Origin of the sequence: Pseudomonas sp. S34 (assembly GCF_009866745.1) — a bacterium.
GTDB lineage: Bacteria > Pseudomonadota > Gammaproteobacteria > Pseudomonadales > Pseudomonadaceae > Aquipseudomonas > Aquipseudomonas jessenii.
Genome location: NZ_CP019398.1, coordinates 229,560 through 343,960, shown reverse-complemented (window position 1 = coordinate 343,960; position 114,401 = coordinate 229,560). Strand labels below are relative to the sequence as shown.

General features: G+C 59.0%; 109 protein-coding genes, 2 tRNA genes and 2 pseudogenes (2 of these 113 cut by a window edge). 72 read left to right on the top strand and 41 right to left on the bottom strand.

Going from position 1 to position 114,401, the window contains the following annotated elements; genetic code table 11:
• Positions 1-469 carry the 3' end of a nitrogen regulation protein NR(I) gene (gene ntrC, locus PspS34_RS01530; protein ID WP_154861215.1) on the top strand. 968 nt of this gene lie to the left of the window's left edge, so only the last 469 of its 1,437 coding nucleotides appear in the window; its start codon lies off the left edge, out of view; it ends in the stop codon at positions 467-469.
• Between the two features lie 610 nt (positions 470-1,079).
• Here ntrC and PspS34_RS01525 read toward each other — a convergent pair.
• The gene (locus tag PspS34_RS01525) at positions 1,080-1,520 is read right to left on the bottom strand and encodes a hypothetical protein (protein WP_150812000.1); all 441 of its coding nucleotides are present in this window, start codon (positions 1,518-1,520) and stop codon (positions 1,080-1,082) included.
• On the opposite strand from PspS34_RS01525, the gene trmL reads away from it, so the two are divergent.
• Positions 1,519-1,974, top strand: a complete 456-nt coding sequence (gene trmL, locus PspS34_RS01520) for a tRNA (uridine(34)/cytosine(34)/5-carboxymethylaminomethyluridine(34)-2'-O)-methyltransferase TrmL (RefSeq protein ID WP_090452600.1) — start codon at positions 1,519-1,521, stop codon at positions 1,972-1,974. The two genes, PspS34_RS01525 and trmL, sit on opposite strands and share 2 nt — an antisense overlap.
• Positions 1,975-2,106: 132 nt before the next feature.
• Here the strand turns inward: trmL and secB are convergent, their stop codons facing one another.
• The 3 genes from secB to PspS34_RS01505 are packed head-to-tail and all read right to left on the bottom strand — an operon-like array spanning position 2,107 to position 3,318.
• The gene (secB, locus tag PspS34_RS01515) at positions 2,107-2,592 is read right to left on the bottom strand and encodes a protein-export chaperone SecB (protein ID WP_008047739.1); all 486 of its coding nucleotides are present in this window, start codon (positions 2,590-2,592) and stop codon (positions 2,107-2,109) included.
• A gap of 56 nt (positions 2,593-2,648) precedes the next feature.
• Complete coding sequence (gene grxC, locus PspS34_RS01510; protein WP_150726523.1) at positions 2,649-2,903, bottom strand: glutaredoxin 3; 255 nt, start codon at positions 2,901-2,903, stop codon at positions 2,649-2,651.
• 1 nt (position 2,904) lies between these two features.
• Positions 2,905-3,318 carry a rhodanese-like domain-containing protein gene (locus PspS34_RS01505; protein WP_008047735.1) on the bottom strand — a complete coding sequence of 138 codons (414 nt, stop codon included), beginning with the start codon at positions 3,316-3,318 and terminating at the stop codon, positions 2,905-2,907.
• Between the two features lie 153 nt (positions 3,319-3,471).
• Between PspS34_RS01505 and gpmI the strand changes: the two genes are divergently transcribed.
• From gpmI to PspS34_RS01485, 4 genes are all read left to right on the top strand, one after another.
• A complete protein-coding gene (gpmI, locus tag PspS34_RS01500; RefSeq protein WP_154861216.1) occupies positions 3,472-5,001 on the top strand; it encodes a 2,3-bisphosphoglycerate-independent phosphoglycerate mutase in 1,530 nt (509 codons plus the stop codon).
• A 230-nt stretch (positions 5,002-5,231) separates the two neighbouring features.
• Entirely contained in the window at positions 5,232-6,527 is a 1,296-nt protein-coding gene (locus tag PspS34_RS01495; RefSeq protein ID WP_154861217.1) for a murein hydrolase activator EnvC, read from the top strand.
• 34 nt (positions 6,528-6,561) lie between these two features.
• On the top strand, positions 6,562-7,881 hold the full coding sequence (locus PspS34_RS01490) for a S41 family peptidase (protein ID WP_057712409.1): 1,320 nt from the start codon (positions 6,562-6,564) through the stop codon (positions 7,879-7,881).
• Between the two features lies 1 nt (position 7,882).
• Complete coding sequence (locus PspS34_RS01485) at positions 7,883-8,659, top strand: divergent polysaccharide deacetylase family protein (protein ID WP_154861218.1); 777 nt, start codon at positions 7,883-7,885, stop codon at positions 8,657-8,659.
• A 131-nt stretch (positions 8,660-8,790) separates the two neighbouring features.
• Here PspS34_RS01485 and PspS34_RS01480 read toward each other — a convergent pair whose 3' ends face one another.
• The 7 genes from PspS34_RS01480 to PspS34_RS01450 form a co-directional block, all read right to left on the bottom strand.
• Positions 8,791-9,546 carry an ABC transporter substrate-binding protein gene (locus tag PspS34_RS01480; protein WP_150812002.1) on the bottom strand — a complete coding sequence of 252 codons (756 nt, stop codon included), beginning with the start codon at positions 9,544-9,546 and terminating at the stop codon, positions 8,791-8,793.
• A 37-nt stretch (positions 9,547-9,583) separates the two neighbouring features.
• Entirely contained in the window at positions 9,584-10,354 is a 771-nt protein-coding gene (hisF, locus tag PspS34_RS01475; protein ID WP_007972752.1) for an imidazole glycerol phosphate synthase subunit HisF, read from the bottom strand.
• A gap of 9 nt (positions 10,355-10,363) precedes the next feature.
• Positions 10,364-11,101, bottom strand: coding sequence for a 1-(5-phosphoribosyl)-5-[(5-phosphoribosylamino)methylideneamino]imidazole-4-carboxamide isomerase (hisA, locus tag PspS34_RS01470; protein WP_027617356.1), 738 nt, complete (start codon positions 11,099-11,101; stop codon positions 10,364-10,366).
• Between the two features lie 42 nt (positions 11,102-11,143).
• On the bottom strand, positions 11,144-11,401 hold the full coding sequence (locus PspS34_RS01465; RefSeq protein WP_154861219.1) for a DUF2164 domain-containing protein: 258 nt from the start codon (positions 11,399-11,401) through the stop codon (positions 11,144-11,146).
• Positions 11,402-12,040, bottom strand: a complete 639-nt coding sequence (gene hisH / locus PspS34_RS01460; protein WP_057712412.1) for an imidazole glycerol phosphate synthase subunit HisH — start codon at positions 12,038-12,040, stop codon at positions 11,402-11,404.
• A complete protein-coding gene (gene hisB, locus PspS34_RS01455; RefSeq protein ID WP_003218037.1) occupies positions 12,040-12,633 on the bottom strand; it encodes an imidazoleglycerol-phosphate dehydratase HisB in 594 nt (197 codons plus the stop codon). Before hisB ends, hisH begins: the two co-directional genes overlap by 1 nt.
• 262 nt (positions 12,634-12,895) lie before the next feature.
• Positions 12,896-14,560 (bottom strand): OFA family MFS transporter, encoded by a 1,665-nt coding sequence (locus tag PspS34_RS01450; RefSeq protein WP_154861220.1) that lies wholly within the window; start codon positions 14,558-14,560, stop codon positions 12,896-12,898.
• Between the two features lie 231 nt (positions 14,561-14,791).
• Here PspS34_RS01450 and PspS34_RS01445 point away from each other — a divergent pair, with 231 nt between their 5' ends.
• The 7 genes from PspS34_RS01445 (at position 14,792) to PspS34_RS01415 (ending at position 21,293) form a co-directional block, all read left to right on the top strand.
• Positions 14,792-15,196, top strand: coding sequence for an acetyl-CoA sensor PanZ family protein (locus PspS34_RS01445; protein WP_057712414.1), 405 nt, complete (start codon positions 14,792-14,794; stop codon positions 15,194-15,196).
• 78 nt (positions 15,197-15,274) lie between these two features.
• The gene (locus PspS34_RS01440) at positions 15,275-17,506 is read left to right on the top strand and encodes an AsmA family protein (protein ID WP_154861221.1); all 2,232 of its coding nucleotides are present in this window, start codon (positions 15,275-15,277) and stop codon (positions 17,504-17,506) included.
• Positions 17,503-18,570, top strand: a complete 1,068-nt coding sequence (gene mutY / locus PspS34_RS01435) for an A/G-specific adenine glycosylase (RefSeq protein WP_150812006.1) — start codon at positions 17,503-17,505, stop codon at positions 18,568-18,570. Before PspS34_RS01440 ends, mutY begins: the two co-directional genes overlap by 4 nt.
• Positions 18,567-18,839: an oxidative damage protection protein gene (locus PspS34_RS01430; protein ID WP_007989188.1), complete on the top strand. Its 273-nt coding sequence runs from the start codon at positions 18,567-18,569 to the stop codon at positions 18,837-18,839. Before mutY ends, PspS34_RS01430 begins: the two co-directional genes overlap by 4 nt.
• 103 nt (positions 18,840-18,942) lie before the next feature.
• Positions 18,943-19,018: transfer RNA gene (locus tag PspS34_RS01425), tRNA-Phe, on the top strand.
• Between the two features lie 318 nt (positions 19,019-19,336).
• Positions 19,337-20,416 carry a hypothetical protein gene (locus PspS34_RS01420; RefSeq protein ID WP_154861222.1) on the top strand — a complete coding sequence of 360 codons (1,080 nt, stop codon included), beginning with the start codon at positions 19,337-19,339 and terminating at the stop codon, positions 20,414-20,416.
• A gap of 70 nt (positions 20,417-20,486) precedes the next feature.
• Positions 20,487-21,293 carry a TSUP family transporter gene (locus tag PspS34_RS01415; protein WP_154861223.1) on the top strand — a complete coding sequence of 269 codons (807 nt, stop codon included), beginning with the start codon at positions 20,487-20,489 and terminating at the stop codon, positions 21,291-21,293.
• A gap of 30 nt (positions 21,294-21,323) precedes the next feature.
• Here the strand turns inward: PspS34_RS01415 and PspS34_RS01410 are convergent, their stop codons facing one another.
• Positions 21,324-21,773, bottom strand: a complete 450-nt coding sequence (locus PspS34_RS01410) for a carboxypeptidase regulatory-like domain-containing protein (protein WP_154861224.1) — start codon at positions 21,771-21,773, stop codon at positions 21,324-21,326.
• Between the two features lie 252 nt (positions 21,774-22,025).
• Between PspS34_RS01410 and PspS34_RS01405 the strand changes: the two genes are divergently transcribed.
• The 4 genes from PspS34_RS01405 (at position 22,026) to PspS34_RS01390 (ending at position 25,041) form a co-directional block, all read left to right on the top strand.
• On the top strand, positions 22,026-23,075 hold the full coding sequence (locus PspS34_RS01405; RefSeq protein WP_154861225.1) for a PDDEXK nuclease domain-containing protein: 1,050 nt from the start codon (positions 22,026-22,028) through the stop codon (positions 23,073-23,075).
• A 77-nt stretch (positions 23,076-23,152) separates the two neighbouring features.
• A complete protein-coding gene (locus PspS34_RS01400) occupies positions 23,153-24,127 on the top strand; it encodes an alpha/beta fold hydrolase (RefSeq protein WP_154861226.1) in 975 nt (324 codons plus the stop codon).
• A 38-nt stretch (positions 24,128-24,165) separates the two neighbouring features.
• A complete protein-coding gene (locus tag PspS34_RS01395; RefSeq protein ID WP_154861227.1) occupies positions 24,166-24,582 on the top strand; it encodes a hypothetical protein in 417 nt (138 codons plus the stop codon).
• A 6-nt stretch (positions 24,583-24,588) separates the two neighbouring features.
• A complete protein-coding gene (locus PspS34_RS01390) occupies positions 24,589-25,041 on the top strand; it encodes a hypothetical protein (RefSeq protein ID WP_057712423.1) in 453 nt (150 codons plus the stop codon).
• A 71-nt stretch (positions 25,042-25,112) separates the two neighbouring features.
• On the opposite strand, the gene gabP is transcribed toward PspS34_RS01390, so the two are convergent.
• Positions 25,113-26,504, bottom strand: coding sequence for a GABA permease (gene gabP, locus PspS34_RS01385; protein WP_057712424.1), 1,392 nt, complete (start codon positions 26,502-26,504; stop codon positions 25,113-25,115).
• Positions 26,505-27,068: 564 nt separating this feature from the next.
• Between gabP and PspS34_RS01380 the strand changes: the two genes are divergently transcribed.
• From PspS34_RS01380 to PspS34_RS01345, 8 genes are all read left to right on the top strand, one after another.
• Positions 27,069-27,842 carry an ABC transporter ATP-binding protein gene (locus PspS34_RS01380; RefSeq protein ID WP_007972784.1) on the top strand — a complete coding sequence of 258 codons (774 nt, stop codon included), beginning with the start codon at positions 27,069-27,071 and terminating at the stop codon, positions 27,840-27,842.
• A 13-nt stretch (positions 27,843-27,855) separates the two neighbouring features.
• Positions 27,856-28,605: an ABC transporter substrate-binding protein gene (locus PspS34_RS01375; RefSeq protein ID WP_015093061.1), complete on the top strand. Its 750-nt coding sequence runs from the start codon at positions 27,856-27,858 to the stop codon at positions 28,603-28,605.
• Positions 28,606-28,677: 72 nt separating this feature from the next.
• Complete coding sequence (locus PspS34_RS01370) at positions 28,678-29,373, top strand: ABC transporter permease (RefSeq protein ID WP_057712425.1); 696 nt, start codon at positions 28,678-28,680, stop codon at positions 29,371-29,373.
• Positions 29,370-30,059, top strand: coding sequence for an ABC transporter permease (locus tag PspS34_RS01365; RefSeq protein ID WP_008046525.1), 690 nt, complete (start codon positions 29,370-29,372; stop codon positions 30,057-30,059). The genes PspS34_RS01370 and PspS34_RS01365 overlap by 4 nt, the downstream gene beginning before the upstream one ends.
• Positions 30,040-31,269, top strand: a complete 1,230-nt coding sequence (locus PspS34_RS01360) for a methyltransferase (protein WP_154861228.1) — start codon at positions 30,040-30,042, stop codon at positions 31,267-31,269. Before PspS34_RS01365 ends, PspS34_RS01360 begins: the two co-directional genes overlap by 20 nt.
• Positions 31,270-31,612: 343 nt before the next feature.
• Positions 31,613-32,437, top strand: a complete 825-nt coding sequence (locus PspS34_RS01355) for an FkbM family methyltransferase (RefSeq protein ID WP_154861229.1) — start codon at positions 31,613-31,615, stop codon at positions 32,435-32,437.
• Positions 32,438-32,515: 78 nt separating this feature from the next.
• Positions 32,516-32,591 (top strand) — tRNA-Thr (locus PspS34_RS01350).
• A gap of 172 nt (positions 32,592-32,763) precedes the next feature.
• Complete coding sequence (locus PspS34_RS01345; protein ID WP_159389500.1) at positions 32,764-34,086, top strand: integrase arm-type DNA-binding domain-containing protein; 1,323 nt, start codon at positions 32,764-32,766, stop codon at positions 34,084-34,086.
• 9 nt (positions 34,087-34,095) lie between these two features.
• On the opposite strand, the gene PspS34_RS01340 is transcribed toward PspS34_RS01345, so the two are convergent.
• Complete coding sequence (locus PspS34_RS01340; protein WP_159389499.1) at positions 34,096-36,084, bottom strand: RNA-binding domain-containing protein; 1,989 nt, start codon at positions 36,082-36,084, stop codon at positions 34,096-34,098.
• A 1,140-nt stretch (positions 36,085-37,224) separates the two neighbouring features.
• On the opposite strand from PspS34_RS01340, the gene PspS34_RS01330 reads away from it, so the two are divergent.
• From PspS34_RS01330 to PspS34_RS01315, 4 genes are all read left to right on the top strand, one after another.
• On the top strand, positions 37,225-38,205 hold the full coding sequence (locus PspS34_RS01330; protein ID WP_159389497.1) for an integrase domain-containing protein: 981 nt from the start codon (positions 37,225-37,227) through the stop codon (positions 38,203-38,205).
• Positions 38,202-38,477, top strand: a complete 276-nt coding sequence (locus PspS34_RS01325; RefSeq protein WP_081883312.1) for a hypothetical protein — start codon at positions 38,202-38,204, stop codon at positions 38,475-38,477. The genes PspS34_RS01330 and PspS34_RS01325 overlap by 4 nt, the downstream gene beginning before the upstream one ends.
• 144 nt (positions 38,478-38,621) lie before the next feature.
• On the top strand, positions 38,622-39,188 hold the full coding sequence (locus PspS34_RS01320) for a Pycsar system effector family protein (protein WP_045180848.1): 567 nt from the start codon (positions 38,622-38,624) through the stop codon (positions 39,186-39,188).
• Positions 39,189-39,196: 8 nt separating this feature from the next.
• Complete coding sequence (locus PspS34_RS01315; protein WP_159389496.1) at positions 39,197-40,594, top strand: hypothetical protein; 1,398 nt, start codon at positions 39,197-39,199, stop codon at positions 40,592-40,594.
• A 707-nt stretch (positions 40,595-41,301) separates the two neighbouring features.
• Here the strand turns inward: PspS34_RS01315 and PspS34_RS01310 are convergent.
• A pseudogene (locus tag PspS34_RS01310) lies at positions 41,302-41,532 on the bottom strand (transposase); the annotation flags it as partial.
• Positions 41,533-42,007: 475 nt separating this feature from the next.
• Here PspS34_RS01310 and PspS34_RS01305 point away from each other — a divergent pair.
• From PspS34_RS01305 to PspS34_RS01290, 4 genes are read left to right on the top strand one after another with little or no spacing between them, the layout of a single operon-like run.
• Positions 42,008-42,790, top strand: coding sequence for a transporter substrate-binding domain-containing protein (locus PspS34_RS01305; RefSeq protein WP_154861232.1), 783 nt, complete (start codon positions 42,008-42,010; stop codon positions 42,788-42,790).
• A 55-nt stretch (positions 42,791-42,845) separates the two neighbouring features.
• A complete protein-coding gene (locus PspS34_RS01300) occupies positions 42,846-43,574 on the top strand; it encodes an ABC transporter permease (RefSeq protein WP_057712432.1) in 729 nt (242 codons plus the stop codon).
• Positions 43,571-44,281: an ABC transporter permease gene (locus PspS34_RS01295; protein WP_057712433.1), complete on the top strand. Its 711-nt coding sequence runs from the start codon at positions 43,571-43,573 to the stop codon at positions 44,279-44,281. Before PspS34_RS01300 ends, PspS34_RS01295 begins: the two co-directional genes overlap by 4 nt.
• 16 nt (positions 44,282-44,297) lie before the next feature.
• Positions 44,298-45,062 carry an ATP-binding cassette domain-containing protein gene (locus tag PspS34_RS01290; protein WP_154861233.1) on the top strand — a complete coding sequence of 255 codons (765 nt, stop codon included), beginning with the start codon at positions 44,298-44,300 and terminating at the stop codon, positions 45,060-45,062.
• A 91-nt stretch (positions 45,063-45,153) separates the two neighbouring features.
• Here the strand turns inward: PspS34_RS01290 and PspS34_RS01285 are convergent, their stop codons facing one another.
• A complete protein-coding gene (locus PspS34_RS01285) occupies positions 45,154-45,783 on the bottom strand; it encodes a LysE family translocator (RefSeq protein ID WP_057712435.1) in 630 nt (209 codons plus the stop codon).
• 291 nt (positions 45,784-46,074) lie between these two features.
• Here PspS34_RS01285 and PspS34_RS01275 point away from each other — a divergent pair.
• Positions 46,075-46,236 (top strand): annotated as a pseudogene (locus PspS34_RS01275) (Abi family protein); the annotation flags it as partial.
• Between the two features lie 75 nt (positions 46,237-46,311).
• Here the strand turns inward: PspS34_RS01275 and PspS34_RS01270 are convergent.
• The 6 genes from PspS34_RS01270 to PspS34_RS01245 form a co-directional block, all read right to left on the bottom strand.
• The gene (locus tag PspS34_RS01270; protein ID WP_057399229.1) at positions 46,312-47,022 is read right to left on the bottom strand and encodes an SDR family oxidoreductase; all 711 of its coding nucleotides are present in this window, start codon (positions 47,020-47,022) and stop codon (positions 46,312-46,314) included.
• Positions 47,023-47,066: 44 nt separating this feature from the next.
• Complete coding sequence (locus PspS34_RS01265; protein WP_154861234.1) at positions 47,067-47,711, bottom strand: DsbA family oxidoreductase; 645 nt, start codon at positions 47,709-47,711, stop codon at positions 47,067-47,069.
• Positions 47,708-47,929 carry a 4-oxalocrotonate tautomerase family protein gene (locus PspS34_RS01260; protein ID WP_008003165.1) on the bottom strand — a complete coding sequence of 74 codons (222 nt, stop codon included), beginning with the start codon at positions 47,927-47,929 and terminating at the stop codon, positions 47,708-47,710. Before PspS34_RS01260 ends, PspS34_RS01265 begins: the two co-directional genes overlap by 4 nt.
• Before the next feature lie 762 nt (positions 47,930-48,691).
• Positions 48,692-49,306, bottom strand: coding sequence for a PBECR2 nuclease fold domain-containing protein (locus PspS34_RS01255; RefSeq protein ID WP_223508475.1), 615 nt, complete (start codon positions 49,304-49,306; stop codon positions 48,692-48,694).
• A gap of 178 nt (positions 49,307-49,484) precedes the next feature.
• Positions 49,485-50,771 (bottom strand): OprD family porin, encoded by a 1,287-nt coding sequence (locus tag PspS34_RS01250; protein ID WP_154861235.1) that lies wholly within the window; start codon positions 50,769-50,771, stop codon positions 49,485-49,487.
• Between the two features lie 261 nt (positions 50,772-51,032).
• A complete protein-coding gene (locus PspS34_RS01245; RefSeq protein WP_154861236.1) occupies positions 51,033-51,704 on the bottom strand; it encodes a DsbA family protein in 672 nt (223 codons plus the stop codon).
• A 263-nt stretch (positions 51,705-51,967) separates the two neighbouring features.
• Here PspS34_RS01245 and PspS34_RS01240 point away from each other — a divergent pair, with 263 nt between their 5' ends.
• Complete coding sequence (locus tag PspS34_RS01240; RefSeq protein ID WP_154861237.1) at positions 51,968-54,061, top strand: TonB-dependent siderophore receptor; 2,094 nt, start codon at positions 51,968-51,970, stop codon at positions 54,059-54,061.
• A gap of 228 nt (positions 54,062-54,289) precedes the next feature.
• Here PspS34_RS01240 and PspS34_RS01235 read toward each other — a convergent pair whose 3' ends face one another.
• The 3 genes from PspS34_RS01235 to PspS34_RS01225 all read right to left on the bottom strand — a co-directional run bounded on the left by PspS34_RS01235 (position 54,290) and on the right by PspS34_RS01225 (position 59,058).
• Entirely contained in the window at positions 54,290-54,502 is a 213-nt protein-coding gene (locus PspS34_RS01235; protein WP_057712441.1) for a hypothetical protein, read from the bottom strand.
• A 243-nt stretch (positions 54,503-54,745) separates the two neighbouring features.
• Complete coding sequence (aguA, locus tag PspS34_RS01230; protein ID WP_154861238.1) at positions 54,746-55,852, bottom strand: agmatine deiminase; 1,107 nt, start codon at positions 55,850-55,852, stop codon at positions 54,746-54,748.
• A 293-nt stretch (positions 55,853-56,145) separates the two neighbouring features.
• Positions 56,146-59,058 carry an aminotransferase gene (locus PspS34_RS01225; protein WP_154861240.1) on the bottom strand — a complete coding sequence of 971 codons (2,913 nt, stop codon included), beginning with the start codon at positions 59,056-59,058 and terminating at the stop codon, positions 56,146-56,148.
• A gap of 192 nt (positions 59,059-59,250) precedes the next feature.
• Between PspS34_RS01225 and rfbC the strand changes: the two genes are divergently transcribed.
• From rfbC to PspS34_RS01205, 4 genes are all read left to right on the top strand, one after another.
• Complete coding sequence (gene rfbC / locus PspS34_RS01220; protein ID WP_150812024.1) at positions 59,251-59,796, top strand: dTDP-4-dehydrorhamnose 3,5-epimerase; 546 nt, start codon at positions 59,251-59,253, stop codon at positions 59,794-59,796.
• Between the two features lie 106 nt (positions 59,797-59,902).
• Positions 59,903-61,711 carry an ATP-binding protein gene (locus PspS34_RS01215; RefSeq protein WP_150812025.1) on the top strand — a complete coding sequence of 603 codons (1,809 nt, stop codon included), beginning with the start codon at positions 59,903-59,905 and terminating at the stop codon, positions 61,709-61,711.
• Positions 61,708-63,102 (top strand): sigma-54 dependent transcriptional regulator, encoded by a 1,395-nt coding sequence (locus PspS34_RS01210; RefSeq protein WP_150812026.1) that lies wholly within the window; start codon positions 61,708-61,710, stop codon positions 63,100-63,102. Before PspS34_RS01215 ends, PspS34_RS01210 begins: the two co-directional genes overlap by 4 nt.
• 40 nt (positions 63,103-63,142) lie before the next feature.
• Entirely contained in the window at positions 63,143-63,598 is a 456-nt protein-coding gene (locus PspS34_RS01205) for a YiiD C-terminal domain-containing protein (protein WP_008003181.1), read from the top strand.
• Positions 63,599-63,695: 97 nt separating this feature from the next.
• On the opposite strand, the gene PspS34_RS01200 is transcribed toward PspS34_RS01205, so the two are convergent.
• The 3 genes from PspS34_RS01200 to nudE form a co-directional block, all read right to left on the bottom strand.
• Positions 63,696-64,133 carry a hypothetical protein gene (locus PspS34_RS01200; RefSeq protein WP_154861241.1) on the bottom strand — a complete coding sequence of 146 codons (438 nt, stop codon included), beginning with the start codon at positions 64,131-64,133 and terminating at the stop codon, positions 63,696-63,698.
• A 227-nt stretch (positions 64,134-64,360) separates the two neighbouring features.
• The gene (cysQ, locus tag PspS34_RS01195; RefSeq protein ID WP_154861242.1) at positions 64,361-65,188 is read right to left on the bottom strand and encodes a 3'(2'),5'-bisphosphate nucleotidase CysQ; all 828 of its coding nucleotides are present in this window, start codon (positions 65,186-65,188) and stop codon (positions 64,361-64,363) included.
• Positions 65,185-65,751, bottom strand: coding sequence for an ADP compounds hydrolase NudE (nudE, locus tag PspS34_RS01190; protein WP_150812028.1), 567 nt, complete (start codon positions 65,749-65,751; stop codon positions 65,185-65,187). Before nudE ends, cysQ begins: the two co-directional genes overlap by 4 nt.
• Before the next feature lie 88 nt (positions 65,752-65,839).
• Here nudE and yrfG point away from each other — a divergent pair, with 88 nt between their 5' ends.
• Positions 65,840-66,502, top strand: coding sequence for a GMP/IMP nucleotidase (yrfG, locus tag PspS34_RS01185; protein WP_057712448.1), 663 nt, complete (start codon positions 65,840-65,842; stop codon positions 66,500-66,502).
• 127 nt (positions 66,503-66,629) lie between these two features.
• Here yrfG and lysM read toward each other — a convergent pair whose 3' ends face one another.
• Positions 66,630-67,070: a peptidoglycan-binding protein LysM gene (gene lysM, locus PspS34_RS01180; protein ID WP_154861243.1), complete on the bottom strand. Its 441-nt coding sequence runs from the start codon at positions 67,068-67,070 to the stop codon at positions 66,630-66,632.
• Positions 67,071-67,198: 128 nt separating this feature from the next.
• Here lysM and PspS34_RS01175 point away from each other — a divergent pair, with 128 nt between their 5' ends.
• The 4 genes from PspS34_RS01175 (at position 67,199) to PspS34_RS01160 (ending at position 72,181) form a co-directional block, all read left to right on the top strand.
• A complete protein-coding gene (locus PspS34_RS01175; RefSeq protein WP_154861244.1) occupies positions 67,199-68,086 on the top strand; it encodes a LysR family transcriptional regulator in 888 nt (295 codons plus the stop codon).
• A 92-nt stretch (positions 68,087-68,178) separates the two neighbouring features.
• Positions 68,179-69,018, top strand: a complete 840-nt coding sequence (gene fdhD, locus PspS34_RS01170) for a formate dehydrogenase accessory sulfurtransferase FdhD (RefSeq protein WP_057712451.1) — start codon at positions 68,179-68,181, stop codon at positions 69,016-69,018.
• A complete protein-coding gene (locus PspS34_RS01165) occupies positions 69,015-71,363 on the top strand; it encodes an FdhF/YdeP family oxidoreductase (RefSeq protein WP_154861245.1) in 2,349 nt (782 codons plus the stop codon). The genes fdhD and PspS34_RS01165 overlap by 4 nt, the downstream gene beginning before the upstream one ends.
• A 326-nt stretch (positions 71,364-71,689) precedes the next feature.
• On the top strand, positions 71,690-72,181 hold the full coding sequence (locus PspS34_RS01160; RefSeq protein ID WP_057712453.1) for a glycine zipper domain-containing protein: 492 nt from the start codon (positions 71,690-71,692) through the stop codon (positions 72,179-72,181).
• A 66-nt stretch (positions 72,182-72,247) separates the two neighbouring features.
• On the opposite strand, the gene PspS34_RS01155 is transcribed toward PspS34_RS01160, so the two are convergent.
• The 3 genes from PspS34_RS01155 to PspS34_RS01145 form a co-directional block, all read right to left on the bottom strand.
• Entirely contained in the window at positions 72,248-72,670 is a 423-nt protein-coding gene (locus tag PspS34_RS01155) for a thioesterase family protein (protein WP_007972849.1), read from the bottom strand.
• A 175-nt stretch (positions 72,671-72,845) separates the two neighbouring features.
• On the bottom strand, positions 72,846-74,072 hold the full coding sequence (locus PspS34_RS01150) for a 3-hydroxyacyl-CoA dehydrogenase (RefSeq protein WP_154861246.1): 1,227 nt from the start codon (positions 74,070-74,072) through the stop codon (positions 72,846-72,848).
• Positions 74,073-74,305: 233 nt separating this feature from the next.
• Positions 74,306-76,240, bottom strand: a complete 1,935-nt coding sequence (locus PspS34_RS01145; protein WP_154861247.1) for an ATP-dependent DNA helicase RecQ — start codon at positions 76,238-76,240, stop codon at positions 74,306-74,308.
• 448 nt (positions 76,241-76,688) lie between these two features.
• On the opposite strand from PspS34_RS01145, the gene PspS34_RS01140 reads away from it, so the two are divergent.
• The 4 genes from PspS34_RS01140 to PspS34_RS01125 all read left to right on the top strand — a co-directional run bounded on the left by PspS34_RS01140 (position 76,689) and on the right by PspS34_RS01125 (position 78,485).
• A complete protein-coding gene (locus PspS34_RS01140) occupies positions 76,689-76,979 on the top strand; it encodes a hypothetical protein (protein ID WP_150812035.1) in 291 nt (96 codons plus the stop codon).
• Positions 76,980-77,019: 40 nt separating this feature from the next.
• Complete coding sequence (locus PspS34_RS01135) at positions 77,020-77,211, top strand: hypothetical protein (protein ID WP_223508473.1); 192 nt, start codon at positions 77,020-77,022, stop codon at positions 77,209-77,211.
• A 333-nt stretch (positions 77,212-77,544) separates the two neighbouring features.
• Complete coding sequence (locus PspS34_RS01130) at positions 77,545-77,841, top strand: hypothetical protein (RefSeq protein ID WP_154861248.1); 297 nt, start codon at positions 77,545-77,547, stop codon at positions 77,839-77,841.
• 290 nt (positions 77,842-78,131) lie between these two features.
• Complete coding sequence (locus PspS34_RS01125) at positions 78,132-78,485, top strand: DUF1493 family protein (protein WP_154861249.1); 354 nt, start codon at positions 78,132-78,134, stop codon at positions 78,483-78,485.
• A gap of 96 nt (positions 78,486-78,581) precedes the next feature.
• On the opposite strand, the gene PspS34_RS01120 is transcribed toward PspS34_RS01125, so the two are convergent.
• The 3 genes from PspS34_RS01120 to PspS34_RS01110 form a co-directional block, all read right to left on the bottom strand.
• The gene (locus PspS34_RS01120) at positions 78,582-80,123 is read right to left on the bottom strand and encodes a phosphoenolpyruvate carboxykinase (RefSeq protein ID WP_057712463.1); all 1,542 of its coding nucleotides are present in this window, start codon (positions 80,121-80,123) and stop codon (positions 78,582-78,584) included.
• Positions 80,124-80,303: 180 nt separating this feature from the next.
• Entirely contained in the window at positions 80,304-81,206 is a 903-nt protein-coding gene (gene hslO, locus PspS34_RS01115; RefSeq protein ID WP_154861250.1) for an Hsp33 family molecular chaperone HslO, read from the bottom strand.
• A 362-nt stretch (positions 81,207-81,568) separates the two neighbouring features.
• Complete coding sequence (locus PspS34_RS01110) at positions 81,569-81,976, bottom strand: S4 domain-containing protein (protein WP_090452521.1); 408 nt, start codon at positions 81,974-81,976, stop codon at positions 81,569-81,571.
• A 276-nt stretch (positions 81,977-82,252) separates the two neighbouring features.
• Between PspS34_RS01110 and PspS34_RS01105 the strand changes: the two genes are divergently transcribed.
• Together PspS34_RS01105 and rimK are read left to right on the top strand one after the other, a co-directional pair.
• Positions 82,253-82,672, top strand: coding sequence for an ATP-dependent zinc protease (locus PspS34_RS01105; protein ID WP_238541697.1), 420 nt, complete (start codon positions 82,253-82,255; stop codon positions 82,670-82,672).
• Positions 82,669-83,574 (top strand): 30S ribosomal protein S6--L-glutamate ligase, encoded by a 906-nt coding sequence (gene rimK / locus PspS34_RS01100; protein ID WP_007972871.1) that lies wholly within the window; start codon positions 82,669-82,671, stop codon positions 83,572-83,574. The genes PspS34_RS01105 and rimK overlap by 4 nt, the downstream gene beginning before the upstream one ends.
• Before the next feature lie 131 nt (positions 83,575-83,705).
• On the opposite strand, the gene PspS34_RS01095 is transcribed toward rimK, so the two are convergent.
• Together PspS34_RS01095 and ompR are read right to left on the bottom strand one after the other, a co-directional pair.
• The gene (locus PspS34_RS01095) at positions 83,706-85,019 is read right to left on the bottom strand and encodes an ATP-binding protein (protein WP_090452519.1); all 1,314 of its coding nucleotides are present in this window, start codon (positions 85,017-85,019) and stop codon (positions 83,706-83,708) included.
• 115 nt (positions 85,020-85,134) lie between these two features.
• The gene (gene ompR, locus PspS34_RS01090) at positions 85,135-85,875 is read right to left on the bottom strand and encodes a two-component system response regulator OmpR (protein WP_007983158.1); all 741 of its coding nucleotides are present in this window, start codon (positions 85,873-85,875) and stop codon (positions 85,135-85,137) included.
• Between the two features lie 361 nt (positions 85,876-86,236).
• Here ompR and PspS34_RS01085 point away from each other — a divergent pair, with 361 nt between their 5' ends.
• The 7 genes from PspS34_RS01085 (at position 86,237) to tauD (ending at position 94,688) form a co-directional block, all read left to right on the top strand.
• Positions 86,237-88,561: a Tex family protein gene (locus PspS34_RS01085; protein ID WP_154861251.1), complete on the top strand. Its 2,325-nt coding sequence runs from the start codon at positions 86,237-86,239 to the stop codon at positions 88,559-88,561.
• Positions 88,561-88,944, top strand: a complete 384-nt coding sequence (locus PspS34_RS01080) for a PaaI family thioesterase (RefSeq protein WP_154861252.1) — start codon at positions 88,561-88,563, stop codon at positions 88,942-88,944. The genes PspS34_RS01085 and PspS34_RS01080 overlap by 1 nt, the downstream gene beginning before the upstream one ends.
• Before the next feature lie 307 nt (positions 88,945-89,251).
• The gene (gene gshA / locus PspS34_RS01075) at positions 89,252-90,835 is read left to right on the top strand and encodes a glutamate--cysteine ligase (protein ID WP_150812040.1); all 1,584 of its coding nucleotides are present in this window, start codon (positions 89,252-89,254) and stop codon (positions 90,833-90,835) included.
• 254 nt (positions 90,836-91,089) lie between these two features.
• Entirely contained in the window at positions 91,090-92,067 is a 978-nt protein-coding gene (tauA, locus tag PspS34_RS01070) for a taurine ABC transporter substrate-binding protein (protein ID WP_154861254.1), read from the top strand.
• A gap of 15 nt (positions 92,068-92,082) precedes the next feature.
• Positions 92,083-92,877 carry a taurine ABC transporter ATP-binding subunit gene (gene tauB / locus PspS34_RS01065; RefSeq protein WP_154861255.1) on the top strand — a complete coding sequence of 265 codons (795 nt, stop codon included), beginning with the start codon at positions 92,083-92,085 and terminating at the stop codon, positions 92,875-92,877.
• On the top strand, positions 92,874-93,707 hold the full coding sequence (gene tauC / locus PspS34_RS01060) for a taurine ABC transporter permease TauC (protein ID WP_154861256.1): 834 nt from the start codon (positions 92,874-92,876) through the stop codon (positions 93,705-93,707). Before tauB ends, tauC begins: the two co-directional genes overlap by 4 nt.
• A gap of 138 nt (positions 93,708-93,845) precedes the next feature.
• A complete protein-coding gene (tauD, locus tag PspS34_RS01055) occupies positions 93,846-94,688 on the top strand; it encodes a taurine dioxygenase (RefSeq protein ID WP_154861257.1) in 843 nt (280 codons plus the stop codon).
• A gap of 124 nt (positions 94,689-94,812) precedes the next feature.
• Here tauD and mgrA read toward each other — a convergent pair whose 3' ends face one another.
• Together mgrA and PspS34_RS01045 are read right to left on the bottom strand one after the other, a co-directional pair.
• Positions 94,813-95,850 carry an L-glyceraldehyde 3-phosphate reductase gene (gene mgrA, locus PspS34_RS01050; protein WP_150812044.1) on the bottom strand — a complete coding sequence of 346 codons (1,038 nt, stop codon included), beginning with the start codon at positions 95,848-95,850 and terminating at the stop codon, positions 94,813-94,815.
• 116 nt (positions 95,851-95,966) lie between these two features.
• Positions 95,967-96,857, bottom strand: coding sequence for a LysR family transcriptional regulator (locus tag PspS34_RS01045; RefSeq protein WP_154861258.1), 891 nt, complete (start codon positions 96,855-96,857; stop codon positions 95,967-95,969).
• Positions 96,858-96,977: 120 nt separating this feature from the next.
• Here PspS34_RS01045 and PspS34_RS01040 point away from each other — a divergent pair, with 120 nt between their 5' ends.
• Positions 96,978-97,718 carry an SDR family oxidoreductase gene (locus PspS34_RS01040; RefSeq protein ID WP_150812046.1) on the top strand — a complete coding sequence of 247 codons (741 nt, stop codon included), beginning with the start codon at positions 96,978-96,980 and terminating at the stop codon, positions 97,716-97,718.
• 165 nt (positions 97,719-97,883) lie between these two features.
• Positions 97,884-98,144, top strand: a complete 261-nt coding sequence (locus tag PspS34_RS01035; RefSeq protein ID WP_150812047.1) for a hypothetical protein — start codon at positions 97,884-97,886, stop codon at positions 98,142-98,144.
• A gap of 9 nt (positions 98,145-98,153) precedes the next feature.
• On the opposite strand, the gene betT is transcribed toward PspS34_RS01035, so the two are convergent.
• Both betT and epsC read right to left on the bottom strand, forming a co-directional pair.
• The gene (gene betT / locus PspS34_RS01030; protein WP_174245531.1) at positions 98,154-100,109 is read right to left on the bottom strand and encodes a choline transporter BetT; all 1,956 of its coding nucleotides are present in this window, start codon (positions 100,107-100,109) and stop codon (positions 98,154-98,156) included.
• 375 nt (positions 100,110-100,484) lie between these two features.
• Entirely contained in the window at positions 100,485-101,411 is a 927-nt protein-coding gene (gene epsC, locus PspS34_RS01025; RefSeq protein WP_090452493.1) for a serine O-acetyltransferase EpsC, read from the bottom strand.
• A gap of 190 nt (positions 101,412-101,601) precedes the next feature.
• On the opposite strand from epsC, the gene PspS34_RS01020 reads away from it, so the two are divergent.
• The 13 genes from PspS34_RS01020 to PspS34_RS00960 form a co-directional block, all read left to right on the top strand.
• Positions 101,602-102,594, top strand: a complete 993-nt coding sequence (locus PspS34_RS01020; RefSeq protein ID WP_154861260.1) for a D-cysteine desulfhydrase — start codon at positions 101,602-101,604, stop codon at positions 102,592-102,594.
• A gap of 302 nt (positions 102,595-102,896) precedes the next feature.
• Positions 102,897-103,697, top strand: a complete 801-nt coding sequence (gene tcyJ / locus PspS34_RS01015; protein WP_090452489.1) for a cystine ABC transporter substrate-binding protein — start codon at positions 102,897-102,899, stop codon at positions 103,695-103,697.
• On the top strand, positions 103,697-104,362 hold the full coding sequence (gene tcyL, locus PspS34_RS01010) for a cystine ABC transporter permease (protein WP_007983131.1): 666 nt from the start codon (positions 103,697-103,699) through the stop codon (positions 104,360-104,362). The genes tcyJ and tcyL overlap by 1 nt, the downstream gene beginning before the upstream one ends.
• Before the next feature lie 4 nt (positions 104,363-104,366).
• Complete coding sequence (tcyN, locus tag PspS34_RS01005) at positions 104,367-105,122, top strand: L-cystine ABC transporter ATP-binding protein TcyN (protein ID WP_108216113.1); 756 nt, start codon at positions 104,367-104,369, stop codon at positions 105,120-105,122.
• A gap of 480 nt (positions 105,123-105,602) precedes the next feature.
• Positions 105,603-106,367: a hypothetical protein gene (locus PspS34_RS01000; RefSeq protein ID WP_154861261.1), complete on the top strand. Its 765-nt coding sequence runs from the start codon at positions 105,603-105,605 to the stop codon at positions 106,365-106,367.
• 385 nt (positions 106,368-106,752) lie between these two features.
• The gene (locus PspS34_RS00995; RefSeq protein ID WP_154861263.1) at positions 106,753-107,985 is read left to right on the top strand and encodes an SfnB family sulfur acquisition oxidoreductase; all 1,233 of its coding nucleotides are present in this window, start codon (positions 106,753-106,755) and stop codon (positions 107,983-107,985) included.
• Between the two features lie 23 nt (positions 107,986-108,008).
• Positions 108,009-109,202, top strand: coding sequence for an SfnB family sulfur acquisition oxidoreductase (locus PspS34_RS00990; protein ID WP_154861264.1), 1,194 nt, complete (start codon positions 108,009-108,011; stop codon positions 109,200-109,202).
• Complete coding sequence (locus PspS34_RS00985) at positions 109,202-110,560, top strand: LLM class flavin-dependent oxidoreductase (protein WP_154861265.1); 1,359 nt, start codon at positions 109,202-109,204, stop codon at positions 110,558-110,560. Before PspS34_RS00990 ends, PspS34_RS00985 begins: the two co-directional genes overlap by 1 nt.
• Before the next feature lie 119 nt (positions 110,561-110,679).
• Positions 110,680-111,489 (top strand): MetQ/NlpA family ABC transporter substrate-binding protein, encoded by an 810-nt coding sequence (locus PspS34_RS00980; RefSeq protein WP_154861266.1) that lies wholly within the window; start codon positions 110,680-110,682, stop codon positions 111,487-111,489.
• Positions 111,490-111,491: 2 nt separating this feature from the next.
• Complete coding sequence (locus PspS34_RS00975; RefSeq protein WP_057712487.1) at positions 111,492-112,613, top strand: ATP-binding cassette domain-containing protein; 1,122 nt, start codon at positions 111,492-111,494, stop codon at positions 112,611-112,613.
• Complete coding sequence (locus PspS34_RS00970; protein ID WP_007972909.1) at positions 112,603-113,247, top strand: methionine ABC transporter permease; 645 nt, start codon at positions 112,603-112,605, stop codon at positions 113,245-113,247. Before PspS34_RS00975 ends, PspS34_RS00970 begins: the two co-directional genes overlap by 11 nt.
• 468 nt (positions 113,248-113,715) lie before the next feature.
• Positions 113,716-114,072, top strand: coding sequence for a hypothetical protein (locus PspS34_RS00965; RefSeq protein WP_102670666.1), 357 nt, complete (start codon positions 113,716-113,718; stop codon positions 114,070-114,072).
• Between the two features lie 197 nt (positions 114,073-114,269).
• On the top strand, positions 114,270-114,401 hold the beginning of the coding sequence (locus tag PspS34_RS00960; protein ID WP_154861267.1) for a class I SAM-dependent methyltransferase. It continues 495 nt past the right edge of the window; 132 of the gene's 627 nt are visible here — the first part of the coding sequence; the start codon lies at positions 114,270-114,272; its stop codon lies beyond the right edge, outside the window.

Sequence of the window (114,401 nt, the reverse complement as noted above, 5' to 3'; positions counted from 1 at the left end):
CAAGCACTTCCTCGGCCGCGCTGCCCAGGAACTGGCAGTCGAGCCGAAGCTGCTGAAAAGCGAAACCGAGGAATACCTGAAGAACTTGCCGTGGCCCGGCAACGTGCGTCAGCTGGAGAACACCTGCCGCTGGATCACGGTGATGGCTTCGGGTCGCGAAGTGCACATCGGCGACCTGCCGCCGGAGCTGCTGAGCCTGCCTCAGGACTCGGCACCCGTGACCAACTGGGAGCAGGCCCTGCGCCAGTGGGCCGACCAGGCGCTGTCCCGTGGTCAGTCAAGCCTGCTCGACAGCGCCGTACCGGCCTTCGAGCGGATCATGATCGAGACCGCCCTCAAGCACACCGCCGGTCGCCGCCGCGATGCCGCCGTCTTGCTGGGTTGGGGACGCAACACCCTGACTCGCAAGATCAAGGAATTGGGGATGAAGGTTGATGGCGGGGATGATGATGAGGGGGATGAGGGCTAAGTAATCACTGAGCACACGATCCTGTGGGAGCGGGCTTGCTCGCGAATGCGATGTGTCAGTCGACTTCAATTTTGACTGATACACCGCTTTCGCGAGCAAGCCCGCTCCCACAGTGGATTTTCGGTGTTTTCACGATCGTGCAGACACCATCGAACCCTGTGGGAGCGAGCTTGCTCGCGATGCTTTTAGAGCCATCAATGCACCGACTGAATGCACCGTGAACCGCAATCGCGCACAACCACTGTCCTGAAACCTCGCCATAAAACCCGATACTACCCGCCACCCAAAAACACAAAAGCCCCGGATCTCGGGGCCTTCAACGCTTCAAAGCGATTTTTTGTTCCAAGTTGTTAAAACCTGGCACGCCCCCTGCAATAACCCTTTCAAGTGAATCAGTTCACCTACCCGGTTTCGGGGACCTTGGTACAGGCAGGCCGGGGATTCCCCTCTTTACATCGGGCTCACACCGCACCCGCGACGAGCCCAGCCGTTTTGGGGCCCTTGATACAGGCAGGTCAGGGGTTCCTTCTTTACACCAGGCTCACACCGCACTCGCGACGAGCCTCCCGTTTCGGGAACCTTGGTACAGGCAGGCCGGGGATTCCCTCTTTTATTGCTCCCGGAGATGGATCTCCAGTCGCCAGCGGTCATCAACCTCGCTACCGGTCCATTCGCCCCGCAGGGGCCGGGCCGCTACCAGTGTCAGCAACAACCCCCCATCGCTCAAACGTACCCGCCAGTTCACGTCCTTGCCGCCGAGCTTGAGCTGACCTTTCTGCGCCTGGCCCTCGGCGCCAAACAGCAGCGCGACACTGCCGTCTACAATTTCGCCGTGGGTCTTGGGTTCATTGTTGAACCACACCACCAGCCCGTCGTTCGTCACTTCCACCTGCTGCAACTGACTGGGGTCTGGCGTGGTCAGGCGACCGATCATCATCCCGACCATCACCCCGACAATCGCCAGCGAGCCCATTACCCGCAGGAATAGTTTCGAACGCACGCCTTCTGGCGGCGTAGAATGCGCGTCATCTTTGCCTTCGGAGCCGTGCATGTTTCACGTCATCCTTTTCCAACCAGAAATTCCGCCGAATACCGGCAACGTTATCAGGCTGTGCGCCAACAGTGGCTGCCACCTGCATTTGATCGAACCGCTGGGCTTCGAGATGGACGACAAGCGCCTGCGCCGGGCCGGCCTCGATTACCACGAGTATGCCACCCTGCAACGCCACGCGGACCTTGCCAGCTGCCTGGAGAGCCTCGGCCATCCACGACTGTTCGCCTTCACCACCAAGGGTTCGCGGCCGTTCCACGATGCCAGCTTCGCCCCGGGCGACGCATTCCTGTTCGGCCCGGAAAGCCGTGGCTTGCCCGCCGAAGTGCTGGATGCCCTGCCCGGCGAGCAACGCCTGCGCCTGCCGATGCGCGAGGGCTGCCGCAGCCTGAATCTATCCAATACCGTGGCGGTGGCCGTTTACGAAGCCTGGCGTCAGAACGACTTCAAATAACACCGCATAGCAAATGTGGGAGCGGGCTTGCTCGCGAAGGGGTCATCAGCTTCAACATGAATGTTGACTGAAAAACCGCTTTCGCGAGCAAGCCCGCTCCCACATTGGACTTGCTTCGACGCTCAGAAAGGCTTACTGAACGGTCGGAGTCTCGCCAGCAGCCTGCATGCGTTGCAGCTCTTGCGCATACAGCGCATCGAAGTTCACCGGAGCCAGCATCAGTGCCGGGAACGAACCGCGGGTCACCAGGCTATCCAGGGTTTCGCGAGCGTACGGGAACAGGATGTTCGGGCAGAACGCACCCAGGGTGTGGCTCATCGAAGCGTCATCCAGGTTCTTGATCAGGAAGATCCCAGCCTGTTGCACTTCAGCGATGAACGCCACTTCGTCACCGTTTTTCACGGTAACCGACAGGGTCAGCACGACTTCGTGGAAGTCGGCTTCCAGCGTCTTCTGACGGGTGTTCAGATCCAGACCGACGCTCGGCTCCCACTGCTGGCGGAAGATCGCCGGGCTTTTCGGAGCTTCGAAGGACAGGTCACGCACATAAATGCGCTGCAAGGAGAATTGCGGTGCAGTTTCTTCTTCGTTCGCAGCAGTGTTCTGTTGGTCAGTCATCGCAGATCCTTCTTGATCCAGGGTTCTTTTAGGTTTGCTTGTTTGGGGTATTGCCGTCAGGCCCTGAGCAGCGCGTCGAGCTTGCCGGCGCGGTCCAGGGCGAACAGATCATCACAACCGCCCACATGGGTGCTGCCGATCCAGATTTGCGGCACGGACGTACGCCCGGCCTTCTGGGCCATCGCAGCGCGAACCTGCGGCTTGCCATCGACCTTGATCTCTTCGAAGGCCACACCTTTGTTCTCGAGCAGGTACTTGGCTCGCGAGCAGTAAGGGCAGTAATCGCTGGAATAGACGACGACGCTACTCATATCACTTCACCAACGGCAGATTGTCGGCTTTCCAGCTGGAGATACCGCCGGACAGCTTGGCGGCGGTAAAGCCGGATTTCATCAATTCGCGGGCGTGGGTGCCGGCGGTCTGGCCCATGGCATCGACCAGGATGATGGTCTTGGCCTTGTGCTTTTCCAGCTCACCTACACGAGCGGTCAGTTTGTCCTGAGGGATGTTCAGCGCGCCGACAATGTGACCGGCGGCGAAATCCTTGGTTGGACGAATGTCGATCACTACGCCTGCGTCCTTGTTGACCAGCCCGGTCAGTTCGCCGGTGCTCAGGCTACGGCCGCCGCCCTGCATTTGATAGGCAATCAGCAACGCCAGCAGTACGACGAAGATGCCGACGAGAATGTAGTGGTTAGTGGCGAATTGAATCAGGTTAGCAACCATCGAAGGAGGTTCCAGGGCGTTAAAATGTCGGCCAGTATACACAGCCACTATGGTGGGCCAAACCCCGTCCGGCGGTGACGCGGCCGGAACTTCGCTTTAAACTGCGACTCCCTTTTTCCATTACCCCTTTTACCTCAGCCACGAGTGGATTCCATGACTACCACGCCTAAACCTTTGGTCCTGATGATTCTCGACGGCTTCGGTCACAGTGACAGCCCTGAATCCAACGCTATCTTCGCCGCGAAGAAGCCCGTACTGGACCGCCTGTGGGCCACCGTGCCGAACGGCCTGATCTCGGGCAGCGGCATGGACGTCGGCCTGCCGGACGGCCAGATGGGCAACTCCGAAGTCGGCCACATGAACCTGGGCGCCGGCCGCGTGGTGTATCAGGACTTCACTCGCGTCACCAAATCGATCCGCGACGGCGAGTTCTTCGAGAATCCGACCATCTGCGCTGCCGTGGACAAAGCGGTCGCCGCCGGAAAAGCCGTGCACTTCATGGGCCTGCTGTCCGATGGCGGCGTACACAGCCACCAGGATCACCTGGTTGCCATGGCCGAACTGGCCTTCAAGCGCGGTGCTCAAAACATCTACCTGCACGCTTTCCTCGACGGCCGCGATACTCCGCCGAAAAGCGCGCAGTCGTCGATCGAACTGCTCGACGCTACCTTCCAGGCCCTGGGCAAAGGCCGGATCGCCAGCATCATCGGCCGCTACTACGCCATGGACCGCGACAACCGTTGGGACCGAGTGTCCCAGGCCTACAACCTGATTGTCGATGGCCAGGGCGAATTCAACGCCGCCACCGCCCAGGAAGGCCTGCAGGCGGCATACGAGCGTGGCGAGAGCGACGAATTCGTCAAGGCCACCTCCATCGGTGAGCCGGTAAAAGTCGAAGACGGCGATGCCGTGGTGTTCATGAACTTCCGCGCCGACCGTGCCCGCGAGCTGACCCGCGTGTTCGTCGAAGACAACTTCAGTGAGTTCGAGCGCACCCGCCAGCCGAAACTGGCCGGTTTCGTCATGCTGACCCAATACGCCGCCAGCATTCCTGCGCCGTCGGCTTTCGCGGCCGGCAGCCTGGAAAACGTACTGGGCGATTACCTGGCGAAAAACGGCAAGACCCAGCTGCGCATCGCCGAAACCGAAAAATATGCCCACGTGACCTTCTTCTTCTCCGGCGGCCGCGAAGAACCGTTCCCGGGCGAAGAACGCATCCTGATTCCGTCGCCGAAAGTCGCCACCTATGACTTGCAGCCGGAAATGAGCGCACCGGAAGTCACCGACCGCATCGTCGACGCCATCGAAAACCAGCGTTACGACGTGATCGTGGTCAACTACGCCAACGGCGACATGGTTGGCCACAGCGGCGTGTTCGAAGCGGCGGTCAAGGCCGTTGAATGCCTGGACCGGTGCGTGGGTCGCATCGTCGATGCCCTGGAAAAAGTCGGCGGCGAAGCCTTGATCACGGCTGACCACGGTAACGTCGAGCAAATGTCCGATGAAACCACTGGCCAGGCGCACACTGCGCACACCACCGAGCCGGTACCGTTCATCTATGTCGGCAAGCGCGACCTGAAGGTGCGCGAAGGCGGCGTGCTGGCGGACGTGGCGCCGACCATGCTGAAGTTGCTGGGCCTTGAGCAGCCCAAGGAAATGACCGGGACTTCGATTCTGGTGTAACCCGCCCTATCAAGCACCTCAATACCCTGTGGGAGCGGGCTTGCTCGCGAAAGCGGTGTTTCAGTCGACATCAACGTCGCCTGACACACCGCTTTCGCGAGCAAGCCCGCTCCCACATTGGTTTTGCGGTGTTTTCCGGGCCAGTTATCACACAGTCCCAATTGGGCATTTTTTTTGCCGCCCATGGCGGGCATACTAGGCCGTCCCTTTCCCTGGTGCCGCCCGCCCCTATGCTTCGCGTCCTGATAGCCCTAGCTCTGACATGCCTGCTCCAACCGGCCTTTGCTGATGAGCGCGCAGATACCCAACAACAGTTGGACGCCACGCGTCAGGACATTGCCGAGCTGAAGAAGCTGCTGGGCAAGCTGCAGGAAGAAAAGTCCGGTGTGCAGAAAGAGCTCAAGGGCACCGAAACCGAAATGGGCAAGCTCGAGAAGCAGGTCGAAGCCCTGCAAAAAGAGCTGAAGAAAAGCGAAGCCGAGCTGCAGCGACTCGATGCAGAGAAAAAAAAACTCCAGAGCGCGCGCATTGAACAGCAACGACTGATCGCCATTCAGGCCCGGGCGGCCTACCAGAACGGTCGTCAGGAATACCTCAAGCTGCTGCTCAACCAGCAGAATCCTGAAAGATTTGCCCGTACCCTCACCTATTACGACTACCTGAGCCAGGCTCGCCTGGAGCAGTTGAAGAATTTCAACGAAACCCTGCGCCAACTGTCCAATGTCGAGAAAGACATCGCCATGCAGCAGGCGCAACTGCTGGTGCAGCAAAGCAGCCTCGACACCCAGCGTGATGAGCTCGAGAAAGTCCGCAAGGAGCGCCAGCAAGTCCTGGCCAAGCTCAATGACGACGTAAAGGCCCGGGATCAGAAACTGGCGGCGCGCGAGCAGGATCAGGCAGACCTGTCTAAAGTCCTTAAAACCATTGAAGAAACTCTGGCACGCCAGGCCCGTGAGGCAGAAGAAGCGCGACAAAAAGCGCTGATTGCCCAGCAGGAAGCCGAAAAAAAGCGTTTACGTGAGGCCCAGGCGCAGGCAGATGCCAGCGACGATGCCCCGCGCAAACCGGTCAGATCGACACCTGGCGCACTGGTTTCCAGTTCCGGCGAAACCTTTGGCGGTCCATTTGCGTCAACCCGCGGCAAACTTCCCTGGCCTGTCGATGGTCGACTGCTGGCGCGCTACGGTGAAAGCCGAGGCGACGATGCCCGGACCAAGTGGGATGGCGTGATGATCGGCGCGTCTGCCGGTAGTGCGGTGCGTGCCGTGCACGGTGGTCGCGTGGTGTTCGCCGACTGGTTGCGCGGCGCCGGGCTGCTGGTGATCCTCGACCACGGCAATGGTTATTTGAGTCTGTACGGTCACAACCAGACGCTGCTCAAGTCTGCCGGTGACGTTGTAAAAGCCGGTGAGCCTATTTCCACTGTCGGTAACAGTGGCGGACAGGACACACCAGCGCTGTATTTCGCAATTCGTCAGCAGGGTCACCCGAGTGACCCTGCGCAATGGTGCCACGCGCAAGGATAGGCGTAGAGTCACCTACATTAGGAGTTCGTTCGACATGCTGCATTTGTCCCGCCTTACCTCGCTGGCCCTGACGATCGCCCTGGTGATCGGCGCGCCTCTGGCGTTTGCCGCTCAACCAGCGCCGGTGGTTGCGCCTGCGGGCACTGCCGCGACCACCAAGGCGCCGCTGCCGCTGGATGAGTTGCGCACCTTTGCCGAGGTGATGGACCGGATCAAGGCCGCTTATGTCGAACCGGTGGACGACAAGACCCTGCTGGAAAACGCCATCAAGGGCATGCTCAGCAACCTCGATCCGCATTCCGCCTACCTGGGCCCTGAAGATTTCGCCGAGCTGCAGGAAAGCACCAGCGGTGAATTCGGCGGCCTGGGCATTGAAGTCGGCGCCGAAGACGGCTTCATCAAGGTGGTGTCACCGATTGACGACACCCCGGCCTCCAAGGCCGGCATTCAGGCCGGCGACTTCATCGTCAAGATCGACGGCCAGCCGACTCGCGGCCAGAGCATGACCGAAGCCGTGGACAAGATGCGCGGCAAGATCGGCCAGAAAATCACCCTGACTCTGGTGCGCGATGGCGGCACGCCGTTCGACGTGACCCTGACCCGCGCCGTCATCCAGGTCAAGAGCGTGAAGAGCCAGTTGCTGGAATCGGGCTACGGCTACATCCGCATCACCCAGTTCCAGGTCAAGACCGGTGAAGAGGTTTCCAAAGCCCTGGCCAAGCTGCGCAAAGATAACGGCAAGAAGCTCAAGGGCATCATTCTCGACCTGCGCAACAACCCGGGCGGGGTGTTGCAGGCGGCGGTGGAGGTGGTCGACCACTTCATCACCAAGGGCCTGATCGTTTACACCAAGGGCCGTATCGCCAACTCCGAGCTGCGTTTCTCTGCCACCGGCAAGGACGAAAGCGAAGCCGTGCCAATGGTCGTGTTGATCAACGGCGGCAGCGCCTCGGCTTCGGAAATTGTCGCCGGCGCCCTGCAGGACCAGAAACGCGCCGTGCTGATGGGCACCACCAGTTTCGGCAAGGGTTCGGTGCAAACCGTGCTGCCGCTGAACAATGAACGCGCATTGAAGATCACCACAGCGTTGTATTACACGCCGAACGGCCGCTCCATCCAGGCCCAGGGCATCGTCCCGGACATCGAAGTGCGCAAGGCCAAGATCACCAGCGAGCAGGACAGTGATTACTTCAAGGAAGCGGACTTGCAGGGTCACTTGGGCAATGGCAACGGCGGTGTCGACAAACCGACCGGTTCCAGCGGCAAAGCCAAGCCGATGCCGCAGGACGATGATTACCAACTGGCCCAGGCCCTGAGCCTGCTCAAAGGGCTGAGCATCACGTCCGGCCGTTGAGATGTTTCTGCGGTTGCTGATCGGACTGTTGTGTTGTCTGGCGGGTCTTGCTCATGCAGAACCCGCCGGATCGACGTCCCACAAAGCCTACCTGAGCCTGATCATCGATGACCTGGGGCAGAACCTGCCCCGGGATCGCCGCGTGCTGGCCCTGCCCGGCCCGGTGACTGCGGCGATCATGCCCGATACACCCCACGCCACCGAATTCGCCCGCGAAGCCCATCGCGCCGGCAAGATCGTCATTCTGCACATGCCCATGGATCCGGCCACCGGACCGTTCGCCTGGCATCCCGAACTGCCCGTCGATGAGCTGGAAAAACGCCTGAACGCCGCGTTCAAAATGGTCCCGTACACCAGCGGCATCAACAACCACATGGGTAGCCGCATGACCGCACAACCAACGGCCATGGCCTGGCTGATGGCGGCCTTGCAGCGACGGCACAAGTTCTTCGTCGACAGCCGCACCAGCGCCCAGACCGTAGCCGCTGCCCAAGCGCAGAAGATCGGTTTGGCGAGCGTTTCACGGGATGTATTTCTCGACGATGAGCGTACTGAAGCAGCGATTTTGACCCAGTTGCAGACCGCGATCAGCCTCGCGCACAAGCAGGGTTCGGCGGTGATGATCGGGCATCCGTATCCACAGACGCTGGCGGTACTGGAACGCGAACTGCCCAAGCTCAAGGCTCAGGGGATCGAGTGGATTGATATCCGGCAGATGATCAGTGTGCGCGGAAACCGGGCGACTGCGGCGCATGGCAAGGATGGGATATATCGCTGAGTCTGCGCACCGCAGAACAAAAATGTGGGAGCGGGCTTGCTCGCGAAGGCGTCGTGTCAGTCAACATCATTGTTCCCTGGTACGCCGCTTTCGCGAGCAAGCCCGCTCCCACATTGGTATGTGCAGGATCGCTACAGATACTGCGCCATTATCTCGTCCACCCGACCTTCCTTGCGCATCTGATCCAGCGCCGCCTGGAGCTTGGCAACCGTCTCGTCCGGCACGTCCTTGTTCAGTGCCAGGTACAGTTCGGCACTGTTGAAACGCAATACGGTTTTCAACCCGTTAACCCCTTCCTGGCGCGCCAGATAGCGCCCGGCGGGGTCACCAGTGGCCCACAGGTCGATCTGCCCGTTGACCAGTTTTTTCGCGTTGTCCTGGTCGCGCAGTACAACAATCGGATTGAGTCCCTGCTTGGCCAGCGTCTCGGCAATGGCGTCGCCCTTGTAGGCGCCGATCTTGTATTTGCGCGCGTCATTCAAGGTTTCGAGGGTGATCTTGCTGTCAGCCTTGGCCAGCATGATCCAGTCGTCCGGGCCAATCGGGCCGACCCATTTGAAGAGTTTTTCGCGATCGGGCAGGCGCGCCATGACGAATACGCCGTAACCGGGTTTTTCCAGGGTGAGTTTGTAGATTCGCTCCCAAGGGAAACGTAACGTCAGGCTGTAGGTGATGTCGGCGCGCTTGAATATCTCGCGGACGATATCGGTGGCGATGCCATCGATGTTCTCGTCCTGAGCGAAGTTCTTGCCGTTCTTCGCCATGTTGTACGGCGGGAAATTTTCCGTCAGCAACACCAGGTCGGTATCGGGGCTGTCTTTAGCGTTTGCTCCGTTGATCAACAACAGAGAAGCGCTGGCAAGGACGATAAGAAAGCGTTTAAGCATGTCTGGCTACCGAAATCCATGGCCTGTACCGGTTTGTTTAACGCATCACGATTCCGCGATGGGCCATATAGGCCTTGGCTTCCTGCACGGTGTATTCGCCGAAGTGGAAAATACTCGCCGCCAGAACCGCACTGGCGTGGCCTTCGATAATGCCGTCGGCCAGGTGTTGCAGGTTACCGACACCGCCGGAAGCGATCACCGGAATGCCCAGTGCATCACTGATGGCGCGGGTGACGCCCAGGTCAAAGCCGTTTTTCATGCCGTCCTGGTCCATGCTGGTCAGCAGGATTTCGCCGGCGCCCAGGCCTTCCATTTTCTTCGCCCACTCAACGGCGTCGAGACCGGTTGGTTTGCGACCGCCATGGGTGAAGATTTCCCAGCGCGGGGTTTCGCCCGGTCCGGAAACCTTCTTCGCGTCGATAGCCACCACGATGCATTGCGAACCGAAATGCTGCGCGGCTTCGCCGACAAATTCCGGGTTGAACACTGCGGCGGTGTTTATCGAGACCTTGTCCGCGCCGGCATTGAGCAGGTTGCGGATATCCTGCACGGTGCGCACGCCGCCGCCCACGGTCAGCGGGATGAACACCTGGCTGGCCATGCGCTCGACGGTGTGCAGCGTGGTGTCGCGGCCATCGACGCTGGCGGTGATGTCGAGAAAGGTAATCTCGTCGGCGCCCTGCTCGTCGTAGCGACGAGCAATTTCCACCGGGTCACCGGCGTCGCGGATGTTTTCGAATTTCACACCCTTGACCACCCGGCCGTTGTCCACGTCCAGGCAAGGGATGATGCGTTTGGCCAGCGCCATGATCAGTCCTCAGCCTTTGTACGAATCGCAGAAAGCTTGCGCTTCAGCGACATCGAGGGTGCCTTCGTAGATCGCACGGCCTGTGATCGCACCGATGATGCCTGGCGCCTTGGCGTCGAGCAGGGTCTTGATGTCACCCAGGTTGTGGATGCCGCCGGAAGCGATCACCGGGATCTTTGTTGCAGCAGCCAGTGCCGCGGTGAACGGTACGTTGCAGCCCTGCATCATGCCGTCTTTGGCGATGTCGGTATAAACGATCGAAGACACGCCGTCGGCTTCGAACTGCTTGGCCAGGTCGATCACCTGGATGGTGCTGATTTCAGCCCAGCCGTCAGTGGCGACAAAACCGTCTTTGGCATCCAGACCCACGATGATTTTGCCCGGGAACGCGCGGCAGGCTTCTGCAACAAAGGCCGGATCTTTCACGGCCTTGGTGCCGATGATCACGTAGCTAACGCCCGCTTTCACGTAGTGCTCGATGGTTTCCAGGGAACGGATACCGCCGCCGATCTGGATCGGCAGGTTCGGGTAGCGCTTGGCGATGGCGGTGACCACTTCGCCGTTGACCGGCTGGCCTTCGAAGGCGCCGTTCAGGTCGACCAGATGCAGACGACGGCAACCGCCCTCCACCCACTTGGCTGCCATGCTCACCGGGTCATCGGAGAACACTGTGGAATCTTCCATGCGGCCCTGGCGCAGACGAACACAGGCACCGTCTTTAAGATCGATAGCGGGAATAATCAGCATCTGGCAAACCTTCAAATTTGAATGTTCAGCTTGGCTCGGAAATCAGTTTTTCTCGAGCGCCCACAGGTCGCTTTCGATGCTTTCGAACCTCTCTTTGAGGTGCGCCTGCACATCGAAAATCGCCCTGTTGTAATAGTGCGGAGCAATTTCACGGGTAAACAGCTCAAGAATCTCCGCCGCCTCGAACGAACCGAGGTCGAGCTCAAAGCGGTCTTCCATGAAACGCTTGATCTTGCGATTGACCTCGCTCTCCTGTTCCGGAGTGAGGGTCAGAATCGGCGGCTTCTTCTTGACGGCCATTTACCAGCGACCGTCCCACGCAGCGAAGTTCTGCAGCAACTGCAGGCCATGGGTATGGCTTTTCTCCGGGTGGAACTGCACGGCGAAACGCGAGCCTTCGGCCAGCGCCGCGGCGAAATCGACACCGTAGTGACCGCCACCCACCACCTGCCGCGCGTTGGCGGCAGCGATGTAGTAGCTGTGCACGAAGTAGAACCGCGCCAGGTCCGGAATGTCGTGCCACAGCGGGTGACTGACCTTCTGCTTCACTTCGTTCCAGCCCATGTGCGGGACTTTCAGGTGTTCGCCGTCTTCATGCAGGTCTTTGCCGAAGAACTTCACCGCGCCCGGGAACAGGCCGATGCAGTCGACACCGTCGTTCTCTTCGCTGGTGTCGAGCAAGGCTTGCATGCCCACGCAGATGCCAAGGAACGGACGGTCCTGGCTGACTTCACGCACCAGCGAATCGAAGCCGAGGCGACGGATCTCCGCCATGCAATCGCGAATCGCGCCAACGCCGGGGAAAACCACCCGGTCGGCCTCGCGAATCACATTGGCATCACTGGTGATCAGCACCTTGCCGGCACCGACGTGCTCGAGGGCCTTGGCCACCGAGTGCAGGTTGCCCATGCCGTAATCGATAACCGCGACTGTCTGCATTACAGGACGCCCTTGGTCGATGGCATTTGCCCGGCCATGCGGTCATCGAGCTCGACGGCCATGCGCAGAGCGCGGCCGAAAGCCTTGAACACGGTTTCGATCTGGTGGTGGGTGTTGGTGCCACGCAGGTTGTCGATGTGCAGGCTGACCAATGCATGGTTGACGAAGCCCTGGAAGAATTCCTGGAACAGGTCAACGTCGAAGCCGCCGACGGTGGCGCGGGTGTACGGAACATGCATCTGCAGGCCTGGACGGCCGGAGAAGTCGATCACAACCCGCGACAGCGCTTCATCGAGCGGCACGTAGGCGTGGCCGTAGCGACGGATGCCTTTTTTGTCGCCGATGGCTTTGGCAAACGCCTGGCCGAGGGTGATACCGACGTCTTCCACCGTGTGGTGGTCATCGATATGCAGGTCGCCCTTGCTGACAATATCCAGGTCGATCAGCCCGTGACGGGCGATCTGGTCCAGCATGTGCTCAAGAAAAGGAACACCGATATCGAATCGGGCCTTTCCGGTGCCATCGAGGTTGATCGAGGCTTTGATCTGGGTTTCCAGAGTGTCGCGCTCGACAGACGCCTTACGTTCGGCCATCACCAGCTCCGCAAAATCATTGGGCGAAAAAGGCAGCCATTATAGGCGTGCGGGGCCGAAACAGAAACACGAGAGGTGATATCCCTGACGGAGTGAATTCGGGGGGCCGACGATAGACATGTCCATACAAGCCATTTGGCACACCACAAAACAAAATGTGGGAGCGGGCTTGCTCGCGAAGGCGGTGTTTCAGGCAACTTTAAGTCGACTGGCACTGCGCCTTCGCGAGCAAGCCCGCTCCCACAAGGGTGATGCGTTTTACTTAGTGAAACAGCACCGCCGTCTTCTGCAAGGTCACCCAGACACCCCACGCCAGCGGAATGCCCACCACCAGCCACGCCGCAACCGCCAGCGGCTTGGTGCCCGGCGCGGCTTTCCACTCCAGCACGGTGCTGCTGTCGGCGCCTTTGTCATGGCCCAACGCCTGTTCGGCGGCCAGTTCGGCGTCGGTCATGAAGTACTTGTCCGCCACCGGACGCACCAGCAGGTTGCACAGGAAACCCAGCACCAGCAGGCCGGCGAGGATGTACAGGGTGATGTCGTAAGCCGCCGCACGCTCGACGCCGATGCTCAGTTGATATTCACGCAGATAATTCACCAGCACCGGACCGAGCACACCGGCAGCAGCCCACGCCGTCAGCAGACGACCGTGAATCGCACCGACCATTTGCGTACCGAACAGGTCCGCCAGATACGCCGGAACAGTCGCGAAGCCACCGCCATACATCGACAGGATGATGCAGAACGCCGCCACGAACAGCGCGATGCTGCCCAGGTGACCCAGGTTCGGAATCAGTCCGTACAGGGCAAAGCCCAGGGCGAAGAACACGAAGTAAGTGTTTTTGCGGCCCAGGTAATCCGAGAACGAAGCCCAGAAGAAGCGCCCGCCGATGTTGAACAGGCTGAGCAAACCGGTGAAGCCGGCAGCGATGGCGGCGATCGAAGCCAGTTGCGAAGCGTCGAGTTGGCCGAACGCCAGGTCATTGCCCAGCAACTTGCCAGCGAACACTTCCTGCAACAGCGGCGACGCCATGCCGAGGATGCCGATACCAGCCGATACGTTCAGGCACAGCACCAGCCACACCAGACGGAACTGCGGCGTCTTCCAGGCCACATTCACGTGAACATGACGATGAGTGATCATCGCGTTCGAGGCTTTTTTCGCCGGGGCCGTCCAGCCTTCTGGCTTCCAGCCGGTTGGCGGAACGCGGTAGGACAGTGCGCCACCGATCATGAACACGAAGTAGATGGCAGCCATCACCAGGAAGCTCTGCCAGACGCCGACGCTGGTTGGCGAGGCGAAATGCCCCATCAGTGCCGCCGCCAGCGGGGCGCCGACCATTGCGCCACCGCCGAAGCCCATGATCGCCATGCCGGTCGCCATTCCGCGCTTGTCCGGGAACCATTTGATCAGGGTCGACACCGGCGAAATGTAGCCCAGGCCCAGGCCGATACCGCCAATGACCCCGGAGCCGATCCACATCAGCCAGATCTGGTGGGTATACACCCCCAGCGCCGAAATCAGCAGGCCGCCACACCAGCACAGTGCCGATACGACACCGGCCTTGCGCGGTCCGGCATGCTCCAGCCAGCCACCCCAGATGGCAGCCGAGCAACCCAGGAAGATGAAGAACAGGGTGTAGATCCAGCCGAGCATCGAGATCGGCCAGTCACACTGGGACGAAAAGACTTGTGCGATAAAACTCATGTCCGGTGCGCAGGCCACTGGAGCGGAGATGCCCAGCGCCTTGGACAGCGGCAACCAGAACACCGAAAAACCGTAGGCCATACCGATGCACAAGTGGATGGCCAGCGCGGCCGGTGGCACCAGCCAACGGTTGAAACCGGGCTTGGCGATGATCCGCTCCTTGGAAAGGAACGCAGGCTGGTCGGCGCTGAAGCCGTCCGCCGTGATGCTCGTGGTCATTGTGTATCCCCCAATTATTTGTATGGTTCGCCAGCCACAGTTCACTCCCGGCCTTTATGCACGCAGGCATGACCGTTTTTTTTGTAGAGCACCTTGTTGTGCGACAACAGGTCGCAGAAGGACGGACGAACGGGCAAAGGTTACCATTTGCAAGTGACAGAAAAACCAAGCTGACATCACCTTTTGTACGTCATCTGATCTCTATCGCTTCATGACCTCACAGGAATCACCATGCCGATCATTGTCGAGCCGCTGAACCAAGCCACTGCCCAGGATCGGCAGGATCTGCAGAAGATCTACTGCGACGCCCCGGACTGGCTGTTCGCCCCTTTTTCCGGGGCCGCTCAGTTGATCGAAGACTGTTTGCGCGACGGCACACTGATCGCCGGACGCTTCAACGATCGCCTGCTGGGCGCGGCCCGGTTGCAAAGGCACCAAGACGCCTGGCACTTGTCCCAAATATGTGTTCGAAAAATTACCCGTCGCCGTGGTGTTGCCGAGCGACTGGTTGCCGAAGCCCAGAAAATGGCCGCGCAATCGGGCATGCCCCTGCGCCTGCTGGCGCCTGCCGGGCATCTGGAGGCTCAGGCGCTGGCCGCCAAGCTGAAACTGCCACTGGATGTGCTGCCAGCGTGATCACTGACCGGTCGTCTGTTCGGGGGCGCTATACTCCTCGGCTAAATTTTGAATTCGACTAATTACAAGGACTCGCCCATGAAAGCGTTCGGCAAAATCCTGGGTCTGGTACTTCTCGGGCTGTTGCTGATCATTGTGGCGCTGGGCTTTGCCCTGACCCACCTCTTCGATCCCAACGACTACAAAGACGAGATCCGCCAGATTGCCCGCGACAAGGCCCACATCGAGCTGACGCTCAATGGCGATATCGGCTGGAGCCTGTTCCCGTGGCTGGGCCTGGAACTGCACGACGCCAGTGTCGCGACCATGGTCAAACCGACCGAACCGTTTGCCGACTTGCAGATGCTAGGCCTGTCGGTACGCGTACTGCCGCTGCTGCGCCGTGAAGTGCAGATGAGCGACGTACGTGTCGAGGGCCTGAACCTGCGCCTGAACCGTGACAAGGACGGCCACGGCAATTGGGAAGACGTCGGCAAGCTGCCGGTATCGGCCAACACCGGCGCGACCAGCACCCCGCCAGCCGCTGGCGAACCGGCGCCCGAAGCCAGCGTCGCGGCGGAAAAACCGCCTCAGCCGATCCGCCTGGACATCGACAGCCTGACCGTGAACAACGCACGGGTCGAGTACACCGACGAACGAACCGGCAAGAGCTTCAGCGCCGAAAGTATTCAGTTGAGCACCGGTGCGGTTCACGACTCCGTCAACATTCCGCTCAAGCTCACGGCTTTCCTGTCAGCCAACCAGCCGGCATTGCGAGTGCGCACCGAGCTCAATGGTGAGGTGCGTATCGCACGCGCTCTGCAGCGCTATCAGCTCGAAGACATGAAATTGTCCGGTGAAGTGACCGGCGACCCGCTGCAAGGCAAGACCATGACGTTCTCCGCCCAGGGCCAGTTGGTGCTGGACAAGGCCGCCAATGTCGCCGAGTGGACCGGCATCAAGATCTCCGCCAACCAGCTGCGGGCACTGGGTGAACTGAAGGTCAACGACCTCGACAAGACCCCACAAGTCAGTGGCGGCATCTCGATCGCCCAGTTCGACCTGGCGAAATTCGTCGATAGCATCGGCCAGAAACTCCCGGCCATGGCCGAAGGCAGCCTGAGCAAGGTCGAACTGGTCAGCCGTCTGGCTGCAACACCCACCAGCCTGGCGCTCGACAATATCAACCTGAAAGTCGACGACAGCACCTTCAGCGGCCGCATTGCCGTCGAAGACTTCGCCAAGCAATCGCTGCGCGCAGCACTCAAGGCCGACACCTTCAACGTCGACCGCTACCTGCCGCCGAAATCCGCCGAGGCCAATAGCGCGACACAAGTGCGCCAGGCCGAAGTCGCCAGCACCGAAGCCGATGCAATGGCCGGCGCCGGCAGCACTCCGTTGCCACCCGCGCCGACCAAGGACGCCTGGAGCAGCGACCGCCTGTTGCCCGTGGAACGCTTGAGCAAGCTCGATGTGGACGCCGACCTGACCTTCGGCCAGTTGACCCTGCAAAAATTGCCGATTCATAACGCTGCGCTCAAGGCCACCGGCCAGGGTGGCCTGCTGACACTGGCCAACCTGCGCGGCGATCTGTACGAGGGCAACTTCGAAACCACCGGCACGCTCGATGTGCGCCAGCCAGTGCCGGCGCTGAACCTGCAGACGAAGATCAGCCGGGTACCGGCGGAAAAAATCCTCGAAAGCCAGGGCAAGAACCCGCCCGTCAAAGGCCTGGTCACGCTCAACAGCAGCCTGACCGGCAGCGGCAACAGCCAGAAAGCGTTGATCGATACCCTCAACGGCAATGCCAGTTTCATCATCAACAATGGCGTGCTGCTCAACGCCAACCTTGAGCAACAGCTGTGCAAAGGCATCGCCACGCTCAACCGCAAAACCCTCAGCGGCGAGCCCCGGGGCAAGGACACACCGTTCCAGGAGCTCAAGGGCAACCTGACCTTGCGTAACGGCGTGGCCAGCAACCCGGACCTGAAAGTGCGCATCCCGGGCATGACCGTCAACGGAGACGGTGACATCGATCTGCGAGTGTTGGGCATGGACTACCGCGTCGGCATCATCGTCGAAGGCGATACCAGCGCCATGCCGGACCCTGCTTGCCAGGTGGGCGACAAGTTTGTCGGCATCGAGTGGCCGCTGCGTTGCCGCGGCCCGCTGGAGCTGGGCGCCAAGGCTTGCCGTTTGGATAACGACCGCATGGGCCAGGTCGCGGTCAAACAGGCTGGCGACAGGATCAGCGAAAAAATCGAGGAGAAATGGGGCGACAAAGTCGACCCGAAACTGAAAGACGCGCTCAAGGAAATGTTCAAGCGATGAGAGCCGAGCAGTTTTCAACGGCGGTGCTGGACTGGTTCGACCGCCACGGCCGTCACGATTTGCCCTGGCAGCAGGACATCAACCCGTATCGGGTGTGGGTCTCGGAAATCATGTTGCAGCAGACCCAGGTCAGCACCGTGCTGAATTACTTCGACCGTTTCATGGCCTCGTTACCGACGGTCCAGGCGCTGGCGTCCGCGCCGGAAGACGAAGTGCTGCACCTATGGACGGGCCTTGGTTACTACACCCGCGCGCGCAATTTGCAGAAGACCGCGAAGATCGTCGTCGAGCAGTACGGCGGCGAATTTCCCCGGGACGTGGAAAAACTCACTGATCTGCCGGGGATCGGCCTGTCCACCGCCGGCGCCATTGCCAGCATCAGCATGGGCCTGCGCGCGCCGATCCTCGACGGCAACGTCAAACGGGTGCTGGCGCGCTTTACCGCGCAAGAGGGCTACCCCGGCGAGCCAAAGGTCGCCAAACAGCTCTGGGCCAACGCTGAGCGCTTTACGCCGCAGACCCGCGTCAACGCCTACACCCAAGCGATGATGGACCTGGGGGCGACGCTCTGCACCCGCAGCAAACCGAGTTGCCTGCTGTGCCCGCTGGAAAAGGGCTGCGAGGCGCACATGCTCGGCCTGGAAACCCGCTACCCGATCCCCAAGCCGCGCAAAGCCATCCCGCAGAAGCGCACGCTGATGCCGATGCTCGCCAACGCCGAAGGCGCGATCCTGCTTTACCGTCGCCCGTCCACGGGCCTGTGGGGCGGTTTGTGGAGCCTGCCGGAACTCGACGACCTCGATGACCTGCCGCACCTGGCATCGCAGCACTCGCTGGAACTGGGCACACAACAGGCATTGCCAAGCCTGGTGCACACCTTCAGCCATTTTCAGTTATCCATCGAACCCTGGCTGGTTCAGGTCCAGGAGAGCGGCCATCACGTGGCCGAGGCTGACTGGCTCTGGTATAACCTCGCCACCCCGCCGCGCCTGGGCCTTGCCGCCCCGGTCAAAACCTTGCTCGAACGCGCGGCCGCCGTATTGAACGCAGGAGAGTCGTCATGACCCGCACCATCATGTGCCGCAAGTACAAAGAAGAATTGCCAGGCCTGGAGCGCGCTCCCTTCCCGGGCGCCAAAGGCCAGGACATTTTTGACCACGTCTCGCAAAAGGCCTGGGCCGACTGGCAGAAGCACCAGACCCTGCTGATCAACGAAAAACGCCTGAACATGATGAACGCCGAAGATCGCAAATATCTTCAGGGCGAGATGGACAAGTACTTCTCCGGCGAGGATTACGCCAAGGCCGAAGGCTACGTGCCGCCGTCGGAATAACCCCGATTTATCGGGGGTCGGAACGTAAGCGACGGTAATAATTAAAATTTTTTTGAAAACTTGCTTGACGACCCCCTGAAAAACCCGTTTAATGCGCCCCGTTGCCCAGATAGCTCAGTCGGTAGAGCAGGGGATTGAAAATCCCCGTGTCGGCGGTTCGATTCCGTCTCTGGGCACCAAATACCGAAAACCCTGAATCGCAAGATTCAGGGTTTTTTTATGCCTTGGATTTGATGAAGCACCGATCCCGTCACCCTCGAAACAACAATTCCCACCTCCTGTCACCACGCCAGCCAGTACCCGTAATGGTTGCCGGGGCTAAGTCCCGAAAGCTTCAGACATTGGTTATCGGTCCTTCCTGGCAGTCTCTCGGGTCTGTCGGAACACTCCGTATGCTCTAACGGAAATGGATGACATACGCTGAAAATGAAATTGAGCAGAATCGGGGGAGGAGCTGCCGCATAACCGGGAGCAGATACACAACAGGGATATAGACAATGACTGAGGTGATTCAACCAGACGTCGAAACTGCTGAGTTTTTTACTGAACAAGAAATCAGGACTTTCAGCTTTGATATCCGCCAGTCAGCATTGCTGCACAAGTTGGCCAAAGAGCTGACCGCCATCGGCGGGCCTCAAGCACCAGGAGCCAGGTCCAAAGCCTCTCTGGCAGCCACCGAATTATCGTTCCTGTTTTCGAAAGACCAATGCGAACTGCTGGATGCCTATTCCGAAGGCCTTGTTTGCGCGTTGATCTTTGAAGGGCTGCAAAAAATCTCAGACGCCACCCCTCCAGATGCACTACCAGACCAGACATCCCTGGAAAACCGATACGACGTCCTTTGCCTGGCCGCCCGTAATCAGATCTTGTTGAAACTGGTGGGTAACAGTGCCTTTGCCTACGACATGGACAATGAAGGAAAACTGGTTCGACTGGTGGCCAACTTCAAGGGCGGCGGACTGACCAGAATCCCTGCCGAGCCGCACATCAAGGAACTGAGTTCCCATTCCGGCCTCGCGCTTGGCCCGCATACAGAGGCGCCCTACTGGTGCGCCGTGAACGCGAAAGACGGGCACTCGCCCTCTCCATCGTCGCTCATACTTTCCGCCTTGTGGAACCCGAGCCTGGAGCCTACGCGAGTCATTCCACTACCTCCCATACTCGAAAAAATTGGCGTCACCAACTGCCTCGCACTAACCACGGGTAACTTCCAGTTCACTCGTAGTGACTCCTTTGTCAGTGGCAAAGGGGAAGATGGCCGCAACGTTTCGATTCTGGAGTTCGACGACAAGGCAGGGTTCGCAGCCCGCTTTAACACGTATCGTTTTTCGGTCAATGACAACGCCTCGACCTTTGTGAAAGCGGCTTACACTGCCCTTTGCCAGGGTGTGGGTGAAGCAACTCCGGTCGAGTACACGCTGAACCAGGAATCGGCCATGGTCATCAATAACATCCGGGCTCTGCACTGTCGCGATGTCATCAAAGACAACAGACGGGTCTTGGTTCGTATTTTCGGACTTTCAAAATTTTCTTGCCCCATCGTTGTTTCCGACGACCCGCTAGTGCTGCAGGGCTGATTCTTTTATCACCAGCTGTTGAACGACCAGTCATGTGATTACTGGCCAATAACCATAAAGAGAGAATGCAATGTCTTGGGATGTAATTGGCATGTTGGCGCTCGTCGCTTTTTTCGCCGGTTTTTTTGATGCGATTGCCGGTGGTGGCGGTTTGATCACCTTGCCTGCATTGTTCCTGGCAGGTGTAGATCCGATCAGTGCAATTGCCACAAACAAGTTCCAGGCCGCTTCGGCAACAGTTTCGGCAACGGTAACCTTTGCTCGCAAAGGAATGATCGAGTGGCGCGAAGGCCGTTTCCTGGTTATCTGCGGATTTGTTGGCGGCGCCAGTGGTGCCTTGTTGGTCAGCACTATTGATAAGCGCTATCTGGAAGTTTGCGTGCCTATCATGCTGATTCTGGTAGCCATCTATTTTGCGCTCTCTCCAAAGCTGGCCAATGAAGATCGACGCAAGAGAATTGGTGTTCTGCTTTTTTCGTTTAGCGTTGCGCCGATCCTGGGTTTTTACGACGGTATATTCGGCCCCGGTGTGGGCTCTTTCTTTATTGTCGGATTTGTACTGCTCTGCGGCTTGGGCATGATGCGGGCCATGAGCTTTACCAAACTTGCCAACGCCTCATGCAATCTCGGTTCCCTGTCGGTCTTTATCACTAAAGGTGTGATTATCTGGCCGATAGCCATAGCCATGGCTTTGGCGGCCTTCATCGGCGCTCAATTGGGTGCACGGGCCGCTGTCCGGGTCGGACCACGGTTGATCAAACCCATGTTGATCGTGGTCTGCTGCGCTTTGGCCATCAAGCTGCTGAGCGTAGAAACCAACCCTTTACGCGTTGCACTCATCCAGGCGTACGCGGGTGTTAATCACGAAAAACCCTGAGTCGCAGGACTCAGGGTTCAGAGCCTCTCGTTAACTCGCATCATTCCAGTGGAAAACCAGGTTACGGGCTGCACCATTGCCAACATCGGCAACGTCCTGCCGTGTTTCGCCGTTACGCGTCGCAATGACCGTATATTTGCCGGCAGGCAGTTTCACGTAAACCAGCGGACCGGCGTCATTGAGCGTCAGTACGGTCTGCCCCGGGGCTTTCTGAATAACTACATTCACATCAGAAGTGTATTCATTTCCCGTCCCGACAGAGAACGTCATGTGCAGGTTGTAGCCAGTGGTCTGCTGGATGGCCTTGGACTCATCCTCGCCGATACCGCCGGACAGGTAGGTGATGCCGTTTTGTTCCTGGCTTTGCACCTGCACCCCCTGGCCGTCGATGGGCTCAAGGCTGGCGGCAGGTGTCATCGCTGGAAACAACAGCACGCCTACAGCGGTGAGGGGCAACAGGAGTGTATGGAGGTATTTCATGATGGCGACTCCCGGGTTCTGCGGAACCCAATCGTTACACTCTTTGGATTTCCAGCCGGAGGGAGGCGTTTAGATTGATTTGGCCTGAGTACGAAACGTACTACGCCATTTGTTCCTCAGCCCTCGCCCACCATCAGACCTGTCCTGCCGGACAACCCGGTATTTCCTGCCTGTTTCTCGGCAACCCCCGGCATCTTCGAAGGGGCTCTCTTGTCATTCTCTTTCACTGTTCAACCTGCTGCGGAAGACCTCATGACGGCCCCCACCCCCAACGACACTCACGACCCACATCTGGCATCACTGCTTGGCAACCTTGGCAAATTGATCCATCAGGCACGTCAGAAAGTGCTTCGGGCAGCCGACACCGTGCAAGTGCAAACCTGTTGGCAAACTGGTCGGCACATCGTTGAGTTCGAACAGAACGGCGCGCGACGGGTCAGGTATGGCAAAGAGTTACCGTCGACGGTGGCCAAAGCACTAACTGCGGAGTTCGGAAAGGGATTTGACGCTTCCAACCTTCGGTACATGCGTCTGTTCTATCAAGCCTTTCCAATTCGTGACGCACTGCGTCACGAATTGAGCTGGACCCACTACCGCCACCTGCTTCGGGTCGACAACGACAGCGCTCGTCTCTGGTACATGAACGAATCAGCCACCCAAAACTGGTCAAGCCGCGCCCTGGAACGCCAGATCAATACGCTGTACTACGAACGCCTGCTGGCGAGCCGCGATCGCGGCAGCGTCAAGCAGGAGGCCGCCACCCACATTCAAAACATGAAGGCCAGCCCTCGGGATTTCGTCCGTGATCCGGTAGTACTGGAGTTTCTTGGTTTACCCAATGCCGGCAAGCTTCAGGAAAGCGAGATCGAACAAGCGCTTATCGAACAATTGCAGGGCTTCTTGCTGGAGCTGGGAAAGGGCTTCGCATTCATTGCCCGCCAGCAACGCATCAGTACCGACAGCAAAGACTTCTACATCGATCTGGTGTTCTACAACTACTTGCTCAAGTGCTTCGTCATCTTCGATATCAAGCGCGGTGAACTGACCCATCAGGATCTGGGGCAGATGGACATGTACGTACGCATGTACGACGACCTGAAACGCGGCGTGGAAGACGGCCCCACGGTCGGCATCATTCTCTGTGCGCAAAAGGATGAATCCGTGGTGCGGTATTCAGTGCTCGAAGGAAACGAGCAACTGTTCGCCAGCAAGTACAAGCTTGTCCTACCGAGTGAGGAGGAACTCCGTAATGAGCTGGATCGGGAACGGGTGGCACTTGAAGAACGATTGCTCAATCAGTAAATGCGTTGAGGCGAATGGATTGTTCATCAACGGCATCAAGACTATCGTTGGCAGCTACCCGCAAAGGTCTGACACCGATGAATTTGCAGGACACGCCTCCGCTGGCCCCCAGTCGCAACGAGTTGCCGCTGCCGGATACCACGCCCGGCAAACCGTTCAAGGAAACCGCCTCGGATGGTTTCATCCTCGGCGGCTTCACCTGGCGACACCCTTCTCGGGACACCGCTCGTCCGGTCGTGATCATCAATGCCGCCACCTCGGTCCGTTGTCGCCACTACTCGCGCTTCGCCGACTACCTGTTCGCCCACGGCTTCGATGTCATCACCTATGACTACCGCGGCATCGGCGAGTCGCGGCCGGCATCGCTCAAGGGTCTTCAAGCCTCGTGGACCGATTGGGGAGCGCTGGATTTCGAGGCGATGCTCAAGCGCGCACAGCGTGAGTTCCCAAGACAGCCTATCGATGTGGTCGGCCACAGCTTTGGCGGCTGTGCAGCGGGCCTGGGGGCGTCCGGGCACCTGATACGGCGCCTGGTGACGGTCGGTGCGCAATTCGCCTACTGGCGCGACTATGCGCCCGCTCATCGCTGGCGAATGTTCGGCAAGTGGCATGTGGTGATGCCGCTGGTGACGATGCTGTGCGGCTACTTTCCGGGCAAGCGCCTTGGCTGGCTGGAAGACACACCCGCCGGCGTGGTCCGTGACTGGAGCCTCTCCACTGCCCGCTACGAGAAACGCTCCAGCGGCCGCACAATCAGCAAAACCGCCGGGCAGCTGCCCTTTGCCGACGTCACCGCGCAAACCCTGGCCATCAGCATCAGCGACGATCCCTACGGCACGGTCCCGGCCATCGAACGCCTGCTCGGCTACTTCACCGGCAGCACAAACTCTCACCTGCGTATCCATCCTGAAGACATCGGCGAAGAAGAAGTCGGACATTTCGCCTTTTTTCGCAGCGCATACCAAGCCACACTATGGCCCATTGCATTGGCCTGGTTGCAAAACGGCGAACTGGTCCCCGGCACACCCGGGCGAACGGTGCCACGCAGCTGAGCCACCCGCCCCTTTCAACGAATTACGGAACGACACCCATGGCCTCCGCCAACAAGCAGCAAAAACGCGCCCCCCGCGCCAAGACCAAGGCCAAGCAGAACCGCACCCAGCGAGCTGCCGCGCCGGTCGAACTGGACCCGAACGACGATCGCATCGACTTCGAATCGGTGGACCTGACCGAACTGTTCAAGAAAATGATCGACGCCGAAAAGATCAGCCAGCAAGCCCTGTGCACGGCCTTCCTCGAAGACCCGTTGCTGGAGCTGGTGTACGAGCAGGAAGGCGAGGAAGGCGCGATGGACTTCATCCTCGCTGCTCTGATCGAATATCGCCAATGGTCGACTGAAACCGACGAAGCCGGCGCCCTGGCGTGGATCGAATCACCGGCCTTCCAGGCCGACTACGTGGCGGCGTCCGACGCCATTGCCGCGCAAACCCAACAGAAACCGAACTGAGTTCCCATGGCCTCCCTGAACAAGCAACAGAAACGCGCCAAGCGTGCAAAAGCCAAAGCCAAGCAGATCAATATCCACGGCCGCAAACCCGCCGCGCTGGACGATGATCTTGGCCACCTCGCCGAGCCGATCCCGGAATACACCCTGGCGATGTTCAGCAAAATGCGTGACGCGGAAGCCGTCAGCCGCAGCGAAATGCTCTCGGTGCTGCTGACGAACCTGGCCTTTATCATCATCGACCATCCAGAACTGCTGGACATGGAAAACGCCGACGACGAAGGCATGGCCGCCACCCACCTGGCCGCCGACATGCTGATCGACTACCGCATGTGGGCCGACGGCATGGACCGTGAGACCGCCCAGGCGTGGCTGAGCGAACCGCAGTTCATTGCTGACTTCGGTGACGCACTGGATGTCTACCGCGAGTCGCTGGAAGCGCCGGAAGAAAAAGCCGAGTAAGGGTTACGACTCAAACAAAAACGGCCGCTTGTCATCACTGACAGCGGCCGTTTTGCGTTACGCGGTATGGATCAGTTCAGCACTACCGCGCCACGCTTTTCCAGTTTGCGACGGCGAGCCACCAGCAAGCCGGCCGCTACCACCAGAGCACTGAGCAAGCCGGTCGCGAGAATTTCCACACGATGGGCTTCCTGGAACAGCATGATGGTCAGGGCCGCGACGATGAAGACGATCACCGCGTAGGTCAGGCCCGGGAACAGCCACATGCTGAAGGCAATTTTCTCCCCGCGCGCTATACGCTGCTTGCGCATGCGCAGTTGCGAAATTGCAATCACCAGGTACACCAGCAATGCGATGGCGCCGGAGCTGGCCAGCAGGAATTCGAACACCGCAGCCGGAGCCACGTAGTTGGCGAATGTTGCCAGGAACGCTGCGCCAGTGGACAGCATCACCGCCCAGTATGGCGTGCCACTTTTGTTGGTGCGGGTGGACATGGCCGGCGCATCGCCGCGCTTGCCCAGGGAGAACAACATCCGCGACGAGGTGTAGAGCGCCGAGTTCAGGCAGCTGGTCACAGCGACCAACACCACGATGTCGACGATCATCTTGGCGTTAGGGATGCCCATGCGCTCAAGTACAGTCTGGTAGGAGCCCAGGCTTGCCAGTACCGGGTCGTTCCAAGGCACCAGAGCCACGACGATGAAGATCGACACGAGGTAGAACAAGCCGATCCGCCAGATAACCGAGTTGGTGGCCTTGGAGATTTGCTTGCCAGGGTTCTTCGATTCCGCGGCCGCGATGGTCACGATCTCGGTGCCCATGAAGGAGAACATGGTGGTCAGGATGGCACCCAACACCGCGCCCATGCCGTTTGGCAGGAAGCCCTGGGTATCGAACAGATGGGAAACGCCGCTGACCTGGCTGCCCGGCAGGAAGCCGAAGATCGCCATGAGGCCCAGAACAATGAAACCGATGATGGCCAACACTTTGATCAGGGCAAACCAGAACTCGAATTCACCGTAGTTCTTCACGCTGAACAGGTTGGTCACGGTCAACAGCATCGTGATGACCAGGGCGAAGGCCCAGATGTCCACGCCAGGGAACCAGGCATGCAAGATGGTCGCGGCAGCGTTGGCTTCCAACGGGATCACCAGAACCCAGAACCACCAGTACAACCAGCCGATGGTGAAGCCGGCCCAGTGACCGATCGCGCGGTCGGCGTAAGTCGAAAACGAACCGGTGTCCGGCGAGGCAACGGCCATTTCGCCGAGCATGCGCATCACCAGCACCACCAACATGCCGGCGGCGGCGTAAGCCAACAGAACAGCCGGACCTGCAGCGGCGATGGCGTGACCCGAGCCAACGAACAAGCCGGCGCCGATAACCCCGGCAATCGACAGCATGGTCACGTGGCGCGGTTTGAGCCCCTGTTCGAGGCCATTAGAGCTTTGGGTACTGCTCATTAAAACTACCTTTGTAAGGAGAAGCGAATGCGTGCATCCCGTTCGGCGGACCTTCTCGTAAAAAGAAGCCAACAGGGCGTTCTGGATTCTGCACGCAATAATTGCGCCAAAATATTTCAAAACCCTCTAGCCCGGCGATCTCGCCTCGACCGGACGGTCATCGCAACCCTTTGAATTTAATGGCACTTTGCCAAAGCGTTACCCTGCGACCCACTTTTGCGGATACATCAGCGCACCGGAAACACACCTGAAAAGGGCTCCGCGCACATTAAAAGTGCACAAGCGGTGCATTTGGCCGGATAGCGCTTCCAACACCCTGTCAAAGCTGGCAACATCGCGCCTTTTTTTGCGGCAGCCACCGCGCTTTTTATCGACAGGCAAGGTTCAAACGGCTGTTCGGTTGTTGATGGGGCGACAGTCTGCTGCGCTGATGCGACAACCTGCCACGCACCAGCCGTTTACCGTCCCTAGCGCTGTTGGCTGCCATTGAAACGCTATGCTAGGTTGGCCGCCTCGCCAGGAAGGCCGCCAACAGCAGGAGCGCAACATATATGAGGAACGCACATGGCTGAGGCCACGCCCGCGCTTGAAATCCGCAACTTGCACAAACGCTACGGTTCGCTGGAGGTGCTCAAAGGCATCTCGCTGACCGCCCGCGACGGCGATGTGATCTCGATCCTGGGTTCCTCCGGCTCCGGCAAGTCCACGTTCCTGCGGTGCATCAACCTGCTGGAGAACCCGCACCAGGGCCAGATTCTGGTCGCCGGCGAAGAACTCAAGCTCAAGGCCGCGAAGAACGGTGAACTGGTGGCCGCCGACGGCAAGCAGATCAATCGCCTGCGCAGCGAAATCGGTTTTGTATTTCAAAACTTTAATCTGTGGCCGCACATGAGTGTGCTCGACAACATCATCGAAGCCCCGCGCCGCGTGCTCGGCCAGAGCAAGGCCGAAGCCATCGAAGTGGCCGAAGCCCTGCTGGCCAAGGTCGGCATCGCCGACAAGCGCCATGCCTACCCGGCGCAGTTGTCCGGCGGCCAGCAACAACGCGCGGCCATCGCCCGCACCCTGGCCATGCAGCCCAAGGTCATCCTGTTCGACGAGCCCACCTCGGCGCTTGACCCGGAAATGGTCCAGGAAGTACTTAATGTCATCCGCGCGCTGGCCGAAGAAGGCCGCACCATGCTGCTCGTGACCCACGAAATGGGCTTCGCCCGTCAGGTCTCCAGTGAAGTGGTGTTCCTCCACCAGGGCCTGGTAGAAGAGCAAGGATCGCCACAGCAGGTGTTCGAAAACCCGCTTTCGGCGCGCTGCAAACAATTCATGTCCAGCAACCGCTAACGGAGCTACCCACATGCAGAACTACAAAAAGGTCTTCCTGGCTGCCGCCGTCACCCTGGCGTTCAGCGCCGGTGCCATGGCCGAAACCCTGAAGATGGGCATCGAAGCGGCTTACCCGCCGTTCAACAATAAAGATGCCAGTGGCAATGTCGTCGGCTTCGACAAAGAGATCGGCGACGCTCTGTGCGCCAAGATGAAAGTCGAGTGCACCGTCGTGACCTCCGACTGGGACGGCATCATCCCGGCCCTGAACGCCAAGAAGTTCGACTTCCTGATCTCCTCGATGTCGATCACCGACGAGCGCAAGCAAGCGGTGGACTTCACCGACCCGTACTACTCCAACAAGCTGCAGTTCATCGCCAAGAAAGACATCGACTTCAAAACCGACAAGGCCGCGCTCAAAGGCAAGATCATCGGCGCCCAGCGCGCGACCCTGGCCGGCACCTTCCTGGAAGACAACTATGGTGACGACATCACCATCAAGCTCTACGACACCCAGGAAAACGCCTACCTCGACCTGACTTCCGGCCGCCTGGACGGCATCCTGGCCGACAAGTACGTCAACTACGAATGGCTGAAAAGCGACGCTGGCCGTAGCTACGAGTTCAAGGGTGACCCAGTTGAAGAGAGCGACAAGATCGGTATTGCCGTGCGCAAGAAGGACCCGATCCGCGAGAAGCTGAACACCGCGCTGAAAGAAATCGTCGCTGACGGCACCTACAAGAAGATCAACGACAAGTACTTCCCGTTCAGCATCTATTGATACTGACCTGCCTGACCGGCGCCTGATGGCGCCGGTTCTCGGCCTTGCCTGCCGCGATTTGAAAAGAAATCCATGATTATCGACCTCTACGGATTCGGCCCGGCGCTCGCCGCTGGCGCGCTGATGACTGTGAAACTGGCACTCTCGGCCCTGTGCCTGGGGCTGGTACTCGGTCTGCTCGGCGCCTTGGCCAAGACTTCCCCGTACAAGCCGCTGCAATGGCTTGGCGGCACTTATTCGACCCTGGTTCGCGGTATCCCGGAATTGCTCTGGGTGCTGTTGATCTACTTCGGCACGGTCAACCTGATGCGTGCCCTGGGCGAGTTCTTCGGCAACCCCGACCTTGAACTCAACGCCTTCGCCGCTGGCGTGATTGCGCTGGGCCTGTGCTTCGGCGCCTACGCCACGGAAGTGTTTCGCGGTGCGATCCTCGCCATCCCCAAAGGCCATCGTGAAGCCGGCGTGGCCCTGGGCCTGTCGAAATGGCGCATCTTCACCAAGCTGATCATGCCGCAGATGTGGCGCATTGCCCTGCCCGGCCTGGGCAACCTGTTCATGATCCTGATGAAGGACACCGCGCTGGTGTCGGTGATCGGCCTGGAAGAAATCATGCGTCATGCGCAAATCGGCGTGACCGTCTCCAAGCAACCGTTCACCTTCTATATGGTGGCCGCGTTCATGTACCTGAGCCTGACGGTGCTGGCGATGACCGGCATGCACTTCCTGGAAAAACGTGCCGCTCGCGGCTTCGCGAGGAGCACCCAATGAACTGGGAAGTCATCATCAAGTGGCTGCCGAAACTGGCTCAGGGCGCAACCCTGACCCTGGAACTGGTGGCCATCGCCGTGATCGCCGGTTTGCTGCTGGCCATTCCACTGGGCATCGCCCGCTCGTCGCGTCTGTGGTGGGTGCGGGCATTTCCCTATGGCTACATCTTCTTTTTCCGTGGCACGCCGTTGCTGGTTCAGCTGTTCCTGGTCTACTACGGCCTGGCGCAGTTCGACGCGATCCGTAACAGTTCGATGTGGCCGTACCTGCGCGATCCGTTCTGGTGCGCCACGGCGACCATGACCCTGCACACCGCGGCCTACATTGCGGAAATCCTGCGGGGCGCCATCCAGGCGATTCCACCGGGCGAGATCGAGGCGGCGCGGGCGCTGGGCATGTCCAGGCCCAAAGCGCTGTTCTACATCATCCTGCCGCGCGCCGCGCGCATCGGCCTGCCGGCCTACAGCAACGAAGTGATCCTGATGCTCAAGGCCAGCGCCCTGGCCAGCACCGTGACCCTGCTGGAATTGACCGGCATGGCCCGCACCATCATTGCCCGGACTTACCTGCCGGTGGAGATCTTCTTCGCCGCGGGCATGTTCTATCTGGTAATGGCTTACGTGCTGGTGCGTGGCTTCAAGCTGCTGGAGCGCTGGTTGCGCGTCGATGCCTGCCAAGGGCGTTGATACCGGCGCGTTGACGGGCGAGGCCCTGCTCGCCCGCTTCACCGCGCTGGATGCTTTTCTGACAGAGCATCAGGCACTGTGGAAACCCCGACCGTTCACTCATCGGCATCTTCCCTGGGAAGCGTCCTACCCGGAGCTGGCCGCATGGCTACGCAAGCGGTCGCTGGAAGACGCGGAAAACGCTCACAACCAACCTGCCCTTCTGAATGCACCGGAGCCCTTTGCTTCCCTGGCAACAATGTCCGCTGCCTTGAGTGCCGTGGATGAGTTGCCGGCTCGCACACTCGAAGCGGCGGGCCATCGGTTGAACGTCGATGTACCGGGGCGCAAATGGCAACAGATCGAAGCCTTCGCCAGCCGATTGCAGTTTTCCGAAGCACCGCAGCATTGGATGGACTGGTGTTCGGGTAAGGGACATCTGGGCCGCCGCCTACTGCAACCGGGGCAACAACTGACGTGCCTGGAATACGATCCGGCACTGGTAACCAGCGGCCAGGCACTCAGCCAGCGCCATCACCTGCATGCGCTGCATATCGAACAGGATGTGCTCGCGGCAGACGCAGCTTGTTTACTGGGTGCGTATCACACGCCCGTCGCGCTTCACGCCTGCGGTGATTTGCATGTGCGGCTGATTCAACTCGCCAGCGTCACAGGCTGCAAACAGCTCGCCATCGCGCCGTGTTGCTACAACCGGATCAGTCTTGCCCAATACTCGCCGATTTCCTCGGCCGCCAAAGGCTCCGGCTTACAGCTTTCCCTCGACGACCTCGCGTTGCCCATGAGCGAAACCGTTACCGCCGGTGCCCGCGTGCGACGTCAACGCGACACCTCCATGGCCCGGCGCCTGGGCTTCGACTTGCTGCAACGGCAACTGCGCGGCATTGACGAGTACCTGCCAACCCCTTCCCTGCCCAGCGCCTGGCTGGACAAACCCTTCGCCGATTACTGCAATCATCTGGCCACTCTCAAAGAGTTATCCACAATCGGCCCGCAAGATTGGACAGCCCTCGAAGCCGCCGGTTGGCAGCGACTGGCCGAAGTGCGCAACCTTGAACTACTACGCGGACTTTTCCGACGCCCACTGGAGCTTTGGCTGGTCCTTGACCGGGCACTTTTCCTCACTGAGCAGGGCTACAGCGTCCGTGTCGGCACCTTCTGCGAAACTCCGCTCACGCCGCGTAATTTCCTGCTCCTGGCCGAACGCGCTTAAATACATCCGACCTGTGGATAACTCTGTTGATGAAATAATCGTGGATCCAATATCCACGCCTGTTTCAGGGCTAAATCCACACTGTTCATTTTTTATACACCCGCATAAAAAATCGAAAAAACAGGTATTTGCGAACAAACGAGAACGGATCCACAAATTCGGCCTAAACCCAGTGCGCTGCCAATGGCATTGTGCATAAGCATTTAATCAAAACGACATAAATGCCTAATCCCGGATCGCAGACAGGGGAAATTGCACCCTTTCATTACTCTTGATATACACACACGCAAGGGCGCCGGCAGCGCGGCCACGAACAAGAACATTCCTCCGACAGGATGCGCCAGTGACGTTCATTTCCTACGCACAGAATTTCGAAGACATACGCCTGTGGCGCGCCCTCAAAACCGTCGAGAACGGCTTCTACATCGACGTCGGGGCAAACGATCCCACCCATGACTCCGTCACCAAGGCGTTCTACGACAACGGCTGGACCGGCATCAACGTCGAACCGATGCCCAACTATTTCGAAGCCCTGAGCCAGCAACGTCCCAAAGACATCAACCTGCAGTGCGCGGCCGGGGAAAGTGCTGACGAACTGACCTTCTACGGCATCGCCGGCACCGGCCTCTCGACCCTGGACCCGGCCATGGCCAAACTGCACCGAGACGCCGGCATGGACGTGCGCAACCAAACGATCAAGTCCCGCACCCTGGCCTCCATCTGCGAAGAACACGCCCAGGGCCGCGCCATTCACTTCCTGAAAATCGATGTCGAAGGCCACGAAGAAACCGTCCTGCGCGGCATGGACTTCAGCCAATGGCGGCCATGGGTGATCCTTATCGAAACCCCCTGGGCCCGCGACCAGGCCTGGGAAACACTCGTCACCGACGCCGGCTACCACTCCATCCTGTTCGACGGCATCAACACCTACTACCTCGCCGAAGAACACCTGAACCTCAAACCCGCCTTCGACATCCCGCCGTGCAACCTGGACGAGTTCCAGTTCTGCAAAGGCCACAACTTCAGCCACCCCGTCAGCGACGCCGAACACCAACTCGCCGCCGCCCTGCAACGCGCCGAACAGGCCGAAGCACAGCTGCGCGCGATGCAAAACAGTCGAACCTGGCAAGCCATCCAGAAACTCAAGAAAACCCTGCTGCGAGCCTGACCTGAAGCCCGCGCAAAAATAGTCAAAATTCAGGGGTTTACAGAAGCCAACCAATCGCTATAATCGTCGCCCTGACACGCCGGTATAGCTCAGATGGTAGAGCAACTGACTTGTAATCAGTAGGTCCCGGGTTCGATTCCTGGTGCCGGCACCATACAAGGTTCCAGAGAAGGCTTTCAAAATCTCTGGAACCCCCGAAAAACCCGCCTTCTGGCGGGTTTTTTCGTTTTGGCATTCCATCGGTTTCCGTCAGAAACTGGTGGATTCCAACCGTTTTAAGGGTAGAGTTTGGGATAAAGGTCACTTCGATAAAAGGGAGTACCCTTATGTCGCGCACCACAGCTCCGCTCTCCGACGCAGCTTGCCGCTTGGCAAAACCTACAGACCGCGCCTACAAGCTTTTCGACGGCGATGGCCTCTATCTCCTAGTCCAACCCAATGGCCGCAAAGGCTGGCGGCTCCGTTACGTCAAACCTGACGGACGGGAAGGACTGACCTCGTTCGGCAACTACCCCGTCATTGGCCTCGCCGATGCTCGCCGCAAGCGCTTGGACGTCAAGCGAATGCTGGCGGATGGCATTGATCCCATAGAGACCAAGCACCAAGCCAAGGCGGAAGCCGTGATCAAAGGCAGAACCTTTGAAAGCGTTGCCCTGGACTGGCACACGGAAATGTCGGCCAAGTGGGCACCAGGCCACTCCAAGACTGTGATGAGCCGCCTCAAAACCCACGTGTTCCCGCTGATCGGCGCTCGCACCATTGTCGACCTCGACACCCATGACCTCATGCAGCCCTTGGAAGCGATCAAGAAGCGCGGAACGATCGACGTTGCTTTAAGGGTACAAAATTACCTGCAGAGCATCATGCGCGAGGCAAAACGCCTCCGACTTATCACCATAAACCCTGCTTACGACCTCGAAGGCTCGATCAAGGCCCCGCGTGTGGTCCATCGCCCGGCTCTACCCTTATCGCGACTGCCGGAACTGCAGGAGCGGATCGACACCTATAAAGGCCGGGCACTTACCCGTCTGACGGTGATGCTGTCGCTGCATGTGTTTGTACGATCCAGCGAGCTGCGTTTCGCCCGCTGGAGCGAGTTCGACCTCAAGCGCGGCACCTGGGAGATACCGGACACTCGACCCGCGTTGGACGGAGTACCCTTTTCAACAAGGGGCACGAAGATGGCCGGGGACATCCACCTTGTACCCTTATCGCCGCAAGCCGTGGCTCTGCTTGAACAGATCCACGTCCTCACCGGCAAATTCGACCTAGTGTTTGCAGGCGATGCCAAGCCCTGGAAACCCATGTCTGAAAACACGGTAAACAGCGCGCTTCGAAAGATGGGCTACGACACCAAAACCGAAATCTGCGGCCATGGCTTTCGCTCAATGGCCTGTAGTGCGCTGATTGAATCTGGACTGTGGTCCGAGACCGCCATCGAAAGGCAGATGAGCCACAAGGAACGCAACAACGTCCGTGCCGCTTACATCCACAAGGCCGAGTTCATCGAGGAGCGCAGGCTGATCATGAACTGGTGGAGCCGGTATCTGGAGGCCAACCGGCAGGAGCATGTCACCCCGCACGAATTTGCAAACCAGACCGGGACGAACGTCACGCGGCTCAAGGCGAAAAGCCGCTTGAGGGAGTAGGCCGTTAGCCTACTCCTCGTCCTGCCCACTAATGTACGCTTTGTACGCCTGCCTTTCATGAGTCGGCTTGGACGGAAATGCCAACTGAATCTGCCTGCTTTTCACCATTCCATTCAAGTACTGCTGACGGAGGGCATCTGGACTGCGCTTTACCAAATTAGCCAAAACGTTGAGCGTCAGATAGTGCTCCTTGCATAGGGTGATAATCACCTGTTGCATACGATCCTTTTGCATGCGCTCTCGATTGCGCGGCTCCTCAGCCAGTATTTCGAGCTTTTCTCGAAACCCTGCATCAAGCCTGTCCAAAGCATCGATCAGCGGCGCGTCAATATGATCGCTCAACAAGCAGCCATCATCGTTTCGCTGCATATCCAGCTCGACCTTATGTTCGGAGCTACCTGCGTTATGTTCGGAGCTAGCCCCGTTATGTTCGGAGCTGCCGGCGTAATGTTCGGAGCTCTGTAGCGGACCTGCGAACACTTGCTCCGGCGTAGGCAGTTGCTCACCCGGCAGGTGATAAATCATGCCCCGTGAGCGCCCGTCGGGCACAAGGAATCCCTCGCGTACCAACCGTGCAAGCAGTTGGCTCAAGTCATGAGCATGAGTATCACAAATCTCAAGGAGACGATTATGGCTGACCACCCGCTCAATCGCGGCTGTGGCCAAAATCAACCTAGCAGTATGTTCCAAGCTCTCGAAACGAACCCCAAATCGCTCTCGTAACTGCTCCACCACCCCTTCTGGAAGCAAGTCCAACATGCGAAGCTCAAGAAGGGTTTGCTCGGGCTCGGGCTTTTCATAAAGGGCTGGCGGTCGCCAATGCTGGCTGCGCCACCCGCTGTAGATTTTTGGAACCCCAGAACCACCACGCTCGCCAAGGCCGATAAGAAGAAACATTTGGTGCATTAGCCTGTTCCGGCAATCGCTGGTACCACCTTGCAACACCTGCTCAAGGGGTAAACGTAAGCCGCCAGGATTGCGAAAACCAAACAAGTCAGGACGCTTCACGACTAACACGGAAACCCGCCCGGTATAGTCAGCATGGACCAAGGTATTAACCAAAGCCTCGCGCAGAGCTTCATGTACCGGTGTGTCATCCTGGCGCTGATCACCTTTGAGAGCGAACGGTACCTTTAAGTCCTCAACCAACTTGCGATAAACCCGCCGGTAGAAATCAAACAGATTTCCTGACCAGGTTCCATCAGGGACGAGCCTATCCACCCAACGCAGTTCTGTTTTGGCGTACGGCCGCTCCTGATAGTCCACAAAGTAATGCGGCACACTCTCTTGGATCGAAAGCCAGCGTCCGAACATGAGTAAACCTGCCAGAGTCAGCCCTTCGACTCCGTTCGTGCGGTCCTTACGCCAACCTCCTATCTGTCGGAGAAACTCAATCCCTTGGTGCTCCAGCGCTGGATGGCCTGGTTTTATGTCGCTAAGCATCTGGCGGTAGATACGCAGACTGTCCGGATCAATGTCCGCGAAGTCGTAATTCGGCAAAATCCGCTCGTCCCGACAGTCCTCCACTTGCTCTGCGAACATGCGGCGAACATCTTCCTCAGAGCAACGCCGATCACCCTCATGTAATCGACGATAAGTGTTACCTAGCGGCTGACCATTGAGAAATACCGGCTTCTGCTTACGCGAAGCCGCCGGGATTTTCACTTCAAGTACCTGCTTGCCCTCCAGCTCTCTGACGACCACCTCCCGGTCAGTCAGCAGATTGACACTGACCTTGGCCGGATTGTTGAGGGTATTGAACAGGTCAGTACGTACTTTCTCGATATTTGATAGGCCTGCGACGCTGAACTGCCCATCCTTCTCGCGCACGCCAAGCAGTACTACCCCACCCTGAGTGTTAGCAAAAGCGGAGTAGGTTAACCAGAAATCCTTAGGCAACTCTCCCTTCCCATCCTGCCCCTGAGCGAGCTTGCATTCGAGCTCGACAGATTCAACCAGCGAGGGCAGGTCTTCAAGGGTGTGGGGATTGAGTGACATCAAAGACTTCCTAAATGATCAGCCGGCTTCACGTAGCTGCAAAAGGTCGAAGAAAAGACATACGTGCGGGGATTGTACTCAGTCTTCCATAGTCGCACGCAACTCGACGAGCGGAGACTGATCATGAACTGGTGGAGCCGATTCCCAGTCACCCATCAGCAGGAGGATGTCACTCCTCACGACTCTGCACGAATGTCACACGGCCAAAAGCCAATCGCGGCGCAGCAAAGTAAGCGTACGTTCTCGAAATCTCGATGATCCGCTTGTCCACGCGGGTCCATCCAAGCGGGGCTGCAAAGCCGCCCTGCTTGGATGGACCTCACTTAAAAAATCTAAAGCCCATGCAACTGTCTGTGGAAAACCACTGATTTCCACCGGTGGATAATTTCATCCACAGCCGCAGAACTCCCGAAAAATCGAACCTTGACCCAAATTATCCACAGGCGTAGAAAAGATCGGGCACAGCGCTGTCGTTGACAGCAACCCAGGTAGTCAGAACCTTTAAGGCTACGCCACACGGTGGTGGTTCTCCCAAAGTGCGATTAGCGTCCGGCGGCTCGCACGGTCACAGCGATGTGATGGATGCCTACTTTTACCAGTGTGCCCACTGCGGCAACTCCTCCCCTTTCATAGCTGCCCTGCAGCAACCTATCCGCTTGGCCATTTCCTTGCGCCAACCTGCGCCCGTCTCTTTCTCCCGGAAAGAGACGGGCGCTCCTACCGCTGCTGCAGCCCAACTCGTACAAGGCTTTGCGGCATTCCCTCTCGTGACAATCGGCGTGACAAACACCGAAGTCACCAGCATCAGCGATGCCGATGATGGTGCCGCAGCCCACGGAATGGACTGCACCTGACTGACAGTCAGGCATGCCCCGGTCACCGCATCACTACCTTCACTCGACTCAGGATCTCGCGGCATTGGTCTCGTCAGCCAGTGCAGCCTCCACCCGCCCACTTTTTCGGAAGTGCTCAGGAGGCCAGATCATGAGATGCCCAAGCTCCCGGTCGTAAGGAGCCGCCAGTCCCGCGTTAGTGGACAACCCTCACAGGTCGCAGGGGCCTTGATCCCTGATAACACTCAACATTCTTGGCGGGATGACGTGGGGCGAGGACCGGAGAACGGCAGATGAGGTGACCGACATGGCATTGGTGGGTAGACGCGATGGCCGCAATTTCGGCTACGGCAGACAACTGAGTTACGCAGGACCGCAGGCACTGAAAGATATGTTCGGCGGCGGTCATTACGGTACGGTCAAAGCGCACTGTGATCGCTGGCAGGCGTTCGTGAAGTGGTGCCGCTCCGAACAGGGGCCCGGTATCAATGATGCGCGGCAAATTGATCGGAAGGTATTGGCAGACTATGCGGCGTATCTGCGCGAAGTGGTTGGACGCGGTGACCTCGCCGTCAGCACCGCACAAAATCGGCTATCCAGCGTTAACGCAACCATGGCTGCGCTTCGCGGTGATCAATACGTGAAGTCGCCAAGTCCGAGCAAGGCGTTGGGTATGCAACGCACCGGAGTTCGCCAATCGGTTCCGCAAGGGCAGGACCGCGAACAGGTTAAGCAGATCGTCGATGCGCTTTGCACCTGTGATCAGAGACGGGCTGCAGCGATCGTTCTGTTGGCGCGAGCCACCGGCATGCGCTTGCGTGAGGCTATCCTAGCCGACTTGCCACGGCTTAGCCGTGAGGCCGACGACCTGGGCAGAATTAACATTCAGGATGGCGCCAAAGGTGGCCGCGCCGGCGCCTCGGCGCCACGCTGGATTACGGTGGACGACTATGTTCGAGGTGCACTTGGGTTTGCACGGCAGGCGTCGCCTTCCGGTAGCCGCAACCTGGTTGCGCCTGATGAAAGCTACGTGAAACTTCTGCAACAAGTCATCCGCCATGCGAGGGATACCCTGCACGCACACAAGCTCAAAGGCTTTCATGAGCTACGAGCGGCGTACGCATGTGAGCGCTATGAGCAAATCACCCAACACCGCGCGCCTCTCAACGGCGGTCGATGTTTTCAGCTAGATAGAAATCTTGATCATGAGGCCCGGAGACAAATCAGCTATGAGCTGGGGCACGGTCGGATCGACGTGGTCGCGGCCTACATTGGTGGGCGAGCATGAGTAAGCCATTCGATATGGAGTTGTTTCTAGCAGGGGTGCTGACTGGGTCCCACGCTACACGGCAACGTCATTTGCGGCAGGCGCAGATCATCCAGGCTGCAATTGCAGAGCGCTGGCAGCGAGAAACACCTTGGGCTTGGCAAAGAAAAAATTTGGCTTGGTTTCTCGAACATCGCATGCGTCAACACAGCGACGCTACGCGATACTACTACTTGCTGACTGTCCGGCTGCTTGCTCGACGTTTAGAAACGTCATGGATTTTCAATCTCTAAAGCAGCGAATTAGTCAAGAGAAGAAGACCCATTGACCATCGCTAGACGTGGTGATAGCGCTGAGCTATCGTCGCTACAGCTTCGGTGTATGCTATGTATTATTGCTCTTAGACCTAACCTCCCAGTTATATCATAGGGAAATCCATGACTGATTGTAAGCAGCAAGGTGATGACTTGAGCAAGGTTATAGAGCAAAAGATAAAAAATCAGTTTGAGGTAATCAAACGGATAGACGTTTACATTGGCACGACCAATACCAAGTGTACAATTATCATGTCTTACTGCGCGGCAGTAATTGCACTAATATTTGCTCTGCTTGGTAAGCTGGAAGTGGCAAATACAACTCAAATTATCGTGTGCATTGGCTTGTTTGGTTGTTTTAGCTTGATTGCCGCTGTTACCTGTATGCTAATGGCATGCTTTACTATATTCCCTGTGACATTTAGTAGCCCTGAAAAAAACAGAGGAGAGTCACTAATTTTTTATGGCGATATAGCAGGCGCTAAAAGCGGTTCTGATGGTTACGCTAAACGAATAATTGAAGTCTCTGATGAAGACTATCTAAATGATTTGAGTGGCCAAGTATTTACTTTGGCAAAAATTGTCGATCGAAAATTTTGGCTCATACAAAAATTATCCGTTGTTCTGTGTGTTCATTTTTTGTGTGTCTCAGTATTTCTTGTAGCTTTTGTTATTAATGCTTTTTCGTAGAGGGATCTGTGTTGAAGAGAAGTATTTCAAGAGAATCTTTTGCCCGGATGTTGGATTCGGAAATAAAGAAGAGCAATAAAAAGAAGTCTTTCGCAATGGATGCTGCGCTAGGGCGCGCATCAATGGAAAGTTTGAATGAACATGTTGAAAAGTCACTAGCGACATCAGATGTTTTTGATCAGGAAGCAATTCAGCAGGATATTCGCACTTCGTTTAGAAGGGATGGAGTTAACCAAAGTAAAATTGGAACTCATCCTGACTTTGTGCATCTCGCGGAAACTGATGACCAGGAGAATCATTACATCTGTTCGCTTTTTCTAGATATAAAAAACTCAACAAGACTTACTTTTATATATGAGCTTCATGAAGTCGTAGCTATCAAGAATACGATTTTGAAAGCTGCAGCTGAAACCGTTCGAGCCATGGACGGGCATGTTCATCGGTTTATGGGAGACGCCTTGCTAGCCTTCTTTGGAGGTAAAGCACAGGATAAAGACGACAGCATAATTAATGCTATTAATTGCGTTTCAGTTCTTGAGTCCTTGATGACGGGAACCATCATTCCTGTTCTTGAGCAGAAATATTTTCAGAATCCCAAGGCAGATTATTTGGGTTTTCGCATTGGCTTGGACTACGGCTCTCACGATGACGTGTTGTGGGCGTCTTACGGATTTAGAGGAGTTTACGAAGTAACTCCAACATCCTTCTTTGTGGATGTTGCGGCGAAGCTTCAAGGTATCGCTGGCAAGAACAAGTCGATGCTTGGTCGAAGTATCATGGAAGAAATTGATCTTCCTGAGGATTACACAAAAATCAGAACTCGCACCCAAAAAAATAAAAACGGTGAGATAGAAACTATCCCCCTGCCGAATCTCCCTAAGTCATATACGGATCGAGAAGGACGGGTTCACACATACAAGGTAAGAGAGCTGGATCATGCTAAGTATAGAGATTTGCTTCCATTTGCAACTGAGCTAAAAGAATCGCATCCAAACTCGATGGTGGTGTCATGCCCTGGCATATCTTTTAAGTGCTTCATTGCAGATGGAAATACTTTGGTTGAGTATCCGTCGGTTTCAAGAATGCTCAACAAAAACCTCAGTCTTAAATTCAAAGTTATATTTGATAAGTCGGTTCATGCTAGCCAAGACTTCCCCCTCGAGCTGAAGTTGACGAAGCGAAATCATGGTACAGAAGCTCAGCTGAAAGGGCAGCGAGGGACTTTCCCTATTACAAAAACCTCAGTTATTAAAGACAACAACTATTTGACAAGTTTCTTTAGGGCTGACCCTCAGATCCATACGGATTCGACAGCGTATCGCGGGTTGCATACCATGGAAGCTGTAGTAACTGATGCTAAGGGGGCTGTTATTTTTAAAGATATTATCGGAGTATATATCAGATAGCTTTTGAGCGGCCTTTTCCCAGATAATGTTGTTATTAGGTTTTGCTTGGTATGAGACCACGATCCAAGGCAGTTTTTGACCGATAGTTCCCTACGCCAAGCTCAGCGTGGGGCAGCCTGCTGCCCCACGCAACCGTCCGGTTATTTAAGAAGGGTACGCTGTCATCTATCGGCCATATGTTCAAAGTCCGTCTTATGCCGCGCATGTCAAACATCAGGCGACTGCCAAAGGATAGTTTTAGGGATAGACTGAAGTATAAGTTATTAAAAAATCTATAAAAATCAGATAGTTATTACAGGCTTCGACTCCTGGTGCCGCACCATATAGAATAACGACTTAGGCTCACCTTACGGTGGGCCTTTTTCGTTTCTGGTTCCTACCTCTTTCAATTTTCCCCGTTCGTTCCCCGTTTCGTGCCCGCCACTTCCTAAGTTCTTGAGCCGCCTCAAAAATATTGGGGAGTTGCACAGCGCAGCTCTTTATTGAGGCGCTATGGGAAATTGCAGTCCACCGCGATTGGCAGCAACCGGCCCAGGCTGTGTGAAAACGCACTGAGTACATCGAAAACTGTGGGCTACGGACGTTGCCTGCGAAACTGGCAGACGGAAGCGCGAATTACCCTAGTCAGCTACATAGGCGTTCGTAGTTGCTGTTTTGGCCGCGTCAGCAGCCCAAACAACCAATCACGGACGATCAAGCGGCTGGATTCACGCCCTGATCGCTTCAAGCAGTCCTGAGATGCCGAAGATGCTCATCATTCGTTTGAGGTTGTAGGCGAGTACATGAAGGCTCATCTCAGTACTTACCCTTGGTAGGGTTTTGGTCAGGAAGTGGGTACTTCCCATCCAGTATTTGAGCGTTCCAAAAGGATGTTCAACGGTCTGTCGGCGACGCCTCATCATCGTTGGATCATTTTCCAGCCGTACCTGCATCGCATCTCCTCAAGCACCTGACACATCCAACTGGTCAGGTGGAATGCAAATGGGTGGGCGAGTCGACGGAATTATCAGCCGCACGTCGCTCCGTAGTGTCAGGGCTTGGGCAGTACCAGGATGCGATTTTCGCGTCCGCGAAAATGGAAGCTACCTCATGCTAATCACCCTGTGTGCCCCTGCTCAAAAGTTGAACGGGAACAGTTGAACACCTGGGGCAGTTTTCGGTCAGCGGCAGCACGCCAAATCATCACATAGTCAGTATTGTTCGTCATAATGACCATTAATTCGTTAAATCAACGCACTTTTCGTCTTATCGTCGCACTCGCTTGCTTCTAGACTACTTTCCCCTGCGGGCTCTGCCTTCTTGTTCACCAGGAGCGCGACCTGTCGAGTGTTACTTCTTCCATAGTGTCATACGAGTTCCATAACAGTACTCATGTGTCACAAGCGCTCATGTTGGTCCTTAGGAATAAAAACAATGAAAAGAAAATTTCTGACCCTTTCTGCGTTGGCTTTGTGTGTAGCTGCCGGTTCCGCGCTGGCCAAGGAGTACAAGGAGTTGCGCTTCGGCGTTGACCCCTCTTATGCGCCGTTCGAATCCAAGGCCGCCGATGGCAGCCTGGTGGGCTTCGATATCGACCTGGGCAACGCGATCTGCGCTGAGCTGAAGGTCAAGTGCAAGTGGGTTGAAAGCGACTTCGACGGCATGATTCCCGGCCTCAAGGCCAACAAGTTCGATGGTGTGATCTCTTCCATGACCGTCACGCCGGCACGTGAGAAAGTCATCGATTTCTCGAGCGAGCTGTTCTCTGGCCCGACCGCGCTGGTATTCAAGAAAGGCGCGGCCGTCGGCACCGATCCGGCCTCCCTCAAGGGCAAGAAAGTCGGTTACGAGCAAGGCACCATCCAGGAAGCCTACGCCAAGGCCGTGCTGGACAAGGCTGGGGTAGAGACGCAGGCCTACGCCAACCAGGACCAGGTGTACGCCGACCTGATCTCCGGCCGCCTCGATGCCTCGATCCAGGACATGCTGCAAGCCGAACTGGGCTTCCTGAAGTCGCCACCAGGCGCCGACTTCCAAATCAGCGAACCGGTCGAAAGCCCCCTGCTGCCAGCCAAAACCGCCGTGGGCCTCACCAAAGGCAACGCCGAGCTCCAGGCCTTGCTGAACAAAGGCATCAAGGCACTGCACGACAATGGCACCTATGCGGCCGTCCAGCAGAAGCACTTTGGCGATCTGAATCTCTACAGCGGCCAATAATGACCCTGCGCCCATTTCCGGATGGGCGCTTTCTGGATTGACGTAGGGCTGCCCAATGTTCGAAAACCTGTTGATGATCCTGGGGCTGTCAGGCTTCAGCCTCAAGGGCTTTGGCCCGCTGTTGCTGCAAGGTTCCTGGATGACTGTCAAATTATCCTTTCTGTGCTTGCTGGTAAGCGTTGGCCTGGGCCTGATCGGCGCCAGCGCCAAGCTTTCGAAATCGGCACTGCTGCGCGTCCCTGCGCAGGCCTACACCACGCTGATCCGCGGGGTGCCGGACCTGGTGCTGATGCTGCTGATTTTCTACAGCCTGCAAACCTGGCTGACCAGCCTGACCGAAGCACTAGGCTGGGACTATATCGAAATCAACCCGTTTAGCGCCGGGGTCATTACCCTGGGTTTCATCTACGGGGCTTATTTCACCGAAACCTTCCGTGGCGCCATCCTTGCCGTACCACGAGGGCAGATGGAAGCGGCTACCGCCTACGGCCTGACCCGCGCCCAGCGCTTTCGCCTGGTGGTGTTCCCGCAAATGATGCGTTTTGCCCTGCCGGGCATCGGTAATAACTGGATGGTGATCCTCAAGGCCACCGCGCTGGTGTCGATCATTGGCCTGGCCGATCTGGTCAAGGTGGCCCAGGACGCGGGCAAGAGCTCCTATCAGCTGTTCTTCTTCCTGATACTGGCCGCCTTGATCTATCTGGTGATCACCACCGTTTCGAACTACGTCTTGCGCCGGATGGAAATCTTCTACGCCGCAGGCACCCGGGAGGCCGTGCGATGATCGAGCTACTGCAGGAATACTGGAAACCGTTCCTGTTCCAGGACGGCACTCACATCACCGGGCTGGCCATGACCCTCTGGCTGCTCAGTGCCTCGATCTTCTTCGGCTTCGTGATGTCGATCCCGCTGTCTATAGCCCGGGTCTCGACCAATGTCTGGGTGCGCTGGCCGGTGCAGTTCTACACCTACCTGTTCCGTGGCACACCGCTGTATATCCAGTTGCTGATTTGCTACACGGGGATATACAGCCTGGCCGCGGTACGAGCTCAGCCAGTGCTGGATGCGTTCTTTCGCGATGCGATGAACTGCACCATCCTGGCGTTCGCCCTGAACACCTGCGCCTACACCACGGAGATCTTCGCCGGGGCGATTCGCAGCATGGCCCATGGTGAAGTCGAAGCGGCCAAGGCCTACGGCCTGACCGGCTGGAAGCTGTACACCTACGTGATCATGCCGTCCGCCCTGCGTCGCTCGCTGCCTTATTACAGCAACGAAGTGATTCTGATGCTGCACTCGACCACCGTGGCCTTCACCGCGACCATCCCGGACATTCTGAAAGTCGCGCGGGACGCCAACTCGGCGACCTTCCTGACCTTCCAGTCGTTCGGCATCGCCGCGTTGATCTACCTGGCAGTCACTTTCTCCCTGGTCGGCCTGTTCCGCCTGGCTGAACGCCGTTGGTTGTCCTTCCTCGGCCCGGCTCACTAATTCAGGATGCTTGTTCATGTACAAACTGACCGTTGAAAACCTGCACAAAAGTTACGGCAACCATGAAGTCCTCAAGGGCGTTTCACTAAACGCCAGGACCGGCGATGTGATCAGCCTGATTGGCGCCAGTGGTTCGGGCAAGAGCACCTTTCTGCGTTGCATCAACTTTCTGGAAACGCCCAACGACGGCGCCATGAGCCTGGACAACCAGCCGATTAAAATGGTCCATGACCACCACGGCATGCGCGTGGCCGACGCCAATGAACTGCAACGCATCCGCACTCGCCTGGCGATGGTGTTCCAGCACTTCAACCTGTGGAGCCACATGACCGTGCTCGACAACATCACCATGGCCCCGCGCCGAGTGCTGGACGTCAGCAAGAAGGACGCAGAGGATCGCGCCCGGCGCTACCTGGACAAGGTCGGTTTACCGGCACGGGTTGCCGATCAATACCCGGCGTTTCTCTCGGGCGGTCAGCAGCAACGGGTCGCCATTGCCCGTGCCCTGAGCATGGAACCGGAGATCATGCTGTTCGACGAGCCGACTTCGGCCCTGGACCCGGAACTGGTGGGCGAAGTGCTCAAGGTGATCCAGGGCCTGGCCGAAGAAGGCCGCACCATGATCATGGTGACCCACGAAATGAGCTTTGCGCGCAAAGTGTCGAACCAGGTGCTGTTCCTGCACCAGGGACGGGTCGAAGAACAGGGTGCGCCCGAGGACGTATTAGGCAACCCCAAAAGCGAGCGCCTGAAGCAGTTTCTAAGCGGCAACCTGAAGTAAGTCCCATAAGCAGACATATCGTTTCGGTCACGGTGTTCGATAGCGCGTATCAGCAAGGAAAAATTGTGCCGAGCCGATATGTCTCGCTCCTTTAAAATGGTCGATCAAGTAGAAGCAACCGTGCCGCCAGAGCTGTCATCACCGCAGCGAAGCTATAGGCACCAAGGCGTTTAGAGATCATGCCTTCGCGAAAGCGCACATGCAGCTGTCCGGCGCAAAATCCGAGCAGGGAATGGAAGATCAATGCGATCAGCGCAAGCAACAAACCCAAGAACATTAATTGCGAGGTGACACTACTGGTACCTACGGTGACGAACTGCGGTAGGAATACCATGAAGAACAACAGCGCCTTGGGGTTTAACAAACTGTTGAGCGTGGCTCGGACAAAGATCTTCTTCAGCGAGGCCTGTGTGGCTTGAGATTCAGTATCCGAAGTAGAAGTCTTCAATGCCTGCCACGCCAGCAACATCAGATAACAAGCCCCGGCCCAGCGCAGCAAGTCAAACGCCGGCGCCCAACTCATCACCAACACACCGAGGCCTGCGCTAACCATGACGGTCATCAGCACATCGGCCAGGGTTATTCCCAGTGCTGCAGCGAGGCCGGCACGCCATCCATGAGCAACCGCATGGCTGCTGACGATAGCCATGTTAGGGCCAGGAACGATCAACAACAGCAAGGCGGCAACAATGAACAGGTAAAGGTTCGTGGTATCCGGCATAGAGCATAAGTCCGTGAGTGAGGAGTAATGCTAACCAGTAGTAAATAGGCAGGAGCAGATACAGTGCGGATGGATTTGGCCGCAACAGTCTGGTTCGGACAGGAAAAATAATCTGGTCGACGGCATGGTAAAGCAGGTGCGGTTGGCCGCTTCTGGCTATGGATTCAACCGGTCGACGCAACAGATTGGCTAAATCGTTCAGCGGGTGTTTCGTAGTTTAGTGTTTTTCGAGGGCGGCTATTTAGCTGACTTGCTACTTCATTGAGTGTGGCGTACGAATGAAAAGGCCGCATAGGCAAAAGCGTCGACAAAAAAGCGATCGCTAGCAGATTCAATCTGCCCTTCGATGTATTGGCTTCCTGGCTCCACACCCTGACCTACATCCGAAACTGCTGCGCCCACCACTCACGGTTATGGAACCGAGAGCTCTCAATTCGACCATCCTTACCAAAAAGAATGGGTTATTCCAAACAAAACCCTCGTAGCAATACGAGGGCTTTGTTGTTTCAGGGGTTTGAAAAAACGCTTTCAGTGTCCCGCGCTCTGACCACCGTCCACATGCAGGATTTCGCCAGTGACGAACTTGGCGCCGTCCAGATACACGACCGCTTGCGCAATATCATCGATCTCGCCCATGTGCCCGACCGGGTGCAGATTGCCCAGTGCGGCATGGGTTTCTTCGCCGTGCATCGGGGTCTTGATGATGCCCGGGCTGACTGCGTTCACCCGGATCCCGCGCTTGGCGTATTCGATGGCCAGGGATTTGGTTGCTGCGTTGAGGCCGCCCTTGGTCAGTGAAGCCAACACCGATGGCACGCCGTCGATGGCGTGGTCCACCAGGCTGGTGGTGATGTTGACGACGTGGCCGCTGCCCTGCTTTTCCATCTCGGCGATGGCGAGTTGGGTGATGTAGAAGAAGCCATTGACGTTCACCGACAACACATTGGCGTAGTCTTCTGCGGTGTACGCGGTGAACGGCTTGGCGATGAAGATCCCGGCGTTGTTGACCAGGGTATCGATGCGACCGAAACGGGAAATCGCTTCACGGATGACGCGCCGGGCGGTTTCCGGCTCGCCGATGTCACCGGCCACGGTGAGAATGTCCGGATCGGTGGACGGCTTGATCGAGCGCGAAGTGGCGACGATCCGGTAACCGAGTTCACGAAAGGCTTTGACCATACCGTCGCCGAGACCTTGGGACGCGCCGGTGATAACGATGACTTTTTTCGAAATGCTCATGATGAAGACCTCTGACAATTAAAAGTGGGGTAGAAAATCTGTAATCAGGCGTTCGCCATTTGTCTCAACATCTGTTCGTAGTACTCGACCGATTGCGAACCGGACACCAGGTGGCGACAGTTCAGCACCATGGCCGGAACCGAGTTGATGCCGTGCTGGCGGTAATACATTTCAAGCTCACGCACTTCGCTGGCGAATGCGTCGGACGCCAGCACCTCTCTCGCCCCTGTCGCATCCAGCCCCGCTTCAGTCGCCAGACGCACCAGCGTCGAGTGATCGCTCGGGTTCTGGCCTTCGCTGAAGTAGGCCCGTAGCAGCACCTTCTTCAACTCGACTTGTCGCCCTTCCTGCAACGCCCACAGCAACAAACGGTGCGCATCGAAGGTGCTGTAGAAATGCGTGCGCTTCTCCAGATCGAACTTGAAGCCGATGGCCTCGCCGCGAGCGATCTGCATGGCCTTGCCGGCAGCGACTTCGTCGGCTGTTCTCCCGTACTTGCGCATCAGGTGCTCGACCGCTTGCTCACCTTCGGCCGGCATGTCCGGGTTCAACTCGAACGGCTTGTAGGTCAGCGCAACCGAGACTTCCCCGGCCACGTTCTCAATCGCCTGCTCCAGCGCCGTCGCCCCCAGCGCGCACCAGGGGCACACCACATCGGAGATGAAATCGATGGTGACGGAGGACGTCATGACTGCCCTTCCGCCTCAGCCAGTTGCTTGCGGTACTGGGTGGTGGTGATGCCGGCGTAACCCCAGTTATCGGTGTCGACTTCTTCGATCACGATGTGGGTCAGGTCAGGGCGTTTGTTGAGGACGCGCTCCAGTGTTTCAGTGATCTCGGCAATCACCTGAGCTTTCTGCTCAGTGGTAACGCCATCGCGGGTGATGCGTACGGATACGAAAGGCATGAGGGAAACTCCAGTGACCTTCCCGTCGGGATGATGGGAGAGGCGTTGGAGCTCAATTTATGGAGTTTGCTGGAAGGGATAAAGGTGGGAGCGGGAACTTCATTCGTTACGCGGTGTAATGAGTACAGTAGGACTCTATACCGTTTTTTCTGTCATCCAATTACTTACGTGTCGCAATTTTCCACTTTTTGCGACACGTCTTCGGGACATGTCGCTGCGGACGACACGTTCGCGATGAATCGCGAATGCATTTGTTAAGGCTTACCCCGCGCGATAGAGCTGATGCGGCTCTCATTCATATCGCGAACAAACTCCAGCAAGTCCTTCTGAAACTGATTTGTTCGATATCCCCTTCTGTTACCTCCCACAGCAACCTCGATCACCTCGTCAACCGAGTCGATATTCCTGCGAATGGTTTGAGCATCAAGCATTGCGCAAGCCCGTTTCACTGCGCACACCAGCTATCCGCATTTCCGCCGAGGAATCATTACCCCTTGTTGTTTCGATCAATTTCTCCATTTTGTAATGGTCCCCATCGTAAAAAAGTCAGATGTCGATGTGCGCGACTTCGCCGATCTGACCAACACCACCACAAGGCTACCGCTCGGGTTGACACAAACATCATCTGTGACAGAGAATTTGCCCAAGAGCGCGAAACCGACTGCCTTCAGGTGGCAATAGTCGGCGTTAGGAACCCCGTTGATGACCTGAAAATCAGCGCTCGGGTGAGACCTCTTCTCCCTTGCTTGAGGGAGCACAATATCAAGCAAGCTTCTCAAAAAAAGCAGCCTGCTCAGGCTGCTTTTTTTGTTTGGATAATAGGTAACGTTGATAAACCAACCCGCCGTGTCGGTGCTTGTTCAGCGCCTTTTTGTCACAGTTCATGAAGTTCCAAAGTACATACCCACGGTCAACATGGATTACTACCAACATTTGGTACTTTGTGTGGTATGCGCCAATGAAGGCGAGACGATAGGAGTCATCGCTGTAGGAAACCCGCCAGATTTCTAATGGATTCTTCAGCGTATCTACAGCAAATTCAGTGAAACGCTCTCGGGCGTTAGGGCGTTTTTCCACTATGTGATGTAGATGCTCACGCCGAACCGTCACGGGTAAATATGGCGTTTCGATCAGCACCGTGTCAGTCCCTTCATGCAATCCAAAACCTAGCGCTACCTGCCTTAGAGCGGAGCAGACATCAACGGCCCCTGGTAGCTCTCGAACCACCTTGGTTTCCAAGAGTATTGATATGTCTCGCAGATCCGGCAAACCTAGATCCTTCCAGCTTTCCTGATCAGGAGCTTCCTTTACCCCTGGAGCTTTCATTCGGTGATCTCTCACGGTAACAACTGCTATTTCAGCCTGTTGAATCGTCACGAGAAATCAGGTGGATCCTCTTTTTCCCTCAGAGACTTCCGACAATCTTGAAGGGCATCGCCATTGCCATTGAAAGAGCCGTTTGGGAAATTCCAATTAGTCACAAAAAGCCCCGAACCAGTCGGGGCTTCTTCTTTTTTCTCAGCCTTGCATCAGACCTCGAGGCCACAACCCATCATCAAAAGACGTTGATCGGGTAATCCACAAACACTCGCACTTCGTTGCCGCTGACGTTGTACTCGCTCGATTTCTGCGACACGCGCAGCACCGAGCTGCGCAGTTTCACGCTGAGGTCTTTGGCCGGGCCGCTCTGGACGACGTATTTGATCTGGTTGAAGATCTCGCGCTCGGTGCCGCCTTCGCTGGTGGAGGTGGTGATGTTGTCACCGCGCACATAGGCCACGTTGTAGCTCAGGCCCGGTACACCGAAGGTGCTGAAGTCCAGGCCGTAGCCCACTTGCCAGCTGCGTTCGTCTTCGGCGTTGAAGTCGGACCAGTATGAGTTCGCCAGGTAGATGGTGTTGCCACCGTCGCCGATGCGGCCTTGATCTTTCTGGTAACCGCCGTAGGCGTAGCCCAGGTTGCTGTCGCCGGTGCTGCGCTGGTGTGCGAGGGTGAACGAGTGCGGGCCGGTGATGAAGGTGGCGGCCAGGCTCCAGATCTTGTTGTCGTCGCCGGTGATACCGTTTTCGCGGACGTAGGAATCTTCCAGCTTGGTGCGGTAGCCGTTGAAGTCCAGGGTCAGGGACTGGTCCTTGTCGATCGGGAACACGTAGTTGGCGTTCACGTATTGCTTCTTCAGCACGTCTTCGACGTCGGAAGCGTAGAGCGCGGCCTTGAATTGCTCGGTGAACTGGTAGCTACCGCCCAAGACGTTGATCGACTTCAAGCCACCGCTGTCACGGCCTTCGGCGCTTTTGCGCGATTCGGCGGTGAAGCGGCCGGCGTCCAGTTGCAGGCCTTTGATCTCCTTGGAGGTGATCAGAGTGCCGGTGTAGCTTTCCGGCAGCAGGCGCGAATTGTCGTAGTTCAGCACCGGCAGGGCCGGCATCTGGTCGCCGTAGGTCAGGGTGGTGCTGGACAGACGGAACTTGATCGCCGCGCCGCCCTTGGACAGATCGTCAGCCGGCTGGCCGCTGTCGCCCTTTTTGAAGAAATCGATACCTTGCGCGCCGCTACGGTCTTCATTGCGCTCCAGGTTCAGTGCGTACAACCCGAAAGCGTCCACACCCACGCCCACGGTGCCTTGGGTGAAGCCGGACGAGAACGTGCCGATGGCCGCCTGGCCCCACTCGGATTTATCCGGGTTGCCGTCTTTGTAGTCACGATTGATGTAAGCATTGCGCAGCAGCACTTTGAGGCTGCTGTCTTCAACAAAACCCTTGGATTCGGCCTGGTCGTTCGCCATGGCCTGTGTCGCACTCAACATCCCCAGAGCGATCAGGCTGATTCGCTTGTTCAACATTTTGTTCTTTTCCTTATTTCCGGTTGATACGCGCTGTGCCGAACGGCCGAAACGGCGCTATCGCGCTCTTTTTTCATGACGAAAACAAAAAGGCCCGCCCACGATTTCTCGTGGCGGGCCTTTTTATAATTTTTGATCGTGGCGGTTGGCCACAGGCGTTGGGCCGAATCGTAGCTGCGCCCTTAACGATGTGTCAATTTCATGAATCTTCTAAAAATAGGCGAAAACCGTCTAAGAAATTGCTTTACGCAGCAGGAATGTTCAATTGCTGCAGCCATCGAGGCCGCAGGCTGCTACGGAAATGGATGATCCCTGATCGGGCAGCGACTGACTCAGCCACTGCGCAAATGCCTGGGGTTTGCCCAGCCACGGCCCGATATCGATCAGGGTGAATTGATCATTGTGCTCAAGCGCCAGGGTCGGAAAGCCCTGCCCACCGACCTTGGCCAAAAGCGCCCGGCTGTTCCTGATATGGCCTTCGGTGTCGGCCGCCCTGAAGGCTCTTTCGAAGGTTTGACGGTCCAGCCCCATGCCGTGGGCCAGTTCAAACAGTACCGATTCGTCGGCGATGCGGCGCCCCTCCACGTAGTGAGCACTTTGCAAACGTCCCAACAACTCCAGCCCACGACCTCCCATTTGCTCGGCAGCCAGCACCGCAGCGATGGGTGGCGCCGAGTCGAACACGGCGGTGTGATCACGCAACAAACCTTCGAAATAGTCTTCACCGAACGGCTGCCCGCTGTATTCGGCGATGCGCCGGTCATGGGGCATGACGTAACTGCGCAGTTGTGGCGAAACCTTTTGCCGATTGGCCCCCGTCATCATGCCGCCGCCGTGGGCAATCACGGGCAGCACAGCCTGGGCGGCCTGCACCAGCGGTTTGGCGCCGTAGCACCAGCCGCACAATGGGTCGTAGATGTAATGCAGGATCATGGGAAGGCTCCGACAGAAATTCAGGAAAATTCGATGTCGGCAGGTTAGTGCCCCAGCGGCTCCGGAAAAACGCCAGATTGGCTTTCAGTCTGTTGCTTGAATCGGTCGAATGGTTGCGCAAGTCCTCTGTATCAACTCAGACACAACTCGAAACAATCAAATGATATAGATTCTCAATTACATCTAACGGCAGCAAATGACAAGCATTACTATTCGCGCCCCTTGCACGCTTCAACCTGAAAATTCTACGGATGCGCTTTTCAATGCCAGCCCCTTTTCGCCTTGCGCCCTACAGCCTTGGGCTTTCTGCCTTGTTGTCTGCCGGTTTTTCCTACGCTGCACCGACTACCTTGCCTGCCACATCGATCAGCGCCGAAGCTGAAGCCGACGACCCGCGCGTAACCCAAACCAGTACAGCAACCCGGACCGCGACACCGGTGCGCTACGTGCCACAAGCCATCGACTCGATCAAAACCTCGAACGTCATGGATTACGGCACCAACGATCTAGGCACGGCGCTCAGCGGTATCCCCAACGTCAGCAGCGGCGCCGACACTCGTTTCGACAGCCTGCGCATCCGCGGTTTCGACGCCAGCAACGACTTCTATCTCGATGGCATCCGCGACGACAGCCAGTACGTTCGCGACCTGCACAACATCGAACGCATCGATGTGTTAAAAGGCCCCGCTGCCGTGTTGTATGGCCGTGGCAGCCAGGGCGGCATCGTCAACCGGGTGAGCAAACTGCCCGAGTTCGGTCGCCGCTCGACCATTGAAGCCCAGGGCGGCAGCGAGGACTTGCGCAGCCTGTATGCCGACCTCAGCGCCGACCCTTCCGAGAACATCAGCCTGCGCCTGAACATGGGCAACATGGACGAGAACAGCTTCCGTGATGGTGTGAGTGGCAATCGCCAGTTGTTCGCGCCCTCGATGAGCTGGCAGCTGACACCCGACCTGAACTGGTTGGTGCAGTACGAATACAGCCGCTACAACCGCACGCCGGATCGTGGCATTCCCGGCGTAAACGGTCGCCCGGCAGACGTGGGGCGCGATACAGCCTACGGCAGCGAAAACGATTTCATCGACGACAAGGCGCAGTCCCTGCGCTCGAAACTCACGTATGAACTGAGCGACAACTGGCAACTGCGCCAGACACTGGGTGTTTTCAAGCTCGACAGCGATTTCGACAATACTTACTTGACCGGCTATGTCCCGGCCACCAACAAGGTTACGCGCCAGCACTGGCAGCAGGACCTGAACACCCGCAATGTCTACAACAACGTCGAGCTGGAAGGTGGTTTCGATACCTTTGGCCTGGAGCATCGCTTGCTCACTGGCATCGAAATCGGCAGCCAGCGCCGCGACCCGTTGCTGTACACCGCCGCCACTTCCGGACCGGGCAGCTCACCGGTGCCGGCGCTGGACCTGAACAACCCGGACCGCAATTTGCGTCATACCGGGCGCATGGTGGTGTCGAGCAACACCCACACCGAGGTCGAGAGCCGTGCGGTGTATGTGCAGGATCAATTGCGCCTGAACGATCAATGGCAATTGCTCGCCGGCCTGCGTTACGACACGTTCGATATCGAATCGACCAACAAGGTGCGCAACATTTCCGAAGACAGTAACAGCCATAGCACCAGCCCTCGCGTTGGCGTGGTCTGGACGCCGCTGCAAAATCACTCCTTCTACGCCTCCTGGAGCAAGACGTTCTCGCCGGTCGGCGGTGGCTTGATCGGCATCACCCCGGGCGCGGCAGGTAACAGCAATGACCTGAGCCCGGAGCGGACCAGGCAGAAGGAAATCGGGGTGAAGAGCGACTGGCTCGACGATCGCCTGAGCACCACGCTGGCCATCTATGAGCTGGAGCTCTACAACCGTCGCACCAGCGACCCGAACAACCCGACCATTACCCTGCTTTCAGGGCTGCAACGCTCTCGCGGGATCGAGCTGACCGCCGCTGGCAGGATTACCGGCAACTGGTACATGCGCGGTGGCGTGGGTCTGCAGGACGCAACCATCGAAAAGGACAACAACGGCCTGGAAGGCAAGCGCATCAACAACGTGGCCAAGCACAACGGCAGCCTGTTCCTGACCTGGAAACCGGAAATGGGCTGGTACGCCGAAACCGGCTTGACCTTGGTTGGCGACCGCTATGCCGATAACCTCAACACCACCGTGTTGCCAGGTTATGGCCGCTGGGACGCCTTGGCAGGCTTCCGCCAGAAGGATTGGGATTTGCGCGCGGCGCTGAACAATATCAGCGACAAGACGTATTACGAATCGGCAACCAGTGCATTCCAGATCCAGCCGGGGACGCCGCGTAGCCTGGTGGTGACGGGCACCTACAGTTTCTAAACACCCCTTATCCCGGTGTGAACCAATAACCTGGTTCACACTATTCCCTTGTGGGAGCGGGCTTGCTCGCGATAGCGGTGGGTCAGTCGATATAAATGCTGACTGGTCGGGCGCCATCGCGAGCAAGCTCGCTCCCACAGGGGATCGTAGTGATTGCATGAATCTGCGCGCAAAAAAAACGCTGCCATCCCGGCAGCGTTTTTTTTGTTCAATCCGTTGTTGTTCTTCTTATCCTTCCATCACATCCCACAACGCATCCAGTTCCGCTTCGCTGAATAAACCAGCAGGGTAACGCTCGATCATTGTCCGGCGCGGATCAGTATCGCTGATCTGACGCATTCCATTGGACTTGAACCAGTGCGCCAGGATCTGGAGCGATTCGCTATTTACTGCCAGGGGATGCAACGCCTTGTCGCTCACTACGTTCACTTCGGCGTTCATTTCAGCGCTCTCTCCCGGTTTGTGAGCGGCTAACTTATCCAAGGTTTATGACAGAACATAGAAGTCCTCCCTCCCCCGAGTTACAACAGCGGAGATACAAGAGCTGTGCCAAGGTTTCTGAAGTGTGGCCTGGCAGATACAAAAAAGCCCGCAGGCCTGTAGGGCCGCGGGCTCCGTGCATCGCGGGAGGCTGATCGACAGCCTGAGGGATTTCGTAATCAACTCAAGCTGTTACGACCTCACTCACTCCTTGTGCGGCGCGGGTTGTTGCTGGGTAAGACAGTGAATATTGCCGCCCCCCAGTAACAGTTCGCGACCAGGCACCATTACCACTTCATGCTGTGGGAACAGGTTCTGCAAGATTTCCTTTGCCGGACCATCTTGCGGGTCGTCAAAGCTCGGCGCGATGATGCCGCCGTTGACGATCAGGAAGTTCACATAGGAACCGGCCAGACGAACTGCAGGATTACGTTCCTGCGTACCATCAACCGGATCGACACCGGCACACTCTTCCTCGGTCGCAAACAGCGGACCCGGGATCGGCATCTTGTGCACCGTGAACGGGCGCCCCTTGGCATCGGTGCTGCTTTGCAGCGCTTTCATCGCCGCCTGACAGCGCGGGTAGTTCGGGTCCTGCGGATCATCGGTCCAGGCCAGCAGCACTTCACCCGGGCGCACGTAGCAGCAGAAGTTATCCACATGGCCATCGGTTTCGTCGTTGAACAAGCCATCCGGCAGCCAGATGATCTTATCCACAGCCAGGTTTGCACTCAGGACCGCTTCGATTTCCGCTCGATTCATGTGCGGGTTGCGATTGCGGTTGAGCAGGCATTCTTCGGTGGTGATCAGGGTGCCTTCGCCGTCGACGTGAATCGAACCGCCTTCCAGCACGAAGCCTTCGGTGCGATAGCGGGGGCTGCGTTCGATCTCGAGGATCTTGCCACCAACCTGCGAGTCACGGTTCCACGGCGAATACAGGCCGCCGTCAAAACCGCCCCAGGCATTGAAGTCCCAGTTCACGCCACGGACTTCGCCACTGTTGTTGATGACGAAGGTAGGACCGGAGTCGCGAACCCAGGCGTCGTCGCTGGACATTTCCACCACACGAATATTCGGCACGTCCAGACGGGCACGGGCGTTTTCGTACTGGCCGGCGGAAACCGCCATGGTCACCGGTTCGAAACGGGCGATGGCCTTGGCCACTGCCACGTGAGCGGCTTGTGCCGGTTTGCCACCCAGGCGCCAGTTGTCCGGGCGCTCGGGCCAGATCATCCAGGTCTGGGTTTGAGGTGCCCATTCGGCTGGCATATAGAAGCCGTCGGCGCGAGGGGTGCTGTTCAACGTGGTCATGGCTCAGGACTCCGGAGTGACATTGATACCTGACAGAAATGGAAGCGTATGTGTAAACGCCGTGGGCTGTGGCGACTTTATATCCGATAAATATCGGCTTTTAAAGCACCTTACATCCACCGTTACAAAAACAATCGATTAAAAGCCGATATCAATCGAATTAACACCACACCCCATGTGGGAGCGGGCTTGCTCGCGAAGGCGGTGTATCAGTCGAGTTCAATGCTGCATGACACACCGCTTTCGCGAGCAAGCCCGCTCCCACATTGGCCCGCACTTACAGGGGGATGTGTTTACAGCCCTTCTGCGAGCACCTTCGACAGCATGTCCACGAAGAAATCCACACTCTGGCGCGAAGTGACCATCGGCGGCTTGATCTTGAGGATGTTCAGGTAATCGCCGGTCGGTTGCATGAAGATTCCCAGCTCACGCAAGCGATCGCACAGTGCGGTGGTTTCTTCGGTGGCCGGCTCCAGGGTTTCACGGTCGCGGATCAACTCGACGCCCAGATAGAAACCGGAACCGTGCACCGCGCCCACTAACGGATGAATATCGATCAACGCTTCGAGGCGCTTCTTGAAGTGCCCGCCAACGACCTGGGCGTTCTCCCAGAGTTTTTCCTCTTGCATCACATCCAGCACGGCCATGCCGACCTGGCAACTGACCGGGCTGCCGCCGGCGGAAGAGAAGAAGTAACCCTCGGCCTCCAGCGCCTCGGCGATTTCCCGGCGGGTGATGACCGCGCCCAGTGGCTGGCCGTTGCCCATGCCCTTGGCCATGGTGATGATGTCCGGCACGACGCCCTGCTCTTCGAAGCCCCAGAAGAAATCGCCCATGCGCCCGTAGCCGACCTGCACTTCGTCGGCGATGCACACACCGCCCCTGGCCCGGACCATGGCATAGACTTGCTTCAAATAACCTGGTGGCAGCGAGATACCGCCGGCATTGCCGTACACCGGTTCGCAGATGAAACCGGCCAGTTGGCGTTTCTGCTCGGCGATTTTCGCCAGGTTGTGTTCGACGCTGCGTACATAATCCGGCGCACTGTCTGGGCCACGGAACTCACCGCGATAGGTGTTTGGCGCGGTCACCGGGTGCACCCAGTCCGGGCGGCTGCTCAAGGCCTTGGGGTTGTCAGCGATCGAGGTCGACACCGAATCCGCGCCCACCGTCCAGCCGTGATAGGCCTCCAGCACGCTGAGCATGTCGCGACCGCCGCTGTAGGCCCACGCCAGGCGAATCGCCAGGTCGTTGGCCTCGCTGCCGCTGTTGACCAGGAACACCCGGTCCATGCCTTCGGGGGACAGCTTCAGCAAACGTTCGGAGAACTCGGCCACGGCTGCGTAGTTGAAGCGCGAGTTGGTGTTGAGCAACGACCACTGGCGGCTGGCGACTGCCGCCATGCGTGGATGGCCGTGGCCCAATACCGCTACGTTGTTGAGCATGTCGAGGTAGGAGCGGCCCTGCATGTCGATCAAATGGTTGCGCCAGCCGCGTTCGATGCGCGGTGGATCAACGTAATAGTGTTTTTGTGTGCGGGCGAAGCTGGCATCGCGCCGGGCCAGCAAGGTCACTCCGTCGAGCTCGGCTTCGGCATCACAGGCCAGCCCCAGCAGCGCCGCAGGTGACGGGCACAACGCCTGCCAGGCGGCGGCGCGCGATGGCGTGCAGAACAACGGCGCATCGATCGACGCGCCACGGCACAACTGCACGATCAATGGCCCGCTGACAGAACCCAGCACCTGGCCTTTGACCAGGGCCGCGCCGCTGTGCAGCGACGGCGTGACACCCCAAAGCCGCACACTCAGTTGCGGGCCATCCAGTTGCAGCACGCCCGCCGATGGCTGGTGCACCACCCCGGCAAACGGCGCTTCGACCGCCGTGCCCTGAGGCACTCGCAACTCGACGTGCAGCGGGCAGGTGTCCGGTTCAGCGGCGCTGTCCGGACGGGTGTGGGACAGGCGGTATTGCCCGTAACGACTGGCCGCCAGGCCATGTGCCGCGGCCGCTTCATCCAGCAGACGCTGATCGACACCCTCCTGCTCCCAGTTACCGGCCTCGAAATGCGGGCTGAGCACACCGAGGTCGATCAAGGCGAACTCACGTCCCACCAGGCTCGGTAACAGCGGCGCGAAGCCTTCGCTGCCGATGGTGGGCAGGTTCTGGCCGACGGCGGTGAGGATCGCTGCTTCCATCAGCGCCAACGGCACCGACGTGGCCACACGGAAGATCTCCCATTCGTGGACCAGGTTGTCGCGGCTGTAGACATTGCCCGGATCGATGCTGACCTGTTGTTCGCCGCTGAGCACCAACACCGCCGCGCGGGCGATGATCAGCGGCCACAACGCCAGCAGCTCTTCGTGTTGCAACGGGTTGACCGCGTGATACGCCTGGATTGCCGGCAAAATGCAGAACGGATCGCCCTCGCCATGATGCAGCAGCGCGGCACAGGTCACCGACAGATCGGTAATGCGCCAAGTGCGCACCAGGTCGCCGAAATCGATCACGCCTTGCAGTTGCCAATGGCGCTGCGCATCGCGCTGCCACACCACGTTGTCGTCGGTAATGTCCATGTGAATGGCCTGCACCGGCAGTTTGTCCTGCAGTGGCTGCAAATGCCGCTCGGCTTGCCCGGACGCTTCGACGATCAGTTTGCGCTGGGCTTCATCCTTGATCACTGGCAGCAAATGCGCGATCAGGGCGTGGGCATGGCGGGCGTCCCATTGCAGTGTTCGCACCAGCCCCGGATGGTCGAAATCCGCCAGGGCCAGGTCCATTTCACCGCACAGGCGGCCGAAGCCTGACACCACCGTCGGGTTGAAATGGCCCAGGCTCGTCAGTGGCTGGCCTTCGATGTAGTCGAGCAAGCGAACGTGCACCGCCTGGCCACCCACGTCCAGCGACAGCAGGTCTGCACCGTTTTTCGCCGCGATAACACGCGGCACATTTACATCGGGGTGCTCGCCCAGATGCTTGAGCCCGGCGTGTTGCGCCTGAAGCTCCAGTACCGAGTAGTCGCCACGGCAGATTTTCAGGACGAAACGTCCCCGCTCGCTGTCGACGCGGTAGTTCAGGTCTTGCTGGCTGCCAAGGGCCTGCAACCTGCCGCTGAACCCGTAATGTTCTTCCAGCAGCCCTAGCGCTTGCTCCGCAGACACCTGCGGGCTGGGCAAACTGGCGCGATGAATCAACGTGGCGAGCGGCATACAACAACCCCTGAAATTTTATTAGGCGCCTATATCGCCACTGGTTCGGGCGATACGCAACCCCCCCCGGAACCGGCAATGGTCATTTGCCGGGGCTGGAACAGGCCGGTAGATTTTAACTTGAGTACTCGCCCCGGTCGGCGCTTTGCGCAAGAATGGCGGCCATTCAACGCACACTGCTGGAGAGCCACCATGAATGTAGTGACCACCGACCTGCCCGGTGTTCTGATCCTTGAACCCAAGGTCTTTGGCGACGAACGTGGTTTCTTCTATGAGAGCTTCAACGCCAAGGCTTTCGAAGAGGCTACCGGCCTGAATCCTCAGTTTGTTCAGGACAACCATTCCCGCTCGCAAAAAGGCGTGTTGCGTGGTTTGCATTACCAACTGACGAACACACAAGGCAAACTGGTTCGTGTCACAGCCGGTGAAGTGCTCGACGTTGCCGTGGACATCCGCCGCAGTTCGCCACATTTCGGCAAATCGGTGGCGGTGGTCCTGTCCGCCGACAACCATCGCCAGATCTGGATACCGGAAGGCTTTGCCCACGGTTTCGTGGTGCTGAGCGATTTCGCCGAGTTCCTCTACAAAACCACCGATTACTACACCCCGTCCGCCGAGCGCAGCATTCGCTGGGACGACCCGGACCTGGCTATCGATTGGCAACTGGAAGGCACGCCGCAGCTGTCGGCAAAGGACCAGGCCGCTGCATTCCTCAAGGATGCCGAAGTCTTCGCCTGAAAACCCGGCGCAAGATTCAGCGCAAAAACGCACCTGCCCTACAGTGCGCAGACTGCGCCCGCAAGCCTAGGCATAATGCGCCTGTACCCACAGGCGCATGCTGCTCATGAAACCGACTCTCCCTCCCAGACCCCGTTGGCGCAGCCTGGCCCTGCTGGCACTGTGCCTGGCGCCATTGTTGTGGCCGCTGGAACATCTCGCCGAGCGTTACTACCGCAGCGAGCTGGCCAGTCAGAATCGTCAGACCCTCGACCTCTACGTCGCCAACCTGCTGGGTACCCTGCATCGCTATGAAGTGTTGCCGCAGATCCTCGGCGACCTGCCGGCCCTGCGCGCCGTGATCGGCGCACCGGACGATGGCGTCACCCAAGGCAACGCCAACCGCCTGCTGAAAAACATCGCCGCCCAGACCGGTGCCGAAGTCATGTACCTGATGGACACCACCGGCAAGACCCTGGCCGCCTCCAACTGGGACAAACACGACAGTTTCGTCGGGCGCAATTTTTCCTTCCGGCCGTATTTCAGCGAAGCCATGGCCGGGCGGCTCGGGCGCTTTTTCGGCCTGGGCACGACCTCGGCCAAGCGCGGTTACTTCTTCGCCGCTGGCGTGCGCGACGGTGAAAAAATCGTTGGTGTGCTGGTGGTCAAGGTCGACCTCGACCACACCGAAAGCCTGTGGGGCAAAACCCCGGAACAATTGCTGCTGACCGACCACAACGGCGTCGTCATTCTCACCTCGCGACCGGAGTGGCGATTCCGCTCGACCCGCCCGTTGAGCGAGGGCGAAAGCAAGGCCATCACTGCGATCCAGCCCTATCCAACCCGCGATCCAAAACCGCTGAAGCTCAACCCGGACGCCTGGCTGACCCAGACCCGGCAGATCGCCGAAACCGGCTGGGACGTCAGCATCCTCGCCCCGCGCACCTTGATCGACCGCCCGGTACGTACGGTGGTGGCCATCGGTGGCGCAGCGCTGCTGGTGTTGATGCTGCTGCTTGGCCTGATGATGCAGCGCCGCCGCCATTACCTCGAGCGCATTGCTTTCGAAGCCAAGGCCCGCCGCGAACTGGAAGGCCGGGTTGCCGAGCGCACCAGCGATCTCGAAGGCCTGAACCGGCGCCTGAAACAGGAAGTGCTGGAACGCGAACAGGCCCAGCAGGAGCTGGTACGCGCACAGGATGATCTGGTGCAGGCCGGAAAATTGTCGGCACTGGGCACCATGTCGGCGAGCATCAGCCACGAACTCAATCAGCCGCTGGCAGCGATTCGCAGCTACGCGGAAAACGCCGAAGTATTGCTCGATCACCAACGCACCGACGATGCCCGTGGCAACCTCAAGCTGATCAGCGAATTGACCGGTCGCATGGCCTCGATCATCGCCCACCTGCGCGCCTTTGCCCGGCGCGACCGGCATGCCCCGGAAAGCGTCGCCCTGCAACCGGCGCTGGACGATGCCCTGGCCTTGCTGGCCAAGCGTCGACGCAGCATGGAAGTCGAGCTGATCCGCGACTTGCCCGCCGCCACCTTGTGGGTCGAAGCCGGGGAAACCCGCCTGCGCCAGGTACTCGGCAATCTGCTGGCCAACGCCCTGGATGCCCTGACGGAAAAAGGCCCGCCACGTAAACTCTGGCTCAGTGCCCAATCCACGGCCGATGGCGTCAACCTGTACATTCGCGACAACGGCCCCGGCTTTTGCATGGAAGCCCTCGGGCGCGCCAGCGAGCCGTTCTACACCACCAAGACCCGCACCCAGGGCCTCGGTTTGGGGCTGGCGATTTGCGAAACCCTGATGCGCGCCTTCGGCGGTGAACTGTCGTTCGCCAACCACAAGGAAGGCGGCGCCCTGATTACCCTGAAGCTGCGCGCAGGCGCACCGGGCGTGAGCCTGCAACCGTCCGAGGACCGAAGTGCATGACCATCGACAACCGCATTCAGGTCGTGTTGATCGACGACGACCCTCATTTGCGCCAGGCCTTGAGCCAGACGCTGGATCTGGCCGGCCTGAAAATCCTGCCGCTGGCCGAAGCCAAGGGCCTGGCCGCGCAACTTGAACGTGATTGGCCAGGGGTGGTGGTCAGTGACATTCGCATGCCCGGCATGGACGGTCTTGAGCTGTTGACCGAACTGCACGCCCAGGACCCTGAGCTACCGGTGCTGTTGATCACCGGCCACGGCGACGTGCCACTGGCGGTGCAGGCCATGCGCGCCGGGGCCTATGACTTTCTGGAGAAACCTTTCGCCAGCGACGCCCTGCTCGATAGCGTGCGCCGCGCATTGGCCCTGCGCCGGCTGGTGCTGGACAACCGCAGCCTGCGGCTGGCCTTGAGCGACCGCAACGAGCTGAGCACGCGGCTGGTTGGCCACTCACCTTCAATGTTGCGACTGCGCGAGCAGATCGGCGCCCTGGCCGCGACCAAGGCCGATGTGCTGATCCTCGGCGAAACCGGCGCAGGCAAAGAAGTCGTGGCCCGGGCGCTGCACGATTTATCCAGCCGTCGCAACGGTCCGTTCGTGGCGATCAACGCCGGTGCACTGGCCGAATCAGTGGTCGAAAGCGAGTTGTTCGGCCACGAGCCCGGCGCCTTCACCGGCGCGCAGAAACGCCGCATCGGCAAGTTCGAATTCGCCAATGGTGGCACGCTGTTCCTCGATGAAATCGAAAGCATGAGCCTGGATGTGCAGGTCAAATTGCTGCGCTTGCTGCAAGAGCGGGTGGTCGAACGCCTGGGCGGCAATCAACTGATCCCGCTGGACATCCGCATCATCGCCGCCACCAAGGAAGACCTGCGCCAGGCAGCGGATCAAGGGCGTTTCCGTGCCGACCTGTATTACCGCCTGAACGTTGCGCCGCTGCGGATTCCACCGCTGCGCGAACGGGGCGAAGATGCGCTGATGCTGTTCCAGTATTTTGCCGATGAAGCCAGTGCCCGCCACGGCTTGCCGCCCCATGAACTGCAACCGGGGCAACGTGCCTTGCTGCTGCGCCACACCTGGCCCGGCAACGTGCGCGAGCTGCAAAATGCGGCCGAACGTTTTGCCCTCGGGCTGGAACTGGCCCTCGACAACAGCGCGCCGGAAGGCAGCGCTGGCAACAGGGTCGAAGTCGTCAACGGCGGTTTGAGCGAGCAAGTGGAGAACTTCGAAAAAACACTCATCGCCGCCGAACTGGCACGTTCGCACAGCTCCGTGCGCAGCGTCGCCGAAGCCCTCGGCATTCCGCGCAAGACCCTGCACGACAAACTGCGCAAGCACGGTCTGAGTTTCGCCGACAGTGGCGCCTCGGCCCACCCTGACGATCTCGACTGAGCTACCGTCCAATCATCCACTTCAAGCGAGAGGCCCCTGAATGAGCCGCGACAGTCGACAACTGGAATCAGTCCTCCATCACGACATTCCCCTCACCCGGGACATGGGCCTCAAGGTGCTCGACTGGCATGACCAGCAACTGCGCCTGCACTTGCCGCTGGAAGCCAACGTCAACCACAAGAGCACCATGTTCGGCGGCAGCCTGTATTGCGGCGCGGTCCTGGCCGGTTGGGGCTGGCTGCATTTGCGCCTTAAAGAAGAAGGCATTACCGACGGGCACATCGTGATTCAGGAAGGGCAGATCAGCTATCCGCTGCCGGTGACGGGGGATGCCAACGCCATTTGCCAGGCGCCGGACCCGGTGATCTGGAAGAAATTCCTGACCACCTTCCAGCGATACAGCCGAGCTCGGTTGACGCTGCATACACGGGTCGTCAACGAAGGCCGTGATGAGGATGCGGTGAGGTTTGTCGGGCAGTATGTATTGCACCGCTGATGCAGGATGACAGAGGGTAATGCATAGCGCAGTTTTATACGATCCACCGAGGACTCGGACCGCGTGCAGACGTATATTATAAAGTTATGCGATTAGATCAGTTTGTTGCCGGAAGCTTGTTGTATGTAACAACCACGTCTGCAATGCCTTCGGAAGCAGGTTGATGGTTCTGCTTATTCTCACCAGGGTTGCAAGTCACCGTTTTGTACCCGACAAGGTCAATCGTTACGCTAAAACCAATAAATTCCTTATTGATCCTGCAAGTATTTTGATTACTTAGCGCCCCGACTGGTTTTGGCCAATGAGAAATCGTTTCCATACCAATTATTTTGTTTTCGGCTTCTGGCGAAATATTGATATTAATAACCTCTTGGGCTGAAGTTAATACCATATCCGGATCGCCATACTTTATTACCCCGCTAGTAGTTTTTAACGTTAATCCTGGGGGAGGGGACTTGATGGTCACAGTACCGGCCAAAGCCATCCCTGTGAAAAATGAAAGACCAAAAAACAACATCACATGCTTTATATTCATGTAGTAATCACTCTGGCTGGCTGATCGATTAAAAGCACTCTAGAAATAAATTCTGCGCGACAACACTCGAGCGGCCATTTAAACAGCGAGCCGCTTTTCACCCTTGCGCCGAATATCCAAAGTTACAATCTGAATGTTAGCACCCGATCAGCCAATTGAAACCTGTCAAACATGACAGTGTATAAAAGCACAGCTGTCGAACCAAGTCTCAGCCTGCAATCAACGTTTCAGATTAAACTCAACGCCAGTAACTTTTCTCGCCATGACGCACCTGCTGGAAGCGCCACGAAAAAGTTATTCAGCAAAGACTCCCGCGCCGGATAGCTGAATGGCTCACCACTCAACTCCAGCACCTCACCGCCCGCACCTTCCAACACACCTTGCGCCGCCGCCGTGTCCCACTGGGAAGTCGGTGCCAGGCGCGGATAACAATCCGCCGCCCCTTCGGCCAGCAGGCAAAACTTCAACGAGCTGCCGATATTGGTCAGTTGCAGCTCGCCAAGGCTGGCGCTCAGTCCGGCCAGCAAACGCTCCTGCTCCGGGCTCGAATGACGACGGCTGGCCACCACGGTGAACGACTCGCCGGGCGCTAGCGCATCACGCACCTTGATCGCCACGGGCGTGCCACCTTTATCGCCACGCCAGGCGCCGAGTCCCGCACCACCGACGTAAAAACGCCCGTTGGTCGGCATCGACACCACACCGAACACCACCCGACCGTTTTCGATCAGGGCGATGTTGACGGTGAACTCTTCGCTGCCGCTGATGAACTCCTTGGTGCCATCCAGCGGATCGACCAGCCACCAGCGCTGCCATCCGGCCCGCACGTCTTGGGGAATGTTGGCGTCTTCCTCGGAAAGCACCGGGATGCTCGGATCAAGCGCCGTCAACCCGGCCAGAATCAAGTGGTGCGCAGCCAGGTCGGCAGCGGTCACCGGCGAGTCATCAGCCTTCGCCGTGACGGCCGTGCCTGTGCGCCAGAACGGCAGGATCGCCTCACCGGCCTGCAAGGCCAGCTCAATGACCGGCGCCATCAACGGATGCGGGAAATTCATGGCTGGAACGCTCCGCGCTGAGTCAACAGGTCTCGGGCCAGGTACAGCGCCGCCAAGGCGCGGCCTTCGGTAAATTGCGGGTTTTGCGCCAGCGCCGAGAGCTCACGCAGATTGACCCTGTCCACCCGCATCGGCTCTGGCTCGTCGCCTTCCAGATGCTCTTCGTAGAGGTCGGTAGCCAGCACTACTTGAATCTTCTGGCTCATGTAGCCGGGGGACAGCGACAACTCGGTCAGGTGCTCCAGTTGCCGCGCGCCAAAACCTGCCTCTTCCTTGAGCTCGCGCTCGGCCGCCGCCAGCACGTCTTCGCCCGGCTCGATCAAACCCTTGGGCAATGACATTTCATATTCATCCGTGCCGCCGCAATACTCCTCGACCAGCACCGCATGCTCGGCATCGAGCATCGCCACGATCATCACCGCGCCGTACCCGGCACCCTTGCCGACCAGGCGTTCATACGTGCGCTCCACGCCATTGGAAAAGCGCAGCTTCAGCTCTTCCACGCAGAACAATCGACTGGTGGCGACAATTTCGCGGGCGAGTATGGTGGGTTTCTGGCGCATGCAAAGCTCCTTGGCGTGAACGCGCTACTATAACGCGGCTTTCCCGATTGTTTACGCCAGAAATCTTTCTACTGCCCGAGACGTTGCCATGCCTTCATTACCCTGGTCCGACATTGATACCGTACTGCTGGACATGGACGGCACGCTGCTGGACCTGCATTTCGACAACCACTTCTGGATGGAGCACCTGCCCCAGCGTTACGCCGAACTGCACGGAGTCAGCCGGGCCATGGCCGAGATGGAATTGCAGCCGTTGTTCGAGCGCAATGCCGGCCAGTTGCAGTGGTACTGCCTGGACTTCTGGAGCGCCGAACTGAAACTGTCGGTGCGCGACCTGAAACTGGAAACCGCGCATCTGATAGCCCTGCGCCCGGATGCCGACACCTTTCTGTCGGCGATCAAACGGGCCGGCAAGCGCGTGGTGCTGATCACCAATGCCCATCGGGATGCGCTGTCATTGAAGCTGGAAAAAATCGAACTGGCGCCCTACTTCGAGCGTTTGATCAGCTCCCATGACTACGGCTTTCCCAAGGAAAATCCGCAGTTCTGGGATGCGCTGCAAGCCGATATCGATTTCGATCCGGCGCGCAGCCTGTTCATTGACGACACCTTGCCGATCCTGCGCAGTGCACGGGACTTTGGCGTGGCGCATTTGCTGGCAGTGCGAGAGCCGGATAGCCGCAAGGGACCGAAGGATACGGCGGAGTTCGCAGCGGTTGGGGATTATCGGGATTTGATTGCAGGGCTCTAGACCGAGTTGCCTGCTATCGCGAGCAAGCTCGCTCCCACAGGATCTGCGTCGTTCGCAACCTTCGTGATCGACTCAGATCCTGTGGGAGCGTGGCTTGCCCGCGATGGCCATCACGCGGTTTGACGACTTACTCAGGAATCCGCAATGACTGCCCCGGATAGATCTTGTCCGGGTGCGCCAGCATCGGTTTGTTGGCTTCGAAAATCTTGTTGTACTTGTTGGCGTCGCCGTACACGCGCTTGGAAATCGCGCTGAGGGTGTCGCCCTTCACCACGGTGACAAACACGGCCGCCTTCACCACCGGTCCGGTCACGGTGATCTGATCATCCACGCTGCCCACCCCGGCGATGTTGCCCACCGCCAGCAGGATCTTTTCCTTCTCTTCCTGACTCGCCACTTCACCGGTCACCGTGACCTTGTCGCCATCGACCGTCGCCTGCACATTCGGGTTGCCCAGGCCGACCTTGCTGATGTGCTCCTTCAACTGCTCACTGGCGTTGGCGTTACCTGGCGTCAGCAAATCCAGCAATTTTTCGCCTGCTTCCTTCACAAAGCTCAAAAGACTCATGGTGCACTCTCCTTGGGTTTCGGGTTCCAGACATCAGAGCCTAGACCACGGTCGTCACCTACGAATCCAACCCGACCAATGACCCCGCTTGCGATAGAATCCGCACCTTCCCAACCCCTGGAGCGCAGATGGACATCAAGCAGCTGAAATTCCTCATCGCGCTCGACGAAACCCGCCATTTCGGCCAGGCCGCCGCACGCTGCCACATCACCCAGCCGACCCTGTCCATGCGCCTGCGCAGCCTCGAAGAAGAACTCGACCTGCCACTGGTCAATCGCGGCCAACGCTTCGAAGGCTTCACCGCACCGGGCGAACGGGTGCTGGCCTGGGCGCGCACCGTACTGGCGGCCTATGACGGCTTGTACGCCGAGGCGGCCGCCTGTCGCGGCAATCTGGTCGGCACCTTGCGTCTGGGCGTAGTGCCGCTGTCGAGCTTCGATCCGCTGCCACTGATGCAACGCTTGCACGCCGAACACCCGAACCTGCGCTTCGAACTCTCGGCCCTGAGTTCCGAACAGATCCTCGAGCAACTGGCGAACAATCGCCTGGATCTCGGCGTGTCATACCTGGAACGCCTGGATGCCGAACACTTCGACTCTCTGTCCTTCAGCGAAACCCGCATGGGTCTGCTCTACGATCAACGCTTCTTCACCTTTGGCGAGACGCCATTGAGTTGGGAATCGTTGATCGAACTGCCGCTGGGCATGCTCACCAGTGGCATGCACTTTCGCCAGTCCATCGACCATAACTTCCACAGCCGTGGCCTGACCCCGCAGCCGTTGTTGCAGACCGATGCCGTGCACCAACTGTTACAAGCCGTGCACGGCGGCTTGTGTTGCGCCGTGATGCCATTGGACGGCGGCCTCGAAGGCCTGACCGAGCATTTGCGCCTGCAGCCGATCGAGAACGCCCAGACCCTTGGTCGCCTGGGGTTGATCATGCGTCGCAGCGCACCGCGCTCGGCGCTGGCAGAAGCCTGTTTTGCCCTCTATCAGCAATCGCTGATTGGCGGTTGATCGACGGCATCTATCGGCAGATCAGTATTAGCGATTAGACGCGACAAGTTGCCGCGCCTAGTCTTAAAGCTGATCAAACCGTCGGTGATGCCATGAACACCAAGCGCCCTGCATGCGCGGCGCCTGCCCTCGAAACGCCCGCGCCCGCCGCAAGCCAGACATACAGCTATAGCAATCTCGAATACTCCGAATCGGCCAGCACCGCGCTGGCAGAGGAAGTCGCGCTGGCGATTGCCTTCAACGGCATCAGCCAGGCGGTCATGCTGGTCACGCCCACGGACCTGGAAGATTTCATCGTCGGCTTCAGCCTGGGCAGCGGCATCATCCAGGACGCCACGGACATCTACGACCTGCAACTCAGCGGCTCGGGGTCGGCGCAATACGCGCAAGTGACCATCGCCAACCGCGCGTTCTGGAACCTCAAGCAGCAGCGCCGACAACTGGCAGGCACCAGCGGTTGCGGGTTGTGCGGCGTGGAAGCGGTCGAGCAGGCGTTGCCGGACCTTCAGGTATTGCCTGGCGCCCCGTTGCCGCCGATCGAATGGCTTGATGGCCTGCGCGAGCGCATCGGCGCCTTCCAGCCCTTGGGCCAGCATTGCGGCGCGGTGCATGCGGCAGTGTTCATGAACGACAAGGGTGAGTTGTTGCTGGGCCGCGAAGACATCGGCCGGCACAACGCCCTCGACAAACTGATCGGCGGATTGATCCGCCAGAAAATCCCCACCGCTGGCGGGCTGGCGATTGTCACCAGCCGCTGCAGCCTCGAATTGATCCAGAAAGTATTGCGTGCCGGCATCCAGACCCTGGTCAGCCTGTCGTCGCCCACAGGCCTTGCCGTGCAATGGGCCCGTCGCCACAACCTCAATCTCATCCATCTGCCACAGAAGAATGCGCCGCGGGTCTACAGCCCAACGTTGGAGAATCAAGCGTGAGTCAACACCGTCAAGCCGACCAGAAACCCGTCCCTCGCTTCAAGCCCTACAAAGGCCCGGCCGGTGGCTGGGGGGCACTGATCAGCGTGGCCCAGGCCTGGTTGACCAGTGACAACGCGCTGAAGAACCTGCGCATCATGCTCAAGACCAACCAGAACGGTGGCTTCGACTGCCCGGGTTGCGCCTGGGGCGATTCTCCGGAAAAGGGCATGGTGATGTTCTGCGAGAACGGCGCCAAGGCGGTGAACTGGGAGGCGACCAAACGCCGTGTCGATGCCAAATTCTTCGCCAAACACAGCGTCACTTCTCTGCTGGAACAAAGTGACTATTGGCTCGAATACCAGGGCCGCCTGACCGAGCCGATGAGCTACGACGCCGAGACTGATCGCTACAAGCCGATCAGTTGGGACGACGCATTCGCCCTGATCGCCAGGCATCTGAACGGCCTGTCGAGCCCCGATCAGGCCGAGTTCTACACCTCGGGCCGGGCGAGTAACGAAGCGGCGTACCTCTATCAGCTGTTCGTGCGCGCCTACGGCACCAACAACTTCCCCGACTGCTCGAACATGTGCCACGAGGCCAGCGGTGTCGCGTTGTCGCAAAGCGTCGGGGTCGGCAAAGGCACCGTGACCTTCGACGACTTCGAACACGCCGATGCAATTTTCGTCTGGGGTCAGAACCCCGGCACCAACCACCCACGGATGCTCGAACCACTGCGCGAAGCGGTGAAGCGCGGCGCTCAAGTGGTGTGCATCAACCCGCTCAAGGAGCGGGGCCTGGAGCGCTTCCAGCATCCACAGCACCCGATCGAAATGCTGATAAACGGCTCCGAGCCGACCAACACCGCGTTCTTCCGCCCGGCCCTGGGCGGCGACATGGCGATCATGCGCGGCATGGCGAAATTCCTCCTGCTGTGGGAGCGCGACGCGCAGAAAGCCGGCGACCCGGCGGTGTTCGACCACGACTTCCTCAATGAGCACAGCGCCAACGTGCTGGATTACCTGGCCGTCATCGACGAAACCCCGTGGGAGCAGATCGTCGAGCAGTCCGGCCTGAGCCTGGTAGAAATCGAGCAAGCGGCGCGCATGTACGTCAAGGGCAAGAACGTCATCATGTGCTGGGCCATGGGCATCACCCAGCATCGTCATTCGGTGGCGACCATCCAGGAAATCGCCAACCTGATGCTGCTGCGCGGCAACATTGGCCGGCCGGGTGCAGGCCTGTGCCCGGTGCGTGGCCACAGCAACGTGCAGGGTGACCGGACCATGGGCATCAACGAACGCCCACCTGTCGCGTTCCTCGATGCCCTGGAGCGTCGCTTCCAGTTCAAGGTGCCACGCGACAACGGCCACAACGTGGTCGAAGCGATTCATGCGATGGCTGAAGGCCGGGCTAAAGTCTTCATCGGCCTGGGCGGCAACTTCGCCCAGGCCACGCCGGACAGCCCGCGCACGTTCCAGGCCCTGCAAAACTGCGACCTGACCGTGCAGATCAGCACCAAGCTCAACCGCAGCCATTTGACCCACGGCAAGGACGCGCTGATCCTGCCGTGTCTGGGCCGCACCGACATCGATATCCAGACCCAAGGCCCGCAAGCGATAACCGTCGAAGACTCGTTCAGCATGGTCCACGCCTCCAATGGCCAGCTGCAGGCGCTGTCGAACCAGATGCGCTCGGAACCGGCGATCCTGGCCGGCATCGCCGCCGCGACCCTGGGCAGCCACCCGGTGGACTGGAACTGGCTGGTGGCCGACTACAGCCGCATCCGCGACCTGATCGCCGAGACCATTCCCGACTTCAAGGACTTCAACGAGAAGATCAAGAACCCTGGCGGTTTCTACCTGGGCAACAGTGCCGGCGCACGCAAGTGGAACACCGCTTCGGGCCGGGCCAATTTCCGCTCGAACGCACTGCCCAAAGACCTGGTGCACGAACGCACCCGCGCCACCGGCGTACTGCCGGACCTGATCATGCAATCGATGCGTTCCCACGATCAGTACAACACCACTATCTATGGCCTCAACGACCGTTATCGCGGTGTGAAGGGTCAGCGGGATGTGTTGTTCGTCAACGAAGCCGACCTCATTCGCCTGGGCTTCAAGCCAGGGCAAAAGGCGGACATCGTTTCGCTCTGGGACGATGGCGTTGAACGTCGGGTAAAAGGTTTCACGCTGCTGGCGTTTGATATCCCGGCCGGGCAAGCGGCGGCCTACTATCCGGAAGTGAACCCGTTGGTGCCGCTGGAAAGCACCGGCGATGACAGCCATACGCCGACGTCGAAATTCGTGGCGATCCGGTTGGAAGCGGCGAGTGAGACCGGGTTGATCATGGCCAGGTCGGCGTAACACGTCGTTTGATCTGGCCTCTTCGCGAGCAAGCCCGCTCCCACATTGGAATGCGTTCCCATGTGGGAGCGGGCTTGCTCGCGAATACGGTAGATGAAACAACAAACATTCCAGATTCAGTACTTTCCTTTCGCCCACAAAAAAGGCCGTTCTCTGATGAAAACGGCCTTTGCGAAGTAGTAAAAGACCGGCAAAAAAACGTTAAGTTCCGTCCAAAAAACAGTAACTTGCAATATTGTATACAAGTCGTGTTATTCGTCGGATTTCGATTGTCACGCCCATTCCAGAGCCTCAGGATCGCGCCGTCATCCCCTTGAGGTTCCTCCATGAAGTTCTCCTCGATTCTCTTGTTGTCCCTTGGCCTGGTCAGCGGTATCGCATCTGCTGGCGGCACCACCGAAGCCGGTGTAGGCGGCGCATTGGGCGGGGTTCTAGGCTCGGTCGTCGGTCAGTCGTTAGGCGGCAGCACAGGTTCCACCATCGGCGCGGCCCTGGGTGGCGCGGGTGGTAGCGCCGTCGGCGCAAACAAACACAGCCGTGGCGAAGCCGCCCTTGGCGGTGCGTTGGGCGCAGCAGGCGGTAACGTGGTCGGCCGCAGCATGGGCGGCACCACCGGTAGCCTGATCGGCGCCGCAGCAGGCGGCGGTGCCGGTGGCGCGCTGGGTAACTACATGGGCAAAGAGTACGATCATGATGACGACGACGATCGTCGTTCGTATCGCGGCCATGGTGATCGTCGTTACTACCGTGACGGCCATCCGGGCCGTGGTCATGCCTATGGCCATCGCAAGAAGCACCACAAGTACTACCGCGACTAAGGCCTCGAGCGCCTCGCTGGTAAGTACAACAAAAATCGCAGCCCAAGGGCTGCGATTTTTTTTGCCTTACTGAACCACCAGACGCTCCAGCGCCCCGCGCAACCCTGCAGGAATCGCCACAGGTTGATTCGACGCACGATCGACAAACACATGCACGAAGCGCCCCGCCGCGCAGGCCTCGTCTTCCCCTTGCTTGAACACGGCCAGTTCGTATTGCACCGAGCTGTTGCCCAACTTGCCCACCCGCAGACCGATCTCGATGCGGTCCGGGAAAGCAATGGAAGCAAAGTAATCACAGGAGGAGCTCACCACGAACCCCACCACCTCACCGTCATGGATATCCAGGCCGCCGACTTCGATCAGGTAAGTGTTCACCGCCGTATCGAAGAAGCTGTAGTAGGTGACGTTGTTGACGTGACCGTAAGCATCGTTGTCGTGCCAGCGGGTGGTGATGGGCTGGAAGTGGGGGTAGTCGGTGCGTTGGGGCATCAGCGTTGATTCCTGGAGTGGGTTCGCCAGTCTAAGGCGAAAACCGCGTTATCGTTCTTCGCGAGCAAGCCCGCTCCCACATTTGATCTTCGGTGAACACAGATTTTGCGTACGACCGATATCCAATGTGGGAGCGGGCTTGCTCGTGAAGGCGCCCTTGCAGGCGCCGCATCAATCACTTGTCAGCGAAGCCCTTGCCAGCCGCCGCCAGCTCCCCAATCACCCGCGCCGGATTCCAGTGATCACCCTGACGCGTCTCAAGGTCGATCAAGCGCCGGTGAATGTCCGCCAACCCTTGCTGATCCGCCCAGACCATCGGCCCGCCCTTGTCCGCCGGGAAACCGTATCCGTTGAGGTAGACCAGATCGATATCGTGAGCCGACCCGGCGATGCCTTCCTGAAGGATCTTCGCGCCTTCGTTGACCAGTGCCAGCAAGCAGCGCTCGAGAATCTCCTCCGGGCCGATCTCGCGGCGCTGGAACCCCAGCTCCTCACTGACTTGAAGCACCAGTGCGTCGACCTGCGGATCGTGTTCGGCCTGACGACTGCCCGGTTCATAGTGGTAAAAGCCGTTGCCACTCTTCTGGCCGAAACGTCCCTGCTCACACAAACGGTTATCCACCTGGACCTCCGGAGCATCCTGCCCAATCCCGGATAACTGGCGCGAGCGCCATTGCAGGTCGACGCCCACCACGTCGAACATGCGGAACGGCCCCATGGCAAAACCGAAGGCTTGCAGCGCTGCGTCCACCTGGTAGGGATAAGCGCCTTCGAGCAGCATTTTTCGCGCTTCGAGCACATAGGTATTGAGCATGCGGTTGCCGATGAAACCATCGCAATTGCCCGACACCACACTGACCTTGCCCATGCGTTGGCCGAGCGCCAGTGCCGCGTCGAGCACCGCCGGTGCAGTCTGCGCGCCACGGACGATTTCCAGCAGTTTCATGATATGCGCCGGGCTGAAGAAGTGCAGGCCCAGCACTTGCTGCGGCCGACGTGTGACCGCGGCGATGGCATCGATGTCCAGCGCCGAAGTATTGCTGGCCAGAATCGCCTCAGGTTTGAGCAGGCCATCGAGCTCGCGGAAAATTTTCTGCTTGAGCTCAAGGTTTTCGTACACCGCTTCGATGACCAGGTCGACATCGCGGATGGCCACATAACCATCCGCCGCCGTAACGCGCGCGACACGGGCATCGGCTTCGCCCTGATCAATGCGGCCCTGACGCACGTTGTGGGCATAGGTGTCCGCCACGGTGGCCAGCGCTTGCTCCAGCATTTGCGGATTGTTGTCGACCCACTGCACGGCCACTCCGGCGTTGGCCAGGCACATGACAATGCCACGGCCCATGGTGCCCGCGCCGATGACGGCGGCGCGCTGAATATTCGACGGTGTCTGGCTCATGTTTTGTTCTCTTGTTGGCGATCCGAAGACAGCCACCACCATAGTCAGCCACCGGCTTTTTTTGAAATTTATTCCTGTGATGAGCAACATTCAGCGGATGGATGTAGCCCCTTTGAGTGCACCGCAAATCCCTGTGGGAGCGGGCTTGCTCGCGAAGGCGATCCATCTGTTGCCAGTGATGGTGACTGACCCACCGCTTTCGCGAGCAAGCCCGCTCCCACACTGACCGTGTTTCAACCGAGTAGATGCCGCTCGGCCCACTCCCGCACCCCGGCATACGGATAATCTTCCAGCGCCGCAAACCCGGGAATCGACCGCGCCTTGAGCTTGGTGAACAACGGCACGCTGATCCCGCACAGAAACCGTGTTACACGTTCAGCCGAGGGCACGTTGCCCGTGTGCTGCTCGTGCCTGTGGATAAAACCGCCACACAGCGCCTCGAAATTCTTATCCACAAGCGCCGGCAACTCCGGTGGTGCCGGTAGCCGCGCCACTTGCCCATGACACACCGAACAATGTCCACATTGCTGCGGGGCATTGTGGTCGCCGAAATACTCGGCCAGGCGATAACCCAGGCAACGGTCGGTGGCGAACAGATCCAGCATCGCGTGAATCCGTGCGACCTCGGTGCGCTCATGCCGAGTGAAATAGCCGTGCAGTTCCTCGCTCAACGCGACGTTGTCGAACCCGCTTTGCAGCACGCTGTAGACCTCGGTCATCTGCTTGCTTTCGAGCTCCACCCAGCCTTTCTCCTGGAAGTAATCCAGCGCCTTGACTACCCGACTGCGCTCGGCCTGATGCTGCTCGTACAGCGCCTCGAAATTCACCGTGGCCCAGGTCCGGGCGCGGCTGGAGGTCTGGATGATCGCAGCGACAAAATCCCTGCGCTCGCCTTCGAAACGCGCCAATAGCACCTCGGGCTCCTGCACATACTTGAAACGGTACTCGGCGTAGTACGCGTAGCGCGGGGCGATCAACCCGCGCAATTCGAGTTGCACCAGCAAGGTCTTGAGCGGCAACTGGCGAATATTGCTCTGGTCTGCCAACGGCCCCAGCAGAAACTCCCACTGCCCTTCGGTTGCAGCGGCATGCATCTCGTCAAGCACGCAACGGATGCCATCCAGTTCGGGTGTGTCGCCGTAGACGAAATTCTCCAGCACGTTGAGGCTGTCGCGGTTGGCCAATACCAGGCAGTCCGACGGCTGCCCGTCACGCCCGGCGCGGCCGATTTCCTGGCTGTAGTTTTCGATGGATTTGGGCAGGTCGAAATGCACCACGTTGCGGATGTCGCTTTTGTCGATGCCCATGCCGAAAGCGATGGTGGCGACGATGCAATTGGATTGCCCGCCCATGAAGCGACGCTGGATCGCTTCCCGTTGCTCATGGGGCAACCCGGCGTGATAAGCCTCGGCCTGAATGCCGTTGCGGTTCAGGTGTTCGGCGATGTGCTCGGCGGTTTTCTGCAAAGTGACATAGACGATGCTCGGCTGGTCCGGACGCTGGCTCATCCATTCGACCAGGCGTCGGCGCTTGTCCGCTCCGCGAACCGGCTCCACCAGCAAATTGAGGTTCGGGCGATAGAAACCGGTGGTCACCACATCGTCGGCGGCGATGGTGAATTTCGCCTGCATGTCGGCGATGACCTTGGGCGTCGCCGTTGCGGTCAACAGCAACACCTGCGGGATGTTGAACTGGCGTTGATAGTCGGGAAGCTTGAGGTAGTCCGGGCGAAAGTTATGCCCCCATTCGGAAATGCAGTGCGCCTCGTCCACCACCAGCAGCGAGATCGGTACTTGCTGTAAAAAATGTCGGAAGCGCTCGTTCTTCAGGCGCTCCACGGAGATCATCAAAATCTTCAGTTCGCCGGATTTTGCCCGGGCCATGACGTCGCTGGCGTCATCGCGGCTCTGGGCCGAATCGATACTGCCCGCCGAGATGCCGTGGCGTTGCAGGAACGCCAGTTGATCCTGCATCAACGCCAGCAAGGGTGAGACCACCAGAGTCAGGTGCGGCAGCAACAACGCCGGTAATTGGTAGCAAAGGGATTTACCGGAACCGGTGGGGAAAATCGCTGCCGCCGAGCGCCCGGCCAGCACGGCACTGACGGCCGCCTCCTGACCGGGTCGAAATTGTGGATAACCGAAAACCTGTTCCAGGGTGTTGTGCATAAGCTGTCACTCCGTTGACTGCTGCGGAGTCAAAAGCCTAGCCGGCGATCGCAGCGAGTCGAGAAAAGGTCGGGGGCAAAAACGATACCGGATGATACAGCGGATGGCTGGAAGGGCTTGAGATCGCTTTCGCGAGCAGGCTCGCGAAGAGGCCAGCACACCCACCGCAAAACTCGAAATACCCGACAGCTCCCAAAGCCCTCTCTGCCGATACTTGCTAAACAGCGACCAATAACCCCGTAGGCATTTTTACCGGCAGCGGCTACGGCGCACAAACCTCCGAAAATGTGTAAGCCTTTTCCTCGGAACACGATAAATACCCTACAACGCCTGTCCATTTCAGCCATCTTGTCCTGCAACGCCAGGTCCTCCTATAGTTTCCGGCGCGGCTGAAAACAGTGTCTCGGCCTGCCGGGAACACTTGCCGATTTCGCACAGGACCCACTCGATGAAGAAAGCCGACACGCCGACAGCCCGCTATCACCCGCTCAAGAGCCGCTACAGCGAAACCCCAGTGCTGGTCATCGATACCGAGGCCGACCCCTACGAGATCCTCGACGCCGCCCGACAACGCATACGCGCCGCCAGCGACCTGCTCGAAACCCTTTATTGCACGTGTTTCAAACAGGCCGAAGCGAGCGACATCCCCAAGATCGTCGGCGCCCTGTACCTGTTGACCCAGGACGGCAACGACCTGCTCGACATCGCCCGGCAGCGCCTGCCGAAACTCACCGACTGAAGCCCCACCACAATCTCCTGTGGGAGCGAGCTTGCTCGCGATGAACGATAACGCGGTGAGCCTGATGAAAAACAAAATACCCGATACCCAAGAACCGCTCGAACAAGCAGCCTACGACGCATGGTTCAAAGCCCAAGTAAAAGCCGGCCTCGATGATCTCCGTCCCAGCATTCCAGATGAAGAAGCCAAACGCTTGATGGCAATCAAACGCGAAAAATTGCGCAGGCGATAAATCCGTCAGCAACGCCCTATCAAAGCTTCGGCCCAGTCCTACAAAAGAAGACACCTTGTCGCCTATCGCATCTAACAACGAAATTTTACTGTCTCCCCATCGCTGCAAAATCAGCGATCAGGTTTGGTCACCTGAGAACAACGCACACATGTGTGCCATCATTCGCGCCGCGGACATCTATGTCCTAGTAGTGCATTGCTATGGCGGCTGTGTGCGGGACGCCTTCGGGCGAGCCGAGTTGTTGTTCTCGGTTGACCAAGCCTGCGCACAGTCCGCCTCCCATCGTTTGGTCACGGTGCTGGCGGTTTCTTAACAACAAACCGAGTAATTCATATGCAAACTCTGAATCCGTTTCCAAATCGCTACCGTCCACTCCAAACCAACCTCACCGATTCCCCGGCCCTGATCATCGACACAGAAGCCAACCCGCAAGACATCCTCGAAGCCGCCCTCCAACGCATCCGGGCCTCCAGCGAATTGCTGCAAACCCTGCACTGCCAATGTTTCAAACACGGCGACCTCAAAGACATCCCGCACATCACCCACGCGCTCTACCTGCTGACCCAGGACGGCTGCGACCTGCTCAAAGTCGCCCAACAACGCATGCTCAACTGGAAAGCTCCGGTCTGATCTTTAATGGAGATCGCTCCCACGCACTGCGCAGGAGCGATCAAGAAACAAGATTTGCTCCGTTGGAAACAAACCACTCAATGCCCTCATCGGATACAGAAGGAAACCATGAGCAGTTTTTTTGATGAGCTAATGGAAAGCGTGCAACAAATGAACGAGATCCTACGGGGTGAACGTCGGTCCTCCTTGCAAACTGAAAATGCTGAGCCGAGAGCAATCAACTCAGCCGGCCCTTCCTCTCAAGTCCGACGACCAATAAGATCCGTTAAGGACCAAACGGATCTCCCCCAATGAACCTCGCCTCCAACCTCCCCGACGACCACTTGATGCAGCAACTCATGCAACTGCTGCATGAGGAGCTTGGCTTCCCCGAACGCAAAACCATCAGCCTCGGCACCTCGATCAATTTCGACCTGGGCTGCAACGGTGCAGACGCCCGGCATTTGATCGAAACTCTGGAAGACTACTTCGTCATCGACTTCGTGGATTTCGACAGTTATCGCTATTTCCAGCCCGACGGCTTTGACGTGAATCTCAAGCGAAAAGCCAAGGGTCGCGGCGAGAAGGTGCCATTGACCATCGGCATGCTCTACCGGGCCATCAAGGCCCAACGCTGGGACACGGATGAGCTCGAAGGCCTGTAACGGCCCGACGCATTCTGACTTGCCCGCGAAAAACTGAATTTTGCGCACAAAAAAGCCGCCCCGAGGGGCGGCTTTTTCGTTAGCTCAATCCAACGCTTAGAGCTTTGGACCAGCAGCCTTGATCGCGTCGCTCACTTCGAACTTCTTGAAGTTCTCGATGAACAGGCCGGCCAGTGCTTTGGCGGCTTCGTCGTAGGCGGCTACGTCGGCCCAGGTGTTGCGTGGGTTCAGCAGGCCAGTCTCAACGCCCGGTACGGCCACTGGCACGTCGAGGTTGATGGTGTCCAGGTGCTCGGTCTCGGTACCGATCAGCGCGCCGCTCTGGATCGCTGCGATCACGGCACGGGTGGTCGGGATGTTGAAGCGTTTGCCGACGCCGTAGCCACCGCCGGTCCAGCCGGTGTTGACCAGGTAGACCTTGGAGCCGAAGCCGCGGATGCGCTTGATCAGCAGCTCAGCGTATTCGCCGGCTGGACGCGGGAAGAACGGCGCGCCGAAGCAGGTGGAGAAGGTCGACTTGATGCCACTGCCCGAACCCATTTCGGTCGAACCGACCAGGGCGGTGTAACCGGACAGGAAGTGGTAAGCCGCTTGTTCTTCGTTGAGGATCGACACTGGCGGCAGTACGCCGGTCAGGTCGCAGGTCAGGAAGATCACAGCGTTCGGCTCGCCACCGAGGTTCTTCTCGGAACGCTTGGCAACGTGCTCCAGCGGGTAGGCGGCGCGGCTGTTCTGGGTCAGGCTGACATCGGCATAGTCGGCGTGCTTGGCGTCGTCGATAACGACGTTTTCCAATACCGCGCCGTGCTTGATGGCTTTCCAGATAACCGGCTCGTTCTTCTCGGACAGGTCGATGCACTTGGCATAGCAACCGCCTTCGATGTTGAACACAACGCCTTCGCCCCAGCCGTGCTCGTCGTCACCGATCAGGTAACGGCTTTCGTCGGCCGACAGGGTGGTTTTACCAGTGCCGGACAGACCGAAGAACAGGGTCACGTCGCCTTCTTCGCCGATGTTGGCGGCGCAGTGCATTGGCAGTACGTCGGCAGCCGGCAGCAGGAAGTTCTGCACCGAGAACATGGCTTTCTTCATTTCACCGGCGTAACGCATGCCGGCGATCAGCACTTTCTTCTGTGCGAAGTTGATGATCACGCAGCCGTCGGAGTTGGTGCCGTCACGCTCTGGCACGCACTCGAAGTTGGCAACGTTGAGGACCTGCCACTCGTCACGACCCGCCGGGTTGTACTGAGCCGGGTTGATGAACAGGCAACGGCCGAACAGGTTCTGCCAGGCAGTCTGGGTGGTCATCTTCACGGCCAGGTAGTGCTCGGAAGCCGCACCTACATGCACGTGGGAAACGAAATGCTCTTGCGCGTTGTTGAATGCCTCAACGCGAGCCCACAGGGCGTCGAACTTGTCGGCCGGGAACTTGCGGTTGATCGGGCCCCAGGCAATGGCAGCCTGGGTGCTTGGCTCTTCAACGATGAAACGGTCGACTGGCGAACGGCCGGTACGGTGACCGGTACGAACAACCAGTGCGCCGGTATCGGCAAGCTCGCCTTCACCGCGATTGAGGGCTTCTTTAACCAGATCATCAACACTCAGATCGGTGTACACGGCATTGTTGGCTTGCGTCATGAGGTTCCCCGTCGGCCAGTGGCCGAGTGCTCCAAACGTTTTTGTAGTAGAAAGTCGTGCACTACTACCGCGAAAAAAGTGGGCCGGATTATGCCAGAAAAGCCCAAAAAGAGTAGGCCCCTCCTGTCGTAACGGCGTTAATCCGGCGCAAGGCAGTGAATTTACCTGCGCTGAACCGTTTTAGTGACGGGTATCTGACGGCGTCTCGATACCCGCGCCTGCGAACAATTGAGTGACATCGGCCGCGTCAAACAGGTAGCGCTGGTTGCAGAACTGGCAATCGATTTCGATGTTGCCACCGTGTTCGTCCACCAATTGCTGCGCGTCTTCCATACCCAGACTGACCAGCGCATTGGCCGAACGTTCGCGCGAGCAACTGCAACGGAAGCGCAGCTTCTGCACATCGAACAGACGCACCTGCTCGTCGTGGTACAGGCGATGCAGCACGGTTTCGTTGTCCAGGCTCAACAGCTCATCGGCGGTCAGCGTACCGCCCAGGGTGGTGATGTGCTGCCAGCTGGCGGCGCGTTCGTCTTCGTCTTTCAAACGATCGGCCGGCAGTTGTTGCAGCAACAGACCACGGGCACGACGACCATCGGCGTACAGCCAGAAACGCGTGCCGACTTGCTGGGACATGACGAAATAGTTGGTGAAGCATTCGGACAGGGTGGCGCCGTCGAGGTCGACGATGCCCTGGTATCGCTGGCCCTGTTTCGGGTCGATGGTCAATGCCAGGACGCCTTCAGGCATCAGGTCGGCCAGGGTGGCATCGGGAGCGATGCGATCCGCGTCGTAACGGGCCAGGCCACGGATGTCGCGCTCGCTGGAGCACTCGATCATCAGCAGCGGGATCGGGCCTTCGGAGCGGGCTTGCAGAATCAGCAAGCCATCGAACTTCATCGTGCCGACCAGCAACGATGCGGCCGCCATCAGCTCGCCGAGCAGTTGCGCGACCGGCTGCGGGTAGGCGTGTTTGGCCAGGACTTCGGCGTAGCTGAGCTCCAACGAAACCAGCTCGCCACGGGTGTCGCTGTCATCGAAGATGAAGCGTTGTGTGAAGTCGTTATCCGCGTGATCGGTCATAGGTCTGGGTATCTGAAGTAGTGAAAATGGTTACAGGAAACAAGAAATTTACCTTGCGCGACCACTCGGGTGCGCAATGTTCAGCCATGAAAGGCATTTTATGAACAATTCGGGCCTGATCCAAGCAGGTGGAACAAGCGCTGATGGGTTCCGGGTCGTTTCCCGCTCTGCACTGCTGGCAATGTGGTTATGGCCTACAGATCAGAGACTGTGTGTGATTTTCGACGAGCGGCGATATCGTCCATGCGATGCACTGCTGGCCAGGCACAGATATGGATGCGCACCGGGTCAATTGCAAGTCTGAGCCTGAAGGCGCGGTGAAACCTGGCGAGTGCGCGGCACTCGCCCGAGCAATATCTGTATTAGTCGTCGTTACTGCTGCCACGAAACTTGAACAAATCCCGCCGCTGTTTCTTGCTTGGCTTACCGTCGGTGCTCACGCCCAGGGCTCCGGCCTTTCTTTGCGCTGCGGCCTCTTCGCGCTTGGCGATGCTGGCCAGGGTTTCGGCATACAAGGTTTGCGCCTCCGGTGCGCCGCGACGAACGATCGACAGTGCCAGGACTACCACCGTGCGCTCCTCGAAACCGGTGCGAATCACGAACTCATCGCCGATTCGTGGCTCTTTACCCGGCTTGCAGCGCTCGCCCCGGCAATGCACCTTGCCGCTTTCAATCGCCGCCTTGGCCAGGGCGCGGGTTTTGTAGAATCGTGCAGCCCACAACCATTTATCGAGGCGGACTTTGTCGTCCTCTTCGTTTTTTTGTGCCATGGAATTTCCTCATTCTGAAATATTGGTGAACTGTACTACCGTTTCTGACGTACCAAGAATTTCACCGTCTCGGATTACAATGCTGACATTCCATAACCTCCTTGCGAGGCTGGAAATCCGGGCCGTAGATATCTGTCGCCTTTTAATCATTATTCTGCGTGAATACCGCGAATCCGGCCGCGTGCGGCCCGAGCGGTTTCTACCGGTTGAGCACTATTGAAGACATTTGACCATTTGACCGTTGTCGGTCTGCGCGAGTGGGTGGCGCTCCCGGATTTGGGAGTCGCCGGCCTTCGGGCAAAAATCGACACCGGTGCCAGCACCTCAAGCCTCCACGCCACCGAAATCGAGCTGTTCGAGCGCGATGGTGAGCAGTGGGTGCGTTTTACCGCCCACCTGGGTTCCGTCGTACAACTGCGCCACCGACGCTGCGAAGCACCGCTGGTGACGATGAAAACCATTAAAAGCTCAAACGGTCACGCGCAGGTGCGATACGTGATCAGCACTACCCTGGCCCTTGGTGATCGGGTCTGGCGGGTCGAGTTCACGCTCGCCTGCCGCAAGTCCATGCGTTATCGCCTGCTGCTCGGCTCCAAAGCCCTGATTCACGGCCAGTTGGTAGTCAATCCGGGCATCAAGTACGTACAAGACAAGCCGGTGTTCCCGGTATCTACCTCCTCCACAGGTGTTGCATGAAGATCGCTGTGCTGTCGCGGAATCCGCGTCTGTATTCCACCCGTCGTCTGGTCGAAGCCGGTACCGAGCGTGGCCATGAAATGGTGGTGGTCGACACTTTGCGCGCCTACATGAACATCGCCAGCCACAAGCCACAGATCCACTACCGCGGCAAACCGCTGGAGGGTTTCGATGCGGTGATTCCACGGATCGGTGCATCCGTGACCTTTTATGGCTGCGCAGTGCTGCGCCAGTTCGAAATGATGGGGGTATTTCCGCTCAACGAATCGGTGGCCATTGCCCGTTCGCGGGACAAGCTGCGTTCACTGCAATTGTTGTCCCGTCGCGGGATCGGCTTGCCGGTGACCGGGTTTGCCCACTCCCCCGATGACATTCCCGACCTGATCGAAATGGTCAACGGTGCGCCGTTGGTGATCAAGGTGCTGGAAGGTACCCAGGGCATCGGCGTGGTGCTGTGCGAAACCGCCACGGCCGCGGAATCGGTGATCGAGGCGTTCATGGGCCTAAAGCAGAACATCATGGTTCAGGAGTACATCAAGGAAGCCGGTGGTGCGGACATTCGCTGCTTCGTCGTCGGCGACAAGGTGATTGCAGCGATGAAGCGCCAGGCCAAACCCGGCGAATTTCGCTCCAACCTGCATCGCGGTGGCAGCGCGAGCCTGATCAAGATCACCCCGGAAGAGCGCATGACGGCGTTACGTGCGGCGAAGGTCATGGGGCTGGCGGTGGCAGGTGTCGACATCCTGCGCTCCAATCACGGGCCGTTGGTGATGGAAGTTAACTCGTCGCCGGGTCTGGAGGGAATTGAGACCACCACCGGGAAGAATGTGGCGGGGATCATCATTGAGCATCTGGAGAAGAATGGCGGGCCGAATATGACTCGGACCAAAGGGAAGGGTTAAACCTCAAGCCTTGTGGCGGCAGGGATGCCGCCATCGCGAGCAAGCTCGCTCCCACAGGGTTTTAGCCAAAATCACTGTGGGAGCGGGCTTGCCCGCGAAGGGGCCGTCAGCCCCACTGAAAAAATCAGGCCTTAAACGGCATCCCGCGGCAGCAGCAGCCCCAACGGCAACCGCACCCGAGCTTCCAGCCCACCGCCCGAGCGGTTACGCAGCTCAACGTTGCCGCCATGCATCGAAGCAATCCGCTTCACGATCGCCAATCCCAACCCAGTGCCCTTGCCACCCCGGGCACGGTCACCGCGGGTGAACGGGTTGAAAATCGCCTCCAGCTCCGAAGGATCGATCCCGGCACCACGGTCCATGACACTCAGCACTACATACGGTGCGCTGGTGTCCCCGGACACATACGCCGCCACCTCCACACCGCTGCCGGCATGATGCAGTGCGTTGCCGATCAGGTTGTTCAGCAGTCGCTTCATCGATACCCGACGTAGCGGAAACGGCTGGATAGGCTCCAGGCGCAGCCGCACTTTTTCTTCGGTCTGGTTATACGGCGCGGCAACTTCACGGACCAGGTCGCTCAGGTCGACCTCTTCCACCGATTCGTCGCGCCCGTCACGAATGAACGCCAGGAACTGATCGAGAATCGCATCCATGTCTTCGATGTCGCGCACCATGTCGTCGGTCAGGTCCGTGTGATCGCCCATCAACTCCAGGGACAGACGCAATCGCGTCAACGGCGTGCGTAAATCATGGGAAACCCCGGCCAGCATCAATTCACGCTCGCGACCGGCCTGTTCGACGTCTTCAGCCATCTGGTTGAAGGCGCGGTACACCTCGGTCATCTCGCTCGGCGTATCGCTGATTGGCAGGCGCACACTGCGGCCCTGGCCAAGTTGCCGCGCGGCATACACCAGACGCTTCAAAGGTTGATTGAGCTGGCTGACGAAGATCCAGGCCGAAGCGGTGGACAGCAGGCCAATAGCGAGGAACCAGCCCAGCACGTTCCAGATTTTCTGGCCGCGCAACGGATGGGGATAAAGCGGTACTTTCAGCCAGCCATCACCCAGGCTTGGCGCCCGGACCCACAGCGCCGGTGGCGAATGCATGCGCAGCCGGACCTCAGTGTCGGCACCCAGCTCCGCCTGCATCTGCCGCTGGTAGATCTCGCTGTAAGGCCAGTGCTGTTCGCCTTCCGGCACGCCGGCACCCACCACCCGGATCAAGGTCGCGGCCTCGGCGATCTTGCCGCGGTTTTCTTCATCGGCAGCCCAATAGGCGCGCAGCGTCAGGGCGACACCGTGGCTGTACTGGCGGTCCACCAGCACGTCTTCGTTCATCAGCAGATAAACCAGGGTCAGCGCCTTGGAGAAGAGTACGACGATGAGCACCAGCCAAAGGGTGCGGGAGAAGAAGCTCTGGGGAAACCAAACGGGGGTTTTCATGGATAACCGTTAAACACTTGCAGGAGCGAGCGATGCTCGCATATTGCGGATCGCGAGTCTGCGGACAGGATCGATTGATCCGATGTCCGCGTGACCCGCTCCTACAAATCGCCAATCACTTGGTGGCGGTACCATCCGGTACAAACACGTAACCCACGCCCCAGACAGTCTGGATGTAACGCGGTTTGGACGGATCGGGCTCGATCATCCGGCGCAGACGGGAAATCTGCACATCGATGGAACGCTCCAGGGCATCCCACTCGCGGCCACGGGCCAGGTTCATCAATTTGTCGCGGGTCAGCGGTTGACGCGCGTTCATCACCAGGGCCTTGAGTACAGCGAACTCACCGGTGGTGAGCATGTGCACTTCTTCGCCGCGCTTGAGCTCGCGGGTAGCCAGGGACAATTCATAGTCACCGAAGGTCACGCTTTCGTCTTCGCTGCCTGGCGCGCCCGGCACCGGAGCCGACTGGCGACGCAGGACCGCTTTGACGCGAGCCATCAGCTCATCGGGGTTGAACGGCTTGGCCAGGTAATCGTCGGCACCCAGCTCCAGGCCCTTGATGCGGCTCAGCTCATCGCCCTTGGCGGTCAGCATGATGATCGGAATCTGGTTGTTCGCGCCGCGCAGACGGCGGCAGGCGGTCAAGCCGTCTTCACCGGGCAGCATCAGGTCGAGTACGACCAGGTTGAACACTTCGCGCGCCAGCAGGCGATCCATTTGCTCAGTGTTCGGTACGGCGCGGGCGCGGTAGCCCTTGCTGACGAAAAAACGCTCCAGCAGGCTGCTGAGCCCAGGATCGTCGTCAACAATAAGAATTTTTTCGCCTTCAGCAGTTTGTGCAGTGCTGCTCATTGGATGCTCCTTTGATCTCGGCGCGCATTATGGCGTAGCTGCCGTTATACGCACCGTGTGCATTGTTAGCAGATTTTTCCTTTAGTGCCAGAAAACCGGCCATTTCACCTGCAACCCGCGATGTCCCCGAATGCCGGAACGCTGGTTATAATGCGCGGCCTTTTGTGTCAGGCAACATCAGACAGGTACTACAGACGGACACCATTTTTTTTCATGGCGTCGGCAGTAATTGTTCGATTTCACGGGTCAACGGGATACCTTTTGATCCAGGTAGCGGCGCAGGCCAGGCCGCTCAACCAGACTCGCCCAGGCCCTATCTCTGCGCCTGCGAGCCTGCTTTCACAATTTGTCAGGTGGTTTTATGGACAGCATCAACAGCCGCATCGCCGAGGAACTCGGTGTACGCCCACAACAGGTCGAAGCGGCCGTCGCGCTACTCGATGAAGGCTCTACCGTTCCCTTCATCGCCCGTTACCGGAAAGAAGTGACCGGCAGCCTCGACGATACGCAATTGCGTCATCTGGAAGAGCGCCTGCGCTACCTGCGAGAACTCGACGAACGGCGTATCAGCATCCTCGCCAGCATCCAGGAGCAGGGCAAGCTGACCCCGCAACTTGAACGCGACATCAAGCTCGCCGACACCAAGACCCGTCTCGAAGACTTGTACCTGCCGTACAAGCAGAAGCGCCGCACCAAGGGCCAGATCGCCCTGGAAGCAGGCCTGGGCGAGCTGGCCGACGGCCTGTTCAACGACCCGTCCCTGAGCCCGGAAACCGAAGCCGCACGCTTCATCGACGCGGAAAAAGGCGTGGCCGATGTGAAGGCTGCCCTCGAAGGCGCCAAGTACATCCTGATGGAACGCTTCGCCGAAGACGCCGGCCTGCTGGACAAGCTGCGCAGCTACCTCAAGCAGGAAGCTACCCTCAGTGCCCGTGTGATTGCCGGCAAGGAAGAGGAAGGCGCCAAGTTCCGCGATTACTTCGAACACGACGAACCGCTCAAAAGCATGCCGTCGCACCGCGCGCTGGCGATTTTCCGTGGTCGCAACGAAGGCATCCTCAGCTCCGCGCTGAAAGTCGGCGATGAGCTGCCAGGCACCATGCACCCGTGCGAAGGCATGATCGGCCAGCAATTCGGCATCCAGAACCAGAACCGCGCCGCCGACAAATGGCTGGGTGAAGTGGTGCGCTGGACCTGGAAGGTCAAGCTCTACACCCACCTGGAGACCGATCTGCTGGGTGAGCTGCGCGATGGCGCGGAAACCGAAGCGATCAACGTCTTCGCCCACAACCTGCACGACCTGCTGCTGTCGGCCCCGGCCGGCCCGCGCGCCACCCTGGGCCTCGACCCGGGCCTGCGCACCGGTTGCAAGGTCGCCGTGGTCGACTCCACCGGCAAGCTGCTGGATCACGCCACGGTTTACCCGCACGTGCCGCACAACAAGTGGGACCAGACTCTCGCCGTGCTCGCCGCCCTGTGCGCCAAGCACTCGGTGGACCTGATCGCCATCGGCAACGGTACCGCCAGCCGCGAAACCGACAAGCTGGCCGCTGAACTGATCAAAAAATACCCGGCCATGAAAATGACCAAGGTCATGGTTTCCGAGGCCGGCGCATCGGTTTACTCGGCGTCGGAACTGGCTTCCAAGGAATTCCCGGACCTGGACGTGTCGATCCGTGGCGCCGTGTCGATTGCCCGTCGCCTGCAAGACCCGTTGGCCGAGCTGGTGAAGATCGATCCGAAATCCATCGGTGTCGGCCAGTACCAGCACGACGTGTCGCAGCTGAAACTGGCCCGTGGCCTGGATGCGGTGGTCGAGGACTGCGTGAACGCCGTCGGCGTCGACGTGAACACGGCTTCCGTGGCACTGCTGGCACGGATCTCCGGCCTCAACGCGACCCTGGCGCAGAACATCGTCAGCCACCGCGATGAGCACGGCGCATTCAAGACTCGCGCAGCCTTGAAGAAAGTCGCGCGCCTGGGTGAAAAAACCTTCGAACAGGCCGCCGGATTCCTGCGCGTCATGAACGGCGAAAACCCGTTGGACTCCTCGGCGGTTCACCCGGAAGCCTATCCGCTGGTTCAGCGCATCGCCGCCGAAACCGACCGTGACATCCGCTCGCTGATTGGCGATGCCGCGTTCCTCAAGCGTCTCGATCCGAAGAAGTACACCGATGAAACCTTCGGTTTGCCGACAGTCACCGACATTCTGCAAGAGCTGGAAAAGCCCGGTCGCGACCCGCGTCCAGAGTTCAAGACCGCCGAGTTCCAGGAAGGCGTCGAAGACCTCAAGGACCTGCAACTGGGCATGATCCTCGAAGGCGTGGTGACCAACGTGACCAACTTCGGCGCCTTCGTCGATATCGGCGTGCATCAGGACGGTTTGGTGCACATCTCTGCGCTTTCGGAGAAGTTCATCAAGGATCCACGAGAAGCGGTGAAGGCCGGTGACGTGGTGAAAGTGAAGGTCATGGAAGTCGACATCCCGCGCAAACGCGTGGGCCTGTCGATGCGCATGAGCGACACCCCGGGCGAGAAAATCGACGGTGCCCGCGGCGCACGTCCGGGTTCGGCGCCACGCCAATCCCAGAACACCGCACCGCGCAAGGAAACCACGGCAGCGACCCCGAGCAACAACGCCATGGCTTCGCTGTTCGCCAATGCCAAGCAGTTGAAGAAACGCTGATGGACATTCCCGCCGGGTTGACCGAAAGCGCGTTTTTCAAGCTGCTGGGCTGCCACTTGCACAGCCTGGAAACCGGTGTGGCGCAAGTCGCACTGGGGCTGGAACCGGAGCTGCGCAATCGCGGTGGCAAGCTGCACGGCGGGGCCTTGTTCAGCCTGGTGGACATTGCCATGGGGCTGGCCTGTTCCAGCACCCACGGCTTTGACCAGCAGAGCGCGACCATCGAGTGCAAGATCAACTACATTCGCGCCGTCTCTGACGGCGAGGTGATGTGCACGGCACGGGTGATTCATCCGGGCCGCCGCACGTTGGTGGTTGAGGCTGATGTGACGCAGGGCGACAAACTGGTCGCAAAAGCACAAGGCACGTTCGCTGTCCTGTAGCTAGTCGTCATCAAATTGAGTTAATTTCGGCGCTGTGACCACAGTGTCGGAATTTCCTGTGGGAGCGGGCTTGTGGCGAGGGGGCTTGCCCCCGTTTGAGTGCGTAGCACTCACAATATCTTGGAACATCAGAGGTTTTGGGGCTGCTTCGCAGCCCAACGGGGGCAAGCCCCCTCGCCACAGGTCCACTCCCACATCGATTGCGGCGAGATCCAAAACCAGGCGAAAACGCCAGTTTTAACTTCACCCTTGTAGACCGTCTTGCCCACCCCCATATTGGGGCGACTGACGCGTGAAGGAATCCAACTTGAGCGAACTTCTCAACCGCCGCCTGGCCCTGCTCGGCGAGCGCGCTAACCTCTCTCTGCTCGAACAGTGCCTTCACGGCATCGAACGTGAATGCCTGCGCGTGACCGATGAAGGTCGCCTGGCGCAAACGCCGCACCCGGAAGAATTGGGTTCCGCGCTGACCAATGAACAGATCACCACCGACTATTCCGAGTCGCTGCTGGAGTTCATCACCCCGGCCCTGCCCGATCCTGCCGATACGCTGGCGAGCCTGGACAGCATTCACCGCTTTGCCTACAGCAAGCTTGGCAACGAGTATCTGTGGAGCCCATCGATGCCGTGCCCGTTGCCGGCCGAGGAAGATATCCCGATCGCCTATTACGGCACGTCCAATATCGGGCAGCTCAAGTACGTCTACCGCAAGGGTCTGGCCCTGCGTTACGGCAAGACCATGCAATGCATTGCCGGCATCCACTACAACTTTTCCCTGCCGGAAAAACTCTGGCCTTTGCTCAAGCAGGCCGAAGGCTTTGTCGGCACCGACCGCGACTTCCAGTCGGCGTCCTATATCGCGCTGATCCGTAACTTCCGCCGCTACAGCTGGCTGCTGATGTACCTGTTCGGCGCCTCGCCGGCACTGGACGCCGGCTTCTTGCGCGGTCGTTCGCACCAGTTGGAACAACTGGACCCGCAGACCTTGTACCTGCCGTACGCCACCAGCCTGCGCATGAGCGACCTGGGTTACCAGAGTAACGCCCAGGCCGGCCTGACGCCGTGCTACAACGATCTGAACAGCTACACCGACAGCCTGCGCAAAGCGGTGGCCACGCCGTATGCGCCATACGTCGAAGTCGGCACCCACCAGGATGGCGAGTGGGTGCAGCTCAACACCAACATCCTGCAGATCGAAAACGAGTACTACTCCAACATCCGCCCCAAACGCGTGACCTACACCGGCGAGCGCCCTATCCAGGCACTGATGGCCCGTGGCATCCAGTACGTCGAAGTACGCTGCCTGGACATCAACCCGTTCCTGCCGATGGGCATCGACCTTACCGAGTCACGCTTCCTCGATGCGTTCCTGCTGTACTGCGCGCTCAACGATAGCCCGCTGCTCACCAGCACCAGTTGTGGCAACGCGACTTCGAACTTCCTCAGCGTGGTCAAGGAAGGTCGTCGTCCGGGCCTGCAACTGCAACGGGATGGCCAGCCGGTCGACCTGAAGGAATGGGCCGGCGAGCTGCTGGAAAAAATCGCCCCTCTGGCGGCGATGCTCGACCAGAGCCATGGCGGCGATGCCCACAGCAAGGCGCTGGACGCCCAGATGGCCAAGGTCCAGGACCCGTCCCTGACGCCGTCGGCCCAGGTATTGGCGGCGATGGCCGAACACAAGGAAAGCTTTGCCCAGTTCTCCCTGCGCCAGAGCCAGGCCCATGCCGAGTTCTTCCGCAGCGAGCCGTTGCCGGCTGAGGAACAGGCGAAGTTTGAAGAGCGGGCGCGTTCTTCGCTGGCTCAGCAGGCTGAGCTGGAGCAGAACGAAGTCGGTGATTTCGATGTGTTTGTCGGAGCGTACCAAGCGAGCATTCTGGCGATCAGTAACTGAAGGTCCTGCGGACCTTATCGTCGGAGCGCCGCCCGGAGCAAGCTCGCTCCCACAAGGTTCAATGGTGTTTGCACGATTGTGCTCACACCGAAGATCCACTGTGGGAGCGAGCTTGCTCGCGATGACCGCGTAGCGGTCGCTCCTCAAGTTGTCCTCTCATAAGCTAATTCGAAAAAGTTATTTATTTTCGAATTCTTAGATCATTTAGTCTCTTTCTCACGCCGACACTCGGTCGCCTGACAAGGAGCTTTCTGATGAAACTGACTTTCCCTCTACGCTTGCTGGCGGCCGCGTCCTTGGCTACCGCGAGTTTTTTTGCCCAGGCGGCCGACTTCACCGTCGCCTATCAGACCACCGTTGACCCGGCGAAAGTCGCCCAGGCTGACGGCGCCTACGAAAAGGCCACCAAGGCCGATATCAGCTGGCGCAAATTCGACAACGGTGCCGATATCATCGCCGCCATCGCCTCTGGTGACGTGCAGATCGGCTACCTCGGTTCCAGCCCCCTGACCGCCGCCATCACTCGCAAAGTCCCGGTAGAAACCTTCCTCATCGCCACCCAGATCGGCGCCGCCGAAGCCTTGGTCGCCCGCGACGGTTCCGGGATCAAGACCCCGCAAGACCTGATCGGCAAGAAAATCGCCGTGCCGTTTGTATCCACCGGCCACTACAGCCTGCTCGCCGCGCTGAAGCACTGGAACATCGACCCGTCGAAAGTCACCATTCTCAACCTCGCACCACCCGCGATCATTGCCGCCTGGAAACGCGGTGACATCGACGCCACGTACGTTTGGGATCCGGCCCTCGGTGTCGCCAAGGAAAACGGCAAAGTGCTGATCACCTCCGGCGAGCTGGCCAAGTTCGGCGCACCGACTTTCGATGCCTGGATCGTGCGCAAGGATTTCGCCGAGAAGCACCCGGAGATCGTCACTGCGTTCGCCAAAGTGACCCTGGACGCCTACGCCGATTACCGCAAAGACCCGCAAGCCTGGCTCGCCAATCAGGGCAACGTCGACAAGCTGGTAAAACTGTCTGGTGCCAAGGCCAGTGATATTCCATTGCTGCTGCAAGGCAACGTCTACCCGCTGGCGGCTGACCAGGTGCTCACCCTCGGCGCACCGACCACCAAAGCCATCACCGACACCGCGGCGTTCCTCAAGGAACAAGGCAAGGTCGAGGCCGTGCTGCCGGACTACGCGCCGTACGTCAGCGCCAAGTTCATCACCAACTGATCGGGAGTCAACGCGATGGCCTTGCTACAGCTGGAGCGCATCAGCGCACAGTACCCCGGCAACCCGGAACCGGTGTTGGCGGATATCTCTCTGAGCCTGGGGCCCCGGCAATTGCTGGTCGCCCTCGGCCCGTCCGGCAGTGGCAAGACTTCGCTGTTGAACCTGATTGCCGGTTTCGTCGAACCCAGCGCCGGGCGCATCACCCTCGACGGCGTGCCCGTCAAAGGCCCGAGTGCCGAGCGCGGCGTGGTGTTTCAGGACGACGCGCTGCTGCCATGGCAAGACGTGCTGGCCAACGTCGGGTTCGGCCTGGAGCTGGCCGGTATCGCCCGGGAAAAACGCGAAGCTCGCGCCAGGGAAATGCTCGCCCTGGTCGATCTGTCCGGTTTTGAACAGCGCCGCATCTGGCAGCTTTCGGGCGGCCAGAAGCAGCGTGTCGGTCTGGCTCGCGCCCTCGCCGCCGACCCGCGCGTGTTGCTGATGGACGAACCTTTCGGCGCTCTCGACGCCTTTACCCGCGAGCAGATGCAGGAGCTGTTGCTGCAGGTCTGGCAACGCACCGCCAAGCCGGTGTTCCTGATCACCCACGACATCGAAGAAGCCGTGTTCCTCGCCACCGACCTGATTCTGTTGGCGCCCAACCCGGGGCAAATCGTCGAACGCCTGAGCCTCGATTTCGGTCAGCGTTATGCCGCCGGTGAGTCGGCCCGCTCGATCAAGTCCGACCCGCGTTTTATCGAAACCCGCGAACACGTACTCGCCAAAGTGTTCTCCCAACGCAGCGCCGCCCAGCGGCAGGAGCGCGCATGAGCAGTTACGAAATTCCCGTCGCGGCGATAACGCCAGGCTCAGCCGTAATTCCGGCAAGTCGCCGTTTGAGCACTCGCTGGATCAGTGTGCTGACGCTGGTCGTTCTCGTTGCCATTTGGTGGGCCGTGACGGCGACCGGCTTGATCGAGCCGCTGTTCCTGCCACCACCTTCCGCCGTGCTGCAAAAAGGCTGGCTACTGGCGACCTCGGGTTATATGGATTCAACCCTGTGGCAGCACCTGGGCGCGAGTCTGAGCCGCATCGGCCTGGGCCTCGGCTTTGCGATTCTCACTGCCGTGCCGGTAGGAATCGCCATCGGTGCCAACCGTATCGCCCGCGGTGTGCTCGACCCGCTGATCGAGTTCTACCGGCCGATTCCACCGCTGGCCTACCTGCCACTGATCGTGATCTGGTGCGGTATCGGTGAGTTGTCGAAAGTGCTGCTGATCTACCTGGCAATCTTCGCCCCGATTGCCATTGCCACCGCCACCGGTGTGCGTACGGTCGACCCGGCCAAACTGCGTGCCGCGCAGTCGCTCGGCGCAACGCGCGTACAGTTGATTCGCCACGTCATTTTGCCGAGTGCCTTGCCGGATATCCTGACCGGTGTGCGCATTGGCCTCGGCGTGGGTTGGTCGACGCTGGTCGCCGCCGAATTGATCGCCGCCACCAGCGGACTGGGCTTCATGGTGCAATCGGCCGCACAGTTTTTGGTCACCGATGTGGTGGTACTGGGGATTCTGGTGATCGCACTGATCGCCTTCGCAATGGAGCTTGGCCTGCGTGCCCTGCAACGCAAACTGGTGCCGTGGCATGGTCAGGTTCACTGATTACTGAATAAACCTGTGGGAGCGGGCTTGCTCGCGAAAGCGGTGTATCACGTGACATAAATGTTGAATGACACGCCCTCTTCGCGAGCAAGCCCGCTCCCACAAAAAGCACGGCCCCCCGGATTTAAGAGAACCACCATGAGCCACCTGACCATCGTCCCCCTAAGCTCTGCCCTCGGCGCACAGATCAGCGGCATCGACATCAGCCAGCCGCTGAACCTGGAGCAGCGCGATGCCATCGAACAGGCCCTGCTCAAGCATCAGGTGCTGTTCTTCCGCGACCAGCCGATCACGCCACAGCAACAGGCGCGATTCGCCGCGAATTTCGGCGACCTGCACATTCACCCAATCTACCCCAATGTGCCGGAACAACCGGAAGTGCTGATCCTCGACACCGCCGTCACCGACGTGCGCGACAACGCGATTTGGCACACCGACGTGACCTTCCTGCCGACCCCGGCCATGGGCGCGGTGCTCAGTGCCAAGCTGCTGCCGGATTTTGGTGGCGACACGTTATGGGCCAGCGGGATTGCCGCCTATGAAGCCCTGTCGACGCCGCTGAAAACCTTGCTCGAAGGTCTGACCGCCACCCATGACTTCACCCGTTCGTTTCCGCTGGAGCGCTACGGCAACACGCCCGAGGCGCTGGCCCAGTGGGAAGAAGCACGGCGCAAGAATCCGCCGCTGTCGCACCCGGTGATCCGCACGCACCCGGTAAGCGGGCGCCGCTCGCTGTTCGTCAACGAAGGTTTCACTTCGAAGATCAACGAGCTGTCGGAAACCGAGAGTGAGGCGATTCTGAAGTTCCTGTTCGCCCATTCAACGCGGCCGGAATTCACCATTCGCTGGCGCTGGCAGAAAGACGACATCGCATTCTGGGATAACCGCGTGACCCAGCATTACGCGGTGGATGACTACCGGCCGGCGCGGCGGGTGATGCAGCGGGCGACGGTGTTGGGGGATGTGCCGTTTTTTCGCTGAACCCCTGGTTCTTCATTGTTGGCTCTGGCCTCTTCGCGAGCAAGCCCGCTCCCACATTTGGAATGCGTTTCCCTGTGGGAGCGGGCTTGCTCGCGAAAGCAATCTGAAGGCCGCCGCCTGAAACTTATTCAGCAATAGAAGGCTTCTCCCAAAGATTGATCCCGCCCTCCTGGGCAAACCGGTCAATCTCCGCCAGTTCCTCTGCACTAAAGCTCAGGTTCTTCAACGCCCCGACGTTCTCGATGATCTGCTCCGGCCGGCTTGCGCCAATCAAGGCCGAAGTGACCCGAGGATCGCGCAAGGTCCAGGCCAGCGCCAGTTGCGCCAGGCTCTGGCCACGACGCTGGGCGATTTCGTTGAGTGCCCGCACCTGGGCGATGTTGGCCTCGGACAAGTGCGACGCCTGCAACGAACCACCGCCCGGACGATTGACCCGTGCATCCGTCGGCACGCCGTTGAGGTATTTGTCGGTCAGCAGGCCCTGCGCCAGCGGGGTGAAGGCAATCACGCCAGTGCCGAGTTCGTCGGTGGTATCCAGCAAGTCTTTTTCCACCCAGCGATTGAGCAGGTTGTAGGCTGGTTGGTGAATCAGCAGCGGCACTTTCCACTCTTTGAGCAACGCCGCCATTTCGCGGGTTTTCACCCCGGAATAGGACGAAATGCCGATGTATAGCGCCTTGCCCTGCTGCACCGCAGTGGCCAGTGCGCTGGCGGTTTCGTCCAGCGGGGTGTCCGGATCGAAGCGGTGGGAATAAAAGATGTCGACGTAGTCCACGCCCAGGCGTTGCAGGCTCTGGTCGAGGCTGGCCAGCACGTACTTGCGCGAACCGCCGCCCTGACCGTAAGGGCCGGGCCACATGTCCCAACCGGCCTTGCTGGAAATGATCAGCTCGTCGCGGTACTGCTTGAAGTCTTCGCGCAGTAAACGGCCGAAGTTGATCTCGGCGCTGCCATACGGCGGGCCGTAGTTGTTGGCCAGGTCGAAATGGTTGATGCCCAGATCGAATGCCGTGCGCAACAACGCGCGCTGGGTATCGATCGGCGTGCTGTCGCCGAAGTTGTGCCACAGGCCCAACGACAGCGCCGGCAGCACCAGGCCGCTGCGGCCCACGCGGCGGTAAGGGATGGAGTCGTAGCGGTTTTCGGCAGCGGTGTAAGTCATCGAATCCTCTCTTGTCTGTCTTGAATCTGGTATCGACTGCTTTGCCAGTCGCCCAGCATACGCCCGGACAAACCCCGGATTCGACTAATGGCTGAAACGTTTCATTTGTTTCATCTTCACGTGGCCCCCGCAAACACCTCCCCCAACCAGTCCACAAACACCCGAACCCTGGGCGACATGTGTCGGTTGTGCGGGTACAACACCGATACCGGCATCGATGGCGGTGGTGTGTCGACGAGGACTTCCTGCACCAGGCCTTGGGAAATCTGCGTTTGCATTCGATAGTGCGGGCACTGGATCAGGCCCAGTCCGGCAATCGCCGAGGCGGCGTAGATTTCCGCGCCGAACACCGAGACCACACCGTCGATGGCCACTTCCTTGAGTTCACCGTCCACCATGAATTCAAACGGGAACAACTTGGCCGTCGTGCGCGAAACGTAGTTCACCGCACGGTGCAGGCTCAGGTCGGCAAGGCTTTTCGGTTCGCCGTACTTGCGCAGATAGGCGGGACTGGCGCAGGTGATTTGACGCAGGTTGGCGACACGTTTTCCGATCAGTGCGGAGTCGCTCAAAGTGCCGGCGCGCAGCACGCAGTCGACGCCTTCGGCGATCAGGTCGACAAAGCGGTCAGCCTCACTGATGGACAGTTCGATGTCGGGATAACGCGCCATGAATTGTGGCAAAGCCGGGATCACGAAGTGCTTGGCCAATGTCCCGTGCAAGTCCACCCGCAACCGCCCCTTCGGTGCCACACCGCGAAACGCCAATTCCGCCTCTTCCAGCTCTGCCAGCAGTTGCACGCAACGCAGGTAGTACGCCTCGCCATCCAGCGTCGGACGCACTTTACGCGTGCTGCGCTCCAACAAACGCGTACCCAGCCAGGCCTCGAACTGATTCAAGGTGTGGGTCAGCGTCGCGCGTGGCAGGTTCAGGTCATCGGCAGCCTGCGTGAAGCTGCTGCGCTCGTAGATCCGCACAAAAACCTTCATCGCTTTGACTTGGTCCACAGCTCACTCCAGGCACTCGATTGTTGGCGATTATTGAACAGTCAAGGCAACTCTCGTGCATTTATCGCCCTGAGTAAACATGTGAAATTGGCTTCACACCCCATCAACAGGAACACCAACATGGCTCATCAAACTCCGAAAGTTGCCATCGTGACCGGCGCCTCCCGCGGCATTGGCGCGGTCATCGCCAAACAACTGGCCAGCGAAGGTTTCGCCGTTGCCATCAACTACGCCAGCAGCGCCACCGAAGCCTCGAAACGGGTGGTGGAGCTGCGTCAGGCCGGTTACCAGGCCCTGGCGATCAAGGCCGACGTAGCCAACGCCGACGACGTACGCCGGATGTTCGACGAGGTTGAAACCCAGTTCGGCAAGGTCGATGTGTTGGTGAACAACGCCGGCATCCTCAAAGTGCTGCCGCTGGCGCAACACAGCGACGAACTGTTCGAGCAGAACTTCAACATCCACGCTCGCGGTACCTTCAATACCCTGCGTGAAGCGGCAACCCGCCTGAACAGCGGTGGCCGGATCATCAACTTCTCCAGCAGCACCGTCGGCATGAACCTGCCGGGCTACGCGGTGTACATCGCCAGCAAAGCGGCAGTGGAATCCCTGACCCAGGTATTCGCCAAGGAAATGCGCGGGCGCAACATCACCGTCAACGCGGTGGCTCCCGGGCCCGTGGCCACCGACTTGTTCCTGCATGGCAAGAGCGAAGAACAGATCCAGACCTTCGCCAAAATGGCGCCGCTGGAGCGTTTGGGTCAGCCAGAAGATATTGCCCGTGTGGTGTCGCTTTTGGTCGGGCCGGATTCGGCGTGGGTCAACGGGCAGATTTTGCGGGTGAATGGTGGGTTGGTTTAACTATGCTCAAACCAATACCGAGGTGACCCCTTCGCGAGCAAGCCCGCTCCCACAAGAGATCTCCTTTGAACACAAATTTTGTGAGCAATCAGGATCAATGTGGGAGCGGGCTTGCTCGCGAAGGCGGTCGCCCCGTCAATACATATCCGGCAGGCAGAAAACACCATGCACACAACGATCATCATCACCTTCGGCCTGATTCTCCTGGCGCTGATGCTCTACATCGGCGAGAAAGTCGGCTTCACCCGCCAGACCCTGGCCTACGGTTTTATCCTGCTGTGGCTGGCGCTGACGCTAATCAATGGCGCAGTCGGCATAGTGCATGCCGGCCAGCCATTGAGCAGCGAACTGGTGGTCGGTAGCGCCGTATTCGGTGTCCCGGTGGCGGCGCTGGTGTTGTTCATGGTGTTGACCACCGAAACGTGAAAGCCTTGATCAACGCACCAGATGCAGGAACTGCATGTGCCGTTCGTACTGGTCGAGGATGTCGTTGATGATCTGTTCCTTGGAGTAGCCCACCAGATCGTAATCCTGACTGCCCTCGCTCAAATGCACTTCGGCCCGGTAGTAACGACGATTGTTGAGTTGCTTGGAACCCATCCCGCCACGGGCAAACGATGGCGTGAAATAGCCGCGCATCTGCACCTGATAAACGAACGGATGCTGGTCGCCATGGCCGATTTCCAGGCTGACGCTGTCATTGGCCGGGTCCGGGTGTGTCGCTACGTGCAAACCCTTTTCGGTGAACACGGCAGACACCTCTTCAATCGCCGGACGCACCGTCGTATCGAGGAAACGGTAGACCTCATCCCGCGACGGGAAATGCACCGCCTGACTCAGGCGCTGGCGCCAACCGCCCCGCCGTGAACCGGACACCGGTGCCAAGGAATGCATCTGCGCAATCTGCTTCTGCGATTCCAGATAAAACGCCTTGTGCAGCCCCCACATCATCAACAGCAAGATCAGCGAGAACGGCAACGAGGTCAGGACCACCGCCGACTTCAACGCATCGATACTGCCGGAAAACAGCAGCGCGCTGGTCACCAATGCGGTCATCGCGCCCCAGAACACCCGCAGCCATTTCGGCCCGTCTTCATCAGGATTGCCGCCCTTGGCGGACAGCGTCGACAGCACCACGGTGCCGGAGTCGGCGGAGGTGACGAAAAACACGAAGCTGATGAACACCGTGACCGCAATGACGGTTTTGCTCCACGGGTAGGTTTCCAGCAACAGGTAGAGCGTCATCGACGGATTGTCGATGGCCGACATGCCGAGAGCGCTCATGCCGTGGTTGAGCACTTGATCGATGGCGCTGTTGCCGAAGATCGACATCCACGCCAGGGTGAAGCCGAGCGGAATCAACAGCACGCCGAAGACGAACTCGCGGATGGTGCGACCACGGGAAATCCGAGCAATGAACAGGCCCACGAACGGCGACCATGCTATCCACCAGGCCCAGTAGAACACTGTCCAGCCGCCCAGCCAGTCGCTGGGTTTGTCGTAGGCGTAGAGGTCGAAACTCTTCATCGGCAAGGCGCCGAGGTAATCGCCAAGGTTCTGGATCAGGGTGTTGAGCAGGTGCTGCGTGGGGCCGGCGAACAACACGAACAGCAGCAGCGCACAGGCCAGCAGCATGTTGATGTCGGACATGACCCGCACACCCTTGTCGACGCCGGATACGGCAACGATGATCGCAGCGCCCATCATCAAGGTGATCAGGTCGACCTGAACCCATTGGGTGTGGGCGATGCCGAACAGGTAGTCCAGGCCCGAGTTGAGGTGCAACACACCGAAGCCCATATCGGCACCGAGGCCGAACACCGTGGCGATGATGCCGAAGCCATCCACCGCGTAGCCGATGGGGCCATTGATGCGCTTGCCGATCAGCGGATACAGCGCCGAGCGCAGGGCCAGTGGCAGGTTATGCCGGTAGGCAAAGTAGGCCAGCGCCATGCCGACAAAGGCGAACACGCCCCAGCCATGCAGGCCCCAGTGCAGAAACAGAATCTGCATCGCCTGGCGCGCAGCATCTGCCGTACCGGCCTCGCCCTGGGGCGGTTGCAGCATGTGGGTCAGCGGCTCGGACACACAGAAGAAAAACAGGGTGATGCTGATCCCGGCGGCGAACAGCATGCCGGCCCAGGACAAATAACTGAATTCGGGTTCGTCGTGGTCGGCACCGAGCTTGATCTTGCCGTAGCCGGACAAGGCGGTGACCACCACGAAGACCAGATACAGGGTCATCGCCAGCAGGTAATACCAGCCGACCGTATTGGCCGCCCAGTTTTGCGCCGCCAGCAACCAGGCACCGGCCTGCTCGGGCATGGCGATGACAACGACACCAAACAACAGAATGAAGCTTGCCGAGAACCAGAACACCGGCGGATTCATGCGGATCAGGCCGCTTGGAGGGATGGACGATGCACTCATGTTCGGTGCACCTCGAAGGGGTAAAACGTGGCTGTAGAAATCGGACTCAGCAAAGGCAAGCCTCCTGTTGTGAGCGGGCAGCGAACCGCCGGTTTAATTTGAATGAACGTTCAAGTTAAACATGGATAGGGGGCTAAGGACTAATCGCAGGGCTCGGCGGTACTGGTATTACGCTAGCTCAAGGGAGGGTTCGGCGCAGGATCAGATCAGGGCCACTGGCTCGATTCGGCTTGAAGTCCAATCGCGAGCAAGCTCGCTCCCACAGTTGACCGCGTTCCCCTGTGGGAGCGAGCTTGCTCGCGATGAGGCCAGAAAAATCAGTGGAGATTTAGAGGCCTACTTCTGCGCCCCATCATCATGCTGCAGATTCGCCTGGGTCAGGTTGCTGCCCGCCGGCACGCTGCGGGTCAGCCAGACATTGCCGCCGATGGTCGAGCCCTGACCGATGGTGATCCGCCCGAGAATCGTCGCCCCGGCATAAATCACCACGTCATCCTCGACTATCGGGTGTCGTGGCTGGCCTTTCTGCAACTGACCGTCTTCGTCCGCCGGGAAGCGCTTGGCGCCCAAAGTCACCGCCTGATAGATCCGCACGCGCTCGCCGATGATCGCGGTTTCGCCAATCACCACACCCGTCCCGTGGTCGATGAAGAAACTGCGGCCGATCTGCGCTCCAGGGTGAATGTCGATGCCGGTGGCCGAGTGAGCGATTTCCGCGCTGATCCGCGCCAGCAGCGGCAACCCGGCGCGATACAAATGGTGGGCCAGACGATGGTGAATCACCGCCAGAATCCCCGGGTAGCACAACAGCACTTCATCGACACTGCGCGCCGCCGGGTCACCGTGATAGGCAGCCAACACGTCAGTGTCCAACAGGCTGCGCAACCCTGGCAACGCGAGGGCGAAGTCCTGAATGATCTGGATGGTTTTGGCTTCGACTTCAGTCTCGGCCTGGGCACTGTGGCGCGCGGCGTAGCGCAATTCGAGCCGCGCTTGGGCCAACAGCGCATTCAGCGCCACATCGAGGGTGTGGCCGACGTAGAAATCTTCGCTCTCTTCGCGCAGGTCAACCGGCCCCAGGCGCATCGGGAACAACGCACCGCACAGCGCTTCGAGAATCTCCGCCATGGCTGCGCGGGACGGCAATTCGCGACCGCCCTGCTCGCCGCTGGCCCGGCCGTTTTGTGCACGCCACTGTTCACGTGCCGTGCGCAGCTGGCTGACGATGGTCTGCAATTGCCAATGGCTGGAACGCTCACTCACGGTAAAAACTCCTCACGGGCGGCCGGACTGTCTGGCCGCACTGACGGCGATTACTTTACGGCAAGGGTCGCGAGGCAAATTAAGAACCAATAGTGCTGTGCTCAGTTCGATTGGCTATAAGCGATTGACGGTTGCCCCGGCTTTTGGGCGTGCCTATAGTCCTGAGATCTTCAACCGCCAGTACGGACTCATGATCAAACAACAGCTCGCCCGCTTTAACCGCCTCGACCTGCTCGGTCAGCCCACCGCCCTGGAAAAACTCGAACGCCTGTCGACCTGGCTGGGCCGCGACCTGTACGTCAAGCGCGATGACCTGACGCCGCTGGCGATGGGCGGCAACAAGCTGCGCAAACTCGAATACCTGGCCGCCGATGCCTTGGCCCAGGGTGCCGACACCTTGATCACGGCGGGGGCGCTGCAATCGAACCACGTGCGCCAGACAGCCGCCATTGCCGCAAAGTTGGGGCTGGGCTGCGTAGCCCTTCTGGAAAATCCTCTGGGCACTGACGACAACAATTACACCGGCAACGGCAACCGCCTGCTGCTCGACCTGTTCGATGCCAAGGTCGAATTGGTAGAAAACCTCGACAACGCCGACGAGCAACTGCAAGCCCTGGCCAACCGACTGTGCAGCAACGGCAAGAAGCCGTACCTGGTGCCGATCGGTGGTTCCAATGCCTTGGGCGCCCTGGGTTACGTACGCGCCGGGCTGGAACTGGCCGAGCAGATCAAGGACACCGGCCTGAAGTTCGCCGCCGTGGTCCTGGCCTCGGGCAGCGCCGGTACCCACAGCGGCCTGGCACTGGCCTTGAGTGAAGCGCTGCCGGATCTGCCAGTGATTGGCGTGACGGTTTCGCGCAGCGATGAAGATCAGCGACCAAAGGTTCAAGGCCTGGCCGAACGCACCGCCGAGTTGCTGGGCGTCAGCCTGCCGGAGGCTTTCAAGGTCGAGCTGTGGGATGAGTATTTCGCCCCGCGTTATGGCGAGCCGAATGCCGGCACACTGGCGGCGGTGAAACTGCTGGCGAGCCAGGAAGGCTTGCTGCTGGACCCGGTCTACACTGGCAAGGCCATGGCGGGCTTGCTGGACGGTATCGGCCGTCAGCGTTTCAACGAGGGGCCGATTATCTTCCTGCACACCGGCGGGGCACCGGCGCTGTTTGCCTACAAGGATTTTCTGTAGGAGCGAGCTTGCTCGCGATGGACGACAGGGCACCGCGGGGTGTCAGGTTGCCAGCGTTATCGTTGACGTCCATCGCGTGCAAGCACGCTCCTACAGTAAAAACGCAAGCTATTCCAAAGTGGAATAACCAGAAGATTAATTATTATTTTCCAATCTAAAAACGCCATCATATAGTCATGCTACAGGCGAATTTCTCGAGAGACGCATACGCTGCTTTAAGGCAGGATAGCGCTGTCGCTTAATTCCCGATTTCGCCAAATTTTCACAAAAGCGTCTTCCATAAGAAAACACAGGGGCTTGTCATGAATTTTTCCGCACTACGTCGCAATCTGCTGGTGGGTTCGCTGGGCCTGGCACTGAGCGCCGGCCTGATTGGCCAGGCGGTTGCCGGTGAGCAACTGCAACAAATCAAGGACAAAGGCGTGATCAACGTCGGCCTGGAAGGCACCTACCCACCGTTCAGTTTCGTCGACGCCGACGGCAAACTGGCCGGCTTCGAAGTCGAGTTCTCCGAAGCCCTGGCCAAAGAGCTGGGCGTGAAGGTCAAGCTGCAACCGACCAAATGGGACGGCATCCTCGCGGCCCTGGAATCCAAGCGCCTGGACGCAGTGATCAACCAGGTGACCATCTCCGAAGAGCGCAAGAAGAAGTATGACTTCTCCGAGCCGTACACCGTTTCCGGTATTCAGGCGCTGGTGCTGACGAAGAAGGCCGCCGAGTTGAACATCAAGTCCGCCGCTGACCTGTCTGGCAAGAAAGTCGGCGTAGGCCTGGGCACCAACTACGAGCAGTGGGTGAAAGAAAATGTGCCCAAGGCTGACGTCCGCACCTACGAAGATGATCCAACCAAGTTCCAGGACCTGCGTGTCGGCCGCATCGACGCCATTCTGATCGACCGCCTGGCCGCGCTCGAATACGCCAAGAAAGCCAAGGACACCACCGCCGCCGGTGATGCGTTCTCCCGTCAGGAAGCCGGTATTGCCCTGCGCAAAGGCGAGCCTGAGCTGCTGGCAGCTGTGAACAAAGCCATCGACAAGCTGCGCGCCGACGGTACGCTGAAAAAGCTTTCGGAAAAATACTTCAGCGCTGACGTCACTCAATAATGGAAGAAGCTTTTCAACTCGCACTGGACTCCGCGCCCTTTCTGCTCAAGGGCGCGTATTACACGGTCATCCTCAGCCTGGGCGGGATGTTTTTCGGCCTGGTGATGGGGTTCGGTCTGGCGCTGATGCGCCTGTCGCGCTTCAAACTGGTGAGCTGGATCGCCCGCATCTACGTGTCGTTCTTTCGCGGCACGCCGTTGCTGGTGCAACTGTTCGTGATCTATTACGGCTTGCCGCAATTGGGTCTGGAACTGGATCCGCTGCCAGCGGCCCTGATCGGCTTCTCGCTGAACATGGCCGCCTACGCCTGTGAAATCCTGCGTGCCGCGATCAGCTCCATCGAGCGCGGCCAGTGGGAAGCGGCTGCCAGTATCGGCATGACCCGCGCGCAGACCTTGCGCCGGGCCATCCTGCCGCAGGCGATGCGCACCGCATTGCCGCCGCTGGGCAACAGCTTCATTTCGCTGGTAAAAGACACCGCGCTGGCCGCTACCATCCAGGTGCCGGAACTGTTCCGTCAGGCGCAGCTGATCACCGCCCGCACCTTCGAAATCTTCACCATGTATCTTGCCGCCGCACTGATCTACTGGGTCCTGGCCACGGTGCTGTCGCACCTGCAGAACCAGTTGGAAGCGCGGGTCAATCGGCACGACCAGGAGTCCTGACCCGATGATTGTCGTGGAAAAACTGACAAAGCAGTTCAAGGGTCAAGTCGTGCTCAACGGCATCGATCTTGAGGTCAAGGAAGGCGAGGTGGTCGCGATCATCGGCCCTAGCGGTTCGGGCAAGACCACCTTCCTGCGCTGCCTGAATTTTCTGGAAGAACCCACCAGCGGCCGGATCAAGGTCGGCGATATCGAGGTCGATACCAGCCGTCCCCTGAACCAGCAGCAGAGCCTGGTGCGGCGTTTGCGCCAGCACGTAGGTTTCGTGTTCCAGAACTTCAACCTGTTCCCCCATCGCACCGCCCTGGAAAATGTCATCGAAGGCCCGATCGTGGTCAAGAAGACCCCACATGCCGACGCCGTTGCCCTGGGTAAGAAGCTCTTGGCCAAGGTCGGCCTGGCGGGCAAGGAGGACGCTTACCCGCGTCGCCTCTCCGGTGGCCAGCAACAGCGCGTGGCGATTGCCAGGGCGCTGGCGATGGAGCCCGAAGTGATCCTGTTCGATGAGCCGACCTCGGCCCTCGACCCGGAGCTGGTGGGCGAGGTATTGGCGACCATCCGCGGCCTGGCCGAAGAGAAGCGCACCATGGTGATCGTTACCCACGAAATGGGCTTTGCCCGGGACGTGGCCAACCGGGTGGTGTTTTTCGACAAGGGTGTGATCGTCGAGCAAGGCGAAGCGAAGGCATTGTTTGCCAACCCGAAAGAGGAGCGGACAAAACAGTTTCTCAGCAAGTTCCTGAATAACGCCCACAACTAACAACCCTGCTCAACAATGGTCATCTTCCATGGACGGAAGTGACGCCCCCGAAAAAAACACCTCATCAATACCAAACTAAACCCATCTATTCTATATACATATTTTGTACGCGCGCGCGGTACATATATATGCATCGCAACAATTCCCCCCTACCTCCACCATGTTCCTTTCGCAGCACCTGGCCAACAACGCCAGCCGATCCGCCCGGCCTCAGCCACTTTCAGCGGACAAATTCGACGCAGCGGCATGGTTTACTTACTTTGCGCCGTAGGAACTTTCTGAATAACATCATGCATCACCCACAACTAATAAATCTCATTGACACTTGCTCCCCCTGACTCTTATCTAGTCTCCGACCAACATCACTCTTCACGCCAAAACTCATTATTTCAATTAAAAGTAATGAATGGTTTTGCTGTTCGATATTTAGTTTTTGAATTCCCAGAAACGGACTTCGCTGCAAGACTTCAAGGAGACTTCATGAAAAGCACCTCGAACAAATCCGGGCTTGTGGCCCCGACCCTGGCGCAATCCAACAAGACCGGCATCAACGTCACTTGCGCGGCGCACCTGCTGATCGATGTGGCGCCCTACCCCGCCATGGACGAAGGCGACCTGATCGAACTGTTCTGGGACAACTGCTACGTGGCCTCCCGCGTGCTGACGGCCAGCGATGTCGGCCAACCGGTGCAGCTGCGGGTGCCTGAAAGTTTTGTCGCCAACGGGACCTCGCGCATTCACTACCGGGTCATGCAGGTGGGTCGAGACCCGGTGATTTCGGCCAGCCGAAACGTGCAGATCAAACTCGACTGCCCAGGTGGCCAACCCTCCGAACTGTGCGGCGATGAAAACCAGTGCCTGGCACCGGTGAGCATTCCCGAGGCGATTCGCCGTCAGGGGGTCAATCCGAGCCAGGTCAAGCGCGGTGTTCCCTTGACCATCGAGCCGTATCTGAACATGGCCGTCGACGACGAAATCACCCTGCGCTGGGGCGATGTGCGCATGGATCTGCCACGGCTCAAGGCCGTCGATGTGGGTCAGCCGATTCAGGTCTGGATACCGCCGGCCATCATCCTCGAAGCCGGTGAAGACCTGCGGCTGGAAGTGACGTACTGCATTCTCGACCGGGTGGGAAACAACTCCCGCTGGGCGCCAGCCCGTACGCTGAAAATCGGTTGCGCCAATCCTTATCTGAAAGTCCCCCCGAAAAAAGTGCTCAAGGCCGCCGAACCCCGCAAGCAATGAATACCGCTTCTGTGGCGAGGGGGCTTGCCCCCGTTGGGGTGCGAAGCGCCCCCAAAACCCTGCAATTGAGTCCATTCAAATAAATCGTGGAGAAAGGTTTTGCGACTGCTGCGCAGTCGAGCGGGACGGTGCGGCGATCCGACAAGCCCCCTCGCCACAGGGATTGCGCTCTCCCTCGAGAACACCCTTCTATCTATATTCCTAAAAGTTAGTTCATAAAATATTTATACGCGTTTAGGGTATATACACCGGACCACCGGACATCCTTGTTTTCATGCGCCGCCACAAGCGGCGCTTCCATAAGATGTGAGGTAGGTATGGTCCGGAACACAATCACCCCAGTGCAGATCGCCAGGGCATTGCGTGCAGCCAAGGAGCGGCACTGATGTCCAGTCTGGCAGATGCAATCGTCCAGAGTGACCTGGACATCGCCCCGCTATTGTTGCCCGCACAAATCTTGCGCAACGACGCTCAAGCCATCAAGGCGGCCCACGAACTGGCGCAAGTCGCCCGCCTGCAAGCAGCCAAACGAGACCAGCAGCGCAAGCTCCCATGGTCGGAAATCGAGCAGTTCACCCGCAGCGGCCTGGGCAGTATTTCCATCCCCCGCGAGTACGGTGGCCCGCAGGTTTCGTTCGTCACCCTGGCCGAGGTCTTCGCGATCATTTCCGCCGCCGACCCGGCGCTTGGGCAGATCCCGCAAAACCAGTTCGGCATTCTTAACCTGGTGCTCGGCAGCGCCACCGAAGCGCAGAAACAACAACTGTTCAAAAGCGTCCTGGAAGGCTGGCGCATCGGCAATGCCGGGCCGGAACGCGGCACCAAAAACACCCTGGAACTGAAGGCGCGCATCACCGCTGACGGCGTCGTCAATGGCCAGAAGTTCTATTCCACCGGCGCACTGTTCGCTCATTGGGTTGCGGTCAAAGCGTTGAACGACGATGGCAAGCAGGTGCTGGCGTTCATCCGTCGTGGCACACCGGGATTGCGCATTGTCGATGACTGGTCCGGTTTTGGTCAGCGCACCACCGCCAGCGGCACGATTTTGCTCAACAACGTGCAGGCCGATCCCGAACTGGTGGTGGATAACTGGCGGATCAACGACACGCCGAACATCCAGGGTGCCGTCTCGCAGCTGATTCAAGCGGCCATCGACGCCGGCATCGCCCGAGGCGCCATCGACGACGCCATCGACTTCGTGAAAACCCGCGCCCGGCCATGGATCGACGCCAAGGTCGAGCGGGCCAGTGATGACCTGTACGTGATCGCCGATATCGGCAGGTTGAAAATCGAACTGCACGCCGCCGAAGCACTGCTGCGCAAGGCCGGGCAAGTGCTCGATGACGTCAGCGCCGCACCACTCACCGCCGAGTCCGCCGCCCGCGCCTCGATTGCCGTGGCCGAGGCCAAAGTGCTGACCACCGAGATTTCGTTGCTGGCCAGCGAAAAGCTGCTCGAACTGGCCGGCAGCCGCGCGACCCTCGCCGAATTCAACCTCGACCGCCACTGGCGCAACGCCCGGGTGCACACCCTCCACGACCCGGTGCGCTGGAAGTATCACGCGGTCGGCGCCTATCGCCTCAACGGCACGCTGCCTAATCGCCATTCCTGGATCTGACGACCAGACATCTGGAGAAACACATGACAAGTTCTCACCACGTCGCGGTCATCGCCAGCGATGAACAAGCGCTGATCGTCGCCAGCGACCTTGCCGAAGACTTCAAACGCGACAGCGCCACACGCGACCGCGAACGCCGCTTGCCACACCCGGAACTGGAAGTGTTTTCCCGATCGGGCCTGTGGGGCATCAGCGTGCCGAAAGAGTATGGCGGCGCCGGCGTTTCCAACGTCACCCTGGCCAAGGTCATCGCCTTGATCGCCCGGGCCGACGGCTCCCTGGGGCAGATCCCGCAGAACCATTTCTATGCCCTCGAAGTACTGCGGGTGAACGGCAGCCACGAGCAGAAGCAACGCCTGTACGCCGAGGTTTTGGCCGGTCAACGCTTCGGCAATGCGTTGGCCGAACTCGGCACTAAAACCGCACACGATCGCGTCACCAGCCTGACTCGCGACGGTAGCGGCTATCGCATCAATGGTCGCAAGTTCTACGCCACGGGCGCGATCTACGCCCAGCGCATTCCCACCTCGGTGGTGGATGAAAACGGCGTGCAGCAACTGGCGTTCGTCCCGCGCAACAGCAAGGGCCTGAGCGTGATCGACGACTGGAGCGGCTTCGGCCAGCGCACCACCGGCAGCGGTTCGGTGGTGTTCGAAGATGTCTACGTCGCAGCCGAAGATGTGATCCCCTTTCAAAGCGCTTTCGAGCGCCCGACTCCGGTCGGCCCGCTGGCGCAGATTCTCCATGCCGCCATCGACACCGGCATCGCCCGCGCCGCGTATGAAGATGCGCTGCATTTCGTGCGCACGAAAACCCGGCCCTGGATCGACGCCACCCACGAAAACGCCACGGACGATCCGCTGACCCTCAAGAGCTTCGGCCACCTGAGCATTCGCCTGCACGCCGCCGAGGCGCTGCTGGAACGTGCCGGTGAACTCCTCGACAAGGCCCAGGCCGACACGAATGCCGAGACCGTCGCGGCCGCCTCGATTGCCGTCGCCGAAGCACGCGCCCTCAGCACCGAAATCTCCCTGGCCGCCGGCAGCACACTGTTCGAACTGGCCGGCAGCCAGGCGACCCTGATTGAGCACAGCCTGGATCGCCACTGGCGCAACGCCCGGGTGCACACCCTGCACGACCCGGTGCGCTGGAAGTACCACGCTGTCGGCAATTACTACCTAAACGATGAAAACCCGCCACTGCGGGGGACCATTTGATGACCGCCGCGAAAAAGAAGATCCTGCTCAACGCGTTCAACATGAACTGCATCGGGCACATCAACCACGGTTTGTGGACGCACCCGCGCGACACGTCAACCCGCTACAACACCCTCGAGTACTGGACCGAACTGGCGCAACTGCTGGAGCGCGGGCTATTCGACGGCCTGTTCATCGCCGACATCGTCGGGGTCTACGACGTCTATCAGAACTCGGTGGACGTGCCGTTGAAAGAGTCGATCCAGTTGCCGGTCAACGACCCGCTGCTGCTGGTCTCGGCCATGGCGGCGGTGACGAAAAACCTCGGTTTCGGCCTGACCGCCAACCTCACCTACGAAGCGCCGTATCTGTTCGCCCGCCGCCTGTCGACCCTGGATCACCTGAGCCGTGGGCGGGTCGGCTGGAACATCGTCACCGGCTATCTCGACAGCGCCGCCAAGGCCATGGGCCTGAGCGAACAGGTCGAGCATGACCGCCGCTATGACCAGGCCGATGAGTACCTGGAGGTGCTCTACAAACTCCTGGAAGGCAGTTGGGAAAACGGCGCGGTGCTCAACGATCCACGGCAACGGATCTACGCGCAGCCGGACAAAGTGCACAAGGTCGAGCACAAGGGCGAGTTCTATCAGGTCGAGGGTTATCACCTGTGCGAGCCCTCGCCCCAGCGCACGCCGGTGCTGTTCCAGGCCGGCAGCTCGGATCGTGGCTTATTGTTTGCCGGGCGACATGCCGAGTGCGTGTTCATCAGTGGCCAGACCAAGGCATCGACCAAGGCGCAGGTGGACAAGGTGCGCGCCAGCGCCGTCGAAGCCGGGCGCAATCCCGAGGACATCAAGGTATTCATGGGCCTGAACGTGATCGTTGGCGCCACCGAGAAGCTGGCCTGGGCCAAGCACGCCGAGTACCTGAGCTACGCCAGTGCAGAGGCCGGCGTGGCGCACTTCTCGGCGTCCACCGGGATCGATTTTTCTCAGTACGAAATCGACGAGCCGATCCAGTACGTGAAGAGCAACGCCATCCAGTCCGCCACCAAACACCTGCAAAACAACGACTGGACCCGACGCAAATTACTCGAACAACACGCCCTCGGCGGTCGCTACATCACCGTGGTCGGTTCACCGCAGCAAGTGGCGGATGAACTGGAATCGTGGATCGCCGAAACCGGGCTGGATGGCTTCAACCTGACCCGCATCGTCACGCCGGAAAGCTATGAGGACTTCATCGAACTGGTGATCCCAGAGTTGCAACGGCGGGGCTCTTACAAGACCGCGTACGACGACGGGACCTTGCGCGAAAAGCTGTTTCAGCGGGAGGCGTTTTTGCCTGAGCAACATACCGGTTCGGCTTACCGCCGCTAAAAGCTTCGCGAGCAAGCCCGCTCCCACATTTGGAATGCATTCCCCTGTGGGAGCGGGCTTGCTCGCGAAGAGGCCCGAACAGACACCACAAATTTAATGCACTGACTGGATAACTCATCATGAAAAAGAACTACCTCTCCCACCCAGTCAAAGCACTGGCCCTGGCCCTCGGCCTGTTCAGCTCGGCGACCTTCGCTGCCGACGCCCCACTGAAAATCGGCACTACCGCCGCCTTCGCCATCCCCCTGGAAGCAGCGGTCGAAGAAGCCGGCAAACAAGGCCTGAAGGTCGAACTGGTGGAGTTCACCGACTGGATCGCGCCGAACGTCAGCCTGGCTTCAGGTGACATCGACGTGAACTACTTCCAGCACATCCCGTTCCTGGAAAACGCCAAGGCAGCATCAGGTTTCGATCTGGTGCCGTTCGCGCCGGGGATCATCAACAACGTCGGCCTCTACTCGAAGAAATACAAAAGCTTCGACGAACTGCCCCAAGGCGCCAGCGTGGCCATCGCCAACGATCCGATCAACAGCGGTCGTGGCTTGCAGCTGCTGGCCAAGGCCGGTCTGATCACCCTCAAGCCCGGCGTCGGCTACAAGGCCACCGAAGAAGACATCATCGCCAACCCGAAGCACATCAAGATCCTCCAGGTCGAAGCCGTGCAACTGGTACGTGCCTATGACGATGCCGATCTGGTGCAGGGCTACCCGGCCTACATTCGCTTGTCGAAAACCTTCGACGCGAGCTCCGCGCTGCTGTTCGACGGCCTCGATCACAAGGAGTACGTGATTCAGTTCGTGATCCAGCCCAAGAGCAAAACCGACCCGCGCCTGATCAAGTTCGTCGACATCTACCAGCACTCACCGGTTGTGCGCGCCGCACTGGATAAAGCCCACGGCAAGCTCTATCAAGCCGGCTGGGAAAGCTGAGCATGACCGCCGCCATCCAACGGCGACTGGAGATTCCAGAGCCGCAAAGCGCAGAGCGCACTGAGCTGCATCCCGAACTCAACCATGCCCACGTACGCTTCATCGGCCTGGGTAAAACCTACAACGGCCAGCAAGGACCGGTGGCCGCGTTGCACGGCATCGACCTGGCGATCCAGCGCGGCGAAGTGTTCGGCATCATCGGCCGCAGCGGCGCCGGCAAGTCGTCGCTGATCCGCACCATCAATCGCCTGGAACAGCCAAGCAGCGGTCGGGTGCTGATCGATCAAGTGGACATCGGCGAGTTCGACGAAGACCGACTGGTGGCGCTGCGGCGGCGCATCGGCATGATCTTCCAGCACTTCAACCTGATGTCGGCCAAGACCGTTTGGCAGAACGTCGAACTGCCGTTGAAAGTCGCTGGCGTGCCCAAGGAACAACGCGAGCGCAAAGTCCGTGAACTGCTGGAACTGGTGGGTTTGCAGGCCAAACACAAGGCTTACCCGGCGCAGTTGTCCGGCGGGCAGAAACAGCGCGTGGGCATTGCCCGGGCGCTGGTGCATGACCCGCAAATCCTGCTGTGTGACGAAGCCACCTCGGCACTGGACCCGGAGACTACGCAGTCGATTCTCGGCCTGCTGCGCGAGATCAATCAACGCCTGGGCCTGACCATTGTGCTGATCACCCACGAGATGGCGGTGATCCGTGAAATCTGTGATCGGGTGGTGGTGCTGGAGCACGGGAGAATCGTCGAGCAAGGCCCGGTCTGGGAAGTGTTCGGCAATCCACAACATGAGGTCAGCAAGACATTGCTGGCACCGTTGCAACACGCATTGCCGCAAGAACTGCAAAGCCGTCTGTTGGCGCAATCGAGTGCCTGCGACGCCGCTGTGGTCCTGCGCTTGCAGTTCACCGGCAGCCAACGCGACGAACCGGATCTGGCGGCACTGTTCAGCGCCCTGGGAGGCCGCGTGCGCTTGTTGCAAGGCGGCGTGGAACGGATTCAGGGCCATGCGCTTGGGCAACTGCTGCTGGCGGTGACCGGCTCGTCCCTCGATGCCGAGGAGTTGTGTCAGCGCGCCTCTCATTGGGCGCAACAGGTGGAGGTACTGGGTTATGTGGTTTGATCGCCTGCTGCAGGGCTTTATCGACACCTTCCTGATGGTCGGCGTGTCGTCGTTGATCGCGCTGTTGGCGGGCATTCCGCTGGCAGTGATCCTGGTCACCAGTTCCAAGGGCGGCATCTACGAAGCGCCAGCGCTGAACCGCGCTTTGGGCGCATTCGTGAACTTGTTCCGCTCGGTTCCTTTCCTGATCCTGATGGTCGCTTTGATTCCGTTCACCCGGCTCATCGTCGGCACCACTTACGGCGTGTGGGCCGCGGTGGTGCCGTTGACCATCGCCGCTACGCCTTTCTTTGCGCGCATTGCCGAGGTCAGCTTGCGCGAGGTCGACCACGGTTTGATCGAAGCGGCGCAAGCCATGGGCTGCCGGCGCTGGCACATCGTCTGGCATGTGCTGTTGCCAGAAGCTCTGCCGGGGATTGTTGGCGGGTTCACCATCACCCTGGTGACGATGATCAACTCCTCGGCCATGGCCGGGGCGATTGGCGCCGGTGGACTGGGGGACATTGCCTATCGGTATGGGTATCAGCGGTTTGATAGCCAGATCATGTTGACGGTGATTGTGTTGCTGGTGGCGTTGGTGGCGGTGATTCAGCTCGGTGGGGATCGGTTGGCGCGGGGCCTCAACAAGCGGTAGCCCTGTAGGAGCGAGCCTGCTCGCGATGGAGGTCAACGATAACGCGGGAAACCAGAATCCCCGTGGCGCCCTCAGGTTTTTCGCGAGCAAGCTCGCTCCTACATGAGTGGCGATCCTGGCGATATTTCGTACAAAGAAATCAGCGTTTCCGAAGGCCCGTTCCCTTTCCTTTGCAGGACATTTCCTAGATCATTTCGCTCGCTTGCGCCTGCCAAAACCGGTGGCTAGTCTCGGTCCGTCACTGCTCATCAGTGATCGGGTTTAGTAGCCCGGAACAATAGGCGCATAGCGATTCCATGCTCATGTCCGGCAAATTTTGCCGCATGCAGAATATGGTGGCTGTGCGTGGGGCACCTTCGGGTGCACCGGTTTTCCTATTGACCGGCCTACTAACCTGCGTACAGCCGCCACCCAATCGTTTAGTAGGCGATAAGTGATGGCTCCCATGCAGCAATAGGAGCAACACTCATGGAAAAATCCGTTCCCGATCCGCCTCCAGAAAATCCCGCCAATGAAACCGTGACCGACGAATTGCTCAGAGATCGCTCCGTGCTTTATCGGGCCATCGATTTCTACCTCACCGGCAAGCAACCCGCACCGCCCGATGAAATGCGCTTCTACAACGTCAGCAAAGACGTGAGTTTTGAAGACACCCAGTTGTATGTGGCCGATCTACTGCGCTGTGCTTCGGTCACGGCGTATCAGTGTGGCGATCAACTCAAGGGCGCCGACCGTGCGATGGTGTACTCGATCTGGCATTTGCTGGAGATTGCCAAGGCGATGGTGGATCACTCCATTGAATGTCTGGGGATGAAAAAAAGTTGAGTCAGGCTCTAGTCATCCGTTGTCAGTGATGCAGCTTTCGCGAGCAAGCCCGCTCCCACATCTGATCTCTGGCGAACACAAACCATTTGTTCGACTCGGTTAAATGTGGGAGCGGGCTTGCTCGCGAATGGCTGCGAAGCAGCCCCCAACCTGATGGCGTATATTGGCCAAATCTCTATTGCCCGCGCAGCCCGACAATGAAACAGACGCCCGACGACCTCGAACAGATCACCGCCACCACCCTGGGCCATTACAACGCAGTGGCCGAAGACTTCCGTGAAGGCACCCGCGATCACGACGTCAGCCAGAACATCGATGCCCTGCTGCGG

Bases quoted from the DNA above. Each gene is read 5' to 3' on its own strand.
- PspS34_RS00995 (WP_154861263.1), top strand. From the start codon at position 106,753: ATGTCCAGTCTGGCAGATGCAATCGTCCAGAGTGACCTGGACATCGCC.
- mutY (WP_150812006.1), top strand. From the start codon at position 17,503: ATGAGAGCCGAGCAGTTTTCAACGGCGGTGCTGGACTGGTTCGACCGC.
- PspS34_RS01250 (WP_154861235.1), bottom strand. From the start codon at position 50,771: ATGTTGAACAAGCGAATCAGCCTGATCGCTCTGGGGATGTTGAGTGCG.
- PspS34_RS01245 (WP_154861236.1), bottom strand. From the start codon at position 51,704: ATGATCCTGCATTACATCTACGACCCATTGTGCGGCTGGTGCTACGGC.
- PspS34_RS01405 (WP_154861225.1), top strand. From the start codon at position 22,026: ATGACGGCCCCCACCCCCAACGACACTCACGACCCACATCTGGCATCA.
- PspS34_RS01040 (WP_150812046.1), top strand. From the start codon at position 96,978: ATGGCTCATCAAACTCCGAAAGTTGCCATCGTGACCGGCGCCTCCCGC.
- PspS34_RS01360 (WP_154861228.1), top strand. From the start codon at position 30,040: ATGCCTGCCAAGGGCGTTGATACCGGCGCGTTGACGGGCGAGGCCCTG.
- grxC (WP_150726523.1), bottom strand. From the start codon at position 2,903: ATGAGTAGCGTCGTCGTCTATTCCAGCGATTACTGCCCTTACTGCTCG.
- trmL (WP_090452600.1), top strand. From the start codon at position 1,519: ATGTTTCACGTCATCCTTTTCCAACCAGAAATTCCGCCGAATACCGGC.
- PspS34_RS01035 (WP_150812047.1), top strand. From the start codon at position 97,884: ATGCACACAACGATCATCATCACCTTCGGCCTGATTCTCCTGGCGCTG.
- PspS34_RS01330 (WP_159389497.1), top strand. From the start codon at position 37,225: ATGGCATTGGTGGGTAGACGCGATGGCCGCAATTTCGGCTACGGCAGA.
- rimK (WP_007972871.1), top strand. From the start codon at position 82,669: ATGAAGATCGCTGTGCTGTCGCGGAATCCGCGTCTGTATTCCACCCGT.
- PspS34_RS01270 (WP_057399229.1), bottom strand. From the start codon at position 47,022: ATGAGCATTTCGAAAAAAGTCATCGTTATCACCGGCGCGTCCCAAGGT.
- PspS34_RS01415 (WP_154861223.1), top strand. From the start codon at position 20,487: ATGTCTTGGGATGTAATTGGCATGTTGGCGCTCGTCGCTTTTTTCGCC.
- PspS34_RS00965 (WP_102670666.1), top strand. From the start codon at position 113,716: ATGGAAAAATCCGTTCCCGATCCGCCTCCAGAAAATCCCGCCAATGAA.
- PspS34_RS01465 (WP_154861219.1), bottom strand. From the start codon at position 11,401: ATGGCCGTCAAGAAGAAGCCGCCGATTCTGACCCTCACTCCGGAACAG.
- gpmI (WP_154861216.1), top strand. From the start codon at position 3,472: ATGACTACCACGCCTAAACCTTTGGTCCTGATGATTCTCGACGGCTTC.
- fdhD (WP_057712451.1), top strand. From the start codon at position 68,179: ATGAACACCAAGCGCCCTGCATGCGCGGCGCCTGCCCTCGAAACGCCC.
- aguA (WP_154861238.1), bottom strand. From the start codon at position 55,852: ATGACCACGTTGAACAGCACCCCTCGCGCCGACGGCTTCTATATGCCA.
- PspS34_RS01240 (WP_154861237.1), top strand. From the start codon at position 51,968: ATGCCAGCCCCTTTTCGCCTTGCGCCCTACAGCCTTGGGCTTTCTGCC.
- hisB (WP_003218037.1), bottom strand. From the start codon at position 12,633: ATGGCCGAACGTAAGGCGTCTGTCGAGCGCGACACTCTGGAAACCCAG.
- PspS34_RS01160 (WP_057712453.1), top strand. From the start codon at position 71,690: ATGAAGTTCTCCTCGATTCTCTTGTTGTCCCTTGGCCTGGTCAGCGGT.
- PspS34_RS01120 (WP_057712463.1), bottom strand. From the start codon at position 80,123: ATGACGCAAGCCAACAATGCCGTGTACACCGATCTGAGTGTTGATGAT.
- PspS34_RS01085 (WP_154861251.1), top strand. From the start codon at position 86,237: ATGGACAGCATCAACAGCCGCATCGCCGAGGAACTCGGTGTACGCCCA.
- PspS34_RS01495 (WP_154861217.1), top strand. From the start codon at position 5,232: ATGCTTCGCGTCCTGATAGCCCTAGCTCTGACATGCCTGCTCCAACCG.
- PspS34_RS01375 (WP_015093061.1), top strand. From the start codon at position 27,856: ATGCAGAACTACAAAAAGGTCTTCCTGGCTGCCGCCGTCACCCTGGCG.
- PspS34_RS01345 (WP_159389500.1), top strand. From the start codon at position 32,764: ATGTCGCGCACCACAGCTCCGCTCTCCGACGCAGCTTGCCGCTTGGCA.
- PspS34_RS01365 (WP_008046525.1), top strand. From the start codon at position 29,370: ATGAACTGGGAAGTCATCATCAAGTGGCTGCCGAAACTGGCTCAGGGC.
- PspS34_RS01200 (WP_154861241.1), bottom strand. From the start codon at position 64,133: ATGAATATAAAGCATGTGATGTTGTTTTTTGGTCTTTCATTTTTCACA.
- PspS34_RS01525 (WP_150812000.1), bottom strand. From the start codon at position 1,520: ATGCACGGCTCCGAAGGCAAAGATGACGCGCATTCTACGCCGCCAGAA.
- tcyJ (WP_090452489.1), top strand. From the start codon at position 102,897: ATGAATTTTTCCGCACTACGTCGCAATCTGCTGGTGGGTTCGCTGGGC.
- PspS34_RS01380 (WP_007972784.1), top strand. From the start codon at position 27,069: ATGGCTGAGGCCACGCCCGCGCTTGAAATCCGCAACTTGCACAAACGC.
- gabP (WP_057712424.1), bottom strand. From the start codon at position 26,504: ATGAGCAGTACCCAAAGCTCTAATGGCCTCGAACAGGGGCTCAAACCG.
- PspS34_RS01020 (WP_154861260.1), top strand. From the start codon at position 101,602: ATGATCAAACAACAGCTCGCCCGCTTTAACCGCCTCGACCTGCTCGGT.
- PspS34_RS01140 (WP_150812035.1), top strand. From the start codon at position 76,689: ATGAAGAAAGCCGACACGCCGACAGCCCGCTATCACCCGCTCAAGAGC.
- PspS34_RS01325 (WP_081883312.1), top strand. From the start codon at position 38,202: ATGAGTAAGCCATTCGATATGGAGTTGTTTCTAGCAGGGGTGCTGACT.
- mgrA (WP_150812044.1), bottom strand. From the start codon at position 95,850: ATGACTTACACCGCTGCCGAAAACCGCTACGACTCCATCCCTTACCGC.
- hslO (WP_154861250.1), bottom strand. From the start codon at position 81,206: ATGACCGATCACGCGGATAACGACTTCACACAACGCTTCATCTTCGAT.
- PspS34_RS00985 (WP_154861265.1), top strand. From the start codon at position 109,202: ATGACCGCCGCGAAAAAGAAGATCCTGCTCAACGCGTTCAACATGAAC.
- PspS34_RS01130 (WP_154861248.1), top strand. From the start codon at position 77,545: ATGCAAACTCTGAATCCGTTTCCAAATCGCTACCGTCCACTCCAAACC.
- PspS34_RS00975 (WP_057712487.1), top strand. From the start codon at position 111,492: ATGACCGCCGCCATCCAACGGCGACTGGAGATTCCAGAGCCGCAAAGC.
- PspS34_RS01505 (WP_008047735.1), bottom strand. From the start codon at position 3,318: ATGGTTGCTAACCTGATTCAATTCGCCACTAACCACTACATTCTCGTC.
- betT (WP_174245531.1), bottom strand. From the start codon at position 100,109: ATGAATCCGCCGGTGTTCTGGTTCTCGGCAAGCTTCATTCTGTTGTTT.
- PspS34_RS01440 (WP_154861221.1), top strand. From the start codon at position 15,275: ATGAAAGCGTTCGGCAAAATCCTGGGTCTGGTACTTCTCGGGCTGTTG.
- PspS34_RS01400 (WP_154861226.1), top strand. From the start codon at position 23,153: ATGAATTTGCAGGACACGCCTCCGCTGGCCCCCAGTCGCAACGAGTTG.
- ompR (WP_007983158.1), bottom strand. From the start codon at position 85,875: ATGAGCAGCACTGCACAAACTGCTGAAGGCGAAAAAATTCTTATTGTT.
- PspS34_RS01480 (WP_150812002.1), bottom strand. From the start codon at position 9,546: ATGCTTAAACGCTTTCTTATCGTCCTTGCCAGCGCTTCTCTGTTGTTG.
- PspS34_RS01000 (WP_154861261.1), top strand. From the start codon at position 105,603: ATGAAAAGCACCTCGAACAAATCCGGGCTTGTGGCCCCGACCCTGGCG.
- PspS34_RS01305 (WP_154861232.1), top strand. From the start codon at position 42,008: ATGAAAAGAAAATTTCTGACCCTTTCTGCGTTGGCTTTGTGTGTAGCT.
- PspS34_RS01390 (WP_057712423.1), top strand. From the start codon at position 24,589: ATGGCCTCCCTGAACAAGCAACAGAAACGCGCCAAGCGTGCAAAAGCC.
- PspS34_RS01300 (WP_057712432.1), top strand. From the start codon at position 42,846: ATGTTCGAAAACCTGTTGATGATCCTGGGGCTGTCAGGCTTCAGCCTC.
- PspS34_RS01295 (WP_057712433.1), top strand. From the start codon at position 43,571: ATGATCGAGCTACTGCAGGAATACTGGAAACCGTTCCTGTTCCAGGAC.
- tcyN (WP_108216113.1), top strand. From the start codon at position 104,367: ATGATTGTCGTGGAAAAACTGACAAAGCAGTTCAAGGGTCAAGTCGTG.
- PspS34_RS01150 (WP_154861246.1), bottom strand. From the start codon at position 74,072: ATGAGCCAGACACCGTCGAATATTCAGCGCGCCGCCGTCATCGGCGCG.
- PspS34_RS01145 (WP_154861247.1), bottom strand. From the start codon at position 76,240: ATGCACAACACCCTGGAACAGGTTTTCGGTTATCCACAATTTCGACCC.
- PspS34_RS01135 (WP_223508473.1), top strand. From the start codon at position 77,020: ATGAACGATAACGCGGTGAGCCTGATGAAAAACAAAATACCCGATACC.
- rfbC (WP_150812024.1), top strand. From the start codon at position 59,251: ATGAATGTAGTGACCACCGACCTGCCCGGTGTTCTGATCCTTGAACCC.
- PspS34_RS01410 (WP_154861224.1), bottom strand. From the start codon at position 21,773: ATGAAATACCTCCATACACTCCTGTTGCCCCTCACCGCTGTAGGCGTG.
- PspS34_RS01125 (WP_154861249.1), top strand. From the start codon at position 78,132: ATGAACCTCGCCTCCAACCTCCCCGACGACCACTTGATGCAGCAACTC.
- secB (WP_008047739.1), bottom strand. From the start codon at position 2,592: ATGACTGACCAACAGAACACTGCTGCGAACGAAGAAGAAACTGCACCG.
- PspS34_RS01110 (WP_090452521.1), bottom strand. From the start codon at position 81,976: ATGGCACAAAAAAACGAAGAGGACGACAAAGTCCGCCTCGATAAATGG.
- PspS34_RS01430 (WP_007989188.1), top strand. From the start codon at position 18,567: ATGACCCGCACCATCATGTGCCGCAAGTACAAAGAAGAATTGCCAGGC.
- cysQ (WP_154861242.1), bottom strand. From the start codon at position 65,188: ATGAATTTCCCGCATCCGTTGATGGCGCCGGTCATTGAGCTGGCCTTG.
- nudE (WP_150812028.1), bottom strand. From the start codon at position 65,751: ATGCGCCAGAAACCCACCATACTCGCCCGCGAAATTGTCGCCACCAGT.
- PspS34_RS01370 (WP_057712425.1), top strand. From the start codon at position 28,678: ATGATTATCGACCTCTACGGATTCGGCCCGGCGCTCGCCGCTGGCGCG.
- PspS34_RS01395 (WP_154861227.1), top strand. From the start codon at position 24,166: ATGGCCTCCGCCAACAAGCAGCAAAAACGCGCCCCCCGCGCCAAGACC.
- PspS34_RS01320 (WP_045180848.1), top strand. From the start codon at position 38,622: ATGACTGATTGTAAGCAGCAAGGTGATGACTTGAGCAAGGTTATAGAG.
- PspS34_RS01420 (WP_154861222.1), top strand. From the start codon at position 19,337: ATGACTGAGGTGATTCAACCAGACGTCGAAACTGCTGAGTTTTTTACT.
- yrfG (WP_057712448.1), top strand. From the start codon at position 65,840: ATGCCTTCATTACCCTGGTCCGACATTGATACCGTACTGCTGGACATG.
- PspS34_RS01205 (WP_008003181.1), top strand. From the start codon at position 63,143: ATGAGCCGCGACAGTCGACAACTGGAATCAGTCCTCCATCACGACATT.
- PspS34_RS01450 (WP_154861220.1), bottom strand. From the start codon at position 14,560: ATGACCACGAGCATCACGGCGGACGGCTTCAGCGCCGACCAGCCTGCG.
- PspS34_RS01285 (WP_057712435.1), bottom strand. From the start codon at position 45,783: ATGCCGGATACCACGAACCTTTACCTGTTCATTGTTGCCGCCTTGCTG.
- PspS34_RS01215 (WP_150812025.1), top strand. From the start codon at position 59,903: ATGAAACCGACTCTCCCTCCCAGACCCCGTTGGCGCAGCCTGGCCCTG.
- PspS34_RS01225 (WP_154861240.1), bottom strand. From the start codon at position 59,058: ATGCCGCTCGCCACGTTGATTCATCGCGCCAGTTTGCCCAGCCCGCAG.
- PspS34_RS01485 (WP_154861218.1), top strand. From the start codon at position 7,883: ATGTTTCTGCGGTTGCTGATCGGACTGTTGTGTTGTCTGGCGGGTCTT.
- hisH (WP_057712412.1), bottom strand. From the start codon at position 12,040: ATGCAGACAGTCGCGGTTATCGATTACGGCATGGGCAACCTGCACTCG.
- PspS34_RS01095 (WP_090452519.1), bottom strand. From the start codon at position 85,019: ATGAAAACCCCCGTTTGGTTTCCCCAGAGCTTCTTCTCCCGCACCCTT.
- PspS34_RS01260 (WP_008003165.1), bottom strand. From the start codon at position 47,929: ATGCCTTTCGTATCCGTACGCATCACCCGCGATGGCGTTACCACTGAG.
- tauB (WP_154861255.1), top strand. From the start codon at position 92,083: ATGGCCTTGCTACAGCTGGAGCGCATCAGCGCACAGTACCCCGGCAAC.
- PspS34_RS01210 (WP_150812026.1), top strand. From the start codon at position 61,708: ATGACCATCGACAACCGCATTCAGGTCGTGTTGATCGACGACGACCCT.
- PspS34_RS01340 (WP_159389499.1), bottom strand. From the start codon at position 36,084: ATGTCACTCAATCCCCACACCCTTGAAGACCTGCCCTCGCTGGTTGAA.
- PspS34_RS00980 (WP_154861266.1), top strand. From the start codon at position 110,680: ATGAAAAAGAACTACCTCTCCCACCCAGTCAAAGCACTGGCCCTGGCC.
- tauC (WP_154861256.1), top strand. From the start codon at position 92,874: ATGAGCAGTTACGAAATTCCCGTCGCGGCGATAACGCCAGGCTCAGCC.
- tauD (WP_154861257.1), top strand. From the start codon at position 93,846: ATGAGCCACCTGACCATCGTCCCCCTAAGCTCTGCCCTCGGCGCACAG.
- PspS34_RS01265 (WP_154861234.1), bottom strand. From the start codon at position 47,711: ATGACGTCCTCCGTCACCATCGATTTCATCTCCGATGTGGTGTGCCCC.
- tcyL (WP_007983131.1), top strand. From the start codon at position 103,697: ATGGAAGAAGCTTTTCAACTCGCACTGGACTCCGCGCCCTTTCTGCTC.
- PspS34_RS01445 (WP_057712414.1), top strand. From the start codon at position 14,792: ATGCCGATCATTGTCGAGCCGCTGAACCAAGCCACTGCCCAGGATCGG.
- hisF (WP_007972752.1), bottom strand. From the start codon at position 10,354: ATGGCGCTGGCCAAACGCATCATCCCTTGCCTGGACGTGGACAACGGC.
- PspS34_RS00990 (WP_154861264.1), top strand. From the start codon at position 108,009: ATGACAAGTTCTCACCACGTCGCGGTCATCGCCAGCGATGAACAAGCG.
- PspS34_RS00970 (WP_007972909.1), top strand. From the start codon at position 112,603: ATGTGGTTTGATCGCCTGCTGCAGGGCTTTATCGACACCTTCCTGATG.
- lysM (WP_154861243.1), bottom strand. From the start codon at position 67,070: ATGAGTCTTTTGAGCTTTGTGAAGGAAGCAGGCGAAAAATTGCTGGAT.
- hisA (WP_027617356.1), bottom strand. From the start codon at position 11,101: ATGCTGATTATTCCCGCTATCGATCTTAAAGACGGTGCCTGTGTTCGT.
- PspS34_RS01490 (WP_057712409.1), top strand. From the start codon at position 6,562: ATGCTGCATTTGTCCCGCCTTACCTCGCTGGCCCTGACGATCGCCCTG.
- PspS34_RS01175 (WP_154861244.1), top strand. From the start codon at position 67,199: ATGGACATCAAGCAGCTGAAATTCCTCATCGCGCTCGACGAAACCCGC.
- PspS34_RS01290 (WP_154861233.1), top strand. From the start codon at position 44,298: ATGTACAAACTGACCGTTGAAAACCTGCACAAAAGTTACGGCAACCAT.
- PspS34_RS01235 (WP_057712441.1), bottom strand. From the start codon at position 54,502: ATGAACGCCGAAGTGAACGTAGTGAGCGACAAGGCGTTGCATCCCCTG.
- tauA (WP_154861254.1), top strand. From the start codon at position 91,090: ATGAAACTGACTTTCCCTCTACGCTTGCTGGCGGCCGCGTCCTTGGCT.
- PspS34_RS01155 (WP_007972849.1), bottom strand. From the start codon at position 72,670: ATGCCCCAACGCACCGACTACCCCCACTTCCAGCCCATCACCACCCGC.
- PspS34_RS01080 (WP_154861252.1), top strand. From the start codon at position 88,561: ATGGACATTCCCGCCGGGTTGACCGAAAGCGCGTTTTTCAAGCTGCTG.